At 42.5% G+C, this 115,343-nt stretch carries 75 protein-coding genes and 3 pseudogenes (2 of these 78 cut by a window edge); 27 read left to right on the top strand and 51 right to left on the bottom strand.

Annotated features, from left to right (window positions below; genetic code table 11):
• Positions 1-2,206, top strand: the 3' portion of a protein-coding gene (locus tag MKY99_RS14655) for an ATP-binding protein (RefSeq protein ID WP_339271320.1). It extends 905 nt beyond the left edge of the window; the window shows 2,206 of its 3,111 coding nt (coding positions 906-3,111); the start codon falls outside the window, past its left edge; it ends in the stop codon at positions 2,204-2,206.
• 58 nt (positions 2,207-2,264) lie between these two features.
• Here the strand turns inward: MKY99_RS14655 and MKY99_RS14650 are convergent, their stop codons facing one another.
• The 5 genes from MKY99_RS14650 to MKY99_RS14630 all read right to left on the bottom strand — a co-directional run bounded on the left by MKY99_RS14650 (position 2,265) and on the right by MKY99_RS14630 (position 6,016).
• Entirely contained in the window at positions 2,265-3,059 is a 795-nt protein-coding gene (locus tag MKY99_RS14650) for an SDR family oxidoreductase (protein WP_339271318.1), read from the bottom strand.
• Between the two features lie 92 nt (positions 3,060-3,151).
• Complete coding sequence (locus MKY99_RS14645) at positions 3,152-4,180, bottom strand: helix-turn-helix domain-containing protein (RefSeq protein ID WP_339271316.1); 1,029 nt, start codon at positions 4,178-4,180, stop codon at positions 3,152-3,154.
• 40 nt (positions 4,181-4,220) lie between these two features.
• Positions 4,221-5,171 carry an LLM class flavin-dependent oxidoreductase gene (locus tag MKY99_RS14640; RefSeq protein ID WP_339271314.1) on the bottom strand — a complete coding sequence of 317 codons (951 nt, stop codon included), beginning with the start codon at positions 5,169-5,171 and terminating at the stop codon, positions 4,221-4,223.
• Positions 5,152-5,514: a hypothetical protein gene (locus MKY99_RS14635; protein ID WP_339271312.1), complete on the bottom strand. Its 363-nt coding sequence runs from the start codon at positions 5,512-5,514 to the stop codon at positions 5,152-5,154. The genes MKY99_RS14640 and MKY99_RS14635 overlap by 20 nt, the downstream gene beginning before the upstream one ends.
• Before the next feature lie 52 nt (positions 5,515-5,566).
• Positions 5,567-6,016, bottom strand: a complete 450-nt coding sequence (locus MKY99_RS14630) for an OsmC family protein (protein ID WP_339271310.1) — start codon at positions 6,014-6,016, stop codon at positions 5,567-5,569.
• Positions 6,017-6,167: 151 nt separating this feature from the next.
• On the opposite strand from MKY99_RS14630, the gene MKY99_RS14625 reads away from it, so the two are divergent.
• The 3 genes from MKY99_RS14625 to MKY99_RS14615 all read left to right on the top strand — a co-directional run bounded on the left by MKY99_RS14625 (position 6,168) and on the right by MKY99_RS14615 (position 8,958).
• Positions 6,168-6,650: a nucleoside deaminase gene (locus MKY99_RS14625; RefSeq protein ID WP_042188217.1), complete on the top strand. Its 483-nt coding sequence runs from the start codon at positions 6,168-6,170 to the stop codon at positions 6,648-6,650.
• A 141-nt stretch (positions 6,651-6,791) separates the two neighbouring features.
• The gene (locus MKY99_RS14620; RefSeq protein ID WP_339271308.1) at positions 6,792-7,766 is read left to right on the top strand and encodes a glycoside hydrolase family 43 protein; all 975 of its coding nucleotides are present in this window, start codon (positions 6,792-6,794) and stop codon (positions 7,764-7,766) included.
• Positions 7,767-7,815: 49 nt separating this feature from the next.
• The gene (locus MKY99_RS14615; RefSeq protein ID WP_339271306.1) at positions 7,816-8,958 is read left to right on the top strand and encodes a glycosyl hydrolase family 8; all 1,143 of its coding nucleotides are present in this window, start codon (positions 7,816-7,818) and stop codon (positions 8,956-8,958) included.
• Positions 8,959-9,041: 83 nt separating this feature from the next.
• Here MKY99_RS14615 and araA read toward each other — a convergent pair whose 3' ends face one another.
• The 3 genes from araA to MKY99_RS14600 are packed head-to-tail and all read right to left on the bottom strand — an operon-like array spanning position 9,042 to position 12,818.
• Entirely contained in the window at positions 9,042-10,466 is a 1,425-nt protein-coding gene (gene araA / locus MKY99_RS14610) for an L-arabinose isomerase (protein ID WP_149645589.1), read from the bottom strand.
• 32 nt (positions 10,467-10,498) lie between these two features.
• The gene (locus MKY99_RS14605) at positions 10,499-11,194 is read right to left on the bottom strand and encodes an L-ribulose-5-phosphate 4-epimerase (protein ID WP_042188210.1); all 696 of its coding nucleotides are present in this window, start codon (positions 11,192-11,194) and stop codon (positions 10,499-10,501) included.
• Between the two features lie 16 nt (positions 11,195-11,210).
• Positions 11,211-12,818, bottom strand: a complete 1,608-nt coding sequence (locus MKY99_RS14600; RefSeq protein ID WP_339271304.1) for an FGGY-family carbohydrate kinase — start codon at positions 12,816-12,818, stop codon at positions 11,211-11,213.
• Positions 12,819-13,080: 262 nt separating this feature from the next.
• On the opposite strand from MKY99_RS14600, the gene MKY99_RS14595 reads away from it, so the two are divergent.
• A complete protein-coding gene (locus MKY99_RS14595; RefSeq protein ID WP_042188207.1) occupies positions 13,081-14,163 on the top strand; it encodes a GntR family transcriptional regulator in 1,083 nt (360 codons plus the stop codon).
• Positions 14,164-14,266: 103 nt separating this feature from the next.
• Here MKY99_RS14595 and MKY99_RS14590 read toward each other — a convergent pair.
• The 4 genes and pseudogenes from MKY99_RS14590 to MKY99_RS14575 form a co-directional block, all read right to left on the bottom strand.
• Positions 14,267-14,974, bottom strand: a pseudogene (locus MKY99_RS14590) (glycoside hydrolase family 11 protein); the annotation flags it as partial.
• 243 nt (positions 14,975-15,217) lie between these two features.
• Positions 15,218-16,051, bottom strand: a complete 834-nt coding sequence (locus MKY99_RS14585) for an SUMF1/EgtB/PvdO family nonheme iron enzyme (RefSeq protein ID WP_339271301.1) — start codon at positions 16,049-16,051, stop codon at positions 15,218-15,220.
• Positions 16,052-16,202: 151 nt separating this feature from the next.
• Positions 16,203-16,838, bottom strand: a complete 636-nt coding sequence (locus tag MKY99_RS14580; RefSeq protein WP_042188200.1) for a glycoside hydrolase family 11 protein — start codon at positions 16,836-16,838, stop codon at positions 16,203-16,205.
• A gap of 358 nt (positions 16,839-17,196) precedes the next feature.
• Positions 17,197-18,120, bottom strand: a complete 924-nt coding sequence (locus tag MKY99_RS14575) for a 2-dehydropantoate 2-reductase N-terminal domain-containing protein (RefSeq protein ID WP_339271299.1) — start codon at positions 18,118-18,120, stop codon at positions 17,197-17,199.
• A 148-nt stretch (positions 18,121-18,268) separates the two neighbouring features.
• Here MKY99_RS14575 and MKY99_RS14570 point away from each other — a divergent pair, with 148 nt between their 5' ends.
• From MKY99_RS14570 to MKY99_RS14525, 10 genes are all read left to right on the top strand, one after another.
• Positions 18,269-18,820: a TetR/AcrR family transcriptional regulator gene (locus MKY99_RS14570; RefSeq protein WP_339271297.1), complete on the top strand. Its 552-nt coding sequence runs from the start codon at positions 18,269-18,271 to the stop codon at positions 18,818-18,820.
• A gap of 284 nt (positions 18,821-19,104) precedes the next feature.
• A complete protein-coding gene (locus MKY99_RS14565; protein ID WP_076301134.1) occupies positions 19,105-20,892 on the top strand; it encodes a sensor histidine kinase in 1,788 nt (595 codons plus the stop codon).
• Entirely contained in the window at positions 20,885-22,438 is a 1,554-nt protein-coding gene (locus MKY99_RS14560) for a response regulator transcription factor (RefSeq protein WP_339271296.1), read from the top strand. Before MKY99_RS14565 ends, MKY99_RS14560 begins: the two co-directional genes overlap by 8 nt.
• Before the next feature lie 131 nt (positions 22,439-22,569).
• Positions 22,570-23,526, top strand: coding sequence for an ABC transporter permease subunit (locus tag MKY99_RS14555; protein WP_339271294.1), 957 nt, complete (start codon positions 22,570-22,572; stop codon positions 23,524-23,526).
• Between the two features lie 9 nt (positions 23,527-23,535).
• Complete coding sequence (locus MKY99_RS14550) at positions 23,536-24,438, top strand: carbohydrate ABC transporter permease (RefSeq protein ID WP_339271292.1); 903 nt, start codon at positions 23,536-23,538, stop codon at positions 24,436-24,438.
• Positions 24,439-24,514: 76 nt separating this feature from the next.
• Complete coding sequence (locus tag MKY99_RS14545; RefSeq protein WP_339271290.1) at positions 24,515-26,266, top strand: ABC transporter substrate-binding protein; 1,752 nt, start codon at positions 24,515-24,517, stop codon at positions 26,264-26,266.
• A 125-nt stretch (positions 26,267-26,391) separates the two neighbouring features.
• Positions 26,392-27,486: an endospore germination permease gene (locus tag MKY99_RS14540; RefSeq protein WP_339271288.1), complete on the top strand. Its 1,095-nt coding sequence runs from the start codon at positions 26,392-26,394 to the stop codon at positions 27,484-27,486.
• Positions 27,483-28,934: a spore germination protein gene (locus tag MKY99_RS14535; RefSeq protein WP_339271286.1), complete on the top strand. Its 1,452-nt coding sequence runs from the start codon at positions 27,483-27,485 to the stop codon at positions 28,932-28,934. The genes MKY99_RS14540 and MKY99_RS14535 overlap by 4 nt, the downstream gene beginning before the upstream one ends.
• A complete protein-coding gene (locus tag MKY99_RS14530; protein WP_339271283.1) occupies positions 28,931-30,070 on the top strand; it encodes a Ger(x)C family spore germination protein in 1,140 nt (379 codons plus the stop codon). Before MKY99_RS14535 ends, MKY99_RS14530 begins: the two co-directional genes overlap by 4 nt.
• A 249-nt stretch (positions 30,071-30,319) precedes the next feature.
• Positions 30,320-31,573: a HAMP domain-containing sensor histidine kinase gene (locus MKY99_RS14525; protein ID WP_339271282.1), complete on the top strand. Its 1,254-nt coding sequence runs from the start codon at positions 30,320-30,322 to the stop codon at positions 31,571-31,573.
• 74 nt (positions 31,574-31,647) lie between these two features.
• Here the strand turns inward: MKY99_RS14525 and MKY99_RS14520 are convergent, their stop codons facing one another.
• The 8 genes from MKY99_RS14520 to MKY99_RS14485 form a co-directional block, all read right to left on the bottom strand.
• Complete coding sequence (locus MKY99_RS14520; protein WP_339271281.1) at positions 31,648-44,631, bottom strand: discoidin domain-containing protein; 12,984 nt, start codon at positions 44,629-44,631, stop codon at positions 31,648-31,650.
• Between the two features lie 83 nt (positions 44,632-44,714).
• Positions 44,715-51,728, bottom strand: a complete 7,014-nt coding sequence (locus tag MKY99_RS14515) for a discoidin domain-containing protein (protein ID WP_339271279.1) — start codon at positions 51,726-51,728, stop codon at positions 44,715-44,717.
• 209 nt (positions 51,729-51,937) lie between these two features.
• Positions 51,938-55,006: a glycoside hydrolase family 2 TIM barrel-domain containing protein gene (locus MKY99_RS14510; RefSeq protein WP_339271277.1), complete on the bottom strand. Its 3,069-nt coding sequence runs from the start codon at positions 55,004-55,006 to the stop codon at positions 51,938-51,940.
• A 38-nt stretch (positions 55,007-55,044) separates the two neighbouring features.
• A complete protein-coding gene (locus MKY99_RS14505; protein ID WP_076299057.1) occupies positions 55,045-55,866 on the bottom strand; it encodes a carbohydrate ABC transporter permease in 822 nt (273 codons plus the stop codon).
• Complete coding sequence (locus MKY99_RS14500) at positions 55,866-56,774, bottom strand: sugar ABC transporter permease (protein WP_076285839.1); 909 nt, start codon at positions 56,772-56,774, stop codon at positions 55,866-55,868. The genes MKY99_RS14505 and MKY99_RS14500 overlap by 1 nt, the downstream gene beginning before the upstream one ends.
• 132 nt (positions 56,775-56,906) lie before the next feature.
• Complete coding sequence (locus MKY99_RS14495; protein ID WP_042188169.1) at positions 56,907-58,217, bottom strand: extracellular solute-binding protein; 1,311 nt, start codon at positions 58,215-58,217, stop codon at positions 56,907-56,909.
• Between the two features lie 185 nt (positions 58,218-58,402).
• Entirely contained in the window at positions 58,403-60,181 is a 1,779-nt protein-coding gene (locus MKY99_RS14490) for a sensor histidine kinase (protein WP_339271275.1), read from the bottom strand.
• Entirely contained in the window at positions 60,178-61,737 is a 1,560-nt protein-coding gene (locus tag MKY99_RS14485; protein ID WP_339271273.1) for a response regulator transcription factor, read from the bottom strand. Before MKY99_RS14485 ends, MKY99_RS14490 begins: the two co-directional genes overlap by 4 nt.
• A gap of 389 nt (positions 61,738-62,126) precedes the next feature.
• Between MKY99_RS14485 and MKY99_RS14480 the strand changes: the two genes are divergently transcribed.
• A complete protein-coding gene (locus tag MKY99_RS14480; protein WP_339271271.1) occupies positions 62,127-62,348 on the top strand; it encodes a DUF3955 domain-containing protein in 222 nt (73 codons plus the stop codon).
• Between the two features lie 103 nt (positions 62,349-62,451).
• Here the strand turns inward: MKY99_RS14480 and MKY99_RS14475 are convergent, their stop codons facing one another.
• Positions 62,452-63,345, bottom strand: coding sequence for a hypothetical protein (locus MKY99_RS14475; RefSeq protein ID WP_042188161.1), 894 nt, complete (start codon positions 63,343-63,345; stop codon positions 62,452-62,454).
• A gap of 472 nt (positions 63,346-63,817) precedes the next feature.
• Here MKY99_RS14475 and MKY99_RS14470 point away from each other — a divergent pair, with 472 nt between their 5' ends.
• The gene (locus MKY99_RS14470) at positions 63,818-64,360 is read left to right on the top strand and encodes an RICIN domain-containing protein (RefSeq protein WP_076285732.1); all 543 of its coding nucleotides are present in this window, start codon (positions 63,818-63,820) and stop codon (positions 64,358-64,360) included.
• A gap of 82 nt (positions 64,361-64,442) precedes the next feature.
• Here the strand turns inward: MKY99_RS14470 and MKY99_RS14465 are convergent, their stop codons facing one another.
• The gene (locus MKY99_RS14465; RefSeq protein ID WP_339271269.1) at positions 64,443-65,939 is read right to left on the bottom strand and encodes a glycoside hydrolase family 43 protein; all 1,497 of its coding nucleotides are present in this window, start codon (positions 65,937-65,939) and stop codon (positions 64,443-64,445) included.
• A gap of 139 nt (positions 65,940-66,078) precedes the next feature.
• On the opposite strand from MKY99_RS14465, the gene MKY99_RS14460 reads away from it, so the two are divergent.
• The 3 genes from MKY99_RS14460 (at position 66,079) to MKY99_RS14450 (ending at position 68,878) form a co-directional block, all read left to right on the top strand.
• The gene (locus tag MKY99_RS14460) at positions 66,079-66,942 is read left to right on the top strand and encodes a helix-turn-helix domain-containing protein (RefSeq protein ID WP_339271267.1); all 864 of its coding nucleotides are present in this window, start codon (positions 66,079-66,081) and stop codon (positions 66,940-66,942) included.
• A 162-nt stretch (positions 66,943-67,104) separates the two neighbouring features.
• A complete protein-coding gene (locus MKY99_RS14455; protein ID WP_339271265.1) occupies positions 67,105-68,190 on the top strand; it encodes a glycosyltransferase 61 family protein in 1,086 nt (361 codons plus the stop codon).
• Positions 68,191-68,332: 142 nt separating this feature from the next.
• The gene (locus MKY99_RS14450; RefSeq protein ID WP_339271263.1) at positions 68,333-68,878 is read left to right on the top strand and encodes a TetR/AcrR family transcriptional regulator; all 546 of its coding nucleotides are present in this window, start codon (positions 68,333-68,335) and stop codon (positions 68,876-68,878) included.
• A gap of 91 nt (positions 68,879-68,969) precedes the next feature.
• Here MKY99_RS14450 and MKY99_RS14445 read toward each other — a convergent pair whose 3' ends face one another.
• The 9 genes from MKY99_RS14445 to MKY99_RS14405 all read right to left on the bottom strand — a co-directional run bounded on the left by MKY99_RS14445 (position 68,970) and on the right by MKY99_RS14405 (position 81,170).
• Positions 68,970-71,243, bottom strand: coding sequence for a glycoside hydrolase family 3 N-terminal domain-containing protein (locus MKY99_RS14445; RefSeq protein WP_339271261.1), 2,274 nt, complete (start codon positions 71,241-71,243; stop codon positions 68,970-68,972).
• A gap of 37 nt (positions 71,244-71,280) precedes the next feature.
• A complete protein-coding gene (locus MKY99_RS14440; protein WP_339271259.1) occupies positions 71,281-72,594 on the bottom strand; it encodes an MFS transporter in 1,314 nt (437 codons plus the stop codon).
• A gap of 167 nt (positions 72,595-72,761) precedes the next feature.
• Positions 72,762-75,293: a helix-turn-helix domain-containing protein gene (locus MKY99_RS14435; protein WP_339271257.1), complete on the bottom strand. Its 2,532-nt coding sequence runs from the start codon at positions 75,291-75,293 to the stop codon at positions 72,762-72,764.
• A gap of 143 nt (positions 75,294-75,436) precedes the next feature.
• Positions 75,437-77,290, bottom strand: coding sequence for an ABC transporter ATP-binding protein (locus tag MKY99_RS14430; RefSeq protein WP_339271255.1), 1,854 nt, complete (start codon positions 77,288-77,290; stop codon positions 75,437-75,439).
• Complete coding sequence (locus MKY99_RS14425) at positions 77,277-79,016, bottom strand: ABC transporter ATP-binding protein (protein WP_339271254.1); 1,740 nt, start codon at positions 79,014-79,016, stop codon at positions 77,277-77,279. Before MKY99_RS14425 ends, MKY99_RS14430 begins: the two co-directional genes overlap by 14 nt.
• 11 nt (positions 79,017-79,027) lie before the next feature.
• Positions 79,028-79,513, bottom strand: coding sequence for a nitroreductase (locus MKY99_RS14420; protein ID WP_339271252.1), 486 nt, complete (start codon positions 79,511-79,513; stop codon positions 79,028-79,030).
• Positions 79,500-79,883, bottom strand: a complete 384-nt coding sequence (locus MKY99_RS14415; protein ID WP_339248126.1) for a hypothetical protein — start codon at positions 79,881-79,883, stop codon at positions 79,500-79,502. The genes MKY99_RS14420 and MKY99_RS14415 overlap by 14 nt, the downstream gene beginning before the upstream one ends.
• A gap of 191 nt (positions 79,884-80,074) precedes the next feature.
• Complete coding sequence (locus tag MKY99_RS14410) at positions 80,075-80,353, bottom strand: hypothetical protein (RefSeq protein ID WP_339271649.1); 279 nt, start codon at positions 80,351-80,353, stop codon at positions 80,075-80,077.
• A 121-nt stretch (positions 80,354-80,474) separates the two neighbouring features.
• Positions 80,475-81,170, bottom strand: a complete 696-nt coding sequence (locus MKY99_RS14405; protein WP_339271647.1) for an SUMF1/EgtB/PvdO family nonheme iron enzyme — start codon at positions 81,168-81,170, stop codon at positions 80,475-80,477.
• Between the two features lie 178 nt (positions 81,171-81,348).
• Here MKY99_RS14405 and MKY99_RS14400 point away from each other — a divergent pair, with 178 nt between their 5' ends.
• Both MKY99_RS14400 and shc read left to right on the top strand, forming a co-directional pair.
• Positions 81,349-81,795 carry an OsmC family protein gene (locus tag MKY99_RS14400; protein WP_042188137.1) on the top strand — a complete coding sequence of 149 codons (447 nt, stop codon included), beginning with the start codon at positions 81,349-81,351 and terminating at the stop codon, positions 81,793-81,795.
• Between the two features lie 128 nt (positions 81,796-81,923).
• Positions 81,924-83,816: a squalene--hopene cyclase gene (shc, locus tag MKY99_RS14395; RefSeq protein WP_339271250.1), complete on the top strand. Its 1,893-nt coding sequence runs from the start codon at positions 81,924-81,926 to the stop codon at positions 83,814-83,816.
• Between the two features lie 175 nt (positions 83,817-83,991).
• On the opposite strand, the gene MKY99_RS14390 is transcribed toward shc, so the two are convergent.
• From MKY99_RS14390 to MKY99_RS14380, 3 genes are all read right to left on the bottom strand, one after another.
• Positions 83,992-84,204, bottom strand: a complete 213-nt coding sequence (locus tag MKY99_RS14390; RefSeq protein WP_339271248.1) for a hypothetical protein — start codon at positions 84,202-84,204, stop codon at positions 83,992-83,994.
• Positions 84,205-85,761, bottom strand: a complete 1,557-nt coding sequence (spoVB, locus tag MKY99_RS14385; protein ID WP_339271246.1) for a stage V sporulation protein B — start codon at positions 85,759-85,761, stop codon at positions 84,205-84,207.
• Positions 85,762-86,080: 319 nt separating this feature from the next.
• Positions 86,081-88,870: a glycoside hydrolase family 3 C-terminal domain-containing protein gene (locus MKY99_RS14380; RefSeq protein WP_339271244.1), complete on the bottom strand. Its 2,790-nt coding sequence runs from the start codon at positions 88,868-88,870 to the stop codon at positions 86,081-86,083.
• A 181-nt stretch (positions 88,871-89,051) separates the two neighbouring features.
• Here MKY99_RS14380 and MKY99_RS14375 point away from each other — a divergent pair.
• Positions 89,052-89,228 (top strand): annotated as a pseudogene (locus tag MKY99_RS14375) (rhodanese-like domain-containing protein); the annotation flags it as partial.
• A gap of 89 nt (positions 89,229-89,317) precedes the next feature.
• Positions 89,318-90,159 (top strand): annotated as a pseudogene (locus MKY99_RS14370) (MFS transporter); the annotation flags it as partial.
• Positions 90,160-90,227: 68 nt separating this feature from the next.
• Here the strand turns inward: MKY99_RS14370 and MKY99_RS14365 are convergent.
• The 7 genes from MKY99_RS14365 to MKY99_RS14335 all read right to left on the bottom strand — a co-directional run bounded on the left by MKY99_RS14365 (position 90,228) and on the right by MKY99_RS14335 (position 99,478).
• On the bottom strand, positions 90,228-91,556 hold the full coding sequence (locus MKY99_RS14365) for a family 43 glycosylhydrolase (RefSeq protein ID WP_339271242.1): 1,329 nt from the start codon (positions 91,554-91,556) through the stop codon (positions 90,228-90,230).
• A 42-nt stretch (positions 91,557-91,598) separates the two neighbouring features.
• Complete coding sequence (locus MKY99_RS14360; protein WP_339271240.1) at positions 91,599-92,435, bottom strand: NAD(P)-dependent oxidoreductase; 837 nt, start codon at positions 92,433-92,435, stop codon at positions 91,599-91,601.
• 43 nt (positions 92,436-92,478) lie between these two features.
• Positions 92,479-93,702, bottom strand: a complete 1,224-nt coding sequence (locus MKY99_RS14355) for an enolase C-terminal domain-like protein (RefSeq protein WP_339271238.1) — start codon at positions 93,700-93,702, stop codon at positions 92,479-92,481.
• Positions 93,703-94,002: 300 nt separating this feature from the next.
• Positions 94,003-95,562, bottom strand: a complete 1,560-nt coding sequence (locus tag MKY99_RS14350) for an extracellular solute-binding protein (protein ID WP_339271236.1) — start codon at positions 95,560-95,562, stop codon at positions 94,003-94,005.
• 53 nt (positions 95,563-95,615) lie between these two features.
• Positions 95,616-96,500, bottom strand: coding sequence for a carbohydrate ABC transporter permease (locus MKY99_RS14345; protein ID WP_339271234.1), 885 nt, complete (start codon positions 96,498-96,500; stop codon positions 95,616-95,618).
• Between the two features lie 39 nt (positions 96,501-96,539).
• Positions 96,540-97,466, bottom strand: a complete 927-nt coding sequence (locus tag MKY99_RS14340) for an ABC transporter permease subunit (RefSeq protein WP_042188121.1) — start codon at positions 97,464-97,466, stop codon at positions 96,540-96,542.
• 206 nt (positions 97,467-97,672) lie between these two features.
• Positions 97,673-99,478 carry a sensor histidine kinase gene (locus MKY99_RS14335; RefSeq protein WP_339271233.1) on the bottom strand — a complete coding sequence of 602 codons (1,806 nt, stop codon included), beginning with the start codon at positions 99,476-99,478 and terminating at the stop codon, positions 97,673-97,675.
• Between the two features lie 130 nt (positions 99,479-99,608).
• Between MKY99_RS14335 and MKY99_RS14330 the strand changes: the two genes are divergently transcribed.
• Positions 99,609-102,338, top strand: a complete 2,730-nt coding sequence (locus tag MKY99_RS14330; RefSeq protein ID WP_339271231.1) for an alpha-mannosidase — start codon at positions 99,609-99,611, stop codon at positions 102,336-102,338.
• Positions 102,339-102,394: 56 nt separating this feature from the next.
• On the opposite strand, the gene MKY99_RS14325 is transcribed toward MKY99_RS14330, so the two are convergent.
• From MKY99_RS14325 to MKY99_RS14295, 7 genes are all read right to left on the bottom strand, one after another.
• Positions 102,395-104,131, bottom strand: coding sequence for a response regulator (locus tag MKY99_RS14325; protein WP_339271230.1), 1,737 nt, complete (start codon positions 104,129-104,131; stop codon positions 102,395-102,397).
• Between the two features lie 111 nt (positions 104,132-104,242).
• On the bottom strand, positions 104,243-105,721 hold the full coding sequence (locus MKY99_RS14320) for an Lsa family ABC-F type ribosomal protection protein (protein ID WP_339271228.1): 1,479 nt from the start codon (positions 105,719-105,721) through the stop codon (positions 104,243-104,245).
• 317 nt (positions 105,722-106,038) lie between these two features.
• Complete coding sequence (locus tag MKY99_RS14315; protein WP_076285748.1) at positions 106,039-106,539, bottom strand: DinB family protein; 501 nt, start codon at positions 106,537-106,539, stop codon at positions 106,039-106,041.
• 283 nt (positions 106,540-106,822) lie between these two features.
• The gene (locus tag MKY99_RS14310; RefSeq protein ID WP_339271226.1) at positions 106,823-107,371 is read right to left on the bottom strand and encodes a CueP family metal-binding protein; all 549 of its coding nucleotides are present in this window, start codon (positions 107,369-107,371) and stop codon (positions 106,823-106,825) included.
• 179 nt (positions 107,372-107,550) lie between these two features.
• On the bottom strand, positions 107,551-108,417 hold the full coding sequence (locus tag MKY99_RS14305) for an SDR family oxidoreductase (RefSeq protein WP_339271224.1): 867 nt from the start codon (positions 108,415-108,417) through the stop codon (positions 107,551-107,553).
• A gap of 183 nt (positions 108,418-108,600) precedes the next feature.
• Positions 108,601-110,352, bottom strand: a complete 1,752-nt coding sequence (locus MKY99_RS14300) for a HAMP domain-containing sensor histidine kinase (protein ID WP_339271222.1) — start codon at positions 110,350-110,352, stop codon at positions 108,601-108,603.
• Complete coding sequence (locus tag MKY99_RS14295) at positions 110,349-111,104, bottom strand: response regulator transcription factor (protein ID WP_339271221.1); 756 nt, start codon at positions 111,102-111,104, stop codon at positions 110,349-110,351. The genes MKY99_RS14300 and MKY99_RS14295 overlap by 4 nt, the downstream gene beginning before the upstream one ends.
• A gap of 308 nt (positions 111,105-111,412) precedes the next feature.
• On the opposite strand from MKY99_RS14295, the gene MKY99_RS14290 reads away from it, so the two are divergent.
• Positions 111,413-112,330: a M23 family metallopeptidase gene (locus MKY99_RS14290; RefSeq protein WP_339271219.1), complete on the top strand. Its 918-nt coding sequence runs from the start codon at positions 111,413-111,415 to the stop codon at positions 112,328-112,330.
• Between the two features lie 163 nt (positions 112,331-112,493).
• Complete coding sequence (locus MKY99_RS14285; RefSeq protein ID WP_339271217.1) at positions 112,494-113,372, top strand: deoxyribonuclease IV; 879 nt, start codon at positions 112,494-112,496, stop codon at positions 113,370-113,372.
• A 57-nt stretch (positions 113,373-113,429) separates the two neighbouring features.
• Here MKY99_RS14285 and MKY99_RS14280 read toward each other — a convergent pair whose 3' ends face one another.
• The 3 genes from MKY99_RS14280 to nhaC all read right to left on the bottom strand — a co-directional run.
• The gene (locus tag MKY99_RS14280; protein ID WP_076299024.1) at positions 113,430-113,753 is read right to left on the bottom strand and encodes a hypothetical protein; all 324 of its coding nucleotides are present in this window, start codon (positions 113,751-113,753) and stop codon (positions 113,430-113,432) included.
• 100 nt (positions 113,754-113,853) lie between these two features.
• Complete coding sequence (locus tag MKY99_RS14275) at positions 113,854-115,074, bottom strand: GNAT family N-acetyltransferase (protein ID WP_339271215.1); 1,221 nt, start codon at positions 115,072-115,074, stop codon at positions 113,854-113,856.
• Positions 115,075-115,202: 128 nt separating this feature from the next.
• A protein-coding gene (nhaC, locus tag MKY99_RS14270) for a Na+/H+ antiporter NhaC (RefSeq protein ID WP_339271213.1) crosses the window boundary here: on the bottom strand, positions 115,203-115,343 show its 3' portion. The gene runs 1,233 nt beyond the window's last position; 141 of the gene's 1,374 nt are visible here — the last part of the coding sequence; the start codon falls outside the window, past its right edge; it ends in the stop codon at positions 115,203-115,205.

The following is a 115,343-nucleotide window of genomic DNA, read 5'->3' as shown; positions in this document are numbered from 1 at the left end:
CAACAAGTGGTTACGTGCTTACACGTGGTGTCTTTTCCTTTATACCTTATTTATATTTATCGTTCCTGCTTATTTGGTCAGTACATCGATTCACTGGGAAATCATTCAAGTGTTTCAGTATATCCCCTTCATCTGGTTAATATATAGCTTGGGGCGCTTATTGTTCAAAAGGCAAGATGAAAAAGATGTTGTTTTTCTACTGATATCAGGTGCGGCCATCATCTCTAATTTGTTATGGAATTTGTGGGATAATAACGGCCATTATTCAATTGTCTACTATCCTGTGGATATTATTGCCGCCATCGTTGGCTTCTCAGCTTATTGGTTTAAAAAGTATTTTCAGAATGCCAAAGAGAACATGGAGCTAAATGAACAGCTGAAAAAAGCGGACAAACTCAAGGATCAGTTTCTCGCCAATACTTCTCACGAGCTGCGAACACCAGTTCATGGAATTATGAATATCGCGCAAAATATAATAACGAAGGAAAAGGATAGACTCTACGAGAGTAGCCGGCAAGATATGGAGTTACTGATTACTATCAGCCGCCGCATGTCCCATATGCTTGGTGATCTACTGGATGTAGTACGTCTTCAAGAGCATCGCGTTATTTTGCATCAGGAGCCTATTTTGGTTCAATCGGTGGTTCCCGGAGTCATCAATATGCTTCAATATATGATTGAAGGCAAACCGGTACGGCTATCCATGAACATACCAGAATCTATGCCTCCTATTCTTGCGGATGAGAAACGACTAGTACAAGTATTATTAAATCTAGTGCACAACGCGCTCAAATACACCGAGCAAGGACTTGTTTCTGTTTCAGCTGAGGAAAAAGACGCTCATCTCTTTATATATGTAACAGATACCGGAGTAGGCATGACTGAAGAGACCATGGCGCGGGTATTCCTCCCCTATGAGCAAGGCCCTCACGGAATAAATGACGGGCGTGGAATTGGACTGGGACTAAGCATTAGTAGGCAGTTGGTAGAACTACATGGTGGCAGCTTGAGCATACATTCTGAACTCGGCAAAGGTTCAACTTTCAGTTTTGCACTACCCCTTGCTGATTCCTATAGCGAACAGATAGTAAGAGAGGTTGCACCTATAACAACGTATACACCAGATGAGATTTATAAGCAGATGGCTGAATGGGGGATTTCCGAACAAACTAATCAACACACTGACAAAATCCCGCCACTCTTTACAGATGCGAAGGTGAATCTCTTGGTGGTAGATGATGACCCTGTTAATCTGAATGTGTTAAAGGGCATTCTCGAAAACGAACCTTATCTCATTACGACAGTGAACTCAGCACAAGAGGCACTGGATTGGCTAGATAAAAAGAGTTGGGATTTACTGATTAGTGATGTAATGATGCCGCATATGTCAGGATATGAATTAACACAAAAGGTTCGCGCTCGTTATTCCCTATATGAGCTCCCAGTGCTATTGCTGACTGCCCGCAGTCAACCTGAGGATATTTACACTGGATTCTACTCCGGCGCAAATGATTATGTTACCAAACCGGTGGATGCAGTAGAACTCAAATATCGCATTCGAGCCTTAACAGCGATGAAAATTTCTTTTAATGAACGGGTGCGTATTGAAGCGGCTTATCTACAGGCACAGATACAACCCCATTTCTTGTTCAATACATTGAACTCTATTGCGGCACTCAGTGATATGGATACTAAAAAGATGCAAGAGCTCATCACTGCATTTACTTCCTTTTTGCGAATCAGCTTTGACTTTTTAAATATCGGAGAACTCGTGAACCTTTCACATGAACTAGAGCTGGTAGAATCTTATTTGTATATTGAACAAACACGATTTGCAGAACGAATTTCCGTTGTTTGGGAGGTAGCTCCAGACATTAATATCCTGTTACCCCCTCTATCCATCCAACCCTTGGTAGAAAATGCTATCAAGCATGGTCTGCTCAAGCGTCAACAGGGGGGTACCGTTTATATTCGGATCTCACGTCTGAACAATGCTGTAAAGATCGAAGTGGAGGATAATGGGCAAGGTATGGATCATAGAACGCTCGCGTTGTTGCTGGAACCGACCATGAAAGCTAAAAGTGGCATCGGACTGGCTAACACCCATCGAAGACTGATGCAATTGTATGGTCAGGGTCTTTTTATTCAAAGTAAACAAGGTGAAGGTACTTTGGTATCCTTTGTTATACCGGAGGACAGTGAATAATATATCAAATAAAAAAGCCATTCCATAAGGAGTGGCTTTTTGTGTATCGATACTACATTTAGAAAATAGTAGGTACCATGCCCCCATCCATACGGATCGGAGAACCTTTAAATGCAGAGGCATAGGGACTGCTCATAAATGCTGCTAGTCTACCTATTTCATTAGGTTTAATAAATCGCTGTATTTCAGATTGCGGTAAGTTTTTAGCCATGAATTTTTTCTCTTTTTCTGAAAAGGTCAACGTTTCATCTGGATACATTCCATCAATGATTTGGTGCACGTTTTCAGAGAGTGTTGGTCCTGGCATGATAGTATTGACGGTAACTTCTGTTCCGATTGTTAATTTAGATAAGCTTTTTGCTAATGATAATAGCATTGATTTGGTCATTGCATACTGTGGCATTTGAGCTGACGGCATTATTGCTTCTTCACTAGCAATGAAGATCACGCGACCAAAATTGTTTTCTAACATTTTTGGTAAATAAAATTTTGTTAATCCATTTGCAGCAAGAACATTCGTACGGATGTATTTTTCAAATATTTCATCGTCAACGTCGTCATAGCTCATCAGTTCATAAATCCCCATATTATTAACTAAAATATCGATATGGGGGTGTTTTTCAAATAAAGCTTCTCTTTGCTCCATATCTACAATATCGGCTGTAGCATTCTGTGGAGAAGTTTCCGGGAATTTTTCTTTAATTTCATTTACTGTTTGTTCTACCTTTTCATAATTACGTCCATTTATTAGTACATTAAAGCCTTCGTTGGCAAGTTCAAAGGCGATAGCTTTACCAATACCTTTTGTAGATCCTGTAATTAAAGCTGTCTTATTGTTTAATCCCATATCCATATTTCTTTTCTCCTTTTATCATGGCAAGTTAATTAGCAGTTTCTCAAGAACTGTACTGAGCATCGGCTAGTATTTATACTATCTTACCGGGATTATTCAGTAACTAGTGTCTTGCGCCAAACTTCTTGTTTAACACGCCAATTTGAAGGAGTATCTCCTTCCCAAAGTCGGAAGGCACGATAGAACGAGTTCTGACCTTCATATCCGATCAAGAAAGCCACCTCTTTAACATCGAGGGAAGGATCTGCTAAATACACTCGCGCCTGCTCATGTCTGGCTTGTGTCAGCAAATGCTTGAAGCTCGTATTTTCTTCAGTAAGCCTCCGCTGTAAGGTACGAGCACTCATCCTTAGCTCTTTAGCAACGGTTTGAATCTCGGGTTGGCCTCCGCTAAGACTGCGTTTCATAATCCATTTGACCCTTTCAGTAATTGAGCGACTGCCCTGCTGTTCAGCAAGTGTCCGATCCAAAACGGGAGTCAGAATCTCTAGCAACTCTTCGTTATACGAGATAAAGGGCAGATCCAAGTCACTTCGTCGTAGCGTTAAGCGGTTAGTCTCAGCACCGATCTGAATTCGACAGCCGAAATAAGCTTCAAGAACCTGTAAATTCACTATGGGTTGTGAAAATTCTACAAACTGTGCTGTCAGAGGTATACCTGTTCCCCGCCACCCAAGCTCCAGTAAAAACGCCAGTGTAAGGCCAAGCAGCAGCGGTGGACCGGAATACTCGGGATGCTGCCAATTCAATTCGATTGCACACAACTCTCCCTCCTCGACGATATGCAAGCTTTCTGGAGGGCACATTCGTTTATAGCGCACAATTCGGTTTAGAGCGTCGCGATAATCTTTAGCATGATAAGTGGCTAAGACGGTCGGCGGATATTGTGTGGTTTCAAAAACAGTTACTAGCTTGATGATTCCCTCAGCAGTGTCTCCAACGAGATCCGAATATGCCTGCCAGATAGCGAAATATTGGGCTGTGGTGACTGCTGACTCCGTGATAAGGCTCAGGGGTAGACTTGCTTTACTGGCTATATCTTGAGCGGTTATTCCTAATTGAATTAATCCAGCCCAAAATCCGGGAGGGATTTTAATGGAGTCAGAGGTATGAGTCTGCATCTATGTGGACCTCCTTTAGCATCATTGCATGAAGAAAGGGCTAGTTAGAATTCAAGCAAGCGCGGGCAAGCAACTCAAACGAATGCAACCGTTTCTCATAGTCTGGAATCATAGTAACGATAATGAATTCATCAACTCCATACAAGTGAGATAATTGTTCCAGCTTTTCTTTGATATTTTTGGGTGTGCCTATCAGCAGTTTACGTTCCAAAAGCTTGGATTTCTCTTCGGCTGAGCCTTCTTGTTGAAATAATGTCATACCGGAAGAGGCTAGCCGCTCTGCTTCTTCCTCAGTCTCGGCGCAAATAACGCCAACAGCTACGATGGCCCGAGGACTAGCATTAACTGAAGAAGGAATAAAAGCTTCACGGTAAGCTTGCAAAATCTCTTCCCCAGCTACATCGCTCATGAATTGACCAAACACATAGCCTGCTCCAAACTCGGCAGCATATGCTGCACTTTTCTTGTTTGTACCCAGCATCCACAGCTCTGGCGATTCGGGTGGAGTCGGACGGGCGGTTATCTGACGTCCTTCATATGAATAGTTCCCCTGCAACAATTCGGTAACTCCCTTAAGCAGTTCCGGCATTTTCCAAACATTTTCGAGAAAATTCCCGCTCAGCGCTAAGCTTACTTCAGCAGCACCGCCAGGAGCCCTGCCTAACCCAAGGTCGATGCGTCCCGGATATAAACTTGCCAGCAAATGAAAAGATTCCACTACTTTTAACGGCTTATAGTGCGGCAGCAATAAAGCTCCCGATCCGATGCGGATATGCTGTGTTCTCGCTCCGATATGCGATAAAAACACCTCTGTAGAGGTACACGCTAAGCCCGGCATATCATGATGTTCAGCAACCCAATAACGAGTATATCCCAGTCTTTCAGCTGTTTGAGCCAGTTCCACGGCTTGTCCTAAAGCAAAGCTTGCATCCACATTATCAAATACAGGTACAAGGTCCAAAACACTCAGCTTAATGGATGTCGTTGTCATGGCTACGTCCTACTCGAGGGTTTCGGTAAAATTCAATCATATCAATAAAAGTAACCTTGTAATCGCCGGCAATCGCTGCCAGATTAAACATTCGTCCATGGCCGTCTTCTTTGGACGCGAACACAACATCGTGCCGCAGCTTATCCATAATCACTTTGCCGATGAACTGGTGCTCGTATTCCGCATATTTCTTTTTAAACTCTTCATTAAATTCCAGGAGGTCCTGATAAGAACGCTCAAGCATTGCGTTTACCAAGGTCAGTTCATTGCCCTCTTTTTGTACCGCTACGTAATAATTCCCACGTTCATCCTTGATCAAATCCTTATACAACTGGACGTTCAAAGTTAATTTCTCCTCTCTGATTCCTAAGGGATAACTCCTTTAGAACTTAACCTTACATACTTAATGTTAGCACTGTTGGCTCTGTGGTAATTTGTACATTTCCTGCTACAGCTCTGGAAATCATACAAGAACCTTCTGCTTTATGAGCAATACGAATTGCTTTATCAATATCTTCCTGTGACGCATCTTCGGTAAGTGTGATGATGGGTGAATGTTTGATCGCTTCATATGTAAAAATGTTATTTGTTACATCCACTGTCGCCTCTGATGTTAACGTCAGGCTGGAAGTCGTAAGCCCTGATCGCTCCAGCATAGCTGCTAGTGTAATGAGATAGCAGGTTGCCGCGGCACCCAGTAGCATCTCATCCGGATTCGTTCCAACTCCTGGCCCGCCCATTTCTTTCGGAATGGAGATTTGAGTCTTGAGCTGTCCAGCTTCAATCGTTCCATCACTATTACGACCGCCGTTCCATACGGCATTTAAAATAAATGGGTGTTTCATTTCTAGATGTCCTCCCTATCTTGAAATTGCATGACATATTTTTAATCGAATACTTTACATGCTAACATAGAAGAATGCGGTGAACAAACAGGCTCAGGCCTACTGTTCGTGAGATTTATCTATAAATTAAATTTCAGGAGGCTCTATTATCATGATAAACGATACAGATATCAAACACCTTCAGCGTTGTATTGAACTTGCCCGAATTGCACTCGAGGTTGGGGACGAACCTTTCGGCTCCATCCTGGTCTCAGCAAATGGAGAGGTCTTGGCCGAAGACAGTAACCATGTAGGCGGTGGTGACCATACTCAGCACCCCGAATTCGCTTTAGCTCGCTGGGCAGCTCAGAATATGTCACTGGAAGAACGTAAGCAGGCAACTGTGTATACTTCCGGGGAACATTGCCCTATGTGTGCGGCAGCTCACGGTTGGGTTCAATTAGGAAGGATTGTATATGCCAGTTCTTCGCAGCAATTATCACAGTGGTTAAGCGAAATGGGCATTGCAGCATCACCTGTCCGTAATTTGAGCATTCAGGAAGTCATCCATAATGCGGTCGTAGATGGCCCTGTAACGGAGCTTGCAGAACAAGTGCGGGAACTTCATCGACAATTCCACGGACAAAGACAGTAGTAAAAAAAGAACCTTTGAATAAAGGTTCTTTTTTATGTCCTAAACTTTGTGGGGTATAAACTATAGTTGCTATATATACAGCGTCCTAAAGTTCTTATACCATTAGCTTTGTAAGCGATTAACTTTATAGGAGGAAATGACTTGACAAAGCCTGTGCAACCCAATGAACCTCTCGTAACTCATATTTATACTGCGGATCCTTCCGCTCATGTATTTGAAGGTAAAATTTATATTTATCCCTCACATGACCTGGATCACGAAATGATCTCTAATGACAACGGTGACCAATATAATATGGAGGATTACCATGTTCTTTCTATTGATGGAGAAGGCTCTCCTTGTGTTGACCACGGTGAAGTGCTTCATGTGAAGGATGTTCCATGGGCTAAGCAGCAAATGTGGGCTCCGGATGCAGCATACAAAAACAATACCTACTATTTGTTTTTCCCAGCTAGAGACCATGACGATATTTTCCGAATCGGGGTCGCCACCTCAGCTTCACCTTCCGGACCATTTACACCTGAACCAAGCTACATTCCCGGCAGTTATAGCATTGATCCCGCCGTTTTCGTTGATGATGATGGTAAATCGTATATATACTTTGGTGGTCTTTGGGGCGGTCAACTTGAAAAATGGCAAACCGGCTCATTTGTTCCGGATGCCGAGGGGCCGTCTGAAATGGCACCAGCTCTTGGACCTATCGTAGCGGAGTTGAACGAGAATATGCTGAGCTTTGAAGGTGAACCTAGAGAAATATCCATTATCGATACGAACGGAAATCCGATTCTTGCTGGAGATGAAGAGAGAAGATATTTTGAAGGTCCTTGGGTTCATAAATATAACGGTTATTATTATCTTTCTTATTCCACGGGTACTACCCATAATATTGTATACGCTATCAGTAAAGATCCGCTTGGGCCTTTTGTATATCAAGGAAAAATACTTACACCCGTCCTGGGCTGGACAACACACCATTCTATTGTTCAGTTTAAAGAGAAATGGTATTTATTTTATCATGATAGTTCTTTATCTGGTGGTGCTGACAACAAGCGTTCTGTAAAATATACGGAGCTGAAATACAACGTTGATGGCACCATTCAAACCATCCATCCTTAGTTTTTACTAAAATGGACTGCATGTTGTAGTTCACAGGAGGTCGTTTTTGATGACAATGAAACAACAAGGTGCTTTTTATACAGGGGAATATCGCAATATATTTAAGGAGCTCGGCTTTTCTGAAGATGATATCAACGCTAAACTCAATGAAACTTGGAATGATTTGTTTTACGGAGATCCGAACGTACGAATATACTATCCGCAGGACGAGGATAAAAGCTATATCCTGGATACAGGTAATCTAGACGTTCGGTCGGAAGGAATGTCCTACGGGATGATGATGGCCGTTCAAATGAATAAAAAAGAAGAGTTTGATCGTCTATGGAACTTCTCAAAGACGTTTATGCAGCACAAAGAAGGTCGCTATGCCAATTACTTTGCTTGGCACTGCAAGCCTGACGGTACAAGGATTTCTCAGGGACCTGCACCGGACGGCGAAGAGTTTTTCGCCATGGCTCTGTTTTTTGCCTCAAAACGTTGGGGGAACGGTCCGGAACCTTATAATTATTCTGAGCAGGCCCGAACGATATTGCATGCTTGTGTACATAAAACTGAAACAGGAGATGGCGACTCAATGTGGGACGCGGAAACGAAATTGATCAAATTCGTACCGGAATCCACCTTCAGTGATCCGTCTTACCATCTCCCCCATTTCTATGATTTGTTCGCCTTGTGGGCTGACGAACGTGACCACATGTTTTGGCGAGAAGCCGCGGAAGCCAGCCGCACATATCTGCATACTGCATGCCATCCGATAACTGGTCTTGCTCCCGAATATGCTAATTTTAACGGGTCCCCGGCAGAACCCCAGCCTCATGGTGATTTCAGCCATTTTTTCAGCGATGCTTACCGGGTAGCGGCTAATATCGGTCTGGACTGGGCTTGGTTCCAAAAGGACATCTGGCAGGTCGATCAATGTAACCGGATTCAGGCTTTTTTTAGGAATATCAAAGTTTCCGATTACCGGCGGTATACCATTGAGGGACAGCCCTTCGACGAACCGGCGCTGCACTCGACAGGTCTGTTGGCGACCAATGCCATGGCTTCCCTAGCTTCTAATGGCCCGGAGGCAGAGCATTTTGTCCGTTTGTTTTGGGATACACCATTGCGCACTGGACAACGTCGTTATTATGATAACTGTCTGTACTTCTTTAGTTTACTGGCCCTAAGTGGAAACTATCGCATTTATTGAAGGAAATCGAACAAACAAATAGGACTCCATTCCTCAAAAAGCTCGAGGAATGGAGTCCTATTAATCGTAATAAAGCTTTGCTATTATTTAATAACTACATATTCCAAGTTTACAAGTTTTGCATAAGCAATAATCTGGTCTGTTGTAAGCGTTAATGAAACAACGGTGTGGTGACCGCCACCATTTTCGATCCATGCTTTAACCCCATCTTGGAAGTTAGGCTTAACATTCCAAAGTACACGAGCTACTGGAAGGTTGGGAGCTGGAACCGTTGGTTCGAAAGCAGTAACTTCATTGATCAATAGTTTGTAATGCGTCCCAAAGTCAGCCATGGAAACAACTACACCGTCTCCTGCCTTACCGTCAAATACTAAACGTGCTGGATCGTCTTTACCACCAATACCCAGTGGAGATACGATAATTTTGGGTTTGTTGCTTGCCAAAGTAGGATCTACTTCAAGCATATGGGATTGTAGAATGGATTCTTGACCAACCGTCAATTCATAAGTGTAATCTTCCATAAAGCCAGTGGATTGGTTATGGCTCATCACTTTAAGCAAGCGATCGAGAGCTGCAGTCTTCCAATCTCCTTCTCCAGCAAAACCATAGCCTTGTGCCATCAGTCGTTGAACAGCAAGTCCTGGAAGTTGTTTCATTCCGTGTAAATCTTCGAAGTTCGATGTGAAGGCGTTGTAGCCACCTTGATCAAGGAAACGTTTAATAGCAATTTCATAGCTTGCTTGAACTCTCACGCTAGCTTCCCAAGCTTCTTTGCTGTTAGTTCCATAATCAAATTCATACAGCTCTGAATACTCAGCGAATAAGGCGTCGATCTCTTCTTCTTTAACTTCATTAATGATTTGTACTAGATCGCCAATACCAAAGTAGTCAACAGTCCATCCAAATTGAATTTGGGCTTCAACCTTATCTCCTTCGGTTACGCCAACGTTACGCATATTGTCACCAAAGCGAGCGACCTTGATATTAAAGCTTTCGTTATAAGCAACGGCTACGTCCATCCATTCTGCAATTTGCTTTTGGACTTCAGGACGTTCCCAGTAGCCTACTACCACTTTGTTTTGTTTGTTCAAACGGGCGTTAATAAAACCATATTCACGGTCACCATGAGCGGCTTGATTTAGATTCATGAAATCCATATCGATGGTTGCCCATGGGATACTTTCATTATATTGCGTAGCTAGATGAAGCAAAGGCTTTTGCAGCATTTTAGTTCCGCGGATCCACATTTTTGCAGGCGAGAAGGTATGCATCCAAGTGATAACACCGGCAACTTCGTCGCGGTAATTGACTTCTTTCATGATGTTTGTGATTTTATCTGCGCTGACAGCCAAATCCTGCAATACTAGTGGGTAAGGCAAAACTCCACTTTTATTCAAAGCATCTGTCATCGTTTGGGCATGCGCCTTAACTTCAGCCAATGCCTCTTCCCCATAAAGATGTTGTGAACCTACGACAAACCAAAATTCTTTTGCTACTGCTGTTGACATATTCATCCTCTTTTCGTAATTTTGTGGTTTAATTATTTTTGTCCGTAATAAGCGTCTTTTCCATGTTTTCGCAAGTAATGTTTATCTAAAATACGTTGTGGCAACTCCTCAGCAAAATGATTCAGCTCTCTTGCAAACAAATTCATTTTGGATACTTCATCCAAAACTACGCTGTTTATTACCGCCGATTTCGCATTTTTCCCCCAAGTAAAGGGTCCGTGTCCTTTAAGTAAAACACCAGGAACCGCCATAATATCGATCCCACGTTGCTCAAAGGTCTCGATGATTACATTACCCGTTTCCGCTTCGTAACCACGATCGACTTCTTCTTGCGTCAAGAAACGCGCACAAGGAATGGAACCATAGAAGGTATCAGCATGGGTCGTTCCCATGACAGGAACATCTAGTCCTGCTTGAGCCCAAATGGTCGCCCAAGTGGAATGCGTGTGCACGATTCCCCCGATCTCGGAGTAATGCTTATAAAGCACGGCGTGAGTAGGTGTATCGGAGGAAGGTCTCATATCTCCTTCAACCACATTGCCATCCAGATCAACAACTACCATATCGCTGGCTTTCATTGTTTCATAATCTACACCACTAGGTTTGATTACGAATAATCCACTTTCACGATCAATTGCACTCACATTTCCCCATGTATATTTAATAAGTCCTTGTTTCGGCAATTCCAGGTTGGCTTGAAAAACCTCTTCTTTAAGTTGTTCTAACATCTTGCTACCTCCATTTTCACACTAAATTGTCAACAGCGGACTGCTCAATCGCCAGACCCTTTTTATATCGTTCGATAAAGGTTTCAAATCCTTTAATGTCGGTTGCCTCTGGATGAATTTCTTCACCCTTAACATCTTTGAACACTTTTTGATCGAGGAAGTCTTCTAAACTTTCTTCCTGATTTTTATTCATCATGTAAGCGGCAAGAATAGCCATTCCCCATGCACCGCCTTCACCGGCAGTCGACATTACGGAAACAGGAACATTCATTGAAGCTGCCATCATTTTTTGGCCCACTACCGGAGTCTTAAATAAACCGCCGTGGCCTAAAATACTATCAATGGCTACATTCTCTTCCTTCGTCAAAATGTCCATTCCAATTTTCAAAGCACCAAAGGCGCTGAATAGATGTGTACGCATAAAGTTGGACAGATTGAATTTGCTCTCCGGCGAGCGGACAAATAGCGGACGACCTTGTTCTAACCCAGTAATATTCTCTCCTGAGAGATAACCATAGCTTAGTAATCCACCGGCATCAGGATCTGCTTCCAAAGCTTTATTTAATAACACGCTGTACAATTTATTGGCATCCACTTTGTGTCCCATGGCTTCATAGAATTCACGGAATAACCCGAGCCAGGCGTTGAGGTCACTTGAACAGTTATTCGCATGAACCATGCCCACTGGACTTCCGTTCGGAGTAGTAACCATATCAATTTCCGGATAAACCTTGGAAAGTTCTTTTTCTAATACAATCATGGCAAAAACAGAGGTTCCTACAGATACATTCCCGGTGCGTTTTCTTACGCTATTCGTTGCAACCATCCCGGTTCCAGCATCCCCCTCTGGAGGACTAAGCGGAATACCTGATTGTAAATGCAGCGATGGATCCAGAATTTTAGCTCCCGCTTCGCTTAAAATACCTGCTTGCTCTCCTGCAACATACACCTTAGGAAGTAAATCACTGGTCTTCCACGGATAAGCTTTGCTTGCAACCAGTTCATCAAACTGCTGTATCATGGAAGCGTTAAAATTTCTTGTAGTTTCATCAATTGGAAACATACCGGATGCATCACCAACACCAAGTGCTTTATTTCCAGTCAATAGCCAATGAATGTATCCTGCTAGTGTCGTAACAAAACGTATCTGTGGCACATGTTCTTCTTCATTCAAAATCGCCTGATAAAGATGAGCAATGCTCCAGCGTTCTGGGATATTAAACCCAAACAGCTCGGTCAATGCTTTGGCAGCCGCACCTGTAGTTGCATTACGCCAAGTCCGGAATGGAACAAGCAGTTCATTGTGCTCGTTGAAAGCCATGTATCCATGCATCATTGCAGAAAAACCGATTGAACCAACCGTTTGAAGGGTGATTCCGTATTTTTGAGCAACTTCTTCCTTCATCTCGCGATAGGCGTCTTGCAGACCTTTGATAATATTTTCCAAGTTGTACGTCCAAAAACCGTCCTTCAACTGATTTTCCCATTCGTAACTTCCAGAAGCGATCGTTTGAAAGCTATGATCGATAAGTACAACTTTAATGCGCGTAGACCCAAATTCAATACCAAGCGAAGTTTCTCCCTTATTAATCACTTGTTCGATGCTTAATCGATTCGATATCACGTTTGTCACCTCTCTGAGAGCGCTTTTTTAAAAGGTCATGATAAGAATTTGCTTTCTTAATTGACAGCTTTAGTATAATTTTTTGTACGTACATTTGTCAATTGATTAGTTATATATACATACAAATATGGAGATAAAAATGATTTAACTGTATAAAAAAAGAGCCTCTTTCTATTTTTTTTGTTGTCATGCTATAATTTGTACATACAAATTTACCGAATATACGAATAACTTAGCGAACAAGAATGGAAAGAGGAATTACATGAAACCAAAGTATCAAGTGATATTAGATGACATAAAAAGCAAAATCCTTTCGGGAGATTACAATGTTGGTGAACAAATCCCTACTGAATCTGCCTTACAGTCCATGTACGAAGTTAGCCGGCAGACAGTTCGAAAAGCAATTTTAGAACTTTCCAACGAAGGCTTCCTCCGAAGCGAAAAAGGGTCTGGTACTTATGTCAGCAACCAATATCGTTCGAAGACCGGCGGGAGTTCCCATAAGAAGACGATCGGCGTAATCACGACCTATATTTCCGACTATATCTTTCCTTCCATTATCCGTGGGATCGAGAGCCGGCTAAATGAGGATAATTATTCTCTACTATTAGCTAGTACAAATAACGATGTTGCTCAAGAAAAAAAAGCCCTGGAAATGATGCTGTCCTACGGTGTAGATGGTTTAATTATTGAACCGACGAAAAGCAATCTATATAACCCCAATATTGCTTACTACCTTTCTTTTAAGGAACAGGATATTCCGATTATAATGATTAATGCCTTTTATGAAGAAATAGAACTGCCGTACCTTTGTCTTGATGATGTACAGTCCAGCTATTTGGCAACAAAAGAGTTGATAACCAAAGGGCACACCCAAATAGGGCTCATTGCAAAAATGGATGATTTACAAGGAAAGTATCGGATGAAAGGGTATATTAAAGCACTCGGAGAATCCAAATTACGATTTTATCCTGAGCAGATTTTTTCATTCAATACGGAGACAAAACAGACGTTATCTACAGACTTGAAGGATTTTCTGAATAAAAATAGAGATACGCTCACTGCTATTGTTTGTTATAACGACGAGGTTGGGTTGGAGGTGGTCCATGCCTGCAGACAGCTGGACATCACTATTCCGGAGGAATTATCGATTATCGGACAAGACAATTCCTATATCGCCAAAAACGCGAACATCAAACTAACCACCTTGACACACCCACAAGAAGCCATGGGACGCGATGCAGCGGATTGGGTCATTAAGAAACTACAAGGAAAAAAAGACCTTCCGAACAACACTTATTATCAGCCTGTGTTAATTGAAGGTGAGACCGTTGTTGAGAGATAGGTTGTAACAAGGCAAGCAACCCACCAGTCATGGCTGGTGGGTTGCTTTTTTCTTTTTGTCTCTACATTAAGCAGTCCGGCTCCAATTTCCGTGTTTGGAATATTTACTGGATTTCCAGATAATCAAGATAAGCATCCCATGTCCCGTTATCAGCTGTTACGACGAGCTGGATCTCTTGATTTCCGGTTCCATGACTGACATTGTTTAGAGTATAAACGGCGGGACTGCTTCCCCCGAAATAAAAGGTGCCCTTGGTCACTCCACCGATTTTCAAATCGACCCTCGCCATATTGGAGTTATTGGAAGCCCCGCAGAGTGAAAAATTATGGGTACCGGTCGTAAAATTCTGTGTATATTTCACTAGATCATTGTTGGCGTATAAAGCCACTCCAGAGAATGGTGAGCTTATATTGGAGGTATACTGACCACTTTTAGTCATATTTTCAGCTTCTATTTTTGTACTTGTGCCCGGATTTGGTGTGGAGGTTGGTGTTGGGTTTGGCGTTGAAGTCGGATTAAGCGTTGGCGTCGGATTCGTACCTCCGCTACCTCCGATCGTAATTGTATTGCTAGTCACGGTAGCTGTTCCACTACTTTGATAACCCTCTACCGTAAGCGAAGTTTCATACATCTTCCCCATTGACATTCCTCTGCTCTCCCACGCTTTAAAGTGTTCACTAACAGATATGGTTCCGCTTGAACGTTTGGTCGTCCGGACACTCCAATATTGTTTAAAGGTTGCTGTGCCTTTAATTGAAGGTTGGTTGACTCTGGTAGTCTCATATATGTCATATGTTCCCCCATCAACGGTACCTTTTTATTCCATAATTATTTATGTAAGCGGAAACAATTAGATTCTATCATTGTCCTATTTTTTTCATATGTATAAACTAAAGCTTATACCGTGAAAAGTTTAGATCTTTTGTAGTTGGAAATAAACGAAATTAAATAAGCTGCTTCCGGTAGAGTACCGGAAGCAGCTTATTGGCTAGATCATTTTATCATTGCTTATGAAATGGAGTCTTAACTTAAAAGAGAATAACTTTCCCGCCATTTACTCACCACGACTCACACGAAAGCCTTGATCAGGTCCCATGCCATTTGCGTCGAACTTGCCTTGAAAAGATATCTCGTTGTTGGTGATGTTACCGATCCAACCGCCGCCCTTCACAACCCGGAAAGATCCGACATCGCTTCCCCTATCCCCATACCAGTTCCAACACCATTCCCTTACATTTCCTGACATATCATAAAGTCCTAACTCGTTGGGCTGTTTGACAGCAACATTTTTTGTTTTATTATTGTTGTTTTCAATGATAGGCCAGTTCCATTCTCCCGATAAGTATTTATCTCCAGCGTTTTTCCAATACCATGCTACCTCATCTGCATTATTGCTTCCACTGTAGGTGTAACTCTTGCTTAATTGACCTCCACCTGCAGCATATTCCCACTCTGCTTCTGTCGGTAATCGATAACCATTAGCACCTTCATTGATCGTTACGGTCCATTTTATATTATCGTTTTCGCTCTTATTATTTGTATCTATTTTATTCTTATCTATATTGTAATAGGGTGTTAAACCCTCTTTTATACTCCGCTTATTACAGTACTCAACAACGTCATACCAGCTAACCATTTCAACCGGCAAATTGTCGCCCTTGAATTCTGAGGGATTACTTTCCATTACCTCAATCCATTCTTTTTGAGTTACCTCATATTTACCGATATAAAAGTTTGATAGGGTTGCACCATTGTAGTTGGACTTTGTGTTTATAAAAGTCCCTCCCTTTACAAATACATTGTCATTACTCGTTTCAGGCTTTTCTTGTGAGCAAGCGCTGATAACAACTATTGTTGCTATGAATAGGAAACTCAATAGTTTTCTCATTGATTTATCTCCTTTGAACGGATAGGAAAATAATAAGTTGTGACGATGATCTTAGTAGTATGTAAGTCTTCTTTTGGAATAAATAAGGCCGCCGGTGGTGAGACCGGCAGTCCTTAGTATTATCATCGATTAAGGGGCTACAGTTTACCTGTTACCACACCGTTACGTTAGAGCTCCCACTACTTTGATATCCTTCAGTAGCTAACACTTGGTAAGCCCAACTACTTCCCAAATTCATTCCATATTTCTTCCATGCGTTAACGTGATTGCTAAAAGTGATAGCAACATTGCTCCCAGTCGCTCTCTTCGACTGTCTTACACTCCAGAACTGAGTGAAAGTTGCAGTGCCGTCAATAGAAGGTGCGTTGGTTCGGGTTGTCGTATAGATATCATATGTGCCACCATCACTGGTCACGGTACCTTTAAATGTTCCAGTTGGTCTATAAGTGCCCCAGCTATCAACGACGTAATATTCTATGAGTGAGTTTCTCGTCCACCCATAGAGTGTCAAATATCCATTACCGGACGGCGCCCAGACTCCGGCATTGTAGTTTATTGTCCTTGTTGGTGATCCGGTATTCCAGCCTTTACCGACAACAAAGTTCCCGGTGTTTGACCATGTAACACTGTAATTCCCACCTGATCCATTCGTAGCATTTACTGTTCCTCCACCATCAGTCCAATTTTGCCAATAATCTGTCGCCGCATTTGTAGTTGCTGCAAACAAGCTAAAGCTCATTGTAGCTGCGAATAATACAGTCAAGATTTTCTTATTCATCTTAAACATAATCTACCTCCTAAGATTTTTTTTGATTACATACTACTTGACTGACCTCTAGTATTCCAAGCAATCGTCTGTGGTTTTCTTTGTTGTTTGGTAAAACTCCCGAGATCACCACATCCTTCCATTTATATAATTGTAAGCGATTTCAAATAGAAGTTTATCATAGCTTACGTACAATTTAATCTGTTCAAATTAAAGGTTTTACCCCAAAAAGTATTGTTATTTTATGGTTACAATTGGAAATATAAAGAAGTAACATACAAAAAAAGAGGACTTAGCGTCCCCCCTTTTCTTGTCATACATCAGTTTAATTATGTTCCTTACAAGCCCCTCCACAATACTATAATATTTCACCAAAAAATTACTGAACATGTATTTCTGATTTGATATCATGTTGACTTAAAAATTTCATTAAATCATTACTAAGCTGCACAATCTCATTGTTAGCATTATTCGCATAATCCGGCAACATCATATCCCTAACCATTTTAGTTCGTAGCCATGTCATAAAGAAAAGGTCCAAAAATAAGTTTGGAAATTTAAGCACCATTTTAAGCATTGGTGGATCAATTGAAACGCCAGCTTTTTGTGTTGCCCTTAGATACGCTTTTAAAGTGAATGTTATTTTGCGTGCTGTCTTTCTAGTTCTGGCTGTTTTTTTGTCAATGATCTTATTCTCAGAATGCAAAAAGCTCAACATGGCAATGTCTGATACGGAATGTGTGATCAGATACGCTTGCATATCTTTTTTAATAACGTAGGGAAGCTTTGCAGTTTTAAACAATTTTGCAAGGTTTTCTATGCGTTCTGTCACTACACCATTAATTTCTCCAAATGCAGTTGCCGCTATAAACTTTGGTAGAAATCGAGCATGCAATACTCCATCTTTAATCTGTCCGCCGAAGCCGGGAAAAGCTGGTAAAAGTCTATCCCCTACGATATCCAGCCACGAAGAAAATCCAATTGAATTACTAGTCATCGTAACTATATTTTTGCTTTGATTATCTTTGAGCGCTAACAACGCTGCTTCGGACCGATCATAACGAACGGTAACGAAAATAAAATCGTATACATCGTCATTTTCGAGCGTATCAATGACATTCACTTGTATCGATCTAACTGTACCTTTTTCTATATACTGCAGGCCATTTTCTCTTAATGATTTATATCTATTCGAATGTGCAAACAGGCTAACGTCAAACCCTGCTTCAATAAGCTTAATTGCGTACATGCTCCCGATGACACCTGCACCAAAAATTAAAATTCTATATTGTTTTGCTGACATATAAACCACCCCTACTTATTAATATTCCCTTTGGAATATCCGACAACGTGTTGTATGATGTGATTATAAATCTTCATTATTCCTTGATCAACCATCAGTTTTTCATGATTTGTCGGATGATATTCTTATTCACTAATAGGAGGGAAACATGAAAAAGCAACCCCAAATAACGGAGAAAACAAAACAAAAGTTTGTAGAAGTTTTTTGTGAGTTATATAGCCAAAAGCCGATTGAGAAAATTTCGATTCAGGAAATTTCGAATAAGTCAGGATATAACCGCAGCACCTTTTATCAATACTTTACTGACATTTACGAATTGTTAGACTCTGTTGAAAATGACCTATTGAATGAAATGAAAAAAGAATTGGCAAATAAAGAGCTATCGTTGGATACGGTTCAAGACACGCTCTATTGTCTGGATAAAAAAGAACATCTCCTGGTTCTTAATGCCCTTTTGGGTGATTATGGAAGTGCCCGTTTTTTAAAACGCTTAAAAAAAGAAATCACTTTGAATCAATTAGAATTAAACGTTCCGCAAAACCAATCCTTAACGCCATACTTCATTGAGTTTTACCTGACAACTGCCCTTTCTTTATTTCGTCTTTGGCTCCAGCGTCAAAAGGATTTATCGTCAGAAGAATTTTTCAAGTTAGTAGAGAACCTATATTCAAGAGGGATTACACCCTATTTCAAAGAATGAGTCTGTCATTCAAACCAAATCCTCATAAGGGTCCGCATTCTGGTTTAAGAATTATTCTTCGGTAAAGAAAATCGAGACCATTCAATTGGATAAAAAAACCACCGATCCAGTTGATAGATCAGTGGTTTTCTTTTTTTTGTAGATTTTAATTTAATATATCCTCTTTCCAAAACTCCATAACAGAAGACAATAAATCCCTAAATGATCACATATAATGGAAGTCCGTTAAACGATATACTTTTATGTAAGCGTTAACATTCCATTGCAGGAGGTGGCCCTTAGTCGTGTATGCTCGTATCATCACTCTTATGAATAATCTAAGACTCAGAACGAAGTTATTTCTATCATTTGGCTGTGTCGTTCTAATCCCGGTCTTAATTGTAGGGCTGTTCCTTACAAATGAACTACGGAATATGGCAATGGCTAATGCGCTTGAGCAGATTACAGCCAACGTGGATCGAGTGAAAAAACGGACTGGCGAAATGCTCAACATCCCGCTTGATATTGCTTATCGCCTATCGAATGATAGTCGGCTTGAAGAGGTTGCCAATCATCGTTATGAGTCTGTCTATGATGTTGTTGAAGCTTACTGGAACTATCCTGATTTCCGTGATTTTGTTCGACTATACAACGAAGTTTCCAGTATCCGCTTATATATCGATAATCCAACGGTTCTCAACAACTGGGAGTTTCTACAGACGAATGAGAGTGTTACGCAGGAACAATGGTACCAAACCGCACTAGCCCAAAGGGGACTGGTCTGCTGGAACTACATTCGAGACAACCGTAATGGACAATATTATTTAAGTCTAATCCGAAAGGTCAATTTTTTTAAGGCGAGAACCACCGGTGTGCTAGTCGTGAATGTGAATACCAAAAAGCTCAATGCGATCCTCAACCAAGAATCTTTTGAAACTCTTATTATGGATGAGAACGACAATATTGTCGCCTCAAATCGTGTAGATACACAAGATAAATCACTGTCGAATATTGACCTAGCAACCTTATCCGCTACAGGGCAAGGTCCCCACGATGTAACCATTGATGGTAAACCCTTCAAAATGGTGATCGATCACTGGCAACCTGGAGGAAGCTTGAATAGCCTGCGTATCATTTCCATTTTTTCTGTAGCAAGCATCGTCGATGAGCCCAACCGAATTATCTTTCTAGCTTCAATTGTAATTCTTTCGGCAATGATTATGGCTATTCTGTTAATTTACTATGTCTCGCGGCTACTCACCGGAAGGATGCTACATTTGAGCAAACATATTTCTAAGGTCGCTGCGGGAAATTTAGGAGCCACGCTAGTTATTGACGGTAAAGATGAAATCGGTCAGCTTGCCAGACAATTCAATCATATGGTTCGGAACATTAATGAACTAATGAGTGAGGTACAAGAATCCAATCGACAGAAAAATGCGACTCAGCTTAAGCAAAATGAAATTAAATTCAAGATGATGGCCAGCCAGATCAATCCTCACTTCCTCTTCAATGCCCTAGAATCAATCCGCATGAAAGCTCTTGTCAGAGGACAAGCGGATATTTCTCAAGTCGTTCGACTGCTGGGAAAAATGATGCGTAAAAACCTTGAGGTCGGCAATGGGATGATCAGTCTGCAAAGTGAGCTAGAAACCGTAAACAGTTACCTAGTCATCCAAAAATTCCGCTATGATGACAGACTCACTTATGAGCTACTTGTGGACCCAAAGGCGAATCCTTTTCAAATTCCCCCTTTAATTATTCAGCCCCTGGTAGAAAATTGTGTCATCCACGGATTGGAGAATCGAATTGAAGGCGGCATGGTTCGGGTGGAAATCCGCTTAGAAGACAGTTATCTAAAGGTTCAGGTATCTGACAATGGAGTGGGTATTTCAAAAACACGGATACAAGAAATTAGGAAGATGTTGAATAACAATGATGACTATGAAACTAATAATATTGGGATGCGCAATATTCATTTGCGGCTGCAGCTGACCTACGGTCCACAATTTGGGCTGACCTTAGCAAGTCAAATCGGATTCGGAACGCAAATCAGCTTTGCGATTCCATTAAGGAGTGATTCTTATGTATAGCGTGTTGATAGTGGATGATGAGCTGGCGATCCGTGAAGGACTAGTTGCTCTGCTAGACTGGGAGAGTCTTGGATATCAAGTCATCGATTCCGCCGCAAATGCCATTGAGGCTAAACATAAATATGAACTTTACTCCCCTGATTTAATGATCGTAGATATTCGTATGCCCGGTAGAGATGGTCTAGAGCTTGTTGAAGAACTGAGAGCACTTGATCCGGAAATGCACATCATCATCCTCAGTGGCTATGCGGATTTTAACTATGCTAAGCGAGCGTTATCCTTTGGCATTGATACCTATTTGCTCAAGCCTGTAGATGAAAATGAACTACAGCTATACTTGGAGAATCTATCCATTGAGCTGGATGCACGTATTACTGATCGTAAGAAACAGGCCGCAGTCAAAGTATGGAACCGGGAAATGCTAGTTCAATCCTTGTTAATGGATCGAAGTGCGCAGACTCCGTCAATAATGGATTCAATCATTCTTGAAGCAGAACTACTATGGGATTCCTATCAAGTGGTTCTGATTAGGCTGATACTTCAGGACAATGCGGATCATGGTCCTTCAACAGTCGTAAAGGCGAGACTTGCAAAAAGCTTTGAAGAAAATGACTGGGGCATAGTATTCTTGCTAGATTCTTATTTGGGGGTTCTGCTTCAGCCCTCATTTCAGAAAGAACTTGTACATAAGTTAATGGTCCAGAATATACAGCAAGTAGTATTTGACCATGAACTTGAATGTATCATCACCGCAGGTGATATGGTGAACTCTCTGGAGGATATCTCTGTCTCCCACCTATCGGCGCTGGCAAGGATGAAAGAGCATTTCTTCTATGACGAGACGGGGATGATTGGACCGGATTCCATGAAAATAAAGAATGGGCTGACAGTTAGTTCAGAGGAAATAGAGAACAGGCTGGAGTCCGTTCTAGAACGGATGTTTTTTTGTATGGATACCGGCAATTGCTCGTTACTCTTCACCCTGATTCAAGAAGCTGGAGAACTTATGATTACCGCCGAATATTCCGAGATGGCCGTGAAATCGCGTTATGCGCGTGTCGTCTCTTATCTACTTAACAAACTCTCGTTTCAATATAAGGAGCTGAGTCCTATGCACAGCAACATGGATGAGCAAATTGAACAAATCTATAAACATACCTCTCTGCCTCAATTGCAGCGCTATGCCTCCACTCTTCTTGAGTATTATGCAAAAGGCATTACCCGCGACGATATGGAGGTCTTCCTAAAGCGGATGCTGGATCTCATCCATCGACATTATAATAAGAATCTTAAGCTCGACACGCTAGCGGATGTATTTAGTTATAGTAGCGCTTATCTAGGGAAGCTTTTTAAGAACAGCACGGGGTATTCTTTTAACAGCTATCTAGATAATGTCCGCATGGAGAAGGCCAAGGAACTGCTTACTCAAGGCTACAAAATCCATCAGGTTGCAAACGAAGTGGGCATCAGTGATGTAGATTATTTTCGTGAAAAATTTAAGAAGCATGAAGGTGTCTCTCCCTCCGACTACCGCAGAAAGAATTAAAAGAGACTCAACATTTTTCAGAAAACGCTTACGAAAATAACAGATATACCCCTGTTTTTTATATAAAATATTCGGGTGTTTCTTTCACTTTCTGTAGATTATGATTATGGCATATCGAAGGAGGGACATAAATGAAAGCGATTACCTCAAAAGCTCAACCGGAGCTGAAGAAGCCTGCTTCACGCTTTTGGCCAACTTTTATACAGCAGAAATACCTCTATATGATGGCCTTCCCATTTGTGCTCTGGGCATTTGTATTTAATTATTTGCCTTTATGGGGCTGGACGATGGCTTTTCAGAAATACAAACCCGGGAAATCCTTTTTCGATCAAAAATGGGTCGGCTTACAGTACTTCAGAGAGCTTTTTCAGGATGATCAATTCTTTAATGCACTTCGCAATACACTCGCTATGAGCATCATGGGCTTGTTGGCTGGATTCATTATTCCCATCATTTTTGCTATCCTTCTGAACGAGCTACGGCTTCAGTTTCTGAAACGGTTTGTACAGACAGTCTCCTATCTCCCCCACTTCGTATCTTGGGTGGTTGCTGCCGGAATTATTACCAAGATGCTCTCTACCGATAACGGTGCGGTAAACGACCTGCTGCTAAGTCTTCATCTAATTAGTGAACCTATACAATTCATGGCTAAAGGTCATTTATTCTGGGGGATCGTCACAGCTTCTGATGTTTGGAAGGAAACCGGGTGGAACACAATCATTTACCTTGCAGCTATCTCAGGTATAGGTCCAGAGCTTTATGAAGCAGCAAGAGTAGACGGTGCAAGTCGCCTGCAGCAAGTACGAAACATTACACTTCCAGGTATTCAGACAACCATCATTATTCTCCTCATTATTTCCATCGGGCATTTAATTAGCATTGGGTTCGAGAAGCAGTTCCTGCTAGGCAATAACCTGGTGCGCGACTACTCACAGACGCTGGATCTCTACTCATTGAACTACGGGCTCGGCATGGGCCGCTTCTCCTTCGGTACAGCCATTAATATCTTCAATTCTGTGGTAAGTGTGATTCTGCTGTTTGTCGCCAACGGGATATTCAAAAAAATAACAAAAGAAAGCATCATATAGGAGGCCCTTATGCTAAGTAAAAAACTGGCCGCCGTGTCATGGTCGGACCGCATATTCGATCTGGTAGTCTATATTGCGATCACTGTAGTGACCATAGTTACGCTATATCCTTTTCTGAATGTGTTGGCAATTTCCTTTAACGACTCCACAGACAGCATTAAGGGTGGAATTACGATATATCCACGCGTCTTCACTATTAAGAACTATGAGACGATCTTCGCCTATTCCGGGCTGATGACCGGACTCAAAATCTCTATATTACGTACGGTGATTGGCACGATTCTTGGGTTGGTTAGTGCCTCCATGTTAGCTTTCACTCTGAGTCGGGTAGACTTCCAAGCCCGAAAGTTCGTCTCTACATTTCTCGCGCTTACGATGTATGTCTCAGGTGGTCTCATCCCTGGCTACATCCTGATTAAAGATCTTCATATGATAGGAACCTTTAGCGTGTATGTCCTCCCCGGTCTAGTCAGCGCATTTAATGTATTTGTCATCCGTTCCTTTATCGATGGCTTGCCCTATGCACTGCAGGAATCCGCTAAGTTGGACGGTGCTAATGACTTCACGATTTATTGGCGGGTTATTCTTCCGCTGACCAAACCTGCGCTGGCAACCATCGCTCTCTTCCTCGCCGTTGGCCAATGGAATTCATGGCTTGATACTTATCTTTACAATGGTTCCAAGGATGCGTTGACTACTCTTCAGTTCGAGCTAATGAAGGTCATACAGAGTACGACAACTAATGCGGACAATTTCCGAGGTCGCAATATGACAGAGGTTATGGCACAAATTTCTCCGGAATCAGTCAAAATGGCAATCACGATCGTAGTCACTGTGCCTATTCTAATCGTCTATCCGTTTTTGCAGCGCTACTTTGTTAAAGGTATGACTTTGGGTTCAGTAAAGAGTTAGTACGCTAATGGTATAAACAGGCTCAGCCTGTATACACAATACATTTTTTGACCAGAAAAAGGGAGGGTTTCTATTCATGACAAGAAATACAGTAAAATCGCATGTGATGTTGATGGTCTTGACTTTAATAATTAGTGTGCTGGCAGGTTGTAGCGGATCAAGCAACAAAACGGCTGATAACAACGTAGTAACTAAACAATCGAATGAAGTTAGTGCCACTACTGAACCTACCGCGGAAGCAACTGCACAAGCCGAAAATTTAAGCCCGCTTACACTCTCCTTCTTCGCTGAAGATCCAAATCCGAACTGGAACAATATGAAAGACGACATCAGTAAAGTGATTACAGAGAAAACAGGCGTCACACTCGATGCGGAATTTGCGGTAGGTGATCCACAACAAAAAATCGCCTTAATCGCTGCTGGTGGTGATTATCCGGATATCATCTCTGCCAAAGCTGATATCGGTAAACTTGTAGATGCTGGAGCAGTCATCGATTTAACGGAGTTAATCGACAAGTATGCACCAAATATTAAACATGTGCTTGGTGACAACCTTGCCCGGGCAAAGTACACGAATGAAGACCAATCGATTTATGCCATTCCTACCTGGGCAGCGGTTGATGAGAAGAAATTCGTGGCTGGCGGTGGATTTGAGCTTCAACATCGCGTCTTGAAGGAAGCCGGATACCCTGAAATCAGAACAGTCACCGATTATGAGAATGTAATTAAAGCCTATCTTGAGAAACATCCAACTGATGAGAACGGCAACAAGAACATCGGAGTCTCCCTGAACGCGGATGATTGGCATATGTACATTTCCGTCACTAACCCTGCTGTTGCAACGACAGGCGGTTCGGATGACGGGGAATATTACGTAGATCAACAGACACATGAGGCGATCTACCACTTTCGCCGTCCGGAGGAGAAAGAGTATTTCCGCTGGCTGAATCATATGAATGATATCGGATTGCTAGACAAAGAGAGCTTCGTGCAAAAGTATGACCAGTACAAAGCTAAAGTAGCCACAGGACGTGTGCTTGGCTTGATTGATCAAGATTGGGATTATAATGATGCTCAACAAGCGTTGAAAACGGCAGGAAAGTTCGATCAAACTTATGGTCATTATCCGGTAACATTAACGAAAGAATACAAGGAAACTAGCTTCTGGCCTACCGGCTTCATGGGTGGTTATGGCATCTCGATCTCCAGCACAAATCCGGATCCGATTCGTACAATTAAGTTCCTGGATTTTCTCGCTTCTGACGAAGGACAAATCTTGAATAACTGGGGAATTGAAGGTAAGCATTACGTGGTAGAGAACGGCAAACGGATCGTTCCGACAGATGTACAAGATCGCATCAACAATGACAACACAGCCTTCACCAAGGAAACAGGAATTGGCTTCTACTGGAATATGATGGTTCATTACGGAGACGGCGCTAAAGATGCAAGTGGAAATTATTACACTAAAAACTTCCCGGAACAACTTGTACTTGGGTATAGCGATGTTGAGAAAGAAACTTTAGCTGCCTACAAGGCCACCACTTGGAAGGATCTATTCCCGAAAGAAGAAGAATTCACTGAAAAGGCCTATGGTGCAGCGTGGAATATCGCGATTCCAGGTGAAGATGAGGTCACCATTTTAGGTAACAAAATGAGAGATATTACATGGAAACGTATTCCGGAAGCCATTCTTGCCAAACCAGCAGATTTCGATAAAATCTGGGCTGACTACATGGCAGCTTTGGAGAAAGCCGGAGTAGAAAAAATGGAAAAAGGCTACACCAAATATGTGCAGGATCGTGTTGCCTTATGGAGCGCTAAATAATAACACTTTGAGCCGAGCGGATATCCGCTCGGCTCTTTACGTTTTGCACTGCTCAATTCTCCAGAATAAATCACCTCCAAGAATGGCATTATAAGGTAGACGGTGGGTCCGGTTTATTTAGGAGGATGAGGAAAATCAAAACAAATATTACGTTTATTCAATCCATCATGATTATTATGCTGAGTACAGGCCTTCTAAATCATGTCATTATCATCCCCATCCTATTGGACGCGGCAAAACGTGACGCCTGGATCTCAGTGCTGCTTGCTGGGGCATGTGCGCTAGTTTGGATCTTTATCCTGCACATTTGTACTACTAAAATCAAAAAACAGCATCTTTTCGCTTGGCTGGCTAAAGCTTACCCTCCTATCGTGAGCCGTATTCTTGCGGTAGTCGCTAGTGTATATTTGTTTGTCTTATGCATGATTACAACTAGAGACACTGTATACTGGGTGCATCTGACCTTCTCACCAGAGACACCTATACTGGTCCTTACGTTCGTATTACTTTTGATTTCTGTGATAAATGCTTATTTAGGTATTCACTCCCTCGCGAATACCGCTGCTATTTTGCTGCCTTTTGTTATTATATTGGGTTTTTTTATAATGTTCTCTAATACAACTCATAAAGATTATTCCTTATTAAGACCGATGCTTGAGCACGGTATGCAGCCCGTTTGGAAAGGGAGCGTGTACGTAGGAGCAGGTTTTGTTGAGGTCATCGTGCTTTTCTTTATGCAACATCACATCAAATCGCGATTGTCATATCTATCGTTTATGATCATGATCCTGCTTATCTTAGGTCTAACCATGGGTCCGATAATTGGTGCAATTGTTGAATTTGGTCCGGATGAGGCTGATAAACTCAGATTTCCCGCGTATGAAGAATGGAGATTGCTGACGATTGGAAGATACATTGAGCATCTTGATTTTTTTAGCGTTTATCAATGGTTCAGTGGTGCTTTTCTGAGAATTTCTCTAACAATGTTTCTAATTCTCGATATACTCCAAATTCAAAGCAAAAAAGTGAAAATGTTGGTTCTTGGAAGCATATCTTTTGCTATTGTAGTGTTCACAGCCATTCCATTTAGTGACCAATTTTTTCTGAGTATGTTAGCTCACTATGTACTTCCCTTTTCTTTATGGGGGGTACTCGCTTTTTCTGTAATTATTGCAGGGCTGATTAGCTTGGCTCAACGAAAGGGGAAAGCAACATCATGAAAGAGCCTGAGCAAAAGGAATCCAATACGTTCGAGGATGTGTTCACACGAGTATTTGGTTCAAGTTCAGACATTAAGAGACTAACTATCTCTTTATCTGACTCGGACAATGCCGTTCAAATGGTGTATTGCAAGGGGTTGTGCGATGAAATCAAAGTGGAAGAATATATCATCCCGGAATTAAAAAAGATCCCGGAATCTATTCTCACATCGAATGAACTCGATCTTATGCAAAAGGTTCCGTTTCACATGACCCCCCTTCCATCAAAAGAGATTAATGCTTCAATGATTGATACTGTGCTTAATGGTGATCTTTTCCTTCTTTTTACGCCATCGAATCAATACTATGTTGTGAAATTGGCTGATCCACCTAAACGGCAACCTGAAGAACCCAATACAGAAGTGTCCACAAGAGGGCCTAAGGATGGTTTTACGGAAGAATCATTTACCAATATTGCCCTTATTCGAAAAAGACTTAAGACAGAATTATTGGCTGTTGAACAATTCAGTATTGGAATACAAACCGCGACTGAAGTTCATCTTTTATATCTCAAGGAGACGATTAAACCTCATGTACTAGATGAGATCAAGTCAAAACTAACCGGCATTCAAATCCAGGGATTGGTGAGTAGCACCCAGCTTGAAGAAAGTCTGACTGGGTTTTCATTTTTTCCATTATTCGCATATACGGGCAGACCTGACTATGCTGCGAATTCACTGCTTCATGGCAAATTTGTGCTTTTGACAAATGGTTCGCCTACTGTGATTATAGCGCCAGTGAGCTTTAGCTTCTTGTTGAATACTTCGGAAGATGCACATATGGTAAATATCTTTGTTGCTTTTACTAGGTTATTAAGAGTCCTAGGGGTTATGCTTTCCTTGTTTTTGCCGGGCTTTTGGATCGCGCTTACTACGTTTCATCAAGATCAAATCCCCTTTACGCTGCTTGCAACGTTAGTAAATTCGAGACAAGGCGTGCCTCTTCCGGCTCCCTTGGAGGCGATTGTGATGCTCATTTTGTTTGAGATTTTTCGGGAAGCAGGGATGAGATTACCTACTGCTTATGGCCAGACCTTATCGGTAGTTGGTGGTTTAATTATCGGTCAGGCAGCCATAAGCGCCGGCATTGCAGGTCCAGGTACGATTGTAGTTATAGCCATTTCAGTATTGGCAACCTTTACATTGGTCAACCAGTCATTAGTTAGCGTTGTTAGCTTGCTTCGAATTGCTATTCTCATCATTAGCGGGTTTCTGGGGTTGTTTGGTACGATGACATGTCTGCTTGCACTGATCCTCTTTATGGTCAATTTACGTTCTTTCGGCACCTACTATCTTTCTCCTCTATCCCCGCCTCAATGGAAGGATTTTTATAAAGTTATTTTCAGAATGCCGTGGGGAAAGGGAAAGTTCACGGACAATACGGGAAATAAAGGACGAGATCGATCATGAAATTGATCCGGTGCATGCTTGTTACTGCTCTGCTCTCCATGCTGCTTACAGGTTGTTGGGGATCAAAAGAAATTGAGCATATGATCTATGTGAATACATTAGGCGTCGATTATGTAGATAACAAAGTCGTTGTTTATATTCAAATGGTTAACTTTAGTGGCATTGCGAAAAAAGAGGCCGGGCAGAGCCAGGAACAAAAAACTTTCATAGGGAAAGCAGAAGGAGATTCGTTTGATGCGGCAATATTTAATTTATATGCCACTAGTCCACAAAGAATTATCTGGAGTAATGTGAAAACAATCGTATTTAGTGAAGCAGCGCTAAAGAAGGGTAGCGTCATCAATCAAGTATTGGACGTTTGGGATCGATATTATGAATTTCGATATACCGTTTGGACCATGGCAACCAACGAACCCATGGAAGAAGTGCTGAATACCCCGTCGATCGCCGATCTGTCAGTGATCTACTCGCAGCTTAACAGTCCCATGCGAACCTATGAACAGAGCTCGGTTATCGCTCCATTGTATCTGTACAAGTTTATATGGAAATGGAGAGAGAAAGCCGAAACGGTTCGATTACCTTTTCTTGAAGTTGCGCCAGACTGGACCAGTAATAAGGAACCTTCCCCTAACATTAGCATGTCGGGGATCTGCTTTCTGCAAAATGAGCAATTTCGTGGTTGCCTGAAGTCTAAAGAGATATTAGGGGTTCGATGGCTGGAAAAAAAGACGCAACGAACGCCTCTGATAATCAAAGATGACAAAGAAGTACTTGCTGTGATCGTCATGAACAAAGTTAAATTCTCTATTCAACCCAAGATGAAGCATGGCAAACCTATCTTCGATATTAAAGTGTCTATGCAGGGCACTCTTCCGGAATTGAGCGCAATCCTTAATCGAAAAGATATTGAACTGAAAGCGATAAAAGTAATTGATGATCAGATTAGGGAAACTTACTTGAAAGGTTTAGAAATAAATGCCGATGTATATGGACTCTCAGGCATATTCTATCGTAATCTTCCAAAAGAGTGGAACAAACTGAATGATAAAGGAATCTTACCGCTCGATTCAAGCAGCATCGAAAAGATTGATATCAAGGTGAATCTGATCAGTGGTGGGATATCTAAGATTGAGTAAACTCAGATGAAATGATCAAATAAAGGCTGAAGAACAACTTTTAATTATTAAAAGTTGTTCTTCAGCCTTTTTATTTGAAATGATTAAACGACAGGTTTCGCACGCACAGTATAATTCTTCCTGTATATGTAACTTTCTTCTCAATAGTTATTTTTAGTGCCTTTACACCGCTCCCTCAGAAGGAGGAATTCATAGTCACAACGAATAAACAGTATATCAAATTCTTTCTAAACTATCGGGAGGGCTAATATGCTGGATGTAAAGGATATTTTACTGCAATTATTGTTTGCCCTAACCCCTTTTGTCCTTTATACCATTTACTATCGTGACAAAGCCGTTAACTATTCAAAACAATTTATCACGATCACCTGCATGATATGTCTTTTTATGTCGATGACCTTTCCTGCTAGTATACAAGATGGAATCATATTCGACATTCGTTACGTGATCATGTTTTTCGGAATGGTGTATGGAGGCATAACTACTGGAGTTTTTCTTATCGTTGAGTTTCTAGTATACCGCCTCCTTATAGGTGGACAGGGACTATTTTCAGCGATAATTATTCTCTCCATCACTTTCTCCTTATCCGCATTGTTATCCAATCTATACCGTCGCCGTTCCGAGTACCGAAAGCTTATTACACTCATTGCAGGGATATGCTTTTCCATTATTCCAATAGGTACTATGTTTGCAACGGAATACCAATACACGATACAGCATTTAAAGTTCAATATCCTCGTTATGCCAGTACAAAATTTCCTCGGAATTTGGATATTGATTTCCCTTTTTAATAAAGCAGTTTCTGATAAGGAATTATATCTCAGGTATCTTCAAAGTGAAAAATCGGAAACGATTGCTCATGTCGCGGCCTCTCTAGCCCATGAAGTCCGTAATCCACTTACAGCGGTTATGGGATTCTTAAAATTATTGAAGGATGATTCGATCACAAGAGAAAAGAGTCAGAAATATATTGAAATTTGCCTTGAAGAGATTAAGCGGACAGAAGTTATTCTTTCTGAATATTTATCGATAGCCAAACCCAATCATTCAATAGTAGAGAAAATTGAACTTGTGCAGCAAATCTGCTCAATTGTAGATATCATAACGCCGTACGCCAATATGAATAACGTTACTTTGGAGATGCACCCCTTGGAGGATAAACTATATGTATCTGCAAATCCTACTGAAATCAAACAACTATTCATAAATTTCATCAAAAACGCGATAGAAGCTTGCACTGTTCATTCATCAGGTATTGTGAGCATTCGTATCGAGCGTCAATCCCAATTCGCAAAAATAATAATAATGGATAATGGGGTTGGTATGAGCAGCGAGCAGATGGATCGACTGGGAAGCATTTATTTTTCAACTAAAAGCAAAGGTACCGGATTGGGTCTTACGCTTTCTTATCAACTGATCCGTTCGATGAACGGTGATGTAAATGTACGAAGTAAATCAGGAGAAGGAACTGAATTTATTCTCTCGATTCCATTAACTGACTGAGTACATAGATGCTCCAACGCAACAAAAAAACTCGGCTCAAACTTATCGTTTGAACCGAGCCTATTTAATATTACTTAATTCATAAACTTCAAATATTGCAAAATCTGTTTAATCATCAACGCTGCCTCAGCACGTGTTGCTACGTCTTGCGGTGCAAATGTTGTTCCTGTTTTCCCTTTGATTAATCCTTTCTCTGCCGCTTCTGTTACCGCTTCGCTAGCATAATCAGAGATTTGGTCCTGATCGGCAAATGGAGTCCGGATTTGAGCTTCTGCTCTATAATCTCTTTGAATGAGCTGAACGGCTTTCATGATCATCACGACCATTTGCTCTCTTGTAATCTGTGTATCCGGACTAAACTTCCCTTCGCCAACGCCTTGAACCAAACCGAGTTTCGCTGCTGTATTCACGTCCTCCGCATACCACGCCGTGGCACTAACATCTGCAAATACATTCGATAATGACTCCGTAGTTAACCCTATTCCTCTTACCAACAATGCCGCAAATTGAGCACGTGTAACTTGGCCTGCTGGTGCAAACGTCCGATCCGACATTCCGTTAATGATCAGTTTAGATGCCAACGTCTCAACATCCTTTTGCGCCCAATGTCCCATCATGTCATCGAATGTTTTCTTGTTCTGAACGATAGCGTATATGCCATTTAGTTGACCGAATATTGAGACTTCAGTCTTGCCGTTCTTCATAGTGAACACCGATGGCACGAATCGCAATTGTCCTGTAAGCGGATCGATCATAACTGCGGTTGCAGTCGAAGGATCTTGAATGACACCATTCATATACATAACGCGCGTCACAAAAGAATTTCCCAGATGTTGGATCTCTTCTTCTTTATCATTCGATTTAAGAATGACTTTAAATGCGATGATGTCACTTATCCGCTTCAAGCCTTTTTCTAATTTAGAGTGTTCGAACTTTTGATCCTGCTGTGAAGTCAAATTATCGATTCGAATGACTAAGGTAGCACGCTCATCTTTAGCAGCCTTCTCCACATCCTCACGATTCAGAATGGAAAGCGGAAGGTCATAAGAACCCAAATGACTTCGTAAGGTGAAAATAGTTTCGCTACTTCCTTTCATACTGTTGTACAGAATTGGAAGAGGGAACTCTACAGCGTTCAAGTCATGCTCTCCTGGAATTTCAAAATGAAGAACCGAACGATCCTTAGCTGCCATGAGATCAGCTAATTTCTGTGCCAATCGCTTGCTATCAATGACCGCCGTCACCGACGTGTGGCCGTCTTGCGTTGAGATCCGTAGTTCCGTTTCTTTCAGTTCATAGCGATTCGGATCTTCTTTGACTTGTGGCGTAGTTGTGTTTCCACTGCTGTTGTTAATATTACTATTATCGTTACCGTTGCCATTTCCGTTTTCATTACCAGATTGATTGCTTTGTCCTGTAATGGTTATGGATTTTTCTCCAATTACTCCGGAGCCATCATTTGCAGTTACAACCACTTTTACGATGCCATCCTTAGCAGCTGTCAGCAAACCATGAACATCAATGGTCACTTTATCTGTAGCTGTTCGGCTATCAGCTTCGAATACAGCCCATGTTACCGACTTATTCGTAGCATTATCAGGCAGCACGATAGCGCCTAATTGCAGGCTTCCGTTCTTAGCAGTAATCGTAGACACATTACCCACACTAGTGATGTCAATCGTTCCAACATACACTGTTTCAGTACCCGGATCGATAATGTCCGTTTGACCACTTATGGTTATAACCATGTCTCCTTGGACACCAGAACCATCAACTGCTGTAGCTACCACCTTCACAGTCCCGTCTTTCACAGCTGTGAGCAAACCGGATACATCAATGGTTGCGATATCCGTTTCTGTTATACCATCCACTTCGTATACAGCCCATGTTACTGACTTATTCGTAGCATTAGCAGGTAGCACGGTAGTACCTAGTTTCAAAGTTCCATTCTTAGCAGTAATCGCGGACACATTTCCTGAGCTTGTGATGTTAATCGTTTCAACATTCACAGGATCAGTACCTGGATCGATAATGTCCGTTTGACCACTTATAGTAATATCCATTTCATCATGAACACCAGAGCCATCCGTTGCTGTGGCGACCACCTTCACGGTTCCATCTTTCACAGCCGTCAGCAAACCGGAGAGATCAATGTTCGCTTTGTCCGTTGCTGTTGTGCCATCTTCTTCATACACAGCCCATGTTACCGACTTATTAGCATGGGTAGGAAGTACGGTAGCGCCTAATTGGAGCGTTCCGTTCTTAGTCGTAATCACTGATGATTCACTTGTAATCGTGATCGATTGCACCATCTCATGATTGTTGATACTCTCCTCCATCGCTTGCAACGCAGCAGTTAAGTCATTCGCCGCTTGCTGCAATTGCTGCTGCGTTACTGATAAGCTGTCGCGTACTTTCTTCGCTTGATCAATGGCTTTTTGCAATGTTTGTTTTGAACCTTCTGGATACTGGCCATCTTCAGTCCCTTCAATAGCATTGTCGTGCATGCTTTGTGCACTCATGATAAGCACTTCAAGGTCTTGATAGTCTATATCCATTTCATTCTTCACGATGTTAAGCTCTGCCGCGGAAGCCAATCCACCATGACCTTCAATAGCAGTAAGTCTTAGGTATCTACTAGCGACCGGAGTGAATTCTGCGTTTTTCTCAGTGCTGTCATCATCCCAGCGCCCGCTAGTAACCGGTGTGAAGTTGACTCCATCCAAGCTTGTTAATAACTCATAAGAAGTAATATTTCCGTTTTGTGCCCCATTTTGCCTTGGCAAATACTTTAATTTCGAAATGACGTGTGTATTCCCAAGATTAAGGGTGATCGACTGTGGAAGCGGATTAGACAAATCCCACTTCGTATGCCAGATTGTCGCCGGGTTCCCATCGATGGCTTGCGAAGCATTATTATTATCACCACTTGTCTCTTCACTCGTTGCCGTAGCTGTCATTTGCGATTGCGGGATCAACGACGTATCAATCGGAACTGCGCCGTACACGTCAAATTCCCAAAAACTTGCCCAACCATCGGACATATCCGTCACATGAATTCGTACATACCTTGCGTGAGTGTTGAAATAGTCGAACTGCACTTGCTGTGAGCTTGACTTTTCTACTACGGATGCCCAGTTTACATCGTCTTCTGAAACCTCGATTTGATATCCATACTTTTTATTATCCATTTCCCACTTCACTCGAGTACCCGATAAATCGTAAATCCCCCCTAAATCTACCTTGTACCAATGTCCGACATCTCCGTCGGCCGCGCTCCAACGAGTCGTTTCATTCCCATCGTTACCAGCCGCTTCTGGGTTGTTGCTTTGATAGCTGTCTGCGGTAGCGGGCTTATTAAGCGCAACGTTCTGAGGATCACTAAAGACTTGAATTTCCTTGATCGCTGGTTTCTCTTTTCCACTGCCCCCTGCTAGTGATTCTACGGATACCCGTACATATCTAACCCCAGTTGCCGTATAGTTGTCCGGTCTCATATCTTGACCTGAGGCCGAGCGGCCCGCCATTTGTAACCATTCTTTACCGTTGGAGGAAACCTCTATTCTATAGGTGTAATAGATGTTATCCCTTCCCCAAAGGATTTTGCTGCCTGTTAAATTGTAGGAGGCACCTAGGTCCACTTGCCACCATCCAGGGGCATTGCTACTAGCCTCCCACCATGTGGCATTGATTCCGTCGTTTGCATGGATAGGCTCATTTCCAGTTACCGAACTGCTTGCGCTGACGGATTTATTCAATGCGACATTTACCAACTCTGGGCGCTGAGTCGCCTGATTTTGAAACGGAGCTACGCCAAACACTTTTAACTCGTTGAAACTAGCCTGACCGGTTTGCACACCCGTTAACGTTACGCGTACATACCGAGCATTAGCAACAAGCTTATCCCTCTGCTGTGCTGTTGCTATCGTATTTTTGGTTTTATCCAAAATGGTCGTCCAGTTCCCCTGATCTTCGGATACATCAATTTTGTACTGATTATAGGAGCTACTATTCGCCCAAACGATTTCAGATCCCGTAATGTTATAGGCTTCTCCTAAATCTACTTCCCACCATTGATCTGAATTGCTGTTTGTAGCTGTCCATCCAGTAGTGTCATCTCCATCATTTCCGTTCGTTCCTGGATTTTCGCTTTGCTCGCTGCTTGTTCTAACGGTTTTGTTTAAGGCAACATTCTCACCTTCAAACCAGTTGTCTCCTCCATCACTTCCACCGGGAACAAACATACTTTGATTTGGAACACTGGTAATTTCAGCACTTCCCGACAGCAATCCGCTCGCTGAGGCCGTTAATTTCAAAGTGCCATCCACAAGAGAAGATTTCACAAGTGCAGCGGCAACGCCACCTTCCACGGCAACCGGATTGGCAAAGGTTCGTGTCTCACCATTTCCGATGAGCCCTCCTGGGCCACTCAAGTTTAAAGAAACTGAAACATCATTTGTCGGAACTATATTGTTGTTAGCGTCCCGCACCGTAATATAAGCCATTACCAGATCGGAGCCGTCTGCAACAAGTTCCTTCCCCTTCTTATCGTACTCAACCGCCAAATGATCCGCCTGTCCCGGCGTATTCACGGTATGAGAAGCGACGACCTCACCGTCAATCAATCCATCAGCCCGCAACGTTCCTGCTGACCAAGGAACATTGTTGAAAGTAAATGTCGGATGGGCGACATACTTTAATCCGCTGTCAGGACTACGGGTATCAATCAGTTTATTATTCAAATAAAGTTTAATTTGCTGCGTATTGCTAGTTACTGTAACATTCCTAGATGAAGATGGTGTCCAATAATTAGCGATATAAACCATCGGTCCAGAGTCGATACCACTTAGCTTCACATCAGGATTACGCTGACTTTGGAAGAAATAATAATTAAATTTCGGATAACGATCCAGATCCACTAGGCCTGAATATGCCGGGTCAGAATCCATACCCCGGTTGTTGTCGCTAAAGCTCCAAACTGAATGTCCGGCTATACGTGGATTGGCATTGAGGCCCGCCCAGTCGAAGTAGCCTTCACCATTTAGCGCCTTTTGACGCATGATGATGGAGTTGAGCATGTCGGTTTCGCCCACTTTGCGGACTGATCGATATCCCGTAGGACTTGTTGCGCTTTCCGACCAATCATCTCCCCATTCCCTTGTAAAGAGTGGTTTGAATGCTGTATCTAATTCTTTGTAGTTCACATCATAAACTTCTTTTCCGAAGAATCCGTATTCTGCAGATGTGTATGTCTGATCTCCTGGATATTCTTCATGGGTAGCATTATGTGCATTTTGTGCATACTCCAGCGAGTAGAACGTTTCATTCAAGCTGGATTCCCACATAATAATACTCGGATGGTTTCGATCACGGCGTACCATATCCCGTATGGCTTGATAAGAACGCTCTTGGAAGACAGAATCTCCGAAGAACTGCCAGCCTGGCGTTGGGGCGATGACAGTCAATCCAAGCTCGTCTGCCGCATCCAGGAACGCAGGATCCTGTGGATAATGACCCGTACGCACATTATTGAAACCGCCTTCTCGAAGTTGCATAGCGTCTCTGTACTGTCCAGAGTTAGGCATTGCATTACCGACATACAAATACTCTTGGTGGCGATTTGCGCCATTTAACATTAATTTTTCACCATTGATAAGAAAACCTTGATCAGGTGTAAATTGAATGTGACGAATCCCGATACGGGTCTTATAGCTATCAACATAAGCAGCTCCATCATTCACTGCGGTATACACCGTATACAGATTAGGATGGTCAGGATGCCAAAGCTGTGGTTTGGATATCGTCGTCGATTGGACAAATGTATGATCGCTTCCCGCTCCTATTTTCTGTGGATCACTCACCATTGTAGCAACCACTTGATTATTGCTGTCTACAATCGTGGTTTTTACACTGGTGTTCTTAGCGCTCGTGTATTCATTGATGATATTCGTCTTCACCTGCACCGTCGCTTCCTCTTTGCTCACCTCTGGGTAAGTAACAAAGATGCCACCGTCCGCCACCTTATCTGCGTATATAGCATCGGAAACGTGTAAATTGTCCATGACATGCAGTTTAACATCTCGATAAAGTCCGCCGAAATATTGAAAGTCCAAACCGCTTTGCGGCTTGCCAGGTGGCGTTTGTGGGTCATCTCTGTTATCAAGCTTGACTGTAATGACGTTCGTTGCCCCCTCTAATTGAACATATTTCGTGATGTCGAATGTAAACGGGGTGTAGCCTCCGTGATGGACACCTAGATAAGTGCCATTTATCCACACTTCAGCGTTGATCATCGCACCTTCGAATTCTATAAATAGCTTCTTGCCGCTGTAAGAATTGTCGAGTGTGAAATGTCTTCGATACGTTGCAAAGCCTTGGTAACTTTGATTAGAGCCGCCGCTAATCTTTGGCTCCAGACGCACGCTATGAGGCAGATTGACTCCCTCCCAGGTGCTATCGTCAAAACCTGCCACTTGGGCTCCGCTTACATCTTCACGTTTGAATAACCAACCCGTGTTGAAATTTAATTCCTCTCGGTTCGTTGGATCAGTTGACGGGTTCTCATCATTTTGACCAGTGATGATAATAACTTTTTCACCGAAGAGAGAAGAATCATTCGTCGCCGTTGCAACGACTTTTACATTTCCATCCTTCGCAGCCGTCAACACACCAGCTGGATTGATTACCGCTTTATTTGTTGCAGTGCCATCCACTTCAAAGACACTCCAAGTCACTGGCTGATCAACCGGGAGTACGACTGCCCCTAAAGAAAGACTTCCGCCTTTAACGTTAATCCGGTTAGTTGTGCTTGTGATGGTGATAGATTTGGCATTCGAATCATTAATTTTGAGCGATTCAAAGGTTTGTAGCGCAGTATTCAAGGTATCGTAAGCCTTTTGTAACTGCTGTGATGTGATTGAAGTGCTATTAATGACTTGTTGTGCTGTTTTAATGGCCGCCTGTAGCGTTTGTTTCGAACCAGTCGGATATTGCCCTATGCTGCTTCCTTCAACGGCGCCATCATGCTTGCTTTGTGCATTCGCTATAAGCTTAACTAATTCCTGATACCCTACGTCACTAGCATCTTTGCTAACATGGAGCTCTGCCACAGATGCATAGCCTCCATGACCTGCAGTAGCAGTAAGCTTCAGGTATCTGCTTGTAATCGGATCGAATGTTGCAATTTTCTCATTGCTGTCATCACTCCAGCTTCCGCTTGTAAACCGTGTAAATGATATTCCATCCAAGCTTGTTGATAGCTCATAAGATGTAATATTTCCGTTTTGTGCCCCATTTTGTCTTGGCAAATACTTTAGTTTAGATACCATTCTTGGTTTCCCAAGATCTAAAGTTATCGATTGTGGCAACTCCGCAATAGGTTCCCATTCTGTATGCCAGATGGTTGAGGGATCTCCGTCAATGGCATTCCCCGCTTCTTCTCCGCTGTGATGACTGGTAGCTTTCGCTGTCATTTCACTTTGCGGAATCTCAGTTGCTTCTGAACCGTCAGGTGTATAATCATTCGTTCGCGTAACAACAAATCCTTGAGCTCCATCCACGGAGTCCGTGCCAGGAATCATGCGATTGAAGTTGATTTTTTTATCAACATCGCTTTCTTTAAAGCTGTTTCCCGCTATGGTAACATCCTTGGATGCATCCAAAGCAAGGTCAAAACCACCCTGATTCGCGGTATTGTTCGTAAACGTAAAGCCGTCTACACTCTTTGCATAAATCTCAGAGTTGCCGTCCGGTTTATTAAACTGGTTACCGTCAATCACGATATGACTGTGTACAGTCTTATCGGGATTCGTCAGAGAGGTGCTCGGCTCAACGCTAATCACCGCATTCCCGTTATTATTAAACGTATTGTTGCGGATCAAGACATCCTTCACCATGCCAGATTCGTACCAGCTACTCGCATCATCAGCGATCAGAATCGCACTCATCTGCATACCATTAAAGGTGTTATTCTCGATTCGGACAGGACCACGCGTTGTCACGAGAATGCCTCTAGTCGGAATCGTTTCAAACGTAGAATTCGTAATGCTAACCTTCGGTGTCCATGTAGCATTTTCCACCACATAGTCATTCTCAGTTATCAATGAAGGTACCGTCTTATCTAGCGTAAGGAGAATTTGAGTATCATTAATACGTGTTACGTTGGTGACCACAGCACTTTCCTTAGAAAGCAAAGTAGATTTATTGATGTACTCCATCGTATCCCCTACGGCAAATGCATCAAAGCCCCAGCTCTCAGGATGCATAAATTGGACCTTCACCTGATTGGATGCCGGAATCTGTACAATCTGCAGATGTGTACCATGAATATTAATGGCATCATCTTGCGCTCCAGCAAAATAGGAGTTCGACACCTGAATATCGCCTTTGCTTCCCGAAACTTGCAGGAAGTCAGCCATCGAAGCGTTTGTTCGTCCACTTCCTGCCTTAGGTGCAAAGCTCATCTTATCGATCGCTACATTTTCACTATATTGACTGACAATTCCCAGCCCCGGAACAGCGTAGAAATTGACATCAGACCACGCAATATCTTTGCTTCGATAAATCAATGCGCCTTGTTCTCTTCTAGCTGTATCCCGTAGCTGAAAAGTGTTTCCTACCGTCACATTCGGGCTTTTAGAGAAATTGAATTGCACCTCACGTTTACCGAGATCCTTCGCGCTTGTTGAGCTGTCGAGAGGATTAGCCACTCTCCAAGTTTGTTTAGTGACGGGATTATACTCTTGCACAACTCGTACATTTTGAGTTCCATTCTCTGTCCAGTTCTCTTCTCCGAACCATACTAATTGATTATTCTGAATAGAGTACCATGAGTCCTGATGTATGCTTGCTTTCATGTAGTTATCGCCTACTTCAGTAACGGTCATCTCCGAAACTACTGGACGGTTAAAATCAATGTTAATTCCATTCACCTTGATATTTGTCGCATGGTCAAATGCAATAGGCGTCATCACACCATGGAACAACAAGGTTGAGCTATTCCCACGAATGGTAAGATCATCGATATCTTTGAATAGAAGACCTACCTTTCGAGTGCTGCTTGGCGTCTGTTGGATAGTTGATGTATTTGAAATGAAATATTGCACTTTATTCGCGGTTGATGCTTTAAAGTGATAAGTATCCGTCGGAAAGTCTAGAATAACAGGCTTTTGCGCCTTCTTAACAGCCTCAATTGCTGCTCTAACCGCATCCCCTGCGTCTTCCCCTTTATAATTCAAAGTTATCACACTATAGTTAACCCCATTAATTGTTTCTTTCGTTTGTTGATAATAATCTTCGGATTTATTCACGCCCTTAACTACACGAGACTGAATATCCGCACGGTCGACTGAAATAAATGTGTTATTTGCATTGGCAATCTTCTGATCTGTCACCCGGATTTTGAGCACATGTTCCTGATTCAACATCTCCGAGCTTTCAAAAAGCAGTTGTTGATCTAAACGCGAAGAGGCGTAAGTATCAACCAGTTGTTCAGGACCATCGTCGATGGAAAACGCAACCATCCCCTGATTATCGTTCTTAGCTCCATACAATTGCACCTTTGAGCCAGTAAAACGCAAAAGTGCGTATGAACCCGCCTTGTTAGAGTAGTGGTTGTCACGACTGAATGCCCCACCTTCGGAAGTAGTATAGTCCCAACCTGAACTGTATACAAACTGATCACTTCCTGATCCAGTTGCATTGTCGTTCACGGTTCTATCTAACGAAAATACAAACTTCTGATTATTTCCTGTTCCGGCTTTATTTTGCACGAATTGTTCACCGTTTGATAAACGGTTATCAGGCATTTCAATGACTTTGCCACTAGCCCGGTTTTTCAATTGAAAGTAACCATCACCTACATCTACGACAGACCATTCATCTTTGTAGTTCGTATCACCGATGAAAGTGGCTTGAATAATTCCCGCACCATCTGCTGTTGAAGCATTCTCTACAGCCAATGCTTTTGAACTGCTCATTGAAATTATTTTGTAATAGCCTGGATCTGTCTTCATAAACATCCATTGCTGATTCCAGCCTGAACCTGCAGTCCATTGTATGATTGCGGCCCCGTCTGCTTTTGAATCTTCATTTACGTCCATACGAAGATTGCTGTGTTGAACCGTTAGATTGAACTTCTGCTGATCATATAAATCTCTTACAGGATCTATTTTCAATAATTGCTCATCTGAATCTGTTATTGAAGTTTGGATCAGCTGTGCCCCATTCTCTGTGTTGCCTGATGCCGTAAGTGCTTTATCGCTATTGCGATTAACCAACTGATAATAACCGTTCCCTTTATCTACGAGTAGCCATTCATCATTATATGATTTGTCTGATGTATAGGTTTGCTGTACAAGCTTCGCACCATCATCCTTTGATGAATCTAATACGGCAATCGCTTTTTTACTCGTGTTATTAGTAATTTTGTAGTAGCCATCACTTACACTTTCTAAATACCACTGCTGACTGCTAGATAACGAATCTGCCATTTGAATAACTGCTGCTTGCTCTTGCTCCGATGCCCCTTCAATGTCCAGTAAATGACCGCTGTTCTTCATTGTCATCTTATACATTTGTCCGTCTTGAAGAGGAATTGAAACAATCGAGTAAACGTCTCCAACTTGTGTGTCGAAGGAAATTTGATTGTTATTGTCTACAGTATAATTTACCTTCTCCCCAACCTGATTTATGACACTTGCACCCGCTATGTTTGGATAGGCAATCACTGCACGATTACCTTTGTTTGATTTGACGCTGATATTTGTAGCTCTTGAATGGTACCATTTCACACTAACCTCAAATCCCCCGCGGGCAACTAAGCCTGAATAGCTTCCTTCTGGCCATGATGCAGGAAGCGCCGGCAAAACATCAATATTATCCAAATGGCTTTGCAGCAGCATTTCAGACATACCGGACGTAGCACCAAAGTTGCCATCGATTTGGAAAGGTGGATGCGTATCGAACAAGTTATTTAATGTACTTCCGGTAAGCTGACCTTCCAGAATGGTATGTGCATGTGTACCATCTTGCGCACGAGCCCACATGTTAATTTTGTTAGCTTTGCTCCACCCTGTACCTTCGTCTCCACGATGCTGTAACGACACTTTAGCTGCTTCCATGAGCTCGGGTGTATTTTTGTTAATTTGCTTGCCAGGATACAAGGCAACTAATTGAGACAAGTGACGATGCTTGTTATTAGGATCGTCGATGTCTTCTTTCCATTCTTGAATTTGACCATACTTTCCAATCTTAATTGGAGATACTTGTTTTAATTTACTTTGGACTTCCGCACGAAAATCAGAATCAACAGCTAAGGTTGTACTAGCCTCCAAATAATTAGTAAATAAGTCTTGTACAAGCTGCTGATCGTAAGCACATCCTGTGCTGATCGTACCTTGTTCTGGAGAAAAACAAGGTGTGGATACCAATGTTCCATCTGAGTCTTCTACTAAAAACTTAGTCCAAAATTGTGCCGTTTCCTTCAAAATTGGATAAACTCGTGACTTCAGTAGATCAATATCTCCAGAAAATTTATAACTCTCCCAAATATTATTTGCTATAAAAGCATTGGATGCCGGCGACCAGCCCCAATCAAAATCCCATCCAGGCGCAGTATATCCGAATGGATTATTCGCTACTCCAACCGACCACGCTCCAGAAATGCCATAATACTTCTCAGAAGAAACTCGCCCTGGAGTACGAAGCGAATCTATGTAATCGATCAGTGGTGTCATTGTCTCCGAGAGATTCGTTACCATCGCTGGCCAATAGTTCATTTGAATATTGATATTAAAATGATGATCGCTGCTCCAAGGCGCTCTATTTGAATCATTCCATACGCCCTGTAAGTTGGCCGGTAGTGAACCCGGACGAGAAGATGAAATTAACAAATATCGCCCATATTGATAAAATAAAACCTCGAGCGCTTTACTTTTCGTTCCCGCATAGGTGGCTAAGAGCTCGTCTGTCGGAATCGTAGGTTTAGACTCCCCCAAATCTAGTTTCACACGATCAAACAAAGACTTATAATCTTTCTTGTGATTCTCAAGTAGTGTTTCGTAAGATTTACTCTCTGCGGCATCTAATATCGCCACTTCCTCATTATGCGGATCAGTTCCTCTATAAGTTGGATAGCTGTTGGCATAGTTGGTGCCTAATGACGTAAGAATAGTTAGCGAATCTACATTCACTGCATGGATCATTCCGTTACCTGGTGTTATATTTCCACCTTGATTTAGGACGCGGAAGTTACCTTCATATAGCATATTGTTGTCTAGTACATTACCCCTAATATTAATGTTGTTGCCATTCGCCGTGACGGTCCCTCCCTGAGCACTTGTCGGGCGTACATCCAAGGACAGCTTACCCGGCTGATTGGCTGTCAGGCGAGTAACCATTACTTTATCTGGATAACTGACAAAGTATTCTCGTGTATACTCTACTCCATCCAGCGTGTATTTAACTCGAGATATCGCGTCTTCAAGATCAAGCTCCCGGCGATAATTCTCTACATTGGTTGTTGAAGACTTCTCAAAGTCCAGGTACAAGTCACCAAAGGTTAGATAACTTCCTAAACCTTCATTCAAACCTGTAAGATTCTCATCCGCTTCTTTGTGAGCACCATCGATATCCCCCTCGCGGAGTTTAGCTCGGACACTCTCTAAATGATCTTCACCACCCTCGCGATTACCGAATGTATACGGGTTAGAAGTTGTTGGTTCATCCGTGGAAGGCCAAGTATATACAAAAGAAGAACCTGGACCACCAGACCACAACGTTTTTTCATTTAACTGAATGCGTTCTTGCTCGATGCCACCGAAGATCATCCCTCCCATAAGGCCATTGCCAATTGGAAGCGCATCAGTTTCCCAATTTATCGCCGGTTGTCGGTACCATAGGGACAATTTATTCTCCGGAGCATCAGACATTCTATTGATTGCGCTTACAGGTTCTGCTTTAGCTATGGGAACTGATATAGGATTCTGAATAATTAAGCTCAATGATAAAGCGCTCACAGTCAAACGTTTAGCTAAAGGTTTGATTTTAATCAAGATCATTCACTCCTCCTTATAACTAGTTGATAATCATTGTGCTCGGTTCACAGTTCAGTGTGAGCCGAGCACAGTTTTCAAACATTTATCTAGTTCATAAACTTCAAGTATTGCAAAACTTGTTTGATCATCACCGCTGCCTCAGCACGTGTGGCTGCATCTTGCGGAGCAAAAGCTGTTTCTGTTTTGCCTTTGATTAATCCTTTGCTTGCTGCTTCTGTTACGGCTTGGGTAGCGTAACCAGAGATACTAGCTTGATCGGCAAATGGAGTGCGCAATTGAGCTTCTGCTCTATCATCTCCTTGAACGAGCTGAATAGCGTTCATGATCATCACGACCATTTGCTCTCTCGTAATCCGTGAATCCGGACTAAATTTACCTTCACCAACGCCTTGAACCAAACCAAGTTTCGCTGCTGTGTTCACATCCTGTGCATACCACGCAGTTGTATTAACATCTGCAAACACATTCGTTAACGACTCCGTCGATAACCCCAGTCCTCTTACCAGTAGTGCCGCAAATTGAGCACGCGAGACTTGACTAGCTGGCGCAAACGTCCGTTCCGTCATTCCGTTAATGATCAGCTTGGATGCCAGCGTCTCAACATCCTTTTGCGCCCAATGTCCAATCATATCATCGAATGCCTTCTTGTTCTGAACGATGGTGTATAGACCATTTGCATGTCCGAAGATCGAGACTTCAGTCTTGCCGTTCTTCACGGTGAACACCGATGGCACGAATCGTAGTTGTCCCGTAACCGGATCGAACATAACAGCGGTCGCAGTCGCTGGATCTTGAATAACGCCATCCATATTTATGAAACGTGTCATAAACGGATTTCCGAAACGTTGAAGCTCTTCTTCTTTATCATTCGATTTAAGAATGACTTTGTACGCGATGATGTCGCTTACTCGTTTCATTCCTTTTTCTACTATGGATTTTTCAAACTTCTGCTCATGCTGTGAAGTCACATTATCCATTCGAATGATTAAGGTTGCACCCGCAACTTTAGCTGCTTTCTCAAGTTCTTCACGATTAAGATTGGCAAGTGGAAGTTCATAACTGCCTAAATGGCTTCTTAGTGTTATGATTGTTTCCTTATTTGCTTTCAAGCTGTTGTACAAGACATCCAATGGCAAATTGACTGCATTCCATGAATTCATTCCCGGAATCTCGATGTCAAGATTAGGGGTTCCTGTAGTTTTGTTAAGAGCTTCTAACTTCTTCGCTAAAGCTTCCTTATCGATATTAATGGTCAGGCTCGTTGTTCCGTTCTGTGCAGTTTCACTTTGTAGTTCTTTTCCTGCTGGAACATAACGATGTGGATCTTCTTTTGTAGGAGGGGTCGTTGGTGTAGGTGTAGGACTCGTTGATGTCGTTGGGTTGCCTGGATTTGTTCCTGGGCTTGGAGTAGGCTCTGGGCTGTCATTTTGACCGCTTATCATAATCTCTTTTATTCCGTAAACAGTGGTGTTATCAACGGATGTTGCAACGACTTTCACAACGCCGTTCTTCGCAGCCGTTAACAACCCATTTGTATTGATGATTGCTTTATCCGTTACAGTTTTTCCATCTGCTTCATAGACCGCCCACGTAACGGACTTATTCGTAGCATCAGCTGGTAGAACTTCCGCTTGTAACTGCAGAGTTCCTTTCTTCACTTCAATGGACGACGAAACGCTCGTGATTGAGATAGACTGTACTTTAACATGTTGATTCTTTGAAGCCTCTAATACTTGAATTGCTGAATTCAAATCATTTGTTGCTTGTTCTAACTCAGACTGTGTAGCTGAATCATTGTCATGCACTTGCTGTGCCTCCATGATCGAATCCATCAGTTTCTGTTTCGAACCTATTGGATACTGACCAACAGCCGTTCCTTCCACGACTAAATCATGAATGGCTCGTGCATCAGCGATTCGTGCGGCAAGTTGTGCTCTATTAACATCATCGCTTACGATCACATTCGCAACAGCTGGGATCACTGTGCCGTCTACCGCTCCACTTACGCTAAAGACACCCGCTTCGGCATACTGTGAAGGATCAATTACGTCCCATACAACTGATTTATTTTGGGTTGTTCCATCGCTGTATACAGCCGTTACAACTGTTGGCAGTACAGGTGGAGTTCCAATCACCGTAGCTACATTGACTGGCATGATATTTGTAATCACTGGTGCAGCTACAGGCTCCCATTTCGCATAGAGAGTAATATCATTTGCCGGAACCGTATCAACAGTAAAATCCCATACTGTATTCAAGGCTGCGTCTTGATACCAATTCACAAATTTAAATCCATCACGAGTCGGTTCTGTAGGCGCAGTAATTTTCGTACCGACTTCAACCCCATACAAGGAAGAAATCGAACTTCCTCCATTACTATTGAAGTTAATAGTCGTACCGGTCTTGAATAGAGAAGTATCCCACTCATCATGCCAACTTACCGCAATTCTGCGATTCTCGTTATCGAGTTCAATCGGAAGCCAAACATATCTGGAATCACTCAAATTACTCGGGTACCAGCGATCGGCCATAAAGATAAATTTATTCGGTACCAGAACACCATTACCATCCCGATAAGGCAGTACAAACGTGCTTTGGCTCCTGAAGGTATTTCTATTGTCATTAACCATAGGATTTCCTTTATTTTCCCACGGTCCAAACATTCCCTCAGTGGAGACGCGGTATTGGGCTTCGTTAGGATCCCAACCGGACAAACCGGACGTAATCATATAATAGACTCCGTCTTGCTTAAAGATCGTTGGTGCTTCTCTCCAATCTTTAAATGCTCTCACATAGTGAGTTCCTTCTAAGGATTCACCCTTCTCATTCTGGGCTGGACCAGTATAATCATCGTTCAACATCATGATTATGGTCGTAGCATTTTCTTCGGAAGAAAAAATCAAGTAGGCTTTGTCATCCGTCGCTTCATTACCATCGTCATCGACATACAAGGTCATATCCCGAAGCATTCCTTCATTGCCACCTTTATCACCTACATTTGGCAATCGGGATGTGCCGAGATATGTGAATGGTCCAGTCGGCGAATCGCTTACAGCAACACCACCTTCTGCTGTCCAATATTCGCCAGCAATCGGTCCGTCTTGATGCCACCACATCACATAATTGTTGTTCTTCTTGTTGTAGACGACTTTAGGACGCTCGACAACTTTATCCCAGTTGAAATCTTTATACATCTTTTGCTTCTCTTCATTCGAATAATTCGAATACAGCGCATTTAGCTCAGCGATTCGAGCTGGTGAATTATGTTTACTGAGCGTATTGTTTGGCGCTTTCATGTTACCTGTGTAATCTTCATCTTTACTTTTAATTTCTACTTTCCTATCCGGATCGTATGGAACCCCGCTATTCTTGTACGTTTCAGAATTTTCATCCAGATATAATGGCAGGTCATTTCCAGCCGGCACTACAGCTTCGCCAAGTTGAGGGTTATTGAAGACAGGCAATACGATGCCTTCATTTTGCCATTTGTACAAATCTTTGGACGAATATGCGTGAACTCCAGTAGGAAGGTAACCTTCCGTCTTGTCTTCACCGTACCAGTAATATGTCTTATTCTTCTCGTTGTACAGAATGCCTCCGCCATGTGCTTGAATCGGCACGCCTTCCGTATCTAACCATACTTCACCACTCTTAATGGAGTTTCTGTTATTTACAGTCAAATAGAGATTGTATAAGTCTTTTATCTGTCTGGTGTATTGCGAAATGCTTTCTTCGGTTAAATCACTAAGATCACCGATCGTTGTAATTTGCTTTTCTATCGCAGCTTTCACTTTTGGACTAATGTCTGACAACGTACGCAATTGATCGATTGCTGCTTGTAGTTTACTAGTATCAAAAGTCACTGTTTGTTTCTGACTAACTGCAATTTCTGCAGCGCTGAGTGTGTTACCGTCACCGCCAGTAGTTATAGCCTGAATGGCGATATACCGAGTTTCAACGGATTTGAACGTTGCGGATTGAACACTCGTGCTATAGTCATCAAAAGAGCCATTTGCTGCAAATTTGAAATTCTCGTCCAAATAAGCTTGCGTACCGACAGCGTCAGCAGGTAAATCCTTCAGGTTCGCATCACTGTAATAGATTTTGAACTGTTTGATGCGACCATTCGCTTTGTCTAGTCTTGGTGTAACAAGCACCTTCCCAACGTCAGGAACGCTCTCTCCCAGATCTATAACGATATAATCGCCAGATTTGTATTTCCGTCCGTTCTTGTCCCAGTTAGATTCGTAGAAGGTAGAAATATCGTTATCCACCATTAGATTAGCAGGATTCGCGTGATAGGCTTCTGGTGTATAGAAAAGGCTCATTCCCTTAATATTTGGATTACTGTTTTGAATATTGGATATTTCAGTTAAGATACGGCTGGCAAATTTCGCGATCTCTTCTTGTGTCGCTGTTGCGCTATTTAGCAGAGTACTAGCTCGACTAAGGATCGCGTCCAGATTTTTGAAGTAAGACTCATCTTTCCCAGAATCTGTTTTGAACTTCTCTGCAGCTTGAATTGCGCTGTCTAAGCTGGAGAAATCCACTTTATATCCCTGCTTGTTAAAAATATTGATCTCTGCAGCCGATGCATATTGCTTACCTGCATCGCTTCTCGATTCAAGTGCAGTAAATCTAACATATTTAGCACCCTGCGCATTAAAGGTTGCTGATTTCTCTGTCTTATCGGCATTCCAAGTTCCTTCTGCAACTACTTTGGTGAATTTATCACCATCGTCACTTACAGAAACTTCGAACTTAGTGACTACACCATTCCAGTCCACATCCTGTCGTGGCAAATATTGAAGTTTGTAAATACCGTTATATGCTTTACCGAGATTATAAGTAATGGAATGCGGAAGTGTTGAATATTCGTTGTTATATGCAGTATGCCATTTAGTCCAAATATCGCCATCAATAGTTTTCTCCGGTCCATCCTCAGATGCGGAGTTGTCAGACGTTGCTGTCATCTGGCTTTGTGGGATAAGTCCTTGGCCTAAAACGCTATATTCTACGTTCAGTTTGTAAACGATTTGCGTGATCTCTTCCTGTGTTGCTAAAGTGTTCTTTTGAACAACTTTGGCTTCATCCACCAAATCTTGTAATTCCGATACATTTACATTTGCGTTATTAGCTGAGATATAGTCTTCTGCTCTAGAAATTGCATTAGCGAGTAAAGTCGTATCCACTGTGAAATTGGACTTCCTCATAATATTTATCTCTGCAGCCGATGCGTACTGCGCTCCAGACCCATTACTTTCATCTACCTTTAACCTTACAAACTTCGCTTTTCGCGAAGAAAACGTTGCAGTTTTTTCAGATTTATCGTTCTTCCAGGTTCCTATCGCAACCGGTGTGAAGTTATCGCCATCCGAACTCACTTCGATGGTAAACTTCGTTACGATACCGTTCTCATCTTTATCTTGCCGAGGCAAATAGCTCAGCTTGTTGACATCATCATATTGCGCTCCAAGATCATAAGTAATCGAATGCGGTCCTGCATTATAAGGGTCCCATGACGTATGCCAATTCGTCCAATTATTCCCATCCAGTGTTCTTTCAGCTTCTTCACCAGACTGAGCACTACTTGCGGTTACCGTCATATCGCTCTGAGGAATAAGTAAGTTGCTTGTAAAGGAAGCTCCATCAATTACGAAAGTTGTAATAGATTTCGCGCCAACCTTAGCTTGCAGCATTTTATCCAAAACAGGAATTTTGCCCTTTTGTACGACATTCTCTGTCGCGGAAGAAACATAAGGCGTTGCATCCCCAGTGACCGTATCAAACTGTGACAAATCTAAAGAAATATTTTGACTGGTTACGTTAGGATTTCTATATACAACATGAATTTTTTTAGTTGAAGGATCATAAGCGGCCAACGTGTTATCGTCGGTATCCTCTATGAAACGTGCACCCTGCGGAATAAATTTACTAAATTGCTGCATGGCGTAATACTTCTTCGTATACCACCATTCTTGCGTGTCGAAATCTGCATGAAGGAGACCCCAGTTCATGTTCTCCTTATCCTTTTGCATATTCTTCTCGCTTTCAAATGCTTGCCAAGTGATCCACGCCGTAGGTTCTAGCCAAGTAATGTCCGTCATAATTCTTTCTGCCAATGCTAGTGCTGGTTCGAAATCATCATGGTCGTGGGCAACCCCAGAAGGACCTAAATCCACTTCAGACATCCACAACGTCTTGTCTGCAGCTTTCGCGGCATCTCTGATCTCAGCTCGCTTTGAACCACCGTAGGAGTGGGTATTCATTTTACCAACATTAGCTTTAGTTGTCTCATCATAAGAGTTCCAGTTATTTACAAAGGTGTCCAGAATAGATTCATCCATGGCAGCTATTTGTACAGATTGTAGATTTGCTGCATCCAATTTAGCACGTGTCGTATTTATGATCTTCATTTGAGAACCAACATCCCAGTGGGAACCCTCTTGACCCCCACCGAATCCCCAGTAACTCGTACTAGGTTCATTCACTGGTGATAGATAATTGAAGTCAATATTCCAGTCATCTTTGAAATGCTTAACCACTTCTGTCAAATAATTAGCAAAGTTCTCGTACTCATCCGGCTTCAAGTTGTCTTTTCCCGAATCCCAGTGACCAGTCGTACTTCCGCTTTCCGTCATATAATACGGAGCAGAGTTCGAGAACGCTTCCAGAATGTTGGCACCTCGTTCTTTAGCCGCCTGCAGCCACCAACGCTGATTAGCATCTTGCGCCCAATCAAATACTCCAGGTGATGGCGAGAATCCGGGTACTTCCCCTCCTTGGCGCATCGTATTGTAAGCAGGATTCTCTCCGCCGCCTATATTATATCTAGCAATATTAAAATTCAATCCGTCTGGAGAATATAGTGCATCAGCCATTGCATTTTTGACTTTATCGTTCCAACCACCAGTGATATTACCAAACCAGGCAAGTGAGGTTCCCCACCCCTCCCAAGATTGCTTCATATGGTTTGGATCTAATTTAATCGTAGTATTCGCTGCATCTACCTTCTGACCTGTTAAACCCATAAACATAGGTACGACTAAAGAAATAGAAAGAAAAGACATGGTCAACCTTCGTTTAACTGTAGTAATCATCCAGATTACCCCCTTCTCATAAAAATGATCATAGAAACCACTTCTTTACTATCTTCCGATCAACATTGCAAACTATTTTTTAGATTACAAACACCTCCTCCATAAAATGTAAACGATTACATATATGTATAAACCAACTATTCAATCATTCACAATAGGATTTGGTTGCCCCAACCTTATCCATTGAGGCAACTGCTATCCGTCTCTAATTATGCTCTGCGAATTGTAAATTCAAAATCCAAATCTATTGATGGATCAATTAAATATTCATCAAGAACTGGTGCTCCCCAGCTGTCATCACCGCCAACGCCCATTTGACGACCGGCGATCGTAACAACGGTATGATGAATGTTCGGCAGCTCATAATGATGCGTCGCATTCTCCAGCTCCATTGCCGAATATGGCGATATGTTGGCTTCAACAGGAGCTGAGACTTGTGATGATATTATAATCCCTTGACCAAGATCGTTGGTTACGGATACTTCGCGCACACCTGTACGGTTGCCCGATTCCTGCGGTACCAAATAGGACGATACATTGTCCACCGCATGATTCTGAAAGCGACACAATCTCGCGCCAAACGAACGGTCAATATAATTTTCTTCTGGCCCATTCGCATACCAATTCAGCTGGTAATAATCCGCTGGCACCTTGAAGGTTAAAGCGAAAAGGGGAAACTTCGGTAAACCCGGCTCTCCATGGTAGCTTGATTTTACCTTTATGCTCCCATCGGAGAACACCGTGTAAGTTACACTTACTCGTACTCCCTCTGACACACTCAGTTTATACACGTAAGTCACAGTCGCTCGGTCTTCTTCTTCCATAAGCTCAAAACTTAAGGTTCTTCGGCTCAAGCTTGCAGCATACCAAGTGGAAGAGTCGAAATGCATTCCCGCCCCCTTGTCGTTGTCTGTCATCGCTCTCCAGAAGAGCGGTGCCGGCGGCGAAGAGATCATTTCCCGTCCTGAATATTTGACCGATATTAGTGTACCAGCCTGCTTCGAGAACATTACAGAGAAGTCACGACCGTGAACGCCAATATTTACATCCCCTTCAACTACGCGAAAATCATTTACACTAGTGCTTACCTTAGGCTGTGTTGTAACCTCATCTTCTGACTTGTTCTCCACTTGAAATACATACTGTCCAAAAGCGATTTCATAACCAGCGCTTGCCCATAACGTATCTTCTTTGAGCACAAGAGAAACATCTAAACTATACTCACCAGACAGGTTAGTCTCTGGTAAATCAAGTTCTACATATCTTTCTTCTCCGGGTTTAACCTGGGCGAATACAATGCCTCGATGGAATTCCTTGCCCTCATAATTCAGACAATAGTTCAATTTATAAGCATCCAAGCCAACAAATAAGTTCTCATTTCTGATGATAACCCCATAGCAATCAGGGGAAAGCTTGACGTTCTGATATAGAAATTTCACTTCCTGCATTTTCGGAGACCATCTGCGATCCGCATACACAATTCCGTTTCCGGAGAAGTTGTAATCGGTTGAACGGTCATCGAAATCTCCACCATAAGCCATATAAGGTTTGCCATATCGATCATTTTTTACGATGACCTGATCCATGAAATCCCAGATAAATCCACCTTGATACATTGGATACTTCTGCTCTAGCTCTGTGTATTTATGCAATCCTCCAACGGAATTCCCCATCGCATGCATGTATTCGCAGCTAATATATGGCTTTAATGGATTCTTTTTTAGATACATTTCGATATCTGCTGCTTTCGCATACATCCGGCTTTCCATATCACTCGCATCATCATAATCCCGGTTATGGAACACCCCTTCGTAATGAACCAGACGCGTAGAATCCTTCTCACGAAAATAATTCGCTACGTTCCGAATGACTTCTCCGGCAAATGACTCGTTGCCACAGGACCAAATCAGAATCGATGGATGGTTCTTGTCTCTCTCCACCATGGAAATCGCACGATCCATTACGATATCCTGCCATTCAGGCTTACTGCCCGGTATGTTCCAAGACGGTTCAACAACACCCATTTTTTGCCATGATCCATGCGACTCTAAATTCATCTCGTCAATAACATACACACCGTATTCATCACACAGCTCATACCAGAGTGTTTCATTCGGATAGTGCGACGTCCGTACAGCGTTGATATTCGACTGTTTCAAAGTCTTTATATCCCACAGCATATCTTCTTTCGTAATACTGCGTCCGAAGCGCGAATTAAACTCGTGCCGGTTGACACCTTTGAATACAATACGTTTACCATTTAAGTGCATAATCTTATCGATCATCTCGAATTTTCGAAATCCAACCTTTTGCGGCACAACTTCCACAAGATCCCCGGATGCGTTGAAGACAGATACGTAAAGGGTATACAAATTAGGATCTTCTGCGCTCCACAGATGAACCTTTGATGCCTCAACCGTAAGCGAAACGGAATCTCCTGAAATTCCAGTCTCGCTACGAACTACAAGATTACCTGCCTTATCCTTAAGTTCAAGGACCACTTTCGAAGCAGACTCACCCATCAACTGCAATACAGCCGTTAGCGTTCCCTGCTCAAACTTCTCATCCAGATCGGTCTGAACGTGGAGATCCCTCACGTGAACATCAGGCACAGTATATAGATACACATCGCGAAAGATTCCGGAGAATCGCCAGAAATCCTGATCCTCCAACCAACTTCCGGTACTGCGCTGATAGACCTCAACCGCCAGCTTATTCTCACCTGCCGTCAAGTACGGTGTCAGATCAAATTCACTCGGCGTAAAGCTATCCTCGCTATAGCCAACAAACTCCCCATTTAGCCAGATATAAAAAGCGGATTCAACTCCCTGAAAAGAGATATACAGTGGACGTTGCTCCCAGCCTAAAGGCACTTCAAAATATTTAACATAGCTGCCTACAGGATTGTGATCCTCAGATATCATTGGAGGTCTAAGATGCTCATGACCATCCCATGGATACATCGTATTCACGTACTGAGGCTGCCCAAAACCCTGAAGCTGGATATGTCCAGGAACCTCAATATTATCCCATCCTCTACAGGACACGTTCTCCTTATAAAAATGCCCCTGTCGTTCCATAGCATTGTGGGCGTAGCTAAATTTCCAGCTTCCGTTCAGGCTATGGCGCCAACGCATATCTCCAAGCCCTTCGGCTTCAAATTTCGTCTCGTAATACCGATGATCGGAGTGCGCCTGTATTCTGCCTACTGCATAAATGGAAGGGTCTGACAACCATTCCAGGCTTGGAGTGACGCCCCGTTCAACCTGCTGCTTCATCTAATTTTCCTCCTTCTGCTATTAAAATGATCGCTTTCTTATTTAACTGAACCCGTCATACCAGCCACAAATTGCTTTTGCATCATGAAGAATACAAGTGCAGTCGGCAGAGTCGTAATGACAATCGCGGACATAATCAGACCATAGTCAGGCGCATAACCCGAACCAAGATTCGATATTAGCAATGGCACGGTCATATTTTCTGGTGATTGCAATACGATCAAAGGCCATAAATAGTTGTTCCAGCTGTTAAGGAAGGTGATAATCGCCGCGGCAGCATAAGTTGATTTCATCGTTGGCATATATATGCGGAAGAATAAACCAAATTCCGAAAGACCATCGATGCGACCGGCTTCCATCATTTCTTTAGGAAACATTTTTGTGTTTTGACGGAAGAAGAAAATTAAGAATGCTGTTGTAAATGTCGGCATAATAACTGCTGCTGCCGTATCGATACCAAGGAACGGCACAACACTCGATACTTTGGCAAACATTTGAAATAGAGGTACCATGATTGCCGCGAACGGAATCATCATAGAGGCTAGTAAGATATTAAATACGATATCTTTACCACGGCTGCGGTACATTTCAAAACCATATCCAGCCGCTGATGCTACCAATAGTGAAAGTAAAGTAGTAACAACAGAGATTTTTGCAGAGTTCCAAAGAGCTTGCCACATATCTACGGAATTGAACAGATTGTCAATATTTTTAAAGAGATGCGCACCTGGTAGTAATGTCCCTTTAGTTACATCAACCGACTGATTCGTGGCACTAATAACCATCCAGATAAATGGAAAGATAGAGATCAGCGCAGCGATGACTAGAAACAGGTAAGTAAACATGCGTTTAGTTTTCATTATCTCTTGTCTCCTCCTACTTTGTTCTGAATCAGCGTCAGAATGAGTACCATTACAACAATCGAGTAGGAGACGGTTGCAGCGTATCCAAAGTCAGGTGTGTATTCAAAGGAAAGGTTGTAAATATATTGGGAAATCGACATGGTTGCATTGCCGGGTCCACCTTTCGTGATGTTAACCACCTCATCAAACAACTGAAGTGTTCCAATGGTCGATGTTATCGTCGTAAACAAGATAATCGGTTTCAATAGAGGAATTGTAATTTTGAAAAATTGAGTAAATGCACTAGCGCCATCTATGTGAGCAGCTTCATAAATAGATTTGTCTACATTTTGCAGGGATGATAAATAGAAAATCATATTATAGCCAGTAAAGCGCCAGGTGATAGCAATGATGATCGTAACTTTGGCCCAGAAGGGGTCAGTAATCCATTGAATCGGTTCGCTGATTAGATGAAGATTCACCAGAAATTTGTTAATGATCCCTTCGGCTCCAAACATGTACTTGAAAACAACGGAATACGCTACAAGTGAGGTTACCGTCGGCAGAAATATAGCCGTTCTGAAAAAACCCTTAAATTTCAGTCTATCGTCATTTAGCAGGACGGCGATAAAGAGCGCCAGTACCAGCATGACTGGAACCTGAATAATCAAATAAATAAATGTATTTTTGACGGCAGTAAGAAAAGTAGTATCGCTAAACAATCGAATATAGTTATCTAGTCCGGTAAACTGAAGATTGTTGCCTCTACCCGTCTTAAAGGATAGAATTAACGCTTGGATCATTGGATAAAAATAGAAAATACTGATCATAATGACCGGCACAAGGACGAATAACCAACCCGTCAGACGGATCTGCCGTGACCCTTTAGAGCTCTTATGTTTTTGCGGGCTTAGCCCTGTCTTTATAGTTTCCACTCCACTCCGCACCCTTCTGTCTTATATATTAGAGATGAAAGCCCCTGCTACCTATCCTTCTGTATAAATCCAATTTACAGGAGAAGAAGGAGCAAGGGCATCGGTTGTACAGCCTAAGTGCGATTAGCGAATTTGAGTATCCGCTTGCTTCTGCGCATCTTTCAGAACAGTGTCTACATCTTTGCCACCTAGATAAGATTGTACTGCTACAACCATAATGTCCTCGATTGCGTAAGTGTTCATGCCATAGTTGACGTTAGGAATTTGCTCGGTCCATGCTGCAAAGTCTGATACGACCTTTTGGCCTTTGAAAAATTCATCCGCAGCTGAGTAAGCTTCACCGCTCGCCGCAGCTTTCAAGGTGCCGATAACACCAACTTTTGTATTCAACGTCTGATACAGTTCAGCATCAGAAGCAAAAGTCTTAGATAGGAACTCAGCTGCTGCTTCTTTACCATCTACATTCATTACGTACCAGGAACTACCTCCAAGGTTGGAAGCGTGAACAGAGCCTTCTGTTGCTCCTAACTTAGGTAGTGGAGCTACTGCCCATTTACCAGATTGAGAAGCTTCTGCTTTAATCGAAGGTGTAATCCAGTTACCTGTAGGTACACTAGCCACTTCACCACCATTGAATGCACCTACAAACTGACTCCAGTCTGAAATTACTTTTACGATCCCGGAATCCATCATTTCTTTGTACATCACAAGTGCCTCTTTCAAAGCAGGGTTGCTTTCTATAGTCGGAGTCTGACCATCATCTCCGGTATACCATGCGCCCGCCGATTGGATCATCACTCGGATAAGACCAAGGTCGTTCGGATCAAGTGTTAGCATGCTTTTGCCGGTTTTCTCTTTTACAGCTTTACCGATCTCGATATATTGCTTCCAGTCGATATCCTGTAATGCATCCAGGCTATAGCCTGCTTGCTCGAGATAGTCTGTCCGTACATACATTCCAGTTACGCCAGAGTCAAACGGAACACCGTATTGTTTGCCGTCAACACTGGTAGGGCCAATCTTATAATCCGCAAAGTCAGCAGCCTTTACAACATCCGTCAATTCATAAAAAGAATCTGGATATGCTTGTAAGAAGCTCTGTGCACGATAATCTTCAATCAACACAATGTTAGGCAGACCCTTCGTTGAACCAGAGTTTAGCCCCGTATTCAGCTTTTGAACGATATCAGCTTGCGCGTTCTCAACGACGTTAACCGTTACGTCCGGATTAACTTTCGCATAAGCATCTTTGGCAACATTCATAGCGGCAATGTTAAACGCCGGGTCCCAAGCCCAAACTGTAATCTCTTTTGGCTTGCTGCTACCTTCGGCACCGGAGTTACCAGAGTTGCTCGTTTCATTTTTCGTTCCACCTGTGGAACATGCCGACAGTAGAACCACACTAGCTAGCATTACGGATAATAATTTTTTCACTACGTAAACCCCCTTGATAGTCTGAAAAATAATAAAGATGGAAGCGTTTTCTCTGCTACGCCTCCATCTTATCATTTTGTATTCGTTTTCTTTGGCAGTATCTTTGTTAGCTTTGGTGATATTATTGGGTCCTATTTTGATTCTCATATCGACTCTGGTACTATTTTTAGATTCATGTAAAATTTTTAGTTTTTTAACAATGGAAGCGTAACAACGATTTGTGTACCTTCATTCCGTTTGCTTGTAATATTAATCCCGTATCTCTCACCGTATAACAATTTGATTCTGTCATCCACATTCCGTATACCGATCCCGGAGAACAGTTGGCGTTTGTGCTTCGAAGCTGGTAGCTGCTCCTCTTCCAGCAAATTCGGGTCAAGATCCATTCCATCACCGTTATCTACAACTTCACATACTAGTTGCTCTTCCTGCACGGAAATCATGATGAGAATTCTTCCCTCATCTTTAAGGTTGAATGCATGAAAGAATGCATTTTCGATAAAAGGTTGAAGAATTAGCTTCGGCATATGATAATCCAAGCTCTCTGGCTCCACAAAGTAATTCACACGGATCTTCTCACCATATCTCACGTGATTGATATACACATAATGCTTCAACGACTCCAATTCTTGACTAACAGGAATAGTAGAATGAACATCGCTTACTGTATTTTGCAGGAGTGAGATTAGTGAATTTATCGTTCCAGCTGCTTTTTCCTTATTGCCCTGCTGCACCAGAAATTTGATAGAAGCCAGCGTATTATATAAAAAATGTGGGTTAATCTGCATTTGGAGTGCCGCCAGCTCCGCATTACGTTGTTGCTTCTGAGTCTCCATCAGCTTATCAACATAATCATGAAGTGAATCAAGCATAAAATTGAAGGCGTTACCTAACTCCTTAACTTCATAACTACTATTAGTGACATCTACATGATTATCGAAATCACCTGTAGGAATACTCGACATCTGTTTAACGAGTACACGTAAGGACTTCGTCATTTTTCGGGTAATCAAAAAAACAATAATGAGCGATATTGCCACGATAGCCATGATTGTCAGTGTCACCGCTTTGGCATTCACCATCTGTCCGGTCACGGCGTTCTTATCTATCAGGTTCACCATATAAAAATCAAATTCAGGTAAGTATTCCGAGAAAACAATTCGTTCATTCCCCATCACATAGGTAGAATCGCCATTTTTTCCTCCATCCTCTACTTCTTGCAGCAGCTTTTTATCGCGGAGCCCAATCATTTCTGTCTTGCTGCTGGATACAATTAATCCCTTCTTATTCAGCAACACGACGTCATTACCCTCACTCGTAAAGTTAGCATAAAAGGGCTTGAAATCTCGATCACGAATGGCTACGTACATGGTGCCATAAATTCTTCCGGTCGAATGATCAAATAAAGCTTTGGAAGCTACCAGCATAGGCTCTTTCACGTTCTCTTTATTTTCCCTTAGATCGAGCTGGTACAGGATTTGATCAGGATGGGATATGGTTTCCTTCGTTATTGGGTGAGCCATTAGTTCATCTGCAGAAATGTCCCAATACCAAGGATCTGTTGAATAACTCCTGCCATTTACACCCACGATCATGATACCAACATCAACGGCGCTGAGGTTAGAGCGGATTGCCCGCATGCCCTCTGTCATGTGATATGTTTTGATCGCAAGATTCACTGCATCCGTCTCTCCGCTAGATAAATAATTCCGGATAGCTTCATTTTGAGCCATCATAGTAGCACCGGTAGCAATAATATTGTTATACGATTCCAGGTTTGTCTTCATCTGATTCAGCAGTTTGCCGTTTGTAATACTAAAGGTCTGTAAAAATAATTTCTCCGACATACTAATTGTAATAGCCAGCGTCAAGAGTGATACAGTTACGATGCTAATCAGGGTCACGAGAAACAGCTTGAGGAATAAGCCCTGCTTTCTAATATTGTTAATGAAATTTCCAATCATGGCTGCTCTACGTCCCGTCTCCGGTACCGGCTTGGAGAAATGCCAGTCTGCTTTTTAAATACCTTGGTGAAATAACTCTGATCTGAATATCCCACGATTGCGCTAATATCAGAAATTGATTTTTCTGTTGTCTCGAGCAATTCCATAGCTTTTTCCAAACGGACTTTATTCAGGTACTCACTAAAGCCTTCTCCATTATGGGCAGTAAAATAACTTGATAAATAAGAAGCATTGAAGTGGAACTGTCTAGCTACCCCTGTCAGTGTGATCGGATCTGCATAATGATTCTGAATATATTCGAGTAGCTTTGTCATATTGGGGTTAACCGATGAATTCGTCTCACCAATCGTGCGCTCAACTTCTCGAATGAATGCTTCGGTAACAGCAATAGCATCACTTGCATACATCGCTTCATCTATTTTTCGGAAGTAGTCGTATTTGGTCTCCTCCAGACCTCCGATCTCACACTTCATTTTTCCAAGCGTGGTCGCTACGTTAAATATAAAGTTGCCCAATAGCGATTTAAATTCGAAAATATCAATGCGATAATCCATTGAACGCAGATGGACATATTCAAGAAACTCTGTAAATGCCTTCTGGAATTGCTTACGTCTCAACTGGTCCATTAATTCTCCCATATCAATTTCCTGATATGCACCCGGAAGACCCGGCAAATGATCATTCTCAATCAGACTTCGTTCTGGCAAGTAGAAACTGTATCGTGTAAGCTTCAAGTAATTGTCTCGATAAATCTCACCAAGTCTCTCAAAGTGCGCGAAGCTCTGACTGATAATAAAATGTGTTTCTCTCACACGATGTTCTATTTCTGAGATCAGATAACGGAGTTCAATCACAAGCTCGTCCCAATGTTCTGGATTAACGTTAAGCAAATAAATGACCGAGTCGTTAACAAACTTTAACCGAATAAACACAACATCGTCCAATGCTAACTTTTGAATTCCTCTTTCGATTTCATTTGCGAACGTTAACTTATCACCAGAATCTTTAATATGCTTCATATCTGCTCCGAAAAATGCGAATTGTGCGTGTGGAAACTTGGAATGAAGCAAAGCAGGTTCTAGCACTGACTCATATCCCGTCATGAGCTTCTCGATCGCGAACAAAAGCTGCTTTTCCTCTGGATCGGCCCCTGAGTCTCTTATCTTCATCCCTGCCATCTTAGCTGTAGTTTTATTTAGGATAGACAACAGATAATCGGCTTCCAGTTTCGGCTTAAGGATGTAATCCGCTACCCCACTCTGAAATGTGGAACGGACATAATCGTATTCACTGAAACTGCTTAAGACGATTACTTCAATGTGTGGGTACTTCTCCTTAACGATCTTGACTAGCTTCTCCCCGCCCATTATTGGCATTACGATATCCGTAATAATAATATGAGGATTCAGCTCATCCATCATACTCAGTGCTTCAACACCGTTAGACGCCTCCCCGATGATTCGATACCCTTCTTGTTCCCAATCCAAAAGATGTTTAATTCCCTGTCTAACCAGCATCTCGTCATCCACAATCATAATCTTAAATATTGGTTTCATATCTGCCCCCTTGCAGCTGTTCAACCTGTTATTATGTTCATTCACTGATTGAACAAATTTAAAAAGTCATACAAATGATCAGAACGCCGTTCCTCCATACTATCGTAGCATTGGATGTAACCGTTTTCTATTTATCTGTTACAGTTCAATCCTTCCGACTTGAAGCGACCTTCTATACAAATAAAGCCTTGAGACTTACTTAAATTTGTTTAAACCAAATAATAGTCCTCACCAGCAATTATGGTCAAGTCCCCATTTTCAAATCCAATTCCAAGCACAAGTTAATTCATTTGATTTATAATAATGATATATCGAATTACAATAAATTAATATTGATTCGCGAGTGTTTTTTGTGTATTATATGGTTATCAAGCAAAGGAGAATGTCATATGAAAAAGAAATATCTATTAGCCGCTTCACCATTATTATTAAGCATCATCAGTTTAATGATCTCACGTATGGTGGGTTCAAGCGTGGGACCGGATGGAATCTTGCATGAGCCGGCTTTCTTCTTAATTCCGCTTAGTTACCTATTTTTTTTCTGCAGTATTGTAGCATTTCTATTCGTAGGTCTCGGGTCAGTCCTCAATAAAAGAAAAAAGATTTCGTAATAGCGTTGTATGGGGACATTAACTTTCATAGCAAAAAGAAAGAAGCCGCAATCTATCGCGGCTTCTTCTGTGTTGGATGTTCATTTTAAATTTGACATGAACTCTATAAACTCAATTTCTGCTGGAGTAAGACTACCAGCTCTTCAGCTGTATCCCAAACGATTGGACGGATATTCTTCACTTGTACGAAAAGATCATTAGCATCGCTGCTGTTCACAGTCCAAATCACTGGAATGTTCAACCCGAGCGCATATCCTGCAGTAAAATACACTTCAGGGGATTGGCCGGTTAAATCAGCGATAATCAGTTTACTCTCCTCTATAAGCTCTAAGGAATACGGTTCACGGTTATGCATTGACGTATGCCTTAGTAACCGTGGTATATAACCAAACTGCTCGATTTTAGGAAGCAGCTTATCCACCCACTCCGTGTGCAAATCCTCCGCATCTGACAATAGAACGATACAGGGTTTTAATTTTTTGCCTCCTGCGATTGCGGCAGCTTCATTCCATCCCTTGTCCGTCAGCTTAAAGGTCATGCCTTCCCTGATCATAAACTGCTCGTTAATCAGCTTATCTATGATATATACCAGTTCTTGTAGATTAGGCGAATACGTTAGGTTATAGCTACTGGAGAGTGGCTGAATAACAACGGATTCCCCAGGGGCTTCAGAATGTCTGTATAAGTATTGCAGTAAACGGTTTCCTTTATCTTCAATCGTCACTGGAATTTTCGAGGAATTTACAATGGATTCTAAATCGTCGGCCGATAGACTGACCTTTTCTCCACGATCTGTCAGCTCCCGTATATAAGCCGATATCACATGAAACATATCGCGTTTCTTTGGATGCGCGAGAGAATTTATAGGCTCATAGCTGTCTCTCAATAAGTTATAGAACCCGTCAGGAGAACAATTACAGCCTAAAAATCTATCGTAATCACCTTCCGATGTAATGGATACCATCTCATCACAGAACAAGCAGTATTTCTTAATCATTACAACTCATCACCTCTTATTCATTGATATCCCCTTACCTTACCAAGAATATCTTAAAAAGTAGACAAGAAGATATTTCCTTTAGCACTGAACAAAGAAGTGAAACATCATAAATGTCCACAAAAAGACACTGACTTGTATCCGTGTCTTTTTATGGTCCGATGAGTATTTTTTTGGTTTTTGATATGCTCATTTAAAGCTGTTGATAGTATTATTTTTATATAAATAGCGAAAAAAATCATATTGACTCATTATTTGAAATTAAAGTATATTCTTAGCAAATGAACCATTATTTATTTATATTTTATGTATTTACTTTTGAGGATAGAGTCCTTTTTCAGATTCTATCGAATGACATGCAATACATTTACTGATTTAGGAGGTGATTAAGTTGAATACATAAAACTTGTTTTTAAAATGGACAAGCGGCAGGTTAAGAAATTAATTAAAATTGAAGAAGGAGTGTATTTTCATGAAACGAGTTCAAATTAGGTACGGAGTGAAAATGTTTTTGGCACTTGTGTTAGTTGTATCTGCATCGTCACTCGCACTAACTTCAACGACGCACGCTGGAGTGCCAATTCCTCTCAAAATTATCAATGAACACAGCAATAACGTGCTGTCAGTCAGCGGAGCGGATTCACAAGCAGACGGTGCGCTTATCGTACAATACATCGATCAAGGAGCAGAGTATCAAAAATGGTATCTCGAAATTGCAGAAAACGGATATTATAATTTCAGAAACATAGCTAGCGGAGATTTATTGGATGTCAACGGAGCATCTTCATCCGATGGGGCCAGTGTTATTCAATGGCCGAGCAATAACGGGTGGAACCAACAGTGGGAGCTTATTCCAACTGGTGAAAAAAACATGTATAAAATTAAAAACCGAGCCAGTGGCAAGTTATTGGATATATCGGGACAAGATAAAACCAGCGGTGCGCAGGCCATTCAATGGAGTGATAACGGCGGTCACAATCAGCACTGGTATATAGAATATATACGAAAAAATTAAGCTATTGCCAAATACAAGAAATGGCGGTGCAGGGAAACATCCCGAGCATCGCCATTTCTTAATTTAACATATTTTAGGATTGTTATTCCTTTTGATAGCAGAACCAATCATAATATGCGATTGTTCGGTTGATAGAGTAGTTATACATCCCAAAGAACACTCCGGTAAATCCGCCTGCCACTTCAGTAGAGATCAAGTGTGTCTCCGCTTCACCTAGTGGATGCCATAACTGATCTGCACCTCGATAAGAGAACAAATATTTCTCAGGTAATGCTTGAATCTTCAATTCTACGACTGTGTCTTCCAATGGAGAAGAATATTTCACATCACTTATGCTACCCACTTGTCTTCGCAGCGTAATCACATTTTCACCTTCTACCTGGGTTAGTCCGATTTCGTAGTGATACATCTGATCCATAAACACAACAAGACCCGCTTCATCACCATCTAGTGGGTTGAATTCCATTTTAGTGGAGATTTCACAATCCAAGTGACGCTGTCTACAGCCAATAAATGCAGGCGTTCCCTGTTCACTTAATCTCACATCAGCTCCATGTAATGCTAGCCACCCTGGTCGCTCCTGCAAAGACCAATCGACTTTTTTAGCATTGCGAATAAAATTCCAGCTCATTCCTAAATCAGATCGATTAAAATCATCGGTCTCAGGCTCGTCTTCCCATAGCACTGGTGGTGGAGTGTCAGCTTCCATTTCTAATCCAACATCACCGTGATCTCCAATCATCGGCCATCCATCTCCACTCCAATGGACCGGAGCAAGAAATGTCTCTCTGCCAAGATGATGTCGATATGGATATCCTACTGGTCGAATCCCTAGAAATACCGCCCACCAGCTGCCATCCTGTGCTTCTACCAGATCGCCATGTCCCGTAGCTTGTATAGGGTAATCCGAGCTCCGGTGAGTCAAAATGGGATTCCGGGGTGAGGATTCATAGGGTCCATAGGGTGATTTACTTCTTGCTATGGTTTCCATGTGTCCATATTCTGTCCCGCCTTCAGCACACATTAAATAATAGTAGCCATTTATTTTATAAAGATGTGGTCCTTCAGGAAATTTACCGCCACTGCCTGTCCATATCAAACGAGAATGGCACAGCTTATGGCCCGTTTCAATATCAATCTCACATTGGTAGATTCCCATACCATCCTTGGTGCCAGTGCTTGTAAAATATACTTTTCCATCGTCAAAAAATAGGGATGGATCAATCCCTTCCTGATCCACATAAATAGGATCCGACCACTCACCTGCTGGATCCACCGTCCAAACATAGAAATGTCCACCGCTATCCTGATTTGTCGTCACCATGTAGAATCGACCATTATGATGACGAATAGTTGGTGCCCACACCCCTCCAGACACGACCGATTTATCAAATTGAAGCTGGGAATCACGTGTTAAGCAATACCCGAGCTGCTTCCAATGGACTAAATCTTTACTATGCCAAATGGGTATTCCCGGAGAGTAAGCAAATGAACTGTTTACCAAAAAGTAATCCTCGCCTACTCTGCAAATGCTTGGATCTGGATAAAAACCTGGTAATATCGGATTGTTATATTTCATGAAGCATTCTCCTTTTGTTGAACATTTGAATCTATGTCAAGGATTATACTCCACTAGCTAAACGATAAACCTTGATTATCCAGTCGTAAAATAGCATGATATAGACATTCATCTAGACATGCTTTTGGAGGGTTACGAATTGAGCGAATTTTATTTGAATTGGTTTACATCAGATCAGAAATTCCCATTCTTTATTCAATACGGCTTTCACGACAATGATACTGACCTTCATAGACATGTGGACTTTTCAGAGCTCGTAATCGTCTTGAGTGGTACTGCTACGCATATTGTGAATACCGAAGAATCATTCATCAAGAAGGGGAATGTTTTTGTGATTAACGGTTCAACCCCGCATGCTTTTAAAGATCCTCAGGATTTTAAGATCTGTAATATTATGTACAAGCCTGAAATGCTGTCGACGGCTGGATCGGATCTGCGAACTTCGAACGGCTTTCAGGCGCTGTTTGTATTGGAACCGTTGTATCGTCATAAACATGCCTACACAAGTAAACTAAGCTTGCCAATTCCCATGCTGGAGTTTGTCACTGCACTCATTGCCGGTATGATTGAAGAATATAGCCACAAGCTTCAAGGATATCAGACGTTGCTCGTCTCACGGTTTATGGAACTGGTTGTCTATTTATCAAGGCATTATGAAAAACAGGATAAAAGCAGCCAGGATAATCATCTAATACATTTGGCGAAGTCGCTCTCTTTTATGGAAGACCATTATCTTGAAGCGTTGTCGCTGGATCAAATCGCCGTACACGCAGGGATATCTGTTAGACACTTAAACCGGATCTTTCGCTCTTACTATCAGACGACTCCAATCTCCTATCTCCATCGAATGCGTCTGGAACGGGCTTGCAGCTTGTTGAAGCATTCTAACTTCAGTATTACTCAGATCTCACATGAAAGCGGGTTTAGCGATAGCAATTACTTTACACGACAGTTCACCAAAACCTACGGTATGTCTCCAAAGGCTTATCGGAAGAAGCTATAAAGGAACTGTTCACTCGCCCTTTTCAGAAGGAATTGTGTCGTTAAGTTCTTTGTTCCATAGAATAGCTTAATGATGTTTCTGGAGTTCTACTTGGTCAAAAGAGGTGAAACGATGAGTTTTTCTATGAACGGGGGAGCGCCCTCTGGATATTACCGAAGCGTCTTGGAACTTGAAACAGAATGGGGACAAAAAAGAACTATCCATGAAGGTGGACAGGTTATTCCGTTTGATTTCGGTCAGGTGGCCGAGTTCACCGCTCCTAAAAGCATTGAATCGAGTATTCATCCTGCACTGACGCCTTATTGTTTACAGCCGTTTGGCGGATACGTAGCCACTATCTCGAGTGGAAGGGTATGGGGAGAATCTGGTGCTGTTCTATCTCCGGAGGGAAAGCTGATCTTTGATCTGTCACAGGAATATGACGCCGTTCAAAATAGAATGCTAGAAGCAGAAGAACACCCTGTGTTCCACCGGTGGAATGATCCAAAACTTCAATACTTAGAAGGAACCGTGGCTGTGTTGACGTTTTGCGGAAGCCATAACTATTTCCACTGGTTGTATGATGTGCTCCCTAGGCTGGCGATGCTTAAAACGAGTGGAATTCCTTATACCTCTATCATCATGAATCCAAATCCATATGGACCATTTGTGGAACAAACCTGGGCTATGCTCGGTATATCAGAGTCTTCAGTAATCCGGACAAATCCTGAAGCTTACTTTGAAGCTGATCAGCTACTTGTCCCTTCTTTGATGATGAATTCCCACTATCCCCCGTGGACCACGGATACGCTACGTAAATTATTGCTGCCTCATAAGGAATCAACACTCCCTACACCTGAGCGTATTTATATTTCTCGAAACAAAGCAAGCACCAGGCGCTTAGTCAATGAAGAGGAAGTTATACGCTGCCTTGAAGAATATAGCATTCAACCTATTTATCTTGAGGATTGGACGGTTGCCCAGCAAATCCAGTTATTCGCTTCGGCAAAGGTAATCATGGGAGCACATGGCGCTGGACTGGCCAATCTGGCTTTTTGTCAATCTGGAACACAAGTTATTGAAATTGTTCATGAACAGCATGTCGTTCCAACGTATTGGATGATCAGCAACCATAACGCTCTTGATTATTACATGATGTATGGTCAAGGCTGGCCAGATCCTGCTATTCGTTTTCCGGGGTTCGAAGATATCTATGTGGATATAGATCGTCTGAAGCAGATTTTGCATTTGGCAGGTTTGAATACTTAGCCTATCGTCATTGAGCTTGTCTACGCTTCTTAAAGAGAAATTTGCGGGTTTCTGGTTTTTTAAAGCGATGTGTGTGTTTTGTTCAATACTGAACAGGTCCTATAAAAGTGTTCATTTTTTTTGAAAGTAAGGAGAAACTCAATTGTCTAAAGTGGATAGAAGGATTCTTAAATCGCAAGAAGCACTTAAGAAAGCTGTTATTGAACTGATGTCCGAGAAGAATTTTGACGACATTACCATACAGGATCTCTCCGACAAGGCAAATGTAAGCCGAGGAACCATTTATCTTCATTATCAGGATAAATATGATTTATTAGACAAGCTTATCGAGGAACATATAGAAGTTCTTAGAGTACTTTGCGAATCGGCAGCAGATTTAGATTTTATTGAGGCCACGTTAAAGTGGACGGAATACTTCGATAATCATTATTCTTTTTTCTCTATGATGCTTGCGAGCAAAGGCGCTCCTTATTTCCGTAATCGGTTCTTAACCTTTCTTCAAAAAGAGTTTAGACATGAAGTAAATGTAACGGAAGGGATAAACCACGGATTAAATGAAGAGGTTATCATTAGTTTTGTGGCATCAGCTTATGCAGGGGTTGTGGAATGGTGGTTCAAGAATGAGAAGCCTGTAACACATCAAATCTTGGCTGAACAACTTGGGACTTTGTTGGAAAGGAATTTATAACTCCACCATCGGAAAACCGATTGATATACAAAGCACCGTCTGATAAATTCTTCAGGCGGTGCTTTGCTTTTATTTTTCTGCAGAACGGTTCTTATTTCCGGTAATTCTTCGTTCTTTCATCCTCTATAACACCATTCCAATTCATTCCAAAGGCAAAATCATATACATTTCCTTCTGAATCCGCATGACATTCCATGTCATGTGCCACATCTTCCAGCTGCTCTTCTACCGTTTGCATACCTGATGGCATTTGTACTGGGAGCAATCCCGAAGGCTCCTCGGCACCCGTTAACACCTCCATAAGTGCTTGATCCTGTAACCCAAAATTAACAAGTATAGCATCAGCCTCTCCCTCAAATTCGGCAACAACCGAAGGATTGGACAATAACATCGACACAATTACCGGTTTGTCTTTCATCAGCTTGCGAGCTTCCAGGACACGATCCAAATCGCTCTCATTATGCGTAACAACGGTTTTTCCTTTATAAGAACGGTTAAGTACATCGTTATCTCGCGCATCTCCAGCTAAGCTCTGCTCCCGAGCATGTTCCGCAGTGTACGGTCTATATTGCAAGCTAATGGATACATAGCCGTTACCGCCTTGCTCAGAATCTTCCTGACTAAAGCCTACTCCTGATTTAGGACTGCTTATGAAGACAAGAGCAAAGTCTGCTTTTTCCGGCTGATCTGTCACATGATAATATTTAGACACAACATCCAGGTTCACCGGATATTCTGTCTTTTCCGGCGTTGGGTTGCCGAACCAATCCTTTCCTGCTGGAGTATAACGCTTCGGAACATATACGGTTTGTTTCGCTGCCAACGGCAATACCCGATTTTTGTTCTTCAGCAGCACGATCGACTTCAGCTGTGCTTCATAGCCTGATTGCATAAACTCAGGATTCCCAACAATCTGAGCGCTCTCCTCAGGCTTCAAATACGGGTTCTCGAAGAGACCCAGACGGAAAATATTAAGTAGAATCCGAACAGCTGACCGCTCAAAGCGATTCCGCATCCATACCTCTCCATGCTCAGCTACTCCCATTCGGTATGCTTCAAGGACGGGCTCCATCTCATTATTGCCGCCGAATTGGTCAACGCCTGCCATCAAGAGCTTGTAATGCCGTTCTGCGACGGACATACCCTCTACGCCCCAAGGTTTACCACTGAGAAAGGAATCCTTACTATCTGATTCGTCTGCTGTAATGAGCCAATCTGTGCACACAACGCCATCGTAACCGTATTTTTCCCGAAGCAGATCGGTAATAAGATAGGAACTATAAGAATTTCCGACATTCTCCCCGTTCAACTGATCTTGATTTGTAGAAATTGTGTAGTATGGCATGACCGCTGAAGCCTGCTTGGTTGGACCATCCAGCTTAAAAGCTCCTTCTGTAAAAGGAATAAGATGTTCATCAAAGTTACCGCCCGGATAGACAGCATATTTGCCGCAAGCATAATGTGCATCCCTTCCGCCTTCCCCGGAACCACCGCCAGGCCAGTGTTTTACCATAGCGTTCACACTGTCATATCCCCAGCCTTCGTTAATCTCCCGGTCATCTTCCGAGCTCTGGAAGCCGTCGACATAAGCCTTTGCCATGTCAGCAGATAACTTCGAATCCTCGCCAAAAGTGCCGTTAAAACGAAACCATCGTGGATCTGTAGCAATATCGATTTGCGGCGATAGCGCCGTCGCTAGACCAAGTGCACGATACTCACGTGAGGCAACTTGCCCAAAACGATAGGTGATCTTCGGATCGAAGGTTGCCGCAAGGCCCAGCGTCTCCGGCCACATGGAGATTTGTCCACCAGCTCCAGCATTAAACTCTGAGCTAGAATCTGAGCCATGGCGTGGGTCGGAGCTGTTGTTGGCTGGAATCCCAAGGCCGGTTCCTTCTGCAAATGCCTGCACCTGATTGTTCCACAGAGCAGCTATTTCTGGACTCTCCACGGTGGTCACCAGAATATGTCTCAGATAGTCCTGTGCCAGAAATGCTAATTGTTCATCGGTAAGCTCCCATGGCTTAGCTCCGCTCTCCTCATAGGGTTTACCGTTATATGTTCCTGAGAACCAGCTGCTACTAAGTGCTGGTATGGATTGATGACGACTATACAGCATGAGTCCAGCAATTTGTTCAATACTCATTTGTGAAGCTAGATCTTCAGCCCGCTCTCGCGGCGTCAATCGCCAGTCCTCATATTTATCCAGCTTGCCATTACGATTCAGATCTTTGAAGAAAAGTCCGTCCTGCTCGAGAATCTGCACTCCAGAATCCGGGGAATAACCCAAGGTTGGACCGCCCTTATTGCTTACGTAAGAAATGGTATGAAGGCTTTTAGTGTTAATAGTCTCTCTCTGATTCATATGGTTTCCCTCCACTGTTTTCTTGTTTGTTTTTTTCTTAAACCAGATTGGCTTTTTGTGATTGCGCTTCGACAGCTGTTAGTTCAGCAGTTTGAGCTCTTTTCTCTGTTCCCACTTCTGGAAGTGGCTTCACTGCCAGCATACCGAGTATAGTGCAGACGGCAAGGAAGATGTAAAAGAAGGTCCAGCTGCCAATGCCTAACAGCACAGGAGCGATTGCTGGAACAATGGACTGAGGCAACGCATTAGCTACGTTCATAATCCCGAAGTCTTTGGCGGAATCCTCTTTACTTGGAAGAATCCGTGCAACGAGTGCCATATCTACGGCTGAGAAGCAGCCAAAGCCCAATCCGATCACTGCAGCTCCGGCAATGTAGGCCGGATAACTTGGCACAAAGGCAAACAACAGAACCCCAATAGCAATGATGAACCCTGAAACAATCAGGAATGGTTTTTGCTTACCAAATTTATCTGACAACACCCCACCGAAGATACTTGTAATTGCAACACCCACTAACATAACGATATTAATCGTAGCAACCTTTGCGGTGGCCAGCTCTTCCGTAAGTCCCATCCGGTTTACCAGCATGACTGTGAGGTATAAAGTGCTACAATATCCCATCATGATCAGGAACTTGGATACGAAAGCCCAAGAGAATTCCGGGAATTTACGTGGACTAGGAAAAATCGTACTCAGCTTCTTACCCAGCGATATTTGATTATGTGTCTTGGGAACAAGTTCTACTTTACCTTCTTTAATAATCAACGTACTGAGAAGTGGACCTATGATGCCGATTACACCTAGCAAAAGCCACTTAATTTCTGAAGAAACTGAAGTCATCAATGTCATCATGATCATCCCTACCGTCATAGCGATTGGAATAGTGAGACCGATTAATCCGGAGATTGTCCCTTGTTTCTCCTGAGGTACTTGGTCTGGAATAAGCGCTGTATAGGCTGCCATCCCTACATTGAAGAAAAATTGTGCGACTGCCCAGCCAATCATGATCTGCCAAGGCTCGTTGGCGAAACCAGTACATACCAGCGCAGCACAGCCAACTAGTGGACCTAGGATAATCCACGTGCGCCGCCGTCCGAACGAAAGATGGGTTCGGTCACTGAGTGCACCGCCAATCGGATTTCCGATAAGAGCAAAGAATGCACCTATTCCTGCAACCAGTCCATAGGAAGAGGTATATCCATTCGGATCCACTTCAATCATTTTAAAGGTCAGCAGCAAGGTGGCAGGTGTCATCAGTGCCAGCATCATCATGCCGTAACCAAGCAGAATACCAAAGGTCAATCTACGAAAAGGGGTGTGAACCTGCCCTTTAATCGATGCTCCAGTCATTGTAATTCCTCCTCGTCCTTTTAGAAAACGTTTACAATTTGATTATAAAATAAACCACCTCTTGGAGGAGAGGTGGTCAATTACACACTTTTAGGTTCATTTTTAATCTAAATGAAAGCGTTTCAATATCATTCATCAAGATGAAGCTTAAAAATTGACTCATTTTCTCATAACAATGGAGTCAGCTCAATGAGCTCTACGCTATGAGGTTCCATTCTAATGACAACAGAAAACTCTTCACCTACTTCAAGAATCTGAATGTGTCTACCTGGAAGAGAGGCAGCTTTTAGATAAGCAGTGTCCTCTGCAGTCAGAACGGGTGGAGCCCCCATTTCTACCCACTTGTCAAAGCTGCTGCCATGTGCCCTGCTGATCGTATGGTTCACTTGCTTATATCTGCCAGATGGTAATCCAGTTAATGTGAGTTCAATTTTAAGAAGTCTCTCGTTTTTGAAGCCACTATAACGACTAATAGATGTAATGAATGAAGTATCACCAAGCGCGTACAAATCATCAAAATGACAGTAATTATAAGCCAAAATCTGATAACCACCTCTTCCAGCCGTCACGATATAACCCTCTTCGTGTGCGACTAGCCGATTCCCCAGCTTACCGAGCATTTCATAGGCATTCATAGCCGCTTTCGGAATTCCATACTGAGCCATAAGTCCAAGTCCACCATGAAATATCTGGGATGAAGCCGCTGTTTCTTCAATATTGTCACTCAGTACCCAATATCCGAACCCACTGATGCTGTCGAGATTTTCGATGATATTTTTTACGATATATGCAGCTTTATATAATGTGTCATTGGTCAGTTCACGATGAAATGCCGTTGAATTCCATTCGGTTAAATATAGCTCTTGTCCGTTAAGTCCCAGCTCAGCGAGCAGTCCGATTTCACGCTCCAGCGATTCCTTCAAATAATCGGGGTTTGGGGACACTTTGCTGAACCCCTCTACTGTAAGTGGAGATATTTCTTTTTCACTTAATCGTTCTTTAAGCACCCAATTTTTACTAAGCAGATCATCCATGTCCTCATGCGGATAAAAATGTAACGGGATAAAGTCTGGAAGACAACCCCGTTCTTTGCAGAAAGCAAAAAACTGTTCACAAAACGCATTGGAGTTCAGAGTAATAATTCTACCGGGAGCGCCAATCTGAAGGGTCGGAGAGATGGCTTTGAGGGTGTCGAACGTTCGGGCATACAATTCGTAGTACGCTTCTTCCGTCGCAGGCCAGAACAAACCATATTCCGGTTCGTTCCAGAATTCAAACTTCCAGCTTTCCACCTCTTCAAGACCGTACCGATTGAGACAATGGCGAATAAACTGATCTACCAATTCACACCAGCGGTCCATGGATTTAGGCGGACTCACGTAACTCTTTTCATAAAACACATGTTTACTGCTGTCTGCTGCGAGATCAAAAGGCATAAACCCCAGTTCTATAAAAGGCTTCAAGCCGATCGATAACAAAAAATCAAACAACTGATCTACAAAGCGAAAATTAAAATGTGCCTGCCCTTCGTGATCCTCCTGGTACACCATCATTGAATCATCAAAAATTCCATGAAAACGCAAATAGCGAAACGGACACCGCTCTTGTACATATTTCAAATGAGCTTGTACATCACTTTGAAGTCCTTCATTTGCTTTACTAATCGTAATGATATTTTTCCAGCTATGCTGGATTTGCCGCTGAATCCTGTCTAATGGAATACTCGCAGATAGCTGAACAACCGCATGTACGGGTTCAAGCTGGTGCGACTGACTACGCCGGAGGAATTGCCGAACAATGCCCAGTGCGCTGGATTGATTAAATGCTAAGTAGCCGGAAGCAGAACCTTCCTGTTTCGCATGAGTTTGAGGCCGATATTTTTTGCGATATTCATGTGGTGTAATATGATATCGGCTTTTGAATGCAGCGTAAAAAGATTTTGCGTTTGGAAAGCCCTGCTCAAGTGCCAGCTCAGCAAGCGAATGTTCTTGATCTCTTAAAAGGGCTTCTACGGTATTTTTTAAACGAATGCTGGTTAAGTAAGTCTGGAAGTTGACCCCAATGTTCTCGCTAAAAAATTTGGACAAATACGGCACCGACAAATACTCTCGTTCTGCGATTGTCTGCAGCGACACCGGGTCTTTATAATGTTCATCTATATAAGTGATGATGCTCATCATTCGTTCCATATATTTTATATTCATCGCTTCGCCGGAATTTGGCAGTTTAAACTGTTTGACCAAAATAGAGAATAACCCAAGCATACGCGCTTCCATCTCCAGCTCATAGGCTTCTCCGCCTTTATACTTCAGCTGTACCATTTCAGCCATGAGCTGACGCATGTTATCTAAGCCATTTTGCTTCTCAGGACCGACTTCAGCAGAATAACATTCAAAGCTGATCTTCTCCACATTGTGGATATGCTGCTTAAGATAGGTTGTTGGGATTTGAAAGGTCGCGATGATATTCTGATCTAATCCGATAACTTCATGCACGTAACACTGGTTAATGAGTAGCATATCGCCTTCTTTAAGCCTATATTGACGGTTTCCGGTCGAAACCTCTAGATTACCGGACAGCACAAAAATCAGCTCCACACTCATATGCCAGTGATTCGGCACAAAGTTGACGCTATGTAAAGAAACATCAAACGGTAATTTGCCTTCGGTCTCAAGCTGCTCATAGCTGGAATGGCTCAAATAATCACTTCCTTGTTTACATTATCTTGTAGTAGCATACAATGTAGCGTTTCGGCGGTCAATTCGATGGTCTGTGGTCACCTCGCTAATAAAAAAACACTGATCCAAGTCAGTGTTTTTTCATAAGCTATACAAATGTTTCTTTAAATCGCTCGTTTGAACTGGGTATTGTATAACTCGTAATAGGCGCCCTGCATCGCAAGCAGCTCCTCATGACTTCCTTGCTCAGCAATTCCTCCACCCTGGATCACGAGTATGCGATTGGCGTCCTGGATCGTACTTAGCCTGTGGGCGATTACAAAGCTTGTTCGACCCTTCATCAAATTCTTCATTGCTTGTTGAATGTGCATTTCCGTACGTGTGTCCACGCTACTGGTTGCTTCGTCAAGAATTAATATGGCAGGATCAGCTAAAATTGCGCGAGCAATCGTTAACAGCTGGCGCTGGCCATGACTCAGATTACTGCCTTCTGCATTGAGGAGGGTCTCGTAACCATGCGGCAATCTTTTGATAAAAGCATCCGCATTGGCTAGCTGCGCCGCTTGCTCAATCTCTTGATCGGTCGCATCGAGTCGGCCAAACCGAATATTCTCACGAATCGTTCCCGAGAATACATGCGCATCTTGCAGCACCATCCCTAGTTGACTACGAAGTGCGTTTTTATTCAGCTCTCGGATGTCGCGACCATCAATTCGTATGGAACCGCCATTCAAATCATAAAATCGGATCAGCAGGTTAACGATGGTTGTTTTACCTGCTCCTGTTGGGCCAACGAGTGCAATTTTCTCCCCAGGTGTTGCTTCAAACGTAACGCCCGACAGAATCGGGGAATCCGCTTTGTAAGCAAAAGAAACGTCCTGAAAAACAACCTCCCCTGTTAATCTTGGGAGATCCTCACTTTCTTCATCCCCGTATTCGGACGGCATCTCCAAAACCTCAAACACACGCTCTGCACCGGCGATTGCAGATTGAATTAAATTGTACTGGTTAGCAAGATCAGAAATGGGTCTACCGAACTGTTTGGAATAGGTAAGGAAGCTAACGATTATACCAACCGTAGCCATGTTATGGAAAGCCATCCAACCCCCAACCCCGGCAATGATCGCAAAACCAAGGTTATTAATCATGTTCATCACGGGTCCTACTAATCCTGATACGATTTGTGCCTTAATGCTGACCTTATTCAGTTCTCCACTTATTTTTCGGAATCGTTTAACTTCTGACTCTTCCCTACTGTATTGTTTGACCACCTTTTGTCCGCTGATGGTTTCTTCGATGAACCCGCCAAGTTCACCTAAATATCGCTGCTGATTTCTAAAATAAGTGCGGCTTAAACCAATGATTTTTCGACTAGCCAATAATACGAGCGGGATCGTGATTAATGAGACTACAGTCAACGGAACGTTCAGCATTAACATAATAACGAGGGAGCCGCTTAGTGTAATCAAACTATTTAACAATTGGGTTACACTCTGATTGAGTGTGCTGGATACACTCTCTATATCGTTAGTTGCCCGGCTCATCAATTCTCCGTTAGCCCGAGTGTCAAAAAATTTAATGGGCAGCTGCTGATACTTGCTGAACAGATCACGGCGCAGCTCAAAAACAGTATTCTGCGAAACAGATGTCATGACGTATGCTTGCACCCAGGCAACTACACTGCCTAGCCCATAAATGCCAATAAGGAGTATGCAAAACCGAATAAGACCCTGATAATCGTGTGGAATAACCGCAGTATCAATCGCTTTACCGATGAGATACGGTCCGATTAATGAAAGAAGTGCATTCAACACAGTAAATACATATACAATGATTAACCCGAACCGCTGACGATTCAAATAAGTCCAGATGCGTTTAAGCGTGCTCGCTTGATTTTTGGCGCGCACGATTGGCACAGCGCCGCCGCGTCCGGGGCCAGATCCCGGTCCTATCCCTGGTCCGAATCCGCCTGGTCTATGGATAGGGGGAGTGTTCATGCCGTTGTCATGCTTTGACATAAGGAACCTCCTCCCCTTTCATCTGTGATTTCCAGATGTCTCGATAAATTTCACTGCTACTCATTAGACCATCATGTGTACCTTGTACAGCAATTCGGCCGTTTTCTAGAATTAAGATGCGGTCCGCGTCAATCACTGATGTGACACGCTGAGCAATCATTATATTAGTGCTGCTACTCAGCCGTTTTTTTAACATTTGCCGAATTCGTGACTCAGTCGCCGCATCGAGCGCACTCGTACTGTCATCCATGATGAGAATTGTTGGCTGTATTAACAACGCCCTTGCAATCGAAAGCCGTTGCTTCTGCCCACCGGACAAGTTGATGCCTCGTTGGCCAAGCACTGTATCATAACCCTGTGGTAGCTCTAAAATAAAATGGTGCGCTTCAGCAGCTTTTGCTGCTTGTTCCACTTCTTCATCCGTAGCCTCCGGTCTGCCATATCGGATATTATCACGGATTGTTCCGCTGAACAGAATGGCTTGCTGCATAACGTAACCGATCTTGCGGCGTAAATGTTCCAAAGAAATTTGCCGAGTGTCGGAACCATCAATTGTGATTGATCCAGAAGAAACATCGTAAAGGCGTGGAATGAGGCTCACCAAGGTTGATTTACCAGCGCCTGTGGCTCCAAGGATGGCTACAGTTTCACCTGGCTCAGCAGTGAAATTGATGCCATCTAACACGAGGTTCTCATCCGCAGGATCATAGGCAAAGGAAACGTTGTCAAATACAATCCGACCGTTTAGTATCGTATCTTTTTTAGATTCGGTTACGTCTGTAATCTCGCTTATCGTAGAAAACACTTCATTCTCCCGATCTGCGGAGACCTTTGCACGCGAGAAGAATGTGAGCATATTGCTCAACATCAGCATAGACATCAACAATTGGGTGATATAGTTAATGAAGGCGATTAGCTGACCGACCGGCAGCGAGCCGTTCCAGCTCTGCAGCCCACCAAACCAAAGAACAGCTACGATACTGACATTGAGCACAAGCATCATGAGCGGCATATTTAACGACATTAATCGCACCGCTTTTATCGCAGTTTCTGTGTAATCCTTATTAGCTGTATTAAACCGTTTCTGTTCATGCTTAGCACGGACGAAGGCTTTGACTACACGGATACCCGATAAATTTTCCTGTAATACTGTGTTGACGCCGTCTAATTTGACCTGCATTTTCTCGAACAAAGGGAAAGAAAGTCGAATCAACCCATATAATATTGCAACCAGCAATGGCACGGCAACGACAAGGATAAGGGTTAGTGAAGGACTAATCCGTATAGCCATTATCAAGCTGCCGATTAATAACAATGGAGAGCGAATATTCCGCAAAATCATCTGAACAAAGGTTTGTAGCTGTACCACATCGTTTGTTAAACGAGTAATCAACGAGCCCGTCTTCAATTGGTCCAGATTCTTGTTTGAGAATTTCTGAATATGTTCAAACAGGTTAATCCGTAAATCATTCCCGAAATTTTGTGAGGCGATGCTCGAAAAAACGGTGCAGCCCACCCCACCAATTAGACCGACAAATGCTACTCCAAGCATGGTCAATCCCGTCGAATAAATATGTGATAAATCTTTCGTCATAATCCCATGATCCACAATGCTCGCCATTAGTGTAGGTTGAAGCAAATCCATAAACACTTCGAGCATCATCATAAGTGGTGCTAACACAGACCACAACCAATATGGCCTTAAGTAACTCTTAAGTTTCCACATTGCATCACCTTTTAAGATAAATATGTGATTTTTGATTTCATCGGTGTTCTTGGCTTAGCATTTGGAACTTCCTCCGGATATCCAATGCCAAATAGTCCAATCACATCGTAATCTTGCGGGACACCTAGAATTTCACGATTATGAGGTAAAGCACCTAAAGAAGCCCAATAGGCTCCAACCCCCACTTCATGTGCAGCTAATAAGAAGTTCTGTGCGAAACAAGCGGCAGCCATAACATTCTCGTCACGCTCAAACGCTGTTGCACCAGGTTTAGATAAGATAGCAAGAACTACAGGAGCATTTCCGAAATTCGTCTTATGCTTTAATTTAGCTCTAGTCTCAGGCCCGATAAATAGGAGTTCCCAAGGTTCGTTCATACGATGGTTTGGAGCATAACTAGCTGCTTCCAGCCAATTCAATAAATCATCCTCATGAATCGAATCCGCCTTAAATTGCTTAATACTTCTACGGGTTTTTATAAGATCAATGGTTTTCATTTTTTTGATCATTCTCCTCTTTTTTAATTTCGCCAACAGTCTTATCTTCCGGCGTTACTTCATGAATCTGAAAAATATGGATAAACTCTTCAATGATCGCTTCCGTTGCCTTCAATTCACCGCTAATCACTTGCTTGATCGAATCCAGCTCCGGTGTTTGCAGCTGCCGCTGTAAAGTGGCTCGATTCACATTCAGCTTTTCCAAAAATGCTAGAGCTCTGCCGCGACGAAAAGTTTGTGCACTTTTTGGGGGACCATCCATAGAATCCATCCCATGTCTGCTCATATGCTCGCGATCTCTATGCTCTCCACGGTCTTTGTGATCCCCATGTTCTCTATGACCGCGTTTTCCGAAATGTCCATCACGCATATTTACTCCTCCTTTACTTTGTATACATATGTATACGTTTCGTTTATGTATACAAATGTATACGTCCGATAGTTTTCTGTCAAGTTATCTTTTTCATTAGCAAGATCCACAAAGAAAAAACCGCACAAAGTGCGGTCAGCTTGGAGAGATGCTATTCAATTTACTGACCAAGATTTTTTGTTATATCTCAACTATTGTTGATTAACCTTCTTTAATCTTTGCGGCTCCTTAGGATCTAGTTGCTTCCAATCTGATGCATCTCTGTCTGTGAAAATATAATCCGTATCTGGTTCATTAGCAAATCTAACATATACAGGGAACTTCGGCATTGAGCTCAGTTTAGCTTTAATACTCAGTAAATCAGATTCAGAGTATCCTTCAACATTGATCAAATATTCTCTTAAGTTTTTCTCAAGTGAATTATATTTAAACTGAAGTGCTGCGTACATTCCTAGAACGAGCAGAGTAATAATTACAACGGAGATAGCTACAAACTTTCTAATTCTAGAAGCACCTCCTGTAGTAAGTCTATTTTAAGAACAATCATTTTCTGTGTTAATGTGAGTTGATTAATGTAGAGACGAATTAATGTTATAAAGATCGAGCAAGACGAAATCCAAGATCATCCACACTAAATGTGGGATGGCTGCGACGACGACAGGTTGCTCCACAGCCCCTAGCCTCTTCAGCCCAGCTGCCTCCTCGAAAAATCCGATAGGAGCCGTACACTTGTTCATCATATAAATCCCAGCACCACTCCCAAACATTCCCTAACATATCATAAAGCCCCCATGCATTCGGTTCTTTCGTCCCTACAACATGGAGTACACCATCTGAATTTTCATTGTACCAAGCTATCTTATCTAGCTCGCCATATTGATAGCCAGTAGTTTCTGCTTTACATGCATATTGCCACTCTGCTTCTGTTGGAAGTCTATAGCCATTGGATTCCCTATCCCAAATAATATGATCTCCATCGTCACTGATAACATAAGCTTTTTTCAATCCAGCCTTCTGAGAAAGCAGATTACAGAAAGAAATAGCATCATTCCAAGAAACATTCACCACAGGTATAAGATTTTCGACGGATGACTTCGTTGTTTTTTTAGTAACAATATTGTATAGATCCACTGTTACAGGATTCGGTGCAAGAAGAAATGGTTTTATTTCAGTCTTCCATTTAGTTTTTATTCGATCGTCTCTTAATTCTATTGCTCCCCCTAGAATTTTAACCATTGGATTGTTCAAGTAGCGTTCAATTTCGTTTGACACTTTATCTTCTCCCATCTTTTTAACAAAATCCAACTCATGAAGATGTATGAATTCAAATAATACTAATCAAGTATTGACAGGGTATAAAGATTAGAACTATAATCTAAACAATTCCTAGAAAAATACTATGAATTACATAATGTTCAAAATATCTAATTATATTCAGGTTGACCAGAAGAAGGAGTGTAGACAAATGCCAAATGTTCAAACTTTCAAAGCAACTGCCCATTTACAAGATGGGGTTAAAGTCATTACTAAAGCAAGACAATTCGAGCTCGTCATCGATGAGCCACAAAATCTTGGGGGTACGGATACAGGAATGAATCCTGTTGAAGCTTTGCTTGCTTCTTTAGGGGCCTGCCAATCTATTGTGGCTCGAGTTTATGCTTCCAAATTTGAGGTAGAGCTTGAAGATTTCAGAGTAGATGTTGAAGGTGATCTGGACCTCGATGGATTTTTCAACCGTTCTGAAGTCCGTCCCGGCTATTCCGATATTCGATATACATTCTACATAAAGACCCCATCCCCTGCCGAGAAGGTCGAAGCATTCGTACAATTTTTAGAAAGCAAATGCCCTGTGGGTGACACGATTGCTGCACCGGTAAATCTTAAGCTGAACCGTATCGTGATTGAAAATTAACCGATTGATTAGCTAAATATTATCAAGGGCTGTGAGGTTGCATAAAGCAACTTTACAGTCCTTTTTCATTTCAACCTCTCATCCATCATATAATACTAAAAATGAAGGACCTCGGAGGTACCTAAGGAATGAATCCTATACTGAGCACAGTAGATAATGAGATCGAGCGTTTAACGGCATTCCTGATTGATCAACAGCAGCAAGATGGATCTTGGCACTTTTGTTTTGAGAATGGAATCGTTATCGATGCCTATGTCATCATTCTCTTTCGGATTTTGAACGTACAGAATGAAGCCCTGATCAGGCAGCTACATGATCGTATTCTTGCTGAGCAACAGTCCGCTGGATTCTGGCAATTGTATAGAGATGAAGAAGATGGTAACTTATCCACCTCGGTTGAAGCCTACTACGCCCTTCTCTATTCTGGGTACAGTAAGGTGACAGATGAGCCGATATTGCGTGCAAAGCATTATATTCAATCCAAAGGAGGAATTGGAAAAGTAAGTAGCATCCTAACCAGAGTCATTCTCGCAGCTACTGGACAGAGTAAATGGCCTTTATCGATCTCTTCGATTCCCCTAGAAGTTCTGTTGTTCCCGTCTTATTTTCCTATTAACTATTTTGAGTTCTCTGGCTACTCAAGAGTGCATCTCACGCCTATGCTTATTATGGCCGATCGACGATTCTCGATCTCAACAGCGAATGCTCCTGATCTATCTGATCTCATAGACACACGCATTGAAGATGCTGAACCCGCTTCCCGTGGATATCATGAGCTGCAGGACGTTATTCAAACTGGCCTAAGCAGACTTCTTGGAAGCCCTCGCTACATTCACGAAGTTGCCCGAACCAAAGCAGAACAGTTTATTCTCCGGCGGATTGAATCCGACGGGACTCTATACAGTTACGCAACTAGTACAATTCTTATGGTCTATGCCCTTCTGGCTCTGGACTATGACCAGCAGCATCCTCTGATTACGAATGCCATAAATGGGCTTACCGCGATGCAATGCCGTTCTGAAAGTAAAACAACAATTCAAAACTCTCCGTCTACGATATGGGACACGGCTCTAATCGCTTATGCTTTACAGGAGGCACAAATTCCCGATCATCATCTCGCGATTCAACGTGCTACTTCGTATCTGCTGACCAGACAACAGCATAAAACTGCTGATTGGAGTATTCATAATCCGGATACGACTCCGGGGGGATGGGGTTTCTCAGAATCTAATACGATTAATCCGGATGTGGATGATACGACCGCTGCTTTACGAGCCATTCGAAGTTTATCAATAACTCAGCCATCCTATCTAGAGTCATGGAATCGTGGACTGAACTGGGTCCTATCGATGCAGAATAAAGACGGTGGCTGGCCAGCTTTTGAAAAAAACACCAATAAAGAAATGCTCACTTGGCTCGCAATCGATGGGGCTAAATCTGCTGCTATTGATCCCTCGGAGGCAGATCTAACCGGGCGCACCTTGGAGTATCTCGGGAACTTTGCCGACCTTGATACGCGAAACGAATTCATCGGGCGAGGTGTGAAATGGCTGATTCAGCATCAGGAGAAGGATGGCTCATGGTACGGAAGATGGGGCGTTTGTTACATCTATGGGACTTGGACTGCCTTAACAGGATTGCAGGCCGTTGGCCTGCCACTGGAACATGAAACATTGCAAAAAGGAGCGAATTGGCTCCTAAGCATACAGAACTCGGATGGGGGTTGGGGGGAATCTTGTCATAGTGATCGGCTTTTGAAGTATGTACCATTAGGCGAAAGTACGCCTTCCCAAACTGCATGGGCGCTCGACGCACTCATCACTATTCAGCCGAAATCAACAGCTGCGGTGGAAAAAGGGATTGAAAGATTAATCATGTCTATTCATGAAGAGGATTGGAAAACTTCTTATCCAACTGGCGCTGGTCTCCCCGGTAATTTCTATTCCAATTATCATAGTTATCGCTATATCTGGCCGTTACTCACACTGAGTCATTTTAGAAAAAAATACGGTCAAAGATAATACTAGGTAATAACTAGCGTAGTCCTGCTTCACTTCTAAAGTGTCTCATAAAAGCTAGATCGCGACTTAATGTAGTCCTCTTTTGGATCTAGCTCTCCTTTCCAATACCCCGCTCCGGTATGTATTCATCAGTTCAAACAAAATTCGTAAAAAACATCAGAGCAGCGATCATCCGTTATTGGAGAATCGTTGCTCTGATGTTATGAACCGGGGGTTGAATACTTTTGTCCGTTACACTTCCTTCTAAATCACCCATCCATTTATAGCTGTACAAAATACAGTTAAACACCTCGCTGATCCCCGTTACCTTCATCCGCCTCCATACTGTTGCACAGAGGGTTGCATTACTCAATTTACTTTTTGGAGCTCGATACCAAAATATCCCCATTCAAGAAATAGGCGTAATCGTCGGTGGTTTCGGTGACCGTTCCCAAGCATGAGTTAACTGCAATGTTGCAGCATAGGTAATCAACGAAACGAATAATGATCCGGACAGTTCAATGATCTGCCCCAGGTCCATTCGTTCCAGTATACCGTGAGCCGTCATCCCGCAAATCGTCATGATAATTCCTCCCGCGCCCACCTTGAATACAATACGAAAGTCAAAATAAAATCCGATCGTTCCTGCCACAGACAAAAAATTCAGCAGTGTCAGCAGTAAAAGCCCCAGTCCGAACCCTATAGCAACCCCTTCGATGCCAATATTAGAACCGAGAACAAAGATCGCAATCACTTCAAAAATATTCGTAAGAATATGGTTCCACATGACGGTTGATGCTTTCCCCAAACCAAGCAAAATCGCTTGCAGGGGTGCTCCAAAATAATAAAGAAAAAATAAGGGGGCAATCAACCTTAGCAGCTCGCCCGCTTCTGGCGAATGATAGATCAAAGTAGTTAATGGTACAGCCCATAAGTACAGGATGATTGTACATGGAAGACCTACAATAAGCGCGGATCGCATAGCCATATCCATCCGACTATGCATAAGCTTGCTATTATTGCTTACACTCGCTTCGCTGATCGCCGGAATTAATGCAGTGGACAACGATTGAGTGAAGAAGCTGGGGAGAAACAACATGGGGAGAGCATATCCCGCTAAAAGTCCGAATTGCTTAGTCGCCATCTCAACCCCCACACCAAACAGGACTAGACTTTTCGTAATCAGCAATGGGAGAAACGCATGATAGAGAGAATGAATAAATCCGCTACCTGTCATCGGTAAGCCGATGCGCAGCAGATCTTTCAACGTACTGTCTCCTTTGGGTGAAAAACTTGAACTAGGCGGTGGGGTGGTTTTGATCTTCCCTCGATTTGCCCATTTGAAGACAGCAAACAAATAGAGCAAACCAAAACCTTCGCCGATCACGGAAGCCGCCATAGCGCCCGCAGCTGCATAAGCAATCCCATAAGGCAGCAAAACGTTGACAACACCGATAATGACAATGATTTGCGCCAAATTCTCAATAATATCGGAAAAGGCCAGCGGGTTCATGTTCTGTTTTCCACGAAAATAACCTTTCAGTACAGCTGACATCGCAATAATTGGAATGATCGGCGTAATAGCGACCATAGCATAATACGCCCGCTGATCGGCTAAAAAAACCGACGCGATCCATTTGGAGCCAAATAGAGCTACTAAAGTTAGTATAATACTCAACGTACCCGTAATACTTAAAGATACTTTGAGAATTCGCTTTACTCGCGCTTCATCCTGCTTAACCTCAGCTTCTGAGACAAGCTTTGAAATCGCAACAGGAAGCCCCAGCTCTGTCAACGTAATAAACAAGGGTAGCAGTGGATGAGCAATCATAAGCAGCCCTACCCCCTCGGCTCCTAAAAAACGTGCCAACAAAACGCCATTCAAAAATCCAAGCCCTTTTGTAAAAAATGACGACACGCTTAAAATGAACGTGCCACGAATAAAGCTTTGTTTACGCATCCCCATTTCTACGCATCTCCACCTATGGTTTGTCCTGGCCCTACTTTCTAACTTATTCGAACAAACACAAGTACATGCTGACAAGTATTTGTAAAGTATATAATATGCAAAAAGCCCGACACACCATAGTTGGTGTACCGGTCAATTTCCTCATATTTTAGTATCCAAAAAAGGAGTCGAAATCCCCCCTACATACTCATGTGCAGCAGTGGAAATGAAATATATGAACCCCCGCAACAATAAGTACAACAAAAAACCGCGAAATATATCGCGGTTTTTAGAAATGAACTATATTTACTATCTATCTAACATTAACGCATGACACCTAGTCGATTTTATTGAATTCAATCCAATCGATCTGCAAGCCTGGTTTGATGAACTCCAATTTCATATCATAAAGACCTGCTTCGAGTTCAACTTTCACAAGCTTTTGTCTGATCCACTGACCTTCAGTACCATTTGTTTGAATGGTTGTCATCAATTGATCATTCACTGATACATTGCACGCACTTTGAGCCAGCTCAGGTTCCGTTGACATGATATGCACCAGGATACGGTATTGACCAGCCTGTTCCACTTTAAAGCTAGTCGATCCTTCTACGACAGGTTTAACCTGTGGATTCTGTGATAAAGATTGAGCTTGTTCTTCAGTAAGTGAAGGATTAGCTTTAAAAAACTCTACAGTTTCTACAATTTCCTGTTTTCTAGAGAATACAGGTGCATTCATGATAAACTCACAAATGTTTATGGCAGAACGTTGGAGCTCTCCACGGGTTAACGTGCCATTTTCCAACGACTCAATGGTGTTATCATTCCATCCGTTAATTTCTGAACCATAGTTAGGTACAACCATATAGAGGTCGTTTTGTGCACGAACCATCCAATTTGTAAATTTCCGATCTGCTGGTCCACCATTAACTACATCATTCATGATCGCCCACCAGTCAGTCATTACAATGCCTTTAAAGCCCCACTCCCCACGAAGAATCGTGGTGTTCAAATCATAATTCGAAGCCGCCCAGTGTCCATTAACTGGATTGTAGGAGGTCATTATAGAATTCGAACCGCCCTGCTTCACGGAGATTTCAAAACCTTTCAAATAAATCTCACGAAGTGCACGTTCAGACACCACGGCGTTTACTTTACTACGATGTTTCTCCTGATTGTTACAAGCGAAATGCTTCATCGTAGCGGTTGAGCCGCCTTTCAAGATACCGCGAGTACACGCAGCAGCAAACACCCCAGAGATCAAAGGATCTTCTGAAAAATACTCAAAGTTACGTCCATTAAGCGGACTGCGTCGGATATTAAGGCCAGGTCCAAGCAAGGAATCCACGTTATTTCTTAACAACTCTTGCCCTTCCATAACATAAAGCTCTTCTACCAAATCCGCATTCCAAGTAGCTGCAAGAAGCGTTCCGATAGCAACTTGAGTCGCCTTTGCTCCGCTGTCCATACGAATCCCTGAAGGACCATCAGCTGTACAAGCCACTGGAATTCCGAGATTAAATAAACTGTCACTTACGCCTCCAAATGCAGAAGCCGTGCCCGGTGTAACTAAAGGACTGCTCATCCCTTCACCACGTACAATTGCAGCCAAATCCTCATCACTGAGCTGTGCAATGAAAGCTTCCATGCTAACCTTCTGTTCATATACGTCTCTTAATTTATATCCTTTATTACCTGTTTGTGAGATCGTCTCTGGAAGATTAGTTTCAATTCGCTCAGCCAACGAAATTTTACGTTTAGGAACTTCAACATAAACAATCTCGTACGAACCGTCCGCCTTCTGAGCACCTGGCATCATTCTCGTAAAGCTTTCTGTAGGCGCGAGCGCTTCTTGCAATTGCTCCACAACTTGAAGAGCTTCAACGACATAGCCGTCTTTACCCTCAACACCGACTGCCACCACTTGTTTAACACTAGTTCCCACATACAAGCGGTACGTTCCTTCTTCGAGAACATAGGCAGAAGCATATCCTGTTACGCCTGCGTCATCATAAGAAGCCATAGAATGAGCTGAGAAACTCACGGTAAGGCGCTGTGCTTCACCTGGTTCAAGAACTTTCGTCTTACCGAATGACACCAGAGCTTTAGCTGGTTTACCAAGCTTACCTTGCGGAGCTTCATAATAGACCTGAACAACCTCTTTACCAGCAAAGGAAGTTCCTGTATTGGTAACGGTTACGCCGATTTCAATGAAAGACTCGCCTTCTTTGGTAATCAATTTGGCTTCTTCTGGCTCGATACTAAAAGTTGTATAAGATAAACCATAACCAAATTCAAATTGAACCTTATCTGGGCAAAATGTCTCGAAATAACGATATCCTACATAGATATCTTCCTGATACAAGTTCGTAAATTCATTGCCGTAATTCTGTGTTGATGGGTAATCATTGATGGAATAAGCGATTGTATCCGTCAGTTTACCACTTGGAGTTACCTCTCCAGACAGCACATCTGCAATCGCATTTCCGCCTTCCATACCACCCTGCCATGAATAAATCACAGTTGAAATCGGATATTTATAGCTTTCATCGTTCATCCAGTTCATATCAATGATGTTGGAGACATTCAGGACAACGATTGTTTGCTCAAAATATGTAGTTACCTGCTTCAGCATTGCCTGTTCATCATTTGTTAATTGGTAGCTGCCCGGTGCATCAGCATTATCCTGATCTTCCCCTGCCGTGCGTCCAATTACAAGAATGGCTTTATTCGATTTGTTTCTAGCTTCGGAAACCAATTCATTGCTCAAAGACATTTCCTTCTGATGCCAAGGTTCTGCAGCCCATGCGCCTCCACCATTATCAAATGGATTCTGTTCAATCCACTTTTCATAGACAGCAGCCAGCTCTTCGTTAACTGTAAAGTTCTTCTTAGTGCGAAGACCATCCAATAAATTGGTCGTATAAGTAACATGGACACTACCGCCGGAACCTGTACCACTGCGATAATAATTCACTTGGGATCTGCCAAAAATCGCAACATTATCGCCTTCGCCAAGCGGAAGTACCTGATTATCATTCTTCACCAGCACCGCACCTTCAGCGGCTACTGTCCGGCTAAATTCTGCAAAACCTTCTAATGGAATTCCCACATTCTGTGTGCTCAACTTATTTCCTCCTGTTGTTCAATTCTATAGGTTGTTTCTTGAAATCTTCAATTCCTTTAATAACATGCTAACAATGCATCTATATCATTATAGTACATTGGAAAACTGGAATATATATAATAATTAACTTTATTAATATAATAATTTTAGTTTGGACCCTTCACTAATTTAATAACGAGTAATTTTGCTGTTGAATGTAAGACCGAAGGAAGAATATGATGTAGCACATATTTCAGGGGCTATATCTATTCCTATTGAAGAATTAGAAGAGAAGCTTGCTTCCTTACCCTCAAATTATGATGTAGTCGCTTATTGTAGAGGACCTTGCTGTTTAATGTCCGTGGAGGCAGTCGAATTAAAAACAAAAGCAAGAAGATTAAGAAGTGTTGCTAGTAAGGCGGAAAATCTAATGTCGACGAAAGTTAGTGATTCTACAAGTATTACAATCAGCCTAAATGGTTACAAAGTTACCTCGTTTCTCCAGAAAAGCAACACCAATTATATCGGAAAACACTATTTATTGTCATCATTTCGCAAATTTTTGGAGGAGCAGGTCTTGCTGCTGCACTTTTTACACTAGGATTGCTGGGGCAGCATTATTTGTTGGACATCTATCTCAAAGATTCGGAAGGCGTAGTGATCTTGCTACTGGATTCTTAATAGGCGGATTAGGAGCAATCGGAGTCGTAATTTCTGCTTTAACTAATAATATTCTACTTTTATTGTTCTCATTGCTTATCTATGGAGCAGGCACTGCAACTAATTTGCAGACACGTTATGCGGGTACAGATTTGGCGGCCCCCACTCAACGAGCAACAGCGATTAGCATCGCGATGGTTTCAACTACATTTGGTGCTGTTGCTGGGCCAAACTTAGTTAATGTAATGGGGAAGTTCACTGAATCTATTGGTGTCCCGACTCTTGCAGGACCGTTCATTCTAGCTGCTGCAGCATACATTGTCGCTAGTTTAATCCTTATAGCTTTGCTTAGACCAGATCCGCTCGTTGTTGCAAAAGCTCTTGCACAGGCACAAAGCTCCACTCCAAGTCATTCTGATCATTCAACAGGAAATGCAGCTTCTATCAACAAAAAGGGCGTTATTATTGGAGCTACAGTAATCAGTAGATGTCTTGATCGCGTTGGCAGAGCATCTGGTGGAGCTTTATCTGGTATGATTTTAGCAAATTCCAGTTACGCCATTTTATCACTTGGTGGAGGCTTCGTTGCATTATTGCTTATTCCAGTCGTTCTTTCGTCTCGAAATTTGAATAACAATAACAAAGGTTGACCTCAAGAAAGATGTGAGATCAACCTTTGACTTTTAATAGTAATGTATTTTAAAAAATAGCGTACATTTCAATCCACAAGTGGGCTAATCGTTATTTGTATAATACTAATTTCACCATGACCGCCCGTGATTCTCAGCGTATTAATAGCACCCGGCAATACATTGACGGTAATATTCGTACGGCCACTAAATTGTTGAGCTCCACCAGTGGAGAGGGCATTAAGGAGCGAGTAATCCTTATCATTGACGTATAAATTCACTTTTGCCAGACGTTCACTCGTAGCATAATGAAGTCCAATGGAAGCTCTGCCGCCCTCTCCTCCCTGTATATTATTGAAAAGAACATAGGAACCCTCTGTTTGTAAGTGGCTCACCACCTGTTGACCTGATTCTAACGTCTGTATTTCTGCTCCTCCAAAAACCATACAATCCGCAGCCGGATATGTCTTAAGATAAGGATTGACTTCCGGTGTAGTTCCAATCGATGAGACGCCCTCTTTTGTCTGAATAACCGGCTTGATCGTACCGTCTTCGTTGAACTCTAGGTAATCGATACACACGCTACGCAGATTACCTTCTCCAGAAATGGACTGATTATGATAGAACAAATACCATTGGTCTTTGAACTCCACCACGGAACCATGAGTTGTTGAACAGCCTGTCGGCTCTAGAAAGATCCCTCTGTACATCCACGGACCAAGCGGATTCTCACTGGTGGCGTATCTCATTCGATTATTGTCTTCTAAGTTATCCGCATAGGTAAGGTAGTAAAGACCGTTTCTTTTGAATACCCAGGCTGCTTCATGAAAATCTTCTAGTCCCTCCATTTCATTCATCCCGTTCTTCAGAGACAACATATCTTCATTCAGTTCCCCGCCAAGACATGTACTCCCTCCGCCGTAATACATATAAGCGCGATCATCTTCGTCCACTAACACACATGGATCGATCAAAGCGAACCCGCCAAGCCCTGGAATATATCCCTGATCGGTAAAATCACTTGCTGGCTTCTTGCTTGTCGCTACCCCAATTTTCCACGAATCATTCCAATTCGAGTCACTCGGATGAGGATAATAGAAATAGTAGGTTCCATTCTTGTACGCACAGTCTGGAGCCCACATGAAACCGCCTTCAGGTCTGCCCCAAGCGACATCGTCCGAACTAAGAATTTCACCTTCATCCACCCAATTCACCATATCTTGAGAGGAAAATACGTGGTATCTGTCCATAAGATCACAGCCTCTGGCTGGATCCATATCATGGGAAGCGTAAATATAAATCTTACCATCACTCCAGACATGAGCTGATGGGTCAGCCGTATAGATGGATGTAATTACAGGATTCAAAGATGTTCTCTTTTTTGATTCGACAATTATATCTTGATTGTTGTTAGACATGATAAGACCTCCTGAAGTATGCTTTTTTGATAGGTTGCTATTCTACTTCTGTTTTGACCATGAGTATTTAGGTTGCCAAGACAGGAGCTTTTTCGCCAGAGCATTACTGACAATAGCCTCTCTATCTTGGAATGTCTTACGCAAGTCTCCTACTTCAGAGTAAAAGCTCTTCAGCAGTTCTTCTGTTGTTCGGTCACTTAATGTATCATCTCCAGTGATGTTCAGGTGGATGGCTCCATTAAGTTCAGCATGAAGAGCGGCTATACAAGCCGTCACTGCATCCCGAATATCAATATAACTCCATAAAATAGGTTTGAACGTCTCCGGTTTTGCTATCGCAAGATGTCGATAATCTCCAGGACCAGTAATCATAGAGAAACGTAGGGATGTCACCTGCATACCGTTTCTCCGGTGAAACATTTCAGCAGTCAGCTCGTTGACGACTTTGGAGAGTCCATAACATTCTTGCGGGAGCTGTGGATGGTCTTCGTCTACCGGAAAATAATGCGGTGAAAAGGGTTGTGGAGCCCAAGCAAATCCGTAGGAAGACTCACTTGAGCCCATTATCACTTTACGAATACCCAAGAGAGAAGCCGCTTCCAGTACATGATAACCAGCCACTGTATTGTTCGCATAAATATAAGAATGTGGATAATGAATTGGAGCAGGTATTGCAGCTAAATGTATGATAGCATCTACGCCTTCAAGCGATCCCACCACTTGCCCGAAATCATTCAGATCGACTTTAATCTGCTTGCAATGAATTCGATCAGACAGATGATTATCTAACGACACAACATCATATTTCTGCTCTTGGAGCATCCCGATTACTTGAGAGCCAAGTTTGCCCCCACCACCAGTAACGGCAATAGTGTTCATTTCAATCTACCTCCTTGATCTGCGGTTATTTTAGTACTGTAATCTAAGGGCGTACCAATGTTCCGTCTGCTTTACGGTCCAGAGGATAAGGCCGGTGATATTGACTAGAACTCCATTGTTCTCTGAGAAGAGATTTAGCCTGCACTTCATCGATATCAATACCTAATCCCGGTTTGTCAGAGGGGTACAGGTACCCACCTTGTCTGACAATATGTCCTGGAAAAGCTTCTAATTCTTCCTGCTTGAAATGATTAATTTCCTGGATGCCGAAGTTCCAGAGTGCCATATCCAGATGAACTGCAGCTGCCTGGTTCACTGGATCATTTTCTCCTCCTTCTTGCCAAGCCGTGCGGACACCGTAGATTTCACCCAATGCGGCTATTTTACGACAGGCACTGATGCCCCCTGCCTTGGAAACTCGTACCCTAATAAAATCAATCAGTTTCTCCTGCATAAGCCCTGTCCATTCCTGCGGGTTCACAAATAACTCACCCACAGCCTGCGGTGTTGCGCTCTGTTGCCGAAGCTGGCGGTACCAACCAATCTGCTCTGGTGCTATTGCATCCTCTAAGTAGAAAAGACTGTAAGGCTCTAAGCGTTTTGAGAGTTGAATCGCACGTATAGGTGAGAGGTGCTCATGAACATCATGAGTGAACTGAACGCCGGATCCAAATTCCACACGAAGCTTCTCGAACATGTCAGGAATGGCATTCAGATAAGCATGCTCGTCAAATACAGGACCACTGCTCCAAGGATGGACAGGAAGCTTCGCTTCCTTCCCGCTGACAAACCCACCGCCGCCGTATCCTCCCATCTGGACACGAATCACTGTGTAACCTTCCTCTATGAATTTATAGACATCTTCCTTGAGCTCTGTGATATCAGCGCCACCAGCATGGCCATAACAAGGGACCGCCGAACGGCAGGCACCTCCCAGAAGCTGATAGACTGGCAGGTTCGCTTCTTTACCTTTGATATCCCACAAGGCCATATCAATACCACCGATAGCCGTATTAAGAATCGCACCGTTTCTCCAATAACCACTCATATGCATAAGATGCCAGAGGTCTTCAATATTTGCCGGATCACGACCCTTTAGAAGTGGTGCAAGCAGTTGCTCAACAACTTGAACTACAGCCTCAGGATTATACAAATCTGATGCGGAACCAATCCCATACAATCCATCCTGATCCGTCGTTACTTTCACAATTGTCCAGCTTCCATCATGTCTGGTGCGGATGCATTCTACTCCTGTTATTTTTGCCATGATTTCACCATCCCCTTTTGTGTCGCTTTTATTTTAATGCAATCATCAACACATCCAAACGGGACGTTATTAAACTTTCCACCGCATTTCTATCCTCTTCCTGTTGATGGGATAGAATGGAACAAAAAACGTCCCAGACTGTCGTAAAACGACAACTTGGGACGCCTTTTTATTAATCAAAAACCCTTATGATAATCACTTCAAATTATAAATCCGATACAGTAGGTCTGTGGTCTCCGCACGTTTCAGCATGCCTTCTGAATTCAGATTGGCGTCACTTCCATGCAATAACTCCGCAGCTTATTTTTTGGTAGCAAGATAAGCGTCTATTTGTTTCTGAGTTTCAGTAATAATTTTATCAAGTCCGTTTTTCTTTTGAGTCTCCACATAATCGGCTACAGCTTTGTTAACATCCTTCACCATACCGTATTCAATCGGTCTGCTGATCTCATCGGTGGCTTGATCGCGTTTAGCTAATTCATTCTTCATAGCATCTTCAGCAATAAACAGACCGTCAATCGGGGAATTCACATTGTACGGCTGATTAGCAAAATCGGCTTCTTTCACCCAGAAATCTTTAGCATAAGTTGTTGTTGGACGCATGTATTGAGGTTTCCAGAACGCCCATTGTCCACCCCACTCCATATAATTACTTGTAGAAGACTGCATGCCTTCCGGATAATCCGCAGCTTCACCATTCAGGACATAGGTTTTGCCTTCGATACCGTATTGCAACAAATCATATAGCGTTTGGTCAGTCTCCACCATATCAAGGAAACGAAGTACCCGATCTGGATTCTTGGAGTTTACATTGATGGCTACAACATTAGCAAGTGCTGTACGGTTGACATACTTTTTGTCTGGATACATGAGCGACATGCCTTGTTTATAGGAAGCATCAGAGAAGCCTGGATCAGCATAAGCCCATTCATGTGATGTTACAGTAAAGAGCAATTTACCGTTTCTCCACTGATCTTCTGCTCCTTCTTTATCAATCATGGCATCTCTGTTGATCAGTTTGTCGTCATACCATTTCTTTGCCAAAAGAGAAGCTTCGAGGAAGAAAGGCTGTTGTTCAACAGATTGAATAGTAATTTTCGGATCACTCAGATAGAAGCCTAAACCATGGAAGTTGAGATCTACCCATTCATCGCGGATATAATACAAAGATAGTGGTGTAGTACGGGAAAGCTTCTCGTTCGGATAAGCTTTTTTCAGCTCACGAAGCAGATTGTCGACATCTTCAATCGTTTGAATAGAATCCGGAGCGATGTTAATGCCTGCTTTTTCAGCCAGATCTGAACGCCATCCAGCAAATTTACGTTCATTCATTTTCATTGTCCATGGAAGTCCTACGATTTGTCCGTTAACCGTTGCAGCTCCTAACGTTCCTTGTTCTACATATTTCTTCTCAAGATTAGGCGCATATTTCGGGAGCAGATCATTTAAGGCCATGTAGGAACCTTTTGCAGCCATTTGTTTATAGGAGAGCCAATCTCCATCAAAGTTCATATCCCAGTTATCCCCGGATGCGGCCATCACGAGCATTTTTTCCTTGAAGTCGCCAAAAGGTATGAAATTTACGGAGAACTTAACGTTTAGGCCTTTGGATTTCACGTAATCACTAATTTTGGACCAAACCTCGTCCGTGGCCGCCTTTTTGTCCCCACCGAAATAGAATTTGAGTGTAACTTCATCTTCACCTTTCGCAGGCTCTGTGTTAGAACCGGTGTTGCCCTTGTTTTGATTCGTTTCATTGGATGAAGTATTTCCGCCACTCGAGCTACATGCGGACATAATCAGTCCTAGCAATAGCATTGCTATCAGGACGATCTGAAATCTACCCATGCGTTTGCGCATCCTAATCTCCCCTTTTACCTTTAATTTATACTATACGACTTAAGTCGACATAGTTAACCTTTAACTGCTCCAACCATAAGACCTTTAACGAAATAACGTTGCAGGAATGGATACAAGAAAATAATAGGTCCAATGGTTATAACTGTTAGCGCCATTTTGATAGACTCGGAAGGAATCTGAGCTGAAATCCGCTGCATCGCTGCCGCATTTCCAGAGTTCTTCAAGAAATCGACATTAGAGATCAATGTACGCAGAAGGAGTTGCAGTGGTTGAAGCTCTTGCTTATCGACGAACATTAACCCGAGGAACCAGTCGTTCCAATACCCGAGTGCTACGAACAAGCCAACAGTCGCTAGAACTGGTAGAGCCAGTGGCATGATCAGCCTAGAATAGATTCTGAATTCACCTGCACCGTCCATTTTGGCCGACTCATGCAGATCCTCTGGAATAGAGAGCATAAAGTTTCGAATAAGAAACATATTGAAGGCATTCCCCAGCGATGGAAGAATAAGCGCCCATATCGTATCTTTCAAATGCAGGTATCTGACGATAACGATATACCAGGGAACCAGTCCCCCACTGAAGAGCATCGTGATAATGACAAAGATTGAAAGAATATTCCTATATTTAAAAGAACGTCTTGCCATTACATAAGCGCCCATGCTCGTTAAGAAGAGCGACAAAATAGTTCCGACAACAGTGACGAATGTGCTGACCCCGTACGCTTCAAAGATTCGATTGGAGCCAAGAAGCAAAATGCGATAGGAATCGAACGTTATCGTCTTCGGCCATATAGAATAGCCGTACTGCATAATATCTTTTTCCGTACTAAGTGAGCCTGAGATCACCATGAGGAACGGGAACAGGCAGGTCAGACTGAATAGGCCGATAACCAGAGCGATTAGAAACTGGCTGAAAGAGAATTTTCTTGCTGACATCGTGTGGGATGACCTCCTTAAAGTTAGATGAGCTTGGCTTTAGAATATCGCTGAGTCTTTGTCGATTTTGCGTGCCGCATAGTTACTCCCAAGGACTAAGAAGAAGGCAACAAAGGACTGTAGAAAGCCCGCAGCGGAAGCCATCCCAATATCACCAGATTTTCGCAGGCTCCGATAGACAAAGGTGTCAATAACATCTGTGGTCGGAAAGAGTAGAGAAGCGTCACCTACCATGGCGTAGAACATCCCAAAATCAGCATTCATAATTCTACCTACTGCTAGTAGCGTCAGGATGATAATCGTTGGCCGCAGCATAGGAATACTGATGTACCTGATCTGCTGCCATCTAGATGCTCCATCAATGGAAGCAGCTTCATAATAAGAACTGTCAATAGAGGTTAACGCGGCCAAATAGATAATTGTGCCATAGCCAGTGATTTTCCAGCGGGCAGCAATGGTTAAGATTGCCGGCCACAGCTCGGCCCTACTATAGAAGTCAATCGGTTGAAGATTTAGGTACTCTAGGAAGCGATTTATCGCTCCGTTCTCATAGTTCATCAGATTATAAGCGAATACACCTACAACAATCCATGAGATAAAGAACGGTAAAAAGGTCAAGGATTGCGTAATTCGTTTGAAATACTTATTGCGCATTTCATTCAATAGGAGAGCAAACCCAACTTCAAAAACGAGCCCTATTGCTATAAAGAGAGCATTTAATAGGATCGTGTTGCGGATGGCCCGGAATGCCACCGGAGAAGAGAATACATAGTCAAAGTTGCTGAACAGCGGGTCCATCCAATCACTTCCAAAAATCCCTTTGGAGAAATCAAAATTCTTGAAGGCGATTACAAGACCAGCCAGCGGTAGATAGTTAAAGAGCAAGAACAGTACCCCGACGGGTAAGAACATGAGCAGCAAGGTGCGATTTTTGTACAGTTCCTTGAACACTCCGTTTAGTTTCATATCGATTTCCCTTTCGCTGTTTGGATAAATTAATTGTAAAAGAGTGAATGTGCACTTACTATGAGTCAATCTTGCACTTTGTTGATTCATTTTTATCCTGATCCACGAGATATCCAATTTCCTGTGTAAAAATAAAAGTAGCGATTCTCTTAGATGCGAGAATCGCTACTTTATAAGACTTTTAACGATTTGATTGAGTCAGACCATTAACGGGCCTCATCTGTTTTGGACAATTCTTCGTCTACCTTCATAGGGTGTCGCAATAAAATACGGGTCCCTCCTTGTGCTCCTATCTGAATCTGTAGCTTATAGTCAGACCCAAAATACAGCTTCAGACGGTCGTTCACATTGCGCAAGCCCACACCTCTCCGAGTAGTTGTATACATTTCCTCCTCAGGATCTTCATAATCCAGCTCGTCAATGATACTTTGTGGAATGCCTTTTCCATTATCTGCAATCTCGATGATCATATCTTCCTTTTCACGTCTAGCGGACACAATGATTTTCCCCTTCTCGAAGTCAGTCCGCACACTATGTTGGATTGCATTTTCTACTAGAGGTTGTAGCAGCAGGCGAAGGAATGGAAAATCCAGCAAATCTTCATCTATGGAATATAAAATCCGGATTGTTTTGCCCATTCGGGCCTGTTCAATCAGCACATAAGCTTTAACTTGCTCAATCTCACGCCGCAGCGTGGTAATCTCCTTTCCTTGATTCAGGCTGAGCCGAAGTAGATTTCCCAGTGCAGATACCATTTCACTAATGTCGCTGCGGCCATGATTTTCTGCCTTCCACCGAATAGATTCAAGCGTATTATAGAGAAAATGTGGGTTGATCTGGTGGCTGAGCACCTGAAACTCCAAAGCCTTCTTCTTTCGCTCGGAACGCCACGCTTCCTGGATCAATACGTCAATCCGCTGTACAAGACTTCCGACGCCTCGATACAACCAGCCTACTTCATCTGTTCTTGACGAAGTCAACGCTTCTGTCTGAAAATTGCCCTCCTCCATTCTCCGCATAAGCCTTACCAGACGTGCGATAGGCTGGGTGAAATACACCGTAATGTAAAAAACAACGGCAAAGCAGCAGACGAGATAAATAAACAGAAAGATGATTAGCAGACGTGTCATTTCATCACTTGTTCCAGTCAGTTCCTTCAATAACGTCAGACTGACAATCGCCCAAGGCTCACTGTCTAAGCTGACATAAGTAGTAAGATACTTGTGTCCATCAATCTTGATCGTTTGTGAACCCGCCGGATTTTTTTGAAGATGGGTAATGAACGAATTCGAAGGAAATCGTGTGCCGGCCCATTCATTGGATGATGAGTCATAATAAATAGTACCGTCACGATTCATGAGTAGCAGCTTCTGATTCTTCAATTGCTCAGTGGGTGAGAAGTAACGCTTCAAATGATCCTCTGAAACTTCTGTAACGACCATACCTCGGGGCTCACGGTCATAGAGTCCTGAGAAACGCTTGATATATCCTAGCAGAGGGCGGCCATATTTGCCTTGCTGTGGCATAAATAACTCCCACATTGGACCTACAGTCCCTTGTGACCGCGTAAACCATTCCTCTGAAGTTATATTCGCCGCTTCTCCCAATGTATTCATATAAGAAGGATACAGCGAAGGATTTATTGGATATACTCGCACTCGGAAAGCATCGATTTGTGGAGTGGCCTGATAGAGCACGGTAAGTAGATTTACAGTAAAATCCTCTTCTTCAGCAGGATTGGCGGGCGGATCAATCAGTAAATCTTGTACACGTTTATTGCCGATAAGAGTGTTGACCTGATCATTAAGTGTATTAAGATAAATCTCAAAATTTTTAGCTGCTTGCTGAAGGTAGCTCAGTGAGATCTTAGTGTTCGTATTCGTGATGCCTTCAATAGACTTAATATGCGCAAAGTAAGCAAAGATGAGAAAAGGCACAATAATAATCATAAAAAATACCAATATGATACGGTTCCTTAACGATGCGCCTAGACGCAGAGTGAAACGATTCATAACAATCCCCCAATCCTTACATGTCGACAATAATCCCCGCAATAATTTGCGATCCACTCATTGTGGCAAAAAATGCATTTTATACAATTAGGCTGTAGCATTCATCATCTTATGGAAAAGAGGAATCGTATTGACTGGAGCTAGTAAAACCGTTGTACATGTCATCTCTCATACTCACTGGGATAGAGAATGGTATATGCCCTATGAAGCTCATCACGTTAAGCTTATCGAAACTATAAATTCTTTGATTGAGACGTTTGAATCCGACCCGGATTTTAAGAGCTTTTATCTAGATGGACAAACCATAGTAGTGGAAGATTATTTGCAGGTTTATCCTGAGAAGCGTGAAATCATCCAGAGATTATGCGATGCTGGCAAGCTCTCTCTTGGGCCGTGGTATATTCTTCAAGACGAATTTCTGACAAGCGGTGAAGCTAATGTTCGCAATCTGCAAATCGGACATCGTGATGCAAGGACATTCGGTCCCATCTCTAAGATCGGCTATTTCCCGGATTCTTTTGGCAATATGGGCCAAGCTGCACAGATTCTTCAGCAAGCTGGAATCGATACAGCCATCTTCGGCAGGGGTGTGAAAGCTACTGGTTTCAACAATCGCGTGGTAGATGCCTCTGATCAGGAATCTCCTTACTCTGAGCTGATCTGGCAATCTCCTGACGGCTCCAAAGTGCTCGGTATTCTCTTTGCGAATTGGTACAACAATGGCATGGAAATTCCTGTTGATTCTGATACTGCTAAAAGCTACTGGGACCATCGCCTTGCACGTACCAGACAATATGCTTCCACCCGACATTTACTGCTTATGAATGGATGTGATCACCAGCCCATCCAAACCGATCTTTCTGAAGCTTTACGTGTTGCGCGTGAATTATATCCAGACTGTGATTTCATTCATTCTAACTATGATGATTATGTAAAAGCCGTTAAAAATGAGCTTCCCGATGACCTAACCCTTACTACAGGGGAGCTGCGCGGGCAACATACAGACGGCTGGTACTCACTAGTAAATACTGCTTCAGCGAGGGTATACATCAAGCAGCTCAATCAACAGAACCAGACTCTTCTAGAAAAAATAGCTGAACCGCTAGCCGCTATCGCACATGGATTAGGCAAAGCTTATCCGCACGGTCTAATGCAATATGCCTGGAAGACGCTCATGCAGAACCATCCGCATGACAGTATTTGCGGCTGCAGTGTAGATGAAGTCTACCATGAGATGAAGACTCGGTTTGCAAAAAGCATGGAGGTCGGATCAGCCCTCATCACTGACAGTGCCAGATTCATTAGTGCTAAGGTCGACACCTCTATCTTCGCATCATTTGGAGAAGACGCCACTACATTCGTAGTTTATAATACTAGCGGCTATTCTAGTAGCAGCGTTGTGACCTTGGAAATTGAGTGGTCTCATCGTTTCTTCAATCAAAGTGAAGACCCAAGTGCCGTGTTCAAGCAAGTCTATGACAGAACGCATGGCGAGGGCTACCTGGTCAATTCCCAAGGTGATCGATTAGACTGCACTGTTGAAGATCTGGGAGTACGCTTCGGTTACGAGCTGCCAAACGATAGATTTAGACAGCCTTATATGGCGCATGCATTACGGCTAACCTTTGAGGCAAAATCGCTTCCTGCCCTTGGACTGGCAACTTTTGCTTGGATTCCCGCAAAGGACACAACGATATCGAAATCTTCAAGTGACACACTGATTACCGATGACTTCACTATAGAGAATGAATTTCTTCGAGTCATTGTGGCACAAGACGGCAGCTTTTCTATGTTCGACAAAAGCAGCGATGAGCTGTACAGCGGTCTTGGTGTGTACGAGGATGTCGGCGACATAGGTAATGAATACATTTTCAAACAACCAGAAGGTGATTTAGCCATTACTACACGCGGCATCCCTGCTGAGATTCGCTTAACGGAGAATACCCCTTACAGAGCTGCTTTTGAAATCAGACACACCCTAGAAATTCCGGCATCAGCCGATGAACAGTTACAGCAGGAAGTAGAAACCATGGTTGAGTTCCGGCAGCGGAAGTCGGTCCGGTCTCAGCAGCTTGTCCCTCTAAATATTGTGACTCGTATCAGTCTAGAGCGTGAAAGTCATGCATTGCAAGTGCAGACTCGAATCGACAACACCGCCAAGGATCACCGTCTACGTGTTCTGCTGCCAACTGGTATTAAGACGGCGCTTCATTACGCAGATTCCGTCTTTGAAGTCGCTGAGCGAGAAACCATACCTGCACCGGAATGGGAGAACCCAAGCAATTGTCAGCATATGCAGGCGTTCGTGGATGTACATGCCGATGGACGCGGCTTGACCGCAGCCGGTAAAGGTCTTAATGAGTACGAGGTGTTGCAGGATGATGAAGGTACAATCGCCCTAACACTCCTTCGTTCCATAGGAGAACTTGGCGACTGGGGCGTCTTTCATACCCCTGATGCTCAGTGCCTTGGCGTTAATGTAGCAGAGTGGAGCCTTATCCCACATGGCGGAGGTGACAACCGCTTCGCGGCCTACCGTGAAGCCTATCGTTATGCTGTTCCCGTCACCACTGCTCAGACCGGTATTCATGAAGGAACACTTCCTCCTGTGCACAGTTTTCTGGCATGGGATGGTAAAGAAATGGCTTTTTCCAGTTTAAAAATCAATGAAGATAATGGAGATTTAATGGCACGCTGGTACAATCTTGCTTACACGCCTTCGAATTTGAGTATTAATACCCGAGAAAGCTCCCTGCTATACCACAGTAATATCATGGAAGAAATGACCTCCGAGGTTCAGACACAGCCGATTCCTGTATGTAAGGCTGGGATTGTAACTATAGGAATCACGCCACTATAAATACTTGCATAGATCCAGGGTGCCAGGTTCTTCCGAACCTGAGCAACCTGGATTCTTTATTCTTCAGCAATTCCAAGCTGTCTTCTGAAATCCTTAGGGGTGCAGCCTACCTGTTTCTTGAAAAGCTTTGAGAAATGCACCGGGTCTTTGTAGCCGACCTGATAGGAGATTTGATAAATTTTAAACTGCACATCGTATAGCATTTCTTTTGCCTTTTTAATGCGAATATCTGTTAAGTATTCAAGAAAGGTCATATGCAGTTCTTTCTTAAATAACTTACTAAGCCAAACAGGAGTTACGTGAACCGCAGAAGCTACAATTTGCAGCGTTAGGCTTTCAGCATAATCACGGTGTAAGATCTTCTCAGCTTCGCTAACAATTTGGCTAGGTGTATGCGAAAGCTTACGAAAGTCTGCAGCAATCTCATGCAGAAAGACCTCTGTTTGTTCACGAAGCGCCTGCAGGGTATCGTATTGCTCCAACAGCTCCCAAACTGCGATCGGATTATTTTTCCAATTCTTAAGAACGGTTCCCTCCGCTCCTCGCCGGAACACTTCGAACAGCCATTCAAAAATTTTCTGCTGGATATCCCTAAGTTGTGTAAGCTGCCACGACTGTATCATCTCGATAAAGGTATCCATCGCTCTTGTTATATCTTCATCCGAACCATATCGAACTAAATCAAGCATTTCATCCGGGTTCTGAAGTGACAAGTTATCACTCTCCCCGTCGTAAAATAGCCCTTGCTCAGTGAATAATCTGTTGCCCCCATAAACCGCCTTTTGCTCCATTACGCTCACAGCCTCAGAATACATATGGTGCAAGTTTCTTGTATTGCCCGGTTTAGTCAGCATTCCTGCACTAGCAGTGATTTTGACAAAATCATTGATTCTTTGAATGAAAAGCTGTGCCATGCCCTGTGCGATATCCGTCTGCTCATGAGAAAGACTTCCAAGCACGATAATCCAGCGGTTATAACGGTCCTTATAGAGAGCAGAAGGATGGGCGTATTCCTCTTCAAGCGTCTGATGTAACACATTACTGATCCCGAATAGAATCAGTTCCTTCTCATGCGGATTCTTATTCTCTATCGCTTTTAAATTATCAGCCTCAACGACAATCAACATCGTAGGCTCCTTCAGCATCCATTCAAGCTCCAATGTTTGAAGACGGTGGTATCTACGCATTTCAAGATTAGGATCATAAACCTGTTCAATCATTTCCTTTAATAATTCCTCGCGCATTTTGGAGATGGCGAAGACCGCCTGATTCTTAAGCATCTGCCGGTTACGATGATCCATCTTCATTTTATTGATGTTCTCTATCGATTTATCCACCATTTTACCTAGTTCATCCAAATTAATTGGTTTCAAAATATAATCGCATACCCCTATTTTCATGGCCTGCTTGACCAGTTCAAAATCATCATAACCACTTACAATAATCTTCTCAGGCTTATAGTCCTCTTCGGCAGATAAGGCGCTAAGGAATTCCAGACCAGACATGCGGTTCATCTTGATATCTGTAATAATCAGAGCGGGCCTGATCTCAAGTGCCGTACGTAAGGCCACATCACCATCATCCGCAACAAGAACCTCTGTAATATTGTAATCCTCCCAATGAAAGCGATTCCGCAATCCTTCACGAATCTCATATTCATCATCCACTATAAGTACACTAAGCATCTGATCTCCCTCCTGATTCACTTGGATGTACAACTGTTTCTTTTGGAGATTATAGTCTTTAATTTCATAGTACTCGACACGAGTTAGGATTGCACGGAGGTAATCCATAACTTTTATAGGGGGATATTAAATTGCTTTTTTAAATGTGCAGCGTTTGTAAAATAATACAAAAAAGCCGACAGATAAACTCTGTCGACTTCCCCCATTTCTTCATTTTAATTAAAGTTCAACGATTTTCGTAGCAACATTGTTGCAAAATTCCCGATCATGCTCCACAAAAACAAGAGTTGGCGTGTATTCAAGCAACAGCTCTTCAATTTGCATACGTGAAATGACATCAATAAAATTAAGCGGTTCATCCCAAATGTACAAATGAGCTTTCTCACTAAGGCTTTTGGCAATCAGCACTTTTTTCTTTTGACCACCACTATAAGTGGATATGTCTTTATCAAATTGGATTCTAGAAAAATCAAGCTTTCGTAGAATAGATTTAAACAGACTTTCATCGATTCCGTTGTCTCTGGCATAATCCGTTAGATTCCCCTGAAGATTAGAGGTGTCTTGGGATACGTAGGAAATGATAAGCTGATTATCCTTTGTGAGAGTGCCTGTGAAATCTATATCCTCATCACACATCAATTTGATGACACTTGATTTACCTGAGCCGTTTTTACCCGCCAGAGCAATACGCTCACCCTGCTCGATAGTGAAGCTTACGTCAGAACATACCTTTTTTTCACCGTAAAAAATCGAAATATTGTCTAGCTCAGCAAGTTGACGTTTATGATAGTCAAGCTGTGTAATCTCTAGATTCTCAGAATTTTCGATATTTTTAAGAAGCTTAGACTTTTCGTTGATCGCAGAATTTTGTCTTTGCTCAATGGCTTTAGAGCGTTTCATCATTTTAGCGGCCTTGTGTCCAATGTAGCCTTTATCGACCTTTGAGCCGGAATTTCTCGTTCCGTTTTTTGTTTTTTCCACTTCATGTGACCAGTTGCCTGTCCGTTTAGAAGAAGCAGATAAGCGTTTAATATCTCTTCTGAGTTTCTCGTCCTCTGCCAGCTCAAAGTTATCTTGTCTGACTTTATTCTCCCACCAGCTTGAAAAATTGCCTTTTTGAATTTCTATATTCGTCTTATTTATAGACAAAATATGGTCTACACAATTATCAAGAAAAGATCTGTCATGAGAGACCAGAATATATCCACTTTTCGTATTGAGATAATCACTGACCAGCTTTCTTGCCGTCATGTCTAAATGATTGGTAGGTTCATCGATCAACAGGAAGCTATTTTCCTTAATGAAGAGAGTGGCTAACAGCACTTTCGTCTGCTCTCCGTTAGACAATGAGTCAAAGGGCCGATATAACACATCTTCAGAAACCTTTAATAATGAAAGTTCACGCATTAATTTCCAATGAATATAATCCGGAAAAATTTCGCTGATCACATCAATTGTATTAAGCGCCTTGTTATCCACCTGAAAAGGAAAATATTCAAAAGTGACATGGGCAGAAATATTTCCGCTGTATTCATATTTTCCAAGCAATAAACTCAGAAAGGTGGTCTTTCCTCTACCGTTTCTTCCGGTAAATCCTAATTTCCAATCAGTATCGATTTGAAAGTTTACATTCTCAAAGATGTTATCGTAGCTGCCCTCATAGGCAAAGGTTAGATTTGTAACATTTATTAATGACATATAAGTATCCTCCTGTATGAAAAAAATAAAAGCCACAAGAAAGTTACTTTCTTGTGACTCAAATAAATACAGCAAATCTAGCCCCAAATGGAGTTAGATAAGGATATATTGTTCGAGTGAAAAGAAGTAGTAACTTTCTTGCATACAAAAAATAAAACAAACGAAATAAACCGTTTTTGTTGTTTTATTCATCATGTGTCGCAAGAATAATTACTACACTATACTTTTCAACTCCGATCATTAATTTGTATCCATGTTATCATGCCGATTTGTTTTTTTCAACTTTCCGATCCTTAACTCATTAAGAAATTCATTAATTAGGCGTTCGCTAATTCATCTGCAGAGGGTCCGTAAAGGCCCGGCACTGGTATATTTAGAAGTCGGAAATATACCCCAAGCTGTGCCCGGTGGTGAATCATGTGATTCAAGCCGATGGTACGAAGCGCGACTGCCCGTGTCTGACGGCGGATAACCGCTGTGCCATTACGCAGTGTCCACTCCGCACCAAGCGTCTCCACATTGCTTTCAGAAATTAATTCTTCAATCTTGCGAGCGCTCATATCGAACTCTTGCAGAACCGCGGCGGGGCTCTCCAGCGCTTCTCGTCGATATGGCACAGACGCCAAATCAAACTCCGAGTGAAGAAGAATGGCTGATTGCCAGTTTAGCAGATTGACGAGATGTGTGGATAACCCACCGAGACTCATTGACTTTTCGTGTGGTTTCCATGTCATATGCTCCTGCGTCAGCTTCTCCAGCATACGACGCGTACCAGCTAACTCCTGCAAAACATCCCCGATGATCAGATCTTTATCCATTCCTCTATCTCCTCTCAAAAATGAAGTACCAACTAAAATTTATCATAGAGAATCACCCGTGAGTTTTTCGACGATACCCTTCTTCAAGGAACACTCCCTATAAAAGCTCGATTCTTGATATCCATCAGATTATACCATTTCCAGGAGGTGGAAAATCACTATAATTAAACTTTACCTTAGAACCTTCTTATTCTTACAGATACATAAAAAACCTCCCATAAATTAAATGGCAGGTCCGATATGGAATTTTCAGAGGAAGTAGTGACTTCGCTGTCTCTGATGCTTAGATGCTCTCTACTAATTGCATGGTCGTTACACATGTATTATCACTCTTAAAAGTGGAAAGTGCGGCTTTCGCTTTTACACCATCCTGTTCAATCGTTACATTATATTTCTTATCGCGAGGTAACCAAAGATCAATGAATCCGTTAGATTGGGACTTCATAGTTTGATCCACAATCACATTGCCCGCAGTGTCCTCGACATATACATTAAACGTTTGTTCTGTTAATTCCCCTTGGCATCCAGTCAAGCTATGTGTTGCACACGGGTGTGTATTCTTAACATATGGTGCGATGGAAACAAAAAACTCATCTTTGGGTAAGTCATATTTGGTTGATTGACTGTTGCTGTCGGTCACAATAAGCTGCTCTGAAGTGATGGAAGCAGAGAGGTCTTTCATGCTGCTTGAACTATATTCCTGCACTAATTGTTTAACGTTAGATGTATCGGTTGCTGCGGGTGATTTTTTATCATTTCCCCCCACAAATAAAACTGCCCCTAAAGCAACAACAACTACTGCACCAGAAGCCATCCAAATTTTTGTCCTCATTGATATTCATCCCCTTCTCTTCGATTCAATCATTTTCATTACACCAATAGTTCACATATGTTTCCTATTATATCATTATTATTACTTCACGAAACCTTTATCAATGATGTTAAAGATGCACAAAAAAAGGCCCCTTCTGGTTATTCACCGAGAAGAAGCCTTGAATCTTGCTATATTATTTAAGCTTGCAGACTATTTACAAGATCACTGATAACATCCGCTAACGGAGTGACTGGACGATTCAGTACTTTCTCTAGATCGTCACTTTCAATATCCAGCCATCCTTCGCGAATACCACGTTGAATCGCAACAACGAATGGCAGAGCAGCTTCTGGTACACCAACCTCAGCCATGATTTTCGCATAAGTTTCGTCGTCAACTTGCAGCACTTTAATTTCTTTACCTATTACGCCACTTATAATTCCAGTCAATTCTTCTTGTGTTAAAGGCTTGCCAGACAATTCATAGACAGAATTCTCATGTCCTTCCCCAGCTAGAACATTAGCAGCAGCTTCTGCATAATCTCCTCGTGCTGCCCAGCCAACTTTACCACTACCAGCAGAAGTTACCCATGGGGCACCTGCTACGGCGCCTTGGATAGATCCGCCCTCGTTCTCCATGTACCAGTTGTTGCGAAGGAAACTGTAAGGAATTCCGGTAGCTCGAATGGCTTCCTCGGTTACACGGTGTACTTCAGCAAGGAACAGCTCACTCTTCTCAGCATGTCCTACGCTTGTATAGGCAATGAATCCAACACCAGCTTTAGCGGCTGCATCAATAGCTGCCTTATGTTGGCGAATGCGAGTCTCGTTATCTCCATCTGAAGATACAATTAGCAGTCGATCCACACCGGCAAACGCAGCATCCAATGTTTCCGGCTTATCAAAGTCACCATGACGGACTTCCACACCACGCGCTTTAAGATTACTTGCTTTATCTGGATTCCGGACACTAACTACAAGGTCCCCTGCGGGTACAGTTTTAAGTAGAGACTCTATCACTAATGATCCGAATTGACCTGTTGCTCCTGTTATAGCTATTTTCATTTTAAAATCCTCCTCAAATTATGATAAATTTTATCCTCTTAATAATTGTTTACCTGTAACCATTGTAGTTACATTCAAAAAAGATGTCAACTCCTTTATTTTTATAGCCTTTACTCAACATAATAAATACAAACAACCCTCGCGGTATCCGGTTGGAATACAGAGAGGGCTCGAATGAAGATATCAGCTCCATATTAACTTAATAACCGTTCCCTTACCTATGTGACTTTCTACAGTAATCTGGCCACCCATACATTCGATCAGCCCTTTAGAAATCGCCATACCGAGCCCAGAACCGTTGGAGGTAGACGCTGTATCCGTTCCTCGATAATATCGTTCAAATAGCCGAATCATTGTTTCTTCATCCATTCCATCGCCATCATCAGCAAATTGAATGATAAAACCGGTCTCCTTTTCTTTATAAATAAGCGAAACGGTCAACGTCGTATCCGGTGGGTTGTGGAGCAGCGCATTCGCAGTTAAATTGTTGACAACCCTCTCTAGCCATGGCGTATACAATTGAGCTCTTACTTCGGTTTGTGCAGGCAGAAATACTATTCGCTGCTTCCCGTAGGCAGGATTGGCAGCAGCTTGTTCGAGAGCTTGTTGCAGCCAAGTGTTCAATTCAACTTCCATCGTCTCAGGTGGTTTAATTCCTGACTTTAGACGATAGGTCATTGCAAGATCACTGATCAGCATGTCCATATGGGCCGATTTATCTAGCATAGTCGTTGTAAACTTACGGACTTCCTCTTTCGACCAATCGTATTTTGGTTCGGCCAGTAAATGAGCATATCCTGTGATTGAGGATAATGGGGTTTTCAAATCATGAGTAACACCAGCGATCCATTCTTCGCGTAAGCTCTCCGTCTCCTCCCGCATGACTTGATCTCTCTTCAAGGTTGCCGATAATTTCTCAATTGAAACCATCACATCAGCAAAAACACGGTACCTTCTCCTCCATTTTAAAGCGGGTGTTCGACTGCGACGAAGTCCTTTACGATCCGTTGGCTCTGTATAAATGGCATTTCCGATGGAATCGAGCCACACGAGCATATGCAGCATAGGTGCACCGAAACGATGAGCTTGCCATAAAGAGAGCAACACAAACGCGATCAATAAAGCGATAAGCATGGCAAATGAACCGATGATCACGACCTTTACTTCCTCTGGTATCCACACTTTTTTACTTGGATCTGTCCCTTTGATATTGGGTTCTCCCACGATCCAAGTACGACCTGAGTCCTTATCAAAAGAAGAAAGAACATGGTACCCATATCGTTCACTGTACAGGGTGCGAAGTGCAAGCTCTTGAACGGAGTACTGAGTGGGTATCATATTAGGTCTATTATAAGAAACCACTTCATTGCCTGATGAATCTATAAGTTGAACAAAAGCTTGGGCCGATTTAATTTCTTTTTCAAGTTCATCAGGAAGTACTGGCTGCCCTTTCGCAGCAGCGAATGTCCCCTCACTCACTTTCTTTAATAGTGGACCTAATACATTAGGCGCACCATACACCAGTGCGAGCTGTTTACCATCCTTTTCTTGAATCCATAGTGCCAGATTATAAGGAAACGACTGAGTGCCCGTCCAATAAGCAACTACTTCGCCAGGGCCATATTGAATGGGTACATCTTTAGGTGTATTATAGGCACTCTCAACTTGCCCATCTTCATTTAGACTTTGTAGCCAGCCTTTATTTTTCTTCACTTGCTCCAGTAAACTCGGAGAAAAATGTATGCCATCCTCATCAATCTTAGAAGATTCCACCAATTGTTCAAGACCCACATTGGCAAAATCACGCGAGAGACTAATATCAAGAAACCGCAGCAAAATCCAAGTAAATGTTATGGCAGAAATAGCGAGTACTACCATGCCCGTAATTGCGAGCTGAAGAACAAACTTTAACGTTAACCGGCGCTTAATATTCATGGCGCAGACAACTCTTGACGTTCTACTTTAACCAGTTTGTACCCAAGACCTCTAACATTAACAATAAACTTCGGATCGGATGGGTCTGCTTCTATACGCTCTCTTATACGGTGAATATGCACCATGACCGTATTATCATCACTTAAGGCTTCTTCACCCCAAACCTTTTCATATAATTCACTTTTGCTGAATATTTGATTGGGATGTTTACATAAGAACAGCAGCAATTGGAATACAAGTGCCGGACAAGAGACCGACTCACCCTCAACCAGCAGCTCCCCTGCCGTCTCATCCAGTTTAAATCTCCCGTAATCGTAAACGTTCGCAGATTTGCTGTGAACTGTCGCTGTGATCTTATCAGTATCTGATGGAGCAGGTGAACTTAAGTACCGCCGCAACTGCGCTCTTATTCGAGCGACAACTTCAAGTGGATTAAAGGGTTTAGTGATATAATCATCTCCACCTATAGCAAATCCGGTCAGCTTATCAAAATCAGAGGTTCGAGCCGTAAGAAACAGGATAGGTGCGTCCGTCGTCTGCCGGATAAAAGGACAGATTTCAATTCCACTGCGCCCTGGCAACATCACATCCAATACAATCAAATCATATTTTTTGGCTTCGCAGGCGCTTATCGCTTCTTCACCCGTTACCGCAGTATCAATATTTAAATAACCTTCCTTGAGTAATACAGTCTCCATAATCTCCAAAAGCGATTGTTCATCATCTACAAGTAAAATCGATGCTTCATTCATTGTGAAATTCCCTTTCCAAATAGCCCTTGTTTTTATCATCATAGCATGATTCTTGACGCTATCAATCGCACTAACCTTAACAGAAGCTTAATTCGTATTCGTCTACTACACCAAAAGTTAAGATCGTATTAATACTGTGTTTCAGAAGAGCTAAGACTCATTTGCTATAATTTGACTAATGGGAGGCGATATTCTTGAAAAAAAGCTCTAAAAAAATAATCAGCATACCGGGAATGTCAGCAAAAACAGTTTTGGCAATAGGATCACTTGCCTTACTATTAACAGCTTGTGGAGGAGGAAAAACGGATATGAAAAATAATACGAAAGTGGAGCAAACATCCAATTCAGCTGTAGAATCAAACGAAACAATGTTCCTGCCTGATGATCTGCCAAATTTTCTGCTTAAAGGGAACTATAAAGAAATGTACGCCCACTTTAGTCAGCCTTTGAAAGATGAGGTTAGTGAAACTGAATTAGCTGAGACCGCTAAGGAATTCACTAAGGATATCCAGACACTGAATAAAGCTTCTGATATGCAGCTTAATGGATTTGATCGACGTACTTGGGTGAGTGATGCAGGTAATAAAGGGCTTATCGGAATGTTTGATCCGGATGGAACCATTTCATTAATCCAGATTCAAGAACTGCCATCCTCCCCTGAAACCGACTCGAAACTTAGCAAGCAGGAATACGCGTTGCCTTTCGAAGGTGACTGGTTTGTATTTTGGGGCGGAGAGAATATTCTCGTAAATTATCATTATGAAGTAGAGATCCAGCGATACGCTTATGATTTCATTCAGGCCAAGGAGAACTATTCTTATAAAGGGGATCCGCTAAAAAACAAAAGTTATTATGCCTTTGGGGAAAAAATCTTCGCCCCTGCAGATGGTACAATCGTATCGGTTATGAATGATATTAAAGATAATGAACCTGTCGGTGTTATGAATCCAAACCAGGCAACCGGCAATAACGTGGTCATCGATCACGGTGGTGAATTCAGCCATCTAGCACATCTCAAAAAAGGTTCGATTACAGTTAAGCCAGGCGATAAAGTCAAAAAAGGTGATATCATTGGGCTGACGGGTAACTCGGGCAACTCTAGTGAGCCCCATTTACATTTCCAGATCTCTGACGGAGTGGATTTATTCAACTCTCGTTCTATCCCTGTTAGGTGGGGGAACGGATTGAAGCTGATCCAAGGCGAGACGATCACCGCTGCTGAATAACGATCATTCTGGGTGGGTAAGGTTGTCTCCCTTATGAGATAGACGGACGAGACAACCTAGCCTGCGCTGAAATACATATAATTAGGGCCTTCTACAAATATTAATAGACATGTAGTGACTAAATTTCGGTCTCTTTCTCTGAAGAAAGGAAGCGTTGAACCAGATGACTTTACTCCTAGGGTCACATGTATCCATGACTGGACCAAAAATGCTCCTTCGAGCTAGTGAAGAGGCAGCATCTTATGGAGCGACCACCTTCCTAATATATACCGGAGCTCCTCATAATACACGTCGCAAACCCATTGAAGCTTTGAATGTTGAAGCTGGACAAGCTCACATGAGAGCTAACGGCATTTCAAATATTGTTGTGCATGCTCCGTTTATTGTTAACTTAGGGAATACGCAATCGAATCAAGTCTTTGAACATAGTATTGAGTTTCTTCAATCAGAAATTATAAGAACGGAAGCTTTAGGCTCAACACAAATTGTCCTTCATCCCGGGTCCCATGTTGGTGCGGGTCCACAGGCCGGAATTTCTCGGATCGTAGAAGGTTTAAACGAAGTGTTAGCCAATAAACGAAATGTTCAGGTTTCATTAGAGACCATGGCTGGAAAAGGTAGTGAATGCGGAACTACATTTGAGGAACTTGCGGCTATTATTGATGGAGTGACGCACAATGAGCGCCTGTCTATTTGTCTGGACACTTGCCATATCCACGATGCTGGTTATAATGTGAAGGAAGATTTTGATGGCATATTGGATCAATTTGATCGCATAATTGGAATAGAGCGCCTAAAGGTCATTCACGTAAATGATTCAAAGAATATCATCGGCTCGCGAAAAGACAGGCACGAAAATATCGGACATGGATATATCGGCCTTCAGGCGCTTCGATATGTAGTCCACCATCCACAGCTAACAACCATTCCCAAGCTCCTGGAGACCCCCTCCATCGGTGAAAAGAAATATGTCAACCCGCCCTATAAGCATGAGATTTCATTGTTACGAGGAGAAACGGATGAGCCGATAAAACAAGCATAAACGCCTTCGGCGTCCTTATAAGGACGGTAAGCGTTTATGCTATAAACTATAATCAATTTATCCTTTTGCAGGATCATTCGTAACAGGTGCGGTTTCGTTCATTTGAAGTTTCTTTAGCGAGTTTTTCTTTGCGGTTAATTCTTTTGACAGATCAGCTTGCATACGATTTAAGGTTTTTATCTCATCATTCAGCTTTTTGATTCGCGACATTTTACTGCTCAAATCTGTGTGAGACTTGCTAAATTTCATATCCTGTTCTAATTGGTTAATTTTGAATTTAGATTTTTCTTTTTTGTTCTGTGTGCTCTTGATTTTGTTTTCGAGCTCGGTAATTTCTTGTTGTAATTTAGTGATCATTGGTTTAGTAAAATTAATTGCCATTCTTACACCTCATATCATATTGTGTTGCTGAGAGATTATTCTACTATAAAAAGAGCAAAAAAGCACACTCATTAGAGTATGCTTCAAAGGTTCACATATTTTAAAAATAATCAGAGAAATAAGGATGCTCTGGTCTAATCAGTCCTTCCAGCAAATGAATCGTGGCATCATCCGTCTGAATACGTCCGATGCGAGCCAGGTAGGTTGGCCGCTTATAGCCCATTAACATGGTTGTTAATGTAGGAATATCAATCGTAAGTGAAGGATTTAATCCCCCTTCTCGCAGGGTCCCCTTCCCTTCTTTATCTACAGTTAGTGAAAATGTCCCTCGATTCCATTCCAGCATCGGATCGCTTAAGTTAAAAATGAGCTCACAGTCTTTGTCCTGCCGTTTAAAAGGATACTGTTCGATAAATAAACGGACATCTACAATCCGTGCCATAAAGTATGGAGCGATCGTTTCCTTGATATCCCCATCATCTAATATGAATGACAACGGTTCTCCTTTATAAATATCCCCTTTAACCAGCTTAATCATTGAAAAGTGCGCACTAATAAAATTCCACAAGCCCGTTCGAGCCTCTTCAACAATGTATACCATCTCTTTGATATAAAATATTTCTTCGGCGACCCAATACAACAAGTACCCCATGGGTTCATCGTTGTTATTGTAATAAATACCTACCGTCATATCATCTAAATCCCACCGCAAATATTCTTCCCAAGCTAACTCATTACGAATCATCGCCCCATGATGCTGCACGGCAAACTGATCATAAATCACTTTGATATCTGGATGTTCAATGGATACACGTTCCACATTTCCTGGGACATTTCTCATTTTTGGCAACTGTGTATCCGGCACTTCAAATGAGATTTTATCAGTGATGATTTCCCAGCCTTTTCTTCTATAATAAGGGATTGAATACGGATAAAGATAAGATATCGATTGTTTACGATCCCGCATTTTAGTTAAAGCATGAAGCATCAGTTTATTCATTAAACCTAAATTGGCATATTCGGGATAGGTTCCAACACCCGTTAATCCACCCATCTCATAGATATGCCCAAAAATATTAACCTGAAATGGGTATACGGCTAACTGAGAGATGAGCTTGTCTCCATCAAACCAACCTACAACATCAGCATACTTAAGAACTGGCAACTTAGCCTGAGTGATTTCACGATTCTCCCAGCCAAAGATTTGCAGATCACGATTGGTCACTTGAAATACATAACGTAATAGATTATTAAATTGTTCTGCGTGCTTAGTCTCGACATTAGCTAATTTGATTCTATCCTGTAACTTACTGCGACTCACTGTTATTACCTCCGATAAATTGACCACTTTTTAAGCTTAGATCACTAGCTTGATCACATTGACTCAACGCATAGTATTCTTTATATACGTTGAATCAATGCATTAGGTGTCCATTATCTTGAGATTTCTTAATCTTTACCCAATGAGTTCCTTTGTAATCTAGGGATCAACGCGTAAGCAAACGTGATGAATGGACTTAACCATAAGAAAGTTGCATAAGGCGCATATTCTATCACGGGCACACCCAGAGTCACTGCGAAGAAGGCACC

The organism is Paenibacillus sp. FSL R5-0470 (genome assembly GCF_037975205.1).
Taxonomy (GTDB): domain Bacteria; phylum Bacillota; class Bacilli; order Paenibacillales; family Paenibacillaceae; genus Paenibacillus_AQ.
This window is presented reverse-complemented; position numbering and strand designations above follow the sequence as displayed.

Bases quoted from the DNA above. Each gene is read 5' to 3' on its own strand.
- MKY99_RS14650 (WP_339271318.1), bottom strand. From the start codon at position 3,059: ATGGATATGGGATTAAACAATAAGACAGCTTTAATTACAGGATCTACA.
- MKY99_RS14645 (WP_339271316.1), bottom strand. From the start codon at position 4,180: ATGCAGACTCATACCTCTGACTCCATTAAAATCCCTCCCGGATTTTGG.
- MKY99_RS14640 (WP_339271314.1), bottom strand. From the start codon at position 5,171: ATGACAACGACATCCATTAAGCTGAGTGTTTTGGACCTTGTACCTGTA.
- MKY99_RS14630 (WP_339271310.1), bottom strand. From the start codon at position 6,016: ATGAAACACCCATTTATTTTAAATGCCGTATGGAACGGCGGTCGTAAT.
- MKY99_RS14625 (WP_042188217.1), top strand. From the start codon at position 6,168: ATGATAAACGATACAGATATCAAACACCTTCAGCGTTGTATTGAACTT.
- MKY99_RS14615 (WP_339271306.1), top strand. From the start codon at position 7,816: ATGACAATGAAACAACAAGGTGCTTTTTATACAGGGGAATATCGCAAT.
- araA (WP_149645589.1), bottom strand. From the start codon at position 10,466: ATGTCAACAGCAGTAGCAAAAGAATTTTGGTTTGTCGTAGGTTCACAA.
- MKY99_RS14605 (WP_042188210.1), bottom strand. From the start codon at position 11,194: ATGTTAGAACAACTTAAAGAAGAGGTTTTTCAAGCCAACCTGGAATTG.
- MKY99_RS14595 (WP_042188207.1), top strand. From the start codon at position 13,081: ATGAAACCAAAGTATCAAGTGATATTAGATGACATAAAAAGCAAAATC.
- MKY99_RS14585 (WP_339271301.1), bottom strand. From the start codon at position 16,051: ATGAGAAAACTATTGAGTTTCCTATTCATAGCAACAATAGTTGTTATC.
- MKY99_RS14580 (WP_042188200.1), bottom strand. From the start codon at position 16,838: ATGTTTAAGATGAATAAGAAAATCTTGACTGTATTATTCGCAGCTACA.
- MKY99_RS14575 (WP_339271299.1), bottom strand. From the start codon at position 18,120: ATGTCAGCAAAACAATATAGAATTTTAATTTTTGGTGCAGGTGTCATC.
- MKY99_RS14570 (WP_339271297.1), top strand. From the start codon at position 18,269: ATGAAAAAGCAACCCCAAATAACGGAGAAAACAAAACAAAAGTTTGTA.
- MKY99_RS14560 (WP_339271296.1), top strand. From the start codon at position 20,885: ATGTATAGCGTGTTGATAGTGGATGATGAGCTGGCGATCCGTGAAGGA.
- MKY99_RS14555 (WP_339271294.1), top strand. From the start codon at position 22,570: ATGAAAGCGATTACCTCAAAAGCTCAACCGGAGCTGAAGAAGCCTGCT.
- MKY99_RS14550 (WP_339271292.1), top strand. From the start codon at position 23,536: ATGCTAAGTAAAAAACTGGCCGCCGTGTCATGGTCGGACCGCATATTC.
- MKY99_RS14545 (WP_339271290.1), top strand. From the start codon at position 24,515: ATGACAAGAAATACAGTAAAATCGCATGTGATGTTGATGGTCTTGACT.
- MKY99_RS14540 (WP_339271288.1), top strand. From the start codon at position 26,392: ATGAGGAAAATCAAAACAAATATTACGTTTATTCAATCCATCATGATT.
- MKY99_RS14535 (WP_339271286.1), top strand. From the start codon at position 27,483: ATGAAAGAGCCTGAGCAAAAGGAATCCAATACGTTCGAGGATGTGTTC.
- MKY99_RS14530 (WP_339271283.1), top strand. From the start codon at position 28,931: ATGAAATTGATCCGGTGCATGCTTGTTACTGCTCTGCTCTCCATGCTG.
- MKY99_RS14525 (WP_339271282.1), top strand. From the start codon at position 30,320: ATGCTGGATGTAAAGGATATTTTACTGCAATTATTGTTTGCCCTAACC.
- MKY99_RS14520 (WP_339271281.1), bottom strand. From the start codon at position 44,631: ATGATCTTGATTAAAATCAAACCTTTAGCTAAACGTTTGACTGTGAGC.
- MKY99_RS14515 (WP_339271279.1), bottom strand. From the start codon at position 51,728: ATGATTACTACAGTTAAACGAAGGTTGACCATGTCTTTTCTTTCTATT.
- MKY99_RS14510 (WP_339271277.1), bottom strand. From the start codon at position 55,006: ATGAAGCAGCAGGTTGAACGGGGCGTCACTCCAAGCCTGGAATGGTTG.
- MKY99_RS14505 (WP_076299057.1), bottom strand. From the start codon at position 55,866: ATGAAAACTAAACGCATGTTTACTTACCTGTTTCTAGTCATCGCTGCG.
- MKY99_RS14490 (WP_339271275.1), bottom strand. From the start codon at position 60,181: ATGATTGGAAATTTCATTAACAATATTAGAAAGCAGGGCTTATTCCTC.
- MKY99_RS14485 (WP_339271273.1), bottom strand. From the start codon at position 61,737: ATGAAACCAATATTTAAGATTATGATTGTGGATGACGAGATGCTGGTT.
- MKY99_RS14480 (WP_339271271.1), top strand. From the start codon at position 62,127: ATGAAAAAGAAATATCTATTAGCCGCTTCACCATTATTATTAAGCATC.
- MKY99_RS14475 (WP_042188161.1), bottom strand. From the start codon at position 63,345: ATGATTAAGAAATACTGCTTGTTCTGTGATGAGATGGTATCCATTACA.
- MKY99_RS14470 (WP_076285732.1), top strand. From the start codon at position 63,818: ATGAAACGAGTTCAAATTAGGTACGGAGTGAAAATGTTTTTGGCACTT.
- MKY99_RS14465 (WP_339271269.1), bottom strand. From the start codon at position 65,939: ATGAAATATAACAATCCGATATTACCAGGTTTTTATCCAGATCCAAGC.
- MKY99_RS14445 (WP_339271261.1), bottom strand. From the start codon at position 71,243: ATGAATCAGAGAGAGACTATTAACACTAAAAGCCTTCATACCATTTCT.
- MKY99_RS14440 (WP_339271259.1), bottom strand. From the start codon at position 72,594: ATGACTGGAGCATCGATTAAAGGGCAGGTTCACACCCCTTTTCGTAGA.
- MKY99_RS14430 (WP_339271255.1), bottom strand. From the start codon at position 77,290: ATGTCAAAGCATGACAACGGCATGAACACTCCCCCTATCCATAGACCA.
- MKY99_RS14425 (WP_339271254.1), bottom strand. From the start codon at position 79,016: ATGTGGAAACTTAAGAGTTACTTAAGGCCATATTGGTTGTGGTCTGTG.
- MKY99_RS14420 (WP_339271252.1), bottom strand. From the start codon at position 79,513: ATGAAAACCATTGATCTTATAAAAACCCGTAGAAGTATTAAGCAATTT.
- MKY99_RS14415 (WP_339248126.1), bottom strand. From the start codon at position 79,883: ATGCGTGATGGACATTTCGGAAAACGCGGTCATAGAGAACATGGGGAT.
- MKY99_RS14405 (WP_339271647.1), bottom strand. From the start codon at position 81,170: ATGGGAGAAGATAAAGTGTCAAACGAAATTGAACGCTACTTGAACAAT.
- MKY99_RS14400 (WP_042188137.1), top strand. From the start codon at position 81,349: ATGCCAAATGTTCAAACTTTCAAAGCAACTGCCCATTTACAAGATGGG.
- shc (WP_339271250.1), top strand. From the start codon at position 81,924: ATGAATCCTATACTGAGCACAGTAGATAATGAGATCGAGCGTTTAACG.
- MKY99_RS14390 (WP_339271248.1), bottom strand. From the start codon at position 84,204: ATGGGGATATTTTGGTATCGAGCTCCAAAAAGTAAATTGAGTAATGCA.
- spoVB (WP_339271246.1), bottom strand. From the start codon at position 85,761: ATGGGGATGCGTAAACAAAGCTTTATTCGTGGCACGTTCATTTTAAGC.
- MKY99_RS14365 (WP_339271242.1), bottom strand. From the start codon at position 91,556: ATGTCTAACAACAATCAAGATATAATTGTCGAATCAAAAAAGAGAACA.
- MKY99_RS14360 (WP_339271240.1), bottom strand. From the start codon at position 92,435: ATGAACACTATTGCCGTTACTGGTGGTGGGGGCAAACTTGGCTCTCAA.
- MKY99_RS14355 (WP_339271238.1), bottom strand. From the start codon at position 93,702: ATGGCAAAAATAACAGGAGTAGAATGCATCCGCACCAGACATGATGGA.
- MKY99_RS14350 (WP_339271236.1), bottom strand. From the start codon at position 95,562: ATGCGCAAACGCATGGGTAGATTTCAGATCGTCCTGATAGCAATGCTA.
- MKY99_RS14345 (WP_339271234.1), bottom strand. From the start codon at position 96,500: ATGTCAGCAAGAAAATTCTCTTTCAGCCAGTTTCTAATCGCTCTGGTT.
- MKY99_RS14340 (WP_042188121.1), bottom strand. From the start codon at position 97,466: ATGAAACTAAACGGAGTGTTCAAGGAACTGTACAAAAATCGCACCTTG.
- MKY99_RS14335 (WP_339271233.1), bottom strand. From the start codon at position 99,478: ATGAATCGTTTCACTCTGCGTCTAGGCGCATCGTTAAGGAACCGTATC.
- MKY99_RS14325 (WP_339271230.1), bottom strand. From the start codon at position 104,131: ATGGATTACCTCCGTGCAATCCTAACTCGTGTCGAGTACTATGAAATT.
- MKY99_RS14320 (WP_339271228.1), bottom strand. From the start codon at position 105,721: ATGTCATTAATAAATGTTACAAATCTAACCTTTGCCTATGAGGGCAGC.
- MKY99_RS14315 (WP_076285748.1), bottom strand. From the start codon at position 106,539: ATGGATAAAGATCTGATCATCGGGGATGTTTTGCAGGAGTTAGCTGGT.
- MKY99_RS14310 (WP_339271226.1), bottom strand. From the start codon at position 107,371: ATGAGGACAAAAATTTGGATGGCTTCTGGTGCAGTAGTTGTTGTTGCT.
- MKY99_RS14305 (WP_339271224.1), bottom strand. From the start codon at position 108,417: ATGAAAATAGCTATAACAGGAGCAACAGGTCAATTCGGATCATTAGTG.
- MKY99_RS14300 (WP_339271222.1), bottom strand. From the start codon at position 110,352: ATGAATATTAAGCGCCGGTTAACGTTAAAGTTTGTTCTTCAGCTCGCA.
- MKY99_RS14295 (WP_339271221.1), bottom strand. From the start codon at position 111,104: ATGAATGAAGCATCGATTTTACTTGTAGATGATGAACAATCGCTTTTG.
- MKY99_RS14290 (WP_339271219.1), top strand. From the start codon at position 111,413: ATGAAAAATAATACGAAAGTGGAGCAAACATCCAATTCAGCTGTAGAA.
- MKY99_RS14285 (WP_339271217.1), top strand. From the start codon at position 112,494: ATGACTTTACTCCTAGGGTCACATGTATCCATGACTGGACCAAAAATG.
- MKY99_RS14280 (WP_076299024.1), bottom strand. From the start codon at position 113,753: ATGGCAATTAATTTTACTAAACCAATGATCACTAAATTACAACAAGAA.